The following is a 113215-nucleotide window of genomic DNA, read 5'->3' on the forward strand; positions in this document are numbered from 1 at the left end:
CGACATGTTCATCTCGATGAGGGTGTTGCGCGCGTACTGGTACTCATGGGTGCCCTCTTCGAGGTCCCGCAGCCGGTCGAAGAACTGCTTGGACAGCTCGCGCGCGTCGGCCGGCGCCACCTCGGCGGGGCACCGGACCTCAGGAAGGTCCAAGGTCGGTTCGGTCCGCTGCTCGATCGCGGTGTCACTCACGACGGTGGTCATCACGCCTCCCTGCGCACCCGACCTTCGCGAGTGCCACAGCGCCCGCCTACCCCGCTGCCGTCAGGTCATGCCGGTCAATTGATCGTCATCGCAATTGCAGGGTGACGTGGATGGCCTTGCCGTGAGCGGTGTGCACGATGTCGACGGATGTGGCGAGTTGGCACACCATCGGCCAGCCGTAGCCGCCGATGTCGCCGGGCCGGTGGCGGGAAGCGGTGGCGGGGAGCTGCGGGCTGGCGTCCTCGACGCGGAGTTCGAGCCGGTCGTCGGCGATGCGTGCGGTGAAGCCGGTCACGCCCCCCGCGTGCCGGTGCGCGTTGGTGACCAGTTCCGAGGTGATCAGCAGGGCATCTGTCAGCACCACCTCGTCGAGGGATTCGGGACGGGAGTGCAGGAGGGCGTGTACGCGATCGCGCGCCTGCGCTGCCGTGGCCGGTCTCTCCGCTGCCTTTGTCACCGTTTCACACCTCCTCATGCCACATTCGGGCGAGTTGTCGTATTTCGACTGCCCGCCCGGTACCGGTGCGGGTCTCGCCGCCAATCATTGATTTTTCACCATCCTCGCGCCTGCCGAGCATCTCGGGGCGGTAAAGGGCATAACGGCCGGTCATCCGCGGGTGCGACGGGGTGGCGCCGGGAGCGTACCGGGAACGGCACGGGCGGGTGCCACCTTGAGCGGAGTGTGAGTGGGGGCGTGCGGGGGTGCCGGCCTACGGCCACGGGCGCCGGCCCGTTGGCGTGACCGCGTTCACGTGACCACCTTCACGTCGCTGCCTTCACGTCGCCGGGTGGCTGCGGGGTGCCGTCGGGCGCCGTTCCGTGGATCCGGCGGTGGGTCAGGGCCCACCAGATCTCCGCCAGGTCGGCCGGGTCGCGGAGGTTGGTTCCGGTGCATTCCTCGAAGCGCCGGAGGCGGTTGCGCAGGGTGTTGGGGTGGACGTAGAGGAGGCGCGCGGCGGCCTCCAGACGCATGCCCTGGCGCAGGTAGGCGGCTGCGGCCTCTGCCAACTGGGCGCCCTCCTCACCCCGTTCGGCCAGCGGGGCCAGGCGCAGTCGTACCAGTGCCTCGCCGACGGCCGGCATCGCCACGACGGTGGCCCGCAGGCCCAGCTCCTCACGGGTGTGCACGCCGGTGAGTCCCGAGCCGATGGCGGCGCGGAGGGCCTGGGTGGCGTGGGTGAATTCGGTGGCGATCCCGGACGCCGGCGCCGGTGTGCCCAGCCCGACGACCAGGCCGCGGCACAGCCCGTCCGGTCGTCCGGCCAGCAGCCCCGCCGCGTCCCCGTCCACGGTCGTGACCAGGGGCCGGCCCGTGGCGTCCAGGGCGAGCCAGGGGCGCAGCAGTTCGACGACGTGGGCCAGCACGCCGTCTCCGGAGTCCGCCGGTGCGGCGGAGTGGTGCGCCGCCGACGGGGGGCCGGCCGCTCCTGTGGGGGCCGGGCCGGAGGAGTGGCGGCCGGCTGCGTGGGCTGCGGGGAGCGCCGGGCCGGAGGCGTCGGCTCCGGGGAGGTGCGGCAGCCTCGCGCGGAACGGCGTGCGAAGCACGCTCCCGTCGTACGCGTCGTCGACCGACCCGTCACCGGGGGCGTCCGGTCGTGCCTCGCCGAGCAGCAGCGCGCGGACCAGTGCGGCTCGCCCGCGGTCCGTCATCGGCCTGCCCCGGTTGCCGGTTCCGCAGCTGCGGACGATGCGCAACGTGGTGGCGTTGGCCCACGCGCGCAGCGTCTCGGCGATCGGCAGCAGGTCCTCGGCGGTGGCGTGCCGGGCCGCCATCTCCTCGCCGAACCGCCGCCAGACGATCTCCGAGCCGATGCGGTAGGCCGAGATGATGTCCTCGACGGGCAAGGAGCCGGCCAGCGTGGTCACCTCGTCGAGGTGTCCGGCCGGGAGGTCGTACGTCCGGTCGCCGCCGCTGGCGGCCCCCCGGGGTGACCGGCGTGCCTCGTCGGACCAGCGCTGCACCAGCGTCAGGCCGTTGCGCAGGGCCGCCGCCACCCGAGGTCGCAGGCGGTCCGCCGACAGCGCCGCGTAGGAGGGGAGTTGGGCCCGGAGGCCCTCGATGACGTCGTCGCTGAGGGCGTCGAATCCGGCGTGCAGAGCGGCGACGGCCTCCGGCACCTTTGTGGAACTCTCCACCCGTCCCCTCCCGACTCGGTGTCTTTCCCCATGGCGAAAGCGATCATTCGTCGCCATGCTACGAGGAAGCCGCCCGAACCCCTACAGATGTTCGAACTTGGACGAAGTCCGTGGGGTCGTCGGGATCCGTTTCCGCGCGGTCGCCGGAACCCCGCCTGTGCGCGGTCGCCGATCCGTCCGTCGTACGGGACGCGGCTTTTCACCCCACCCCCCTCAGCAAGGATTTCCATGGCCGTTTCCTGGCGTCGTATCGCCGTGCCCGCCGCCGCGCTCGGTGTACTCGTCCCTGCCGCGCTCGGCACCCACGCCCTGCTCTCCGACTCCGGGGACGCCGGCCCCTCGACGGCCGGAGCGCGGCCCTCCGGGTCCGCGGGCCCGGAGGCGGTGCCGGACGACGCCGCAGCCCCCGGCTCGGAGGGCGCCGCCGTCGTCGCCAAGCCGTCCAACGCGCCTGCCGGTGCCGGGCGTTCGACCGCCGTGCGGCTCTCGTCATACGACGCCCGGGGCCGGCGGGCGGTGCTCGAACCGGCCGCCGGCCGGACCGTGCGCACGGGCGATGTCATCGCCGCAGCGCCGAACCGGCACGCCCCCTCCGGCGCGCTGTTCAAGGTGGACAAGGCCACCGGTTCCCACGGCCGTGAGGTCCGGGTGACCACCGTCCCCGCGACGCTCCCGGAGGTGCTGGGCGACCGGAAGGTGGACCGCCGGGCGGTGTTGCGCGACGGCGAACTCAGCGTGCGGCCGCTGTCCGCCGGCGTCACGGTGCGCACCCCGCCCGCCGCTCCCGGCGGGGACGGCGAGGCATCGCCCGCGCCGTCCGACGGCGCGAGCGGGCCGTCCGACGGGGCGACTGCTCCGGCCGGGCCCGATGACGCGCCGGGCGAGGGCTCGCCGAGCCCGTCGGCCTCCGCGTCCGGTGCGCCCGGCGCCCGGCTCGGCATGACCGGGACGCGCGCCACTCACACGTCCGCGCGCCGGGCGCTGCCGGCCGGAGCGGCGAAGGGGCTGGGCGCTCTGCGGCTCGGTGTCGACGTGCCGCTGCCCAAGGGCGTGGAAGCGACCGGCAAGTCCCGGGCCCGGCTCTCCGGCGAGGTGTCGTTCCGGCCCGAGCTGATCTTCCGCTACGACCGGCGCGGCGGGCTGAACCTGCTGCCGGAGCGCGCGGCCGTCGGGCTCGGCGGCTCCTACAGTTACGGCTGGCAGGTGCACGGCAAGGTGCGCGGCGTCGCCGACACCGGGCAGGTCGCGGTGCCGCTGGCGGCGGTCACCGGGCGGCACGTCTTCTGGGTGGGCCCGGTGCCCGTAGTGGTCAGCACCGAGGTCACCTTCACCTACCGCTTCACCGCCGGCGGGCGGATCGTGCTCGACGCCGACCAGCGCACCTCCGGGTCCTTCGCCGTCGGCGCGCAGTACGACCGCGCGCACGGATGGCAGCCGCTGCACACGGCGCAGCAGCAGACCAAGGGGGCCACGCCCCGGGTGGAGGGCGCGGCCTCCGCGACGGCCCGGATCGGGGCCCGGGCCGAGGTGTTCCTCTACGACACGGCGGGCGTGGGCGGCGATCTGTCCGTCCACCTCACCGGACGTGCGGCGGCGGCCACCGGCGGTGGCGCCCCCGCGTGGGCCCTCAGCGCGGGCTACGACCTGCGGACCCAGCTGATGCTTCAGCTGAAGATCTTCGGCATCCAGGTCGTCGATCTGCGGACCACGCCGTTCGCCCTGCACGACGAGCGGAAGCTCTTCGGGCGCGGGAAGCTGCCGCGGGCCTGAGCCGGCGGTCTCCGGAGGGGGCGTTCGACCGGCTTCGGGCCGGGGCGGGCGCCCCCAGACGGTTCGGGCCGTGGCCGGTGCCGCGGTTGTGATACCTCGCACATCACACCGGGACAACTGGTGAATGGCCGGCCTGTCCGTGTATGCCTGGTATTTGCCCAGATGGCTGATCGTGGAATGTGGATCACATATTCCACAGGTGGAATGTGGGTCGGTGAGTGATCAAGTAATTGATTGCGTGCCCGGTTCCGTGCGGTCGGCCGTGTCGATTGGGGGATTGTCCGAGAGGGGCGTCACGACATCGTGAATCGTCTGAAGGTGGCGGCGACCGCACTCGCCGCCGGTGCGCTCGTAGCCGTTCCCGCAATCGCCGAAGCTGTCGCACAGCCCGCACAGCCCGCACAGCCCGCACAGCCCGCACAGCCGGCACAGCCCGCACAGCCGGCACGGCCGGCCCCCGCGCCGCAGGCCGCGACGGCCGGGCCGACCGGGGTGGCCGGTAAGTGGACGAAGAAGTTCGCCGATGAATTCGGCGGGACGAAGCTCGCCGACACCTGGACGCCCGGCTGGTTCGGATCCGGGGTCACCGCCCCGATCAACGGCGACGAGCAGGCGTGCTACGACTCGCGCCAGGTCTCCCTGCCCGGCGACGGCGCACTGCACCTGAAGGCGTCCGCCCGTCCCTCGACCTGCGACGGCAAGACCAAGCCGAATACCGGGTCACTGGTCAATTCCAACGGAAAGTTCCATTACCGCTACGGCCTCGTGGAATGGCGGGCTTATATTCCGCCGAGCGGCACGCGCATGGCGAACTGGCCGGCGCTGTGGTCCAACGGGGAGAATTGGCCGACGGACGGTGAGAACGACACCATGGAGGGCCTGGGCGGCAACGCCTGCTTCCATTTCCATTCGCCTTCGGGTGGCCCGGGCAACTGCGCGGCCGGAAATCTCACCGGCTGGCACACCTTCGCCTCCGATTGGGAGCCCGGCAGCGTCACCTACTACTACGACGGTGTGAAGGTGGGCCGGATCTCCTCGGGTGTCACCAGCTCCCCGCAGTACCTGATCATGAACCACACCGTGTCGTCGGCCCTCGGCGGCCCGACCGTGCTGCCCGGGGACATGAAGGTCGATTACGTACGGGTCTGGCAGCACTGAGGCCCGCCGGGCGGGCCCGCGGCGCCACCCGACATACTGCGTGCGATCTTGCTCCCCGCCCCGAAGGGAACGCGCGCCGTGTCCTCTCCTGCCGAACCCGTCTTCCAGCGCACCTCGGTCGTCATCATCGGTGCCGGACCCGCCGGGCTCACCACGGCCAATGTGCTGCGCGCCGCCGGTGTCGACTGCGTGGTGCTGGAGGCCGAGAGCCGGGAGTTCGTCGAACAGCGGCCGCGCGCGGGGTTCGTCGAGGAGTGGGTGGTGCGCGCGCTGGCCCGGCGCGGCCTGGCTGACCGGCTGCTCGAACGCGCCGAGACCCAGGGGCAGTTCGAGTTCCGCTTCGACGGTGAGCGGCACACCGTCCCGACGGCACAGCTGTCGGGACGGCGTCATTTCGTCTATCCGCAGCCCCTGTTGGTCACCGACCTGGCCGCGTCGTACGTGGACCGGGCGGCCGGCGACGCCCGCTTCGGCGTCCGGGACGTGCGACTGCACGACATCGACGGGGCGCGGCCCGCGGTCTCCTACACCGACCCCGGGACCGGCGTCCGGCACCGTATCGAGTGCGACTTCATCGCGGGCTGCGACGGGGCGCGCGGGGTGAGCCGGGCGGCGATACCCGCCGGGAAGACCCTGCTCACCCGCTACGACCACGGCGTCGCCTGGCTGGCGCTGCTCGCCGAGGCGCCGCCGTCCGCGGACGGGGTGGTCTTCGGCATCCACGAGAGCGGGTTCGGCGCGCACATGGCACGCAGCCCCGAGGTCACCCGCTACTACCTTCAGGTCGCCCCCGGGGAGGACGCCGGCAACTGGCCGCACACACGGGTGTGGGACGCGCTGCACACCCGACTCGCGGCGGCCGGCGCACCGCCGCTGACCGAAGGGCCACTGCTCGAAAAGGTGGTCCTGGACATGCACAACTACGTGGTGGAGCCGATGACGTACGGCCGGCTCCACCTGGCCGGCGACGCGGCACATCTGGTCGCGCCGATCGCCGCCAAGGGCATGAACCTCGCCCTCAACGACGCGCTGCTGCTCGCCGACGCGCTGATCGCGCACTACCGGGGCGACGACAGCGGCCTGGCCGGCTACTCCCAGGCGTGTCTGCGCCGGGTCTGGCAGTACCTGGAGTTCTCGCAATGGCTGTCCGAGGTGCTGCACGGCGCATCCTCCGGCGACCGCTTCCGGGCCGGTACGGCGTCCGCCCGGCTGCGGCGGCTGCTGGGCTCCGACAGCGCCGCGAAGGCATTTGCCGGCCTGTACCTCGGCGAGGATGCCGACCTGTAACACTGGACGAGGTGCCGCTACGAAGTGGTAGAAATTCCGCGAAAGTATCGTTGAGATACGGAGAAGGGAGACGCCATGTCCTCGAAGCGCCGTCGTAAGAAGAAGGCCCGTCGCAAGGGAGCCAACCACGGCAAGCGGCCCCAGTGCTGAAGCCGATGTCCTGAGCGGCCTTGGCTGACAAGGCATCCGTGGGCTCCCGCCTCCGTACGTACGCGTACGGGCGCGGGGGCCCACGGCGTTGTCCCCGTGCTCTTCCCCGGTCGGCGCCGCTAGGGCTTCGTCAGGGCCTCGGCTATCCGCAGGGTCACCTGAAGCTGGCTCGCATCGCGGTGGGTCGGGTTGAACGAGAAGACGGCGCGGCGCTGTTGGTCCCGGGTGGCGACCATGGCCGAGGCGTAGCCGTACCGTTCACCGGTCTTGCCCCAGAAGGTGACCCCGTTCATCGTCACGGTCTGCAGACCCGCTCCGAAGCGCGCGGGGGTGCCGTCAACCATCCGTACGTCGTCCGGGGGAAGGGTGAACATCCGCTCCAGCTCGCGGGGCGGCAGGAGTTCGCCGGAGAACAGGGCGGTGAGGAAGCGGTCCAGGTCACCGGTCGTGGAGATCATCTCGCCCTCGCCCCACGCCTCCGTCTGGTCGTAGTCGGTGATGTCCAGCAGCGACCCGTCGGTCATCCGCATGTAGCCGTGCACGTGCGGCCCGTGGAGGTGCGGGTCGTCGCCGGGCACGGAGGTGTGCCGCAGGCCCAGCGGGCGCAGAAGCCGACGGCCGATCACCTCGCCGTAGGGCCGGCCGGTCAGCCGCTCGACCAGCAGCGCCAGCAGCACGTAATTGATGCCGCGGTACTCCTGCGCGCTGCCGGGGGTGAACTTCACCGAGCCGTGCGCCACCGTCGCCACGATCTGCCGCGGCGTCCACCGGTCGTAGCGGTGCCGGGCGATGGCCTCGGGGGTGGACAGGTCCGGCGCACCCTTCTCGTCGGGGAGCCCGCTGGTGTGGTTCAACAGCTGGAGCACCGAGATCGGCGGGAAGCCGCTCGGCAGCAGGCCCGGCAGATGGCGCTGGACCGGCGCTTCGAGCCGCAGCCGTCCCTCTGCGACGAGTTGCAGCACCACCGTCGCCACGAACACCTTGGTGATGCTGCCGATGCGGAAGGTGTCCCGCGCCTCGACCGCCCGGCCGGTGGCCCGGTCGGCGACGCCCGCGGTGCCGTACCACCGCCCCGCCGAGCCGCTCACCCGCAGCTGGGTGGCGGTCACCTCGGGGTGCTCCAGGTCGCTCAGGGCGGCCCGGAGAGCGGAGACGTTCAGCGGAGGGACGGGTACGGCCGGGGGCACCGGAGCACGGGCGGGCCCGACCGACGGCCGCGGCGCGGGCCGGCGCACGGCGGCACGCGCGGGCCCCGCCGTCGCGGCGAGCACCGCACCGGAAACCGCGGCCCCCACAACTGCCCTGCGTGACAAGGAAGAAGAACGCTGTTGACTCATGTCTCACAGCTTTCCGCCTCCCCGCCGTCCTGCCGTCAGGGCTTTCCCTGACGTGCCCCTGAGCCGTCCCCGACCCGCCCCCGAGACCGCCCGGCCCGGTCTCAAGTGGAGGGCGGCCTTTTCCCGGTCTAGCGTGGAATGACGTACTCCTTCCGAAGGGGTCTGTTGCCATGTCACTGGGCCGCAATGAGCCCGCCGAAGGCGACCGGCGCGAGCCTGTCGACGACGGCCGGGACCGGTCAGCCGACGACGGCCGGCGTGCGCCCGCCGACGACGGCCGGGACCGGTCAGCCGACGACGGCCGGCGTGCGCCCGCCGACGACGGCCGACCTGCGTCAGCCGACGGCCGGCTGGCGCAGCTGCTCGACAGCCCCGTCGTGGGCATGTCGCCGTGGATCGCGATGTCGGTGCTCGTCGGCCCGGGCCGCTATGAACTGGCGGTGGGGGTCTCCCTCGCCCTGGCCGTGGCCCTCGTCGTCCTCGGGCGGGTGCGCCACCCGGGCAGTTCGCTGAAGATCCTGGAAGTCGCCGATGTGGTCTTCTTCGCGGCGATGGCCGTGATCGGCGCCTTCGCCTCGCAGGGCACGCTCAGCTGGCTGGAGAACTACTCGGGCGAGGTCTCCAACATCGCGCTGACGGTGATCGCCCTGGGATCCATGGCCGTCGGGGTGCCCTTCACCATCCAGTACGCCCGCGAGCAGGTTCCCCGCGAGCGCTGGGGCGATCCGTTGTTCCTGCGGACCAACTACCTCATCACGGGAGCCTGGGGCGCGGCCTTCCTGGTGGCGGCGCTCGCCGGTGCCTACGGCGACCTGGTCCTGCACAACTCCAACAACCTGTGGACCGGCTGGGTCATCCAGATCGCGGCCATCATCGTGGCACTCCAGTTCACGCGCTGGTACCCGGACGTCGTCCGCGCCCGCGCGCTGCGCGAACGCGATCTGCCCGGACCTCCCGAACCGCCCCTCAGCGCCCTGCTCGTGCCCCTGGCGGGCTATCTGACCCCGGTGGGCATCCTGGTCCTCGCCTTCAACGCGGGCCCGACCTGGCTCGGCGTCGGACTCATCGTGGTCGGCGTACTGCTCGTCAAGTCGCTGAGCCGGGCACCGTCGGCGGAGCCCGGTGTGCGAGGGTGAAGGACGACGGGGGAGGGCGAAGGGGGCGGCGGAGGCCCCGACGGGCCGGGAAACGGGTCCCTATGCCCCGGTTGGCGGCAGATATGACCAGGTGTCCTAGAATCGGCGGATGATCTTCATCGTCGTCAAGTTCCCCGTCAAGCCCGAGCACGCCGAGGAGTGGCCCCGGCACGTCGAAGCCTTCACCCGCGCCACCCGGGCCGAGCCCGGCAACCTGTGGTTCGAGTGGTCCCGCAGCCTGGAGGAGCCGGACACCTACGTCCTGGTCGAGGCGTTCCGGGACGACGCCGCCGAGGCGCACGTCAACTCCGACCACTTCCGCGCCGGGATCGAGACCATGCGTCCCCTGCTGCGCCGCACCCCCGACATCGTGAGCACCACGATCGAGGGCGCCGACGGCTGGAGCGCGATGGGCGAGATCACCATCGACTGACGCCGCACCCCGCAGGGCCCCACGCCACGGCGGGGCCCCCGCGGCGGCCCTATCCGACCAGGTGCCCCAGGAACCAGTCCCTGGCGAGTTCCGCGACCTGGTCCAGGGCGCCGGGCTCCTCGAAGAGGTGGGTGGCGCCCGGCACCACTTCCAGGTGGGATTCGCAGCGCAGCGCCGCCTCGGCCGCACGGTTGAGGTCGAGCACCTGCGGGTCGTTGCCGCCGACGATGAGCAGCGTCGGCGCCCGTACGCCGGCGAGCAGCGGGCCCGCGAGGTCGGGGCGCCCGCCGCGGGAGACCACCGCGCCGATGTCCGCGTCGGGCGAGGAGGCGGCCCGCAGCGCCGCGGCGGCGCCGGTGCTCGCGCCGAAGTAGCCGATCGGTACGGCGGCCCGGCCGCGCAGCCACTCGGTGGCGTCGGTCAGCCGGTCGGCGAGGGTCTCGATGGCGAAGACGTTCGCCCGGTTGGCCTCCTCCGCCGGTGTGAGCAGGTCGAAGAGCAGCGTGCCCAGACCGGCCCGGTTGAGGGCCTCGGCGACATGGCGGTTGCGCGGACTGTGCCGGCTGCTGCCCGAGCCGTGGGCGAACATCACGATGGCCTTGGCGCCGGCGGGCAGATTGAGGTCCCCGGTCAACCGGACCCCACAGGCATCGATGGCCACCTCCTCCGCCACGTCCGCGTCCGCCGCCCCGGCGTCCGTGTCCGCGTCCGTCCCGTCCGCGGCCCGGGCCAGCAGCGAGACCACCTCGTCGTCGGGGGTCTGGGAGAAGTCCTGGTACCACTCGCCCACGGCGGAGAAGCCGAACGGGGTGGAGAGGCAGACGAATTCATCGGCCGCGTCGCGCAGCCGCTGCGCCGCGTCCGGTGGCGCCACCGGCACCGCGAGCACCACCCGGGCCGCGCCCTGGGCCCGCACCACCTCGCACGCGGCCGCCGCCGTCGCGCCGGTGGCGATGCCGTCGTCCACCACGATCGCGGTACGCCCTGCCAGGTCCAGCCGCGGCCGCCCGTCGCGGAACCGGTGCGCCTGCCGCGTCAGTTCCGCCGCCTCGGCCTGTTCCACGGAGGCCAGGTCGGCCTGTTCCAGCCGCCCGCGGCGCACGATGTCGTCGCTGATCACGCGCACACCGCCCTCGCCGATCGCGCCGAAGCCCAGCTCGCGCTGGTAGGGGACCCCAAGCTTGCGGACCACGATCACATCGAGCGGCGCCCCCAGCGCCCGGGCCACCTGGTACGCCACCGGGACGCCGCCGCGCGGCAGCCCCAGCACGACCGGATCCTCCCCCTCCAGGTGCCGTAGCGCTTCGGCCAGGCGCTGCCCCGCATCCGTGCGGTCGGTGAACAGCACAGTGTGTGCACCTCCTACTCAGGGGAGAGGAAGCCACGTCCACACCTCAATTCCGAAATAACCCCAGATGCCGGAACATCGCAAGTCGGGCGGCCGGTGCAGGCCCGTTGTGGGCCCGGTCGGCGGGACCGGTGGTTACCGTCGGCGTATGGATGGAATCGGAGCGGTGCTGATCGACATCGACGGGGTGCTCACGGTGTCGTGGCGGGCACTGCCCGGAGCCGTCCGGGCCATGGAACGGCTGCGGGCCGCGGGCCTCCCGCTGGCCCTGGTCACCAACACCACCTCGCGGACCCGGGCCCGGATCGCCGGGAAGCTGGCCGACGAGGGCTTCCCGGTCGGCCCCGAGGACATCCTCACCGCCCCCGCCGTCACCGCCCGCTACCTGCGCGAACACCATCCGGACGCGCGCTGTCTGCTGATCAGCAGCGGCGAGGTGGCGGACGACCTCGCGGGTGTGGAGATCGTCGCGCCGGGCACGCCGGAGGCCGCGGTGGACGTGGTGGTGTTCGGCGGGGCGGGGGAGGAGTTCAGCTATGCGGCGCTCAACACCGCCTTCCGGTGTCTGCAGGGCGGCGCCCGGCTGGTGGCCATGCACCGGAACCTGTACTGGCGTACGGCGGACGGGCTGGATCTGGACACCGGGGCCTTTCTCGCCGGGCTGGAACGGGCCGCCCGGGTCGAGGCGGAGGTCACCGGCAAACCCTCCGAGGCGTTCTTCGCCACGGCGCTGACGCACCTCGGCGTCCCCGCTTCCCGGGCGCTGATGGTGGGCGACGACATCGAGTCCGATGTGCTGGCGGCCCAGCGCTGCGGGATCACCGGCGTCCTCGTCAGGACCGGTAAATTCCAGCCGGAGGCCCTCCGGGAGGCCGACGGCACACCGGACGAGGTGATCGACTCCTTCGCGGACCTGCCCGCGCTGCTCGGGCTGTGACCTACGGCGTGCCGGGCGTGGTGAGCAGGGCCGCGATGTCCGCGGCCGTCCAGTGGCCGTGGGCGCCCGGACAGCTCGCCAGATACGCGGCGGCCCGGAGCGCGCTCCACCCGTGGGACTCGATGATGCCGGCCGCGATGTGTTCCAGATAGGCGGCGGAGGGCGGATTCGGACGCACGGTGCCGTCGTCGGCGCTCCACGGGGCGGTGAGGGTCAGCACCGGTGCGCCGTCCAGCAGCCCGGCGCACACCAGGGTTTCGTAGCGTCCGGGGCCGATCCGGGCGCGGCCGTGGGTGAGGACCTCGCCCAGGTCGAGGTCCTCGCCCGGTTCGCGGTACATCTCCTGGGCGGCGACGTCGGAGAACTGTTCCGCCGTCAGGAGGTAGGCGCGGGCGGGCACCTCGGGCGGTGCGCCGGCCGATCCGTCGCCGCCCAGGCCGGCGTGGCCCGGCCCGCCGGCCGGGTCGTAGAAGGCCCGGCCGCCGGTCCACACCTGCGATTCGGTGGCGAAGTACAGCCGGCCGGGCAGCATCACCGCGGCCGTGCGGGCCGGGCCGCGGGGATCCCGGCAGCCCGGGTGGTCGCGCAGCCCGCCCGGCGGCCGGCCACCGGCGAGATAGCAGGTCAGCCGCTGGAGATGCATGTTGGAGCCGTACGCGGCGTACCAGAGCCGCGGGGTGCGGCGCAGCGCGTCGACGGTTTCCGGGCTGCCGTGGAGGGCTTCGAGGCGTCGGGGCCGGATCACCCCCGCACGGTACGCGAGCGCCCGGTCCGGTTCCCGTCCCGCCGAGGGTTTTGCCGCGAGTGGTGTGGAGATGCGCACTGCACGGACAGGGACGTACCCGAAGGACGGAGGCAGTGTGGCGGACGAGGCCGAGGCATCAGGACGGACCGGGGACGGCATACCGCGCGCGGCGAGCCGGCGCCGGATGCTCACCGCGGCAGCGGCAGCGGGGCTCGGACTGCTGACGGGGTGTGGGGAGGCGTCGTCCCGCTCCCCGGGCGCGGACCCCACGCGGGCCGCGGCCCCCTCGCCCGGCGGGTCGGGACGGTCACCCTCCCCCGGGTCCGGTACGCCGGGACCGTCCGCATCCCGGGCACCGGGCCGCTCGGCCAGCCCGGCGCCGCCGCGCCGACGGCCGGAACTCCCGCGGGGCGGACGGGAGTTGTTCCCCCGCTACCGGCTGGTGGGGTTCTGCGGACTGCCCGGTGCCGCGGCGCTCGGCCGGCTCGGCACCGGCGACCCCGGGGAGCGGGCGGCCGAGATCGAGAAGGTGGCACGCTCGTACGCCGCGGGGCGCGAGCCGCTGCCGGTCCTCGAACTGCTGGCCGTGGTCGCCAACTCGTCGCCCGGCCCGGACGGCAGGTACCGCTCGCGGACGCCCGCCGCGACCGTGCGCCGCTTCCACCAACTGGCGCAAAAGCAAAAGGCGTTGCTGCTGCTGAACATCCAGCCGGGGCGTGCGTCGGTGCTCGACGAGGTCAAGGCGCTGCGTGACTGGCTGGTCCACCCGGACGTGGGGATCGCGCTCGACCCGGAGTGGGAGATGGCCGGCGGCCAGGTGCCGGGGGACACCTACGGGCGCACCGACGGCCATGAGCTGACCCGGGTCGCGCGCTACCTCTCCGGACTCGTCAAGGAGCACGATCTGCCGGAGAAACCCCTGGTCTTCCACCAGGTCGCCACCTCCGTCGTACGCGAGCAGTCCGCGCTGGAGCCGCAGCCGGGGGTGGCGCTGATCAAGAGCGCCGACGGCATCGGCTCGCCGGGCCTGAAGCGGGGGACCTGGCGGCGGCTGGTGCGCGGTCTGCCCGACGGGGTGCACACCGGCTTCAAGCTCTTCTACGAGGAGGACGCGAAGGGCAGCCGCCTGATGACGCCCAAGGAGGTGCTGCGGCTCAGGCCGCGGCCCGAGTACGTGATATACGAGTGAGCGGGCCCGTCCGCCGGGCCCGCTCCGTGGCGGATGCCGCTCCGCGGGGAGACGCCCCCTGGTGCGGATGCGGCTCCGCTAGTACGCGTGCCGGTCCGGCCGGTTCGTCCACGCCGCATAGGCGTCGGCGCCCAGCTCGGGGTACATCTGCTCGACCTTGATGCGGCGTTCGTCGAGCGGCTTGGTGAAGTCCTCGTACTGGAACGAGTCGTCGAAGCCGATCCGCCGGGTGTCCTCCAGCGCGCAGCTGAAGTACACCGCGTCCATCCGCGACCAGTAGATGGCGCTCATGCACATCGGGCAGGGCGCGCCGCTGATGTAGATCGAGCAGCCCTGGAACATCCGGGCGCGTTCGGGAACGGGATCCGGGGAGCCGGGCGGCCGCGGCACGTACTGCAGGGTGCTCTCGTTCTGGTGCTCCACGGCAATTGACGGTGCCTCAGGGTTGAGGCACAGCGACGCCTTGCGGATCGTCTCGATCTCGGCGTGTGCCGTCGGGTCGCCGGTGAGCAGCACGCGGTTCTGCCCGCGGGCGATGATCTCGCCGTCGCGTGCCATCACCGCGCCGAAGGGGCCGCCCCAGCCGTTCTCCACGGATTCCGTGGCCAGCCGTACCGCCTCGGCCATGAGTTCCTTGTGTTCCATTGCGGAGTCTCCGTTCGGCATTCGATGCACTCGCGGCAGCTGTCGTCGCACCCCCGGATCGGTCAACCGCCCCATTTGCCCTATAAATTGCCTATGTACTACGCTACTCCAGGTGAGTGCACGTGCAAGCCGTGATCCCACGGCTGATCACGCCACCGTCGTGACCTCGCAGAAGGTGCGCGAGGGCCGCGCCGAGGAGTATCAGCGCTGGCAGGACCGGACCAACGCGGCCGCCAGCGAATTCGACGGTTTCATGGCGGCGGACGTCTACCCGCCCGGCGCCGGGGACCCGCACGAGTGGGTGGCCGTCTTCCGCTTCTCCGGAGTCGACAAGCTGACGGCCTGGCTGGACTCCGGGCGGCGCCGGGAACTGCTCGACGAGGCCCAGGGACTCTTCGAGGGGCCCCCGACCCTGGAGGTGCTCCGCGGCGGCGGCCCCGCCGACGAGGCCGCGGGGGCCGTCACGGCGGTCATCTCGCACGAGGTGCGGCCGGGGCGCGAGCAGCAGTTCCTCCAGTGGCAGACCAAGGCGCTCAAGGCGCAGGAGAAGATGCCCGGTTACATGGGCTCCGAACTCTTCAAGCCGGTCGCGGACGTCCAGAAGCACTGGGTCGTGGTCTTCCGCTTCGACTCCCGCCAGCACCTCGACGACTGGCTCGAATCCGACACCCGCCGGACGCTGTTGCAGGAGGGCGACGCCTACTTCTCGTCCTACGACGTCCGGACCGTCGGCTCGGCGTTCAGCGGCTGGTTCCGCTTCGACGGCGGGCCGGGCGGCGGGGTCCCGCCCAACTGGAAACAGGCCATGTCGGTGCTGCTGGCCCTCTATCCCACGGTCATGGTGCTGACCCTGACCGTGGGGCACGAGTTCGACGCCCTCAAGGTCCCCGCATACCTGGGCCTGTTCCTCAGCAACGTCCTCAGCGTCAGCGCCCTGACCTGGCTCCTGATGCCGCTGGTGAACAAGGCGCTGGCCTTCTGGCTGGTGCCCGCCCCCGGCCGCGGCCGCCGGGTGCACGTCGTCGGCGCGGTCATGGTGCTGCTCGGCTACCTGCTGTGCCTCGCCGTCTTCGGACTGATCACCCACACCCTGCTCCCGCACTGACCCACCGCCGTCCGGGCGGCGAGGAGGACCGCATGCGCCGAGGTACACCGACCGGCACGGCCGCCATCGACCGGCCCCTGCTCCGGCGCGGCGACGACGGCTACGAGGCCGCCCGGGCCGGCGCGGTGTGGAACGCCCGCACACCGCCGCGGCACCCCCGGGCCATCGTCCGGGCCGCCTCCGAGGACGACGTCCTACAGGCCGTCACCTACGCCCGCACCCACGGGCTTCGCCTGTCCGTCCGCTCCGGCGGGCACAACTGGTCCGGCGCCCCGCTGCGCGACGACGCGCTGCTGCTCGACCTGTCCGGGCTCGACGAGTGCACCGTGCACCCCGCCACCGGCACCGCACCGGCGACGGCCACCGTCGGACCCGCCGTCACCGGCCAGGACCTGGTGGCCGCCCTCACCCCGCAGCACCTGGCCTTCCCGGTCGGCCACTGCCCCACCGTCGCGGTCGGCGGCTTCCTGCTCAGCGGCGGCCTCGGCTGGAACTCCCGGGCCTGGGGCGCCTCCTGCGCGGACGTCCTGGAGATCCGCGCGGTCACCGCCGAGGGCCGCACCGTCGACTGCAGCGAGACCCGGCACCCCGACCTGTTCTGGGCCGCGCGCGGCGCCGGACCGGGCTTCGCCGCCGTCGTCACCCGCTTCCGGCTCGCCCTGCACCCGCACCCCGGGGCGATCCTGGCGACCGGGCGCACCTTTGCCCTGGCGGACACCGCGCGGGTCACGCAGTGGGCCGAGCCGCTCGCGCGCCGGCTCCCGCCGTACGTCGAAACGGCCTTCGTGCTGACGGCCGCCGGCCCGGCGACGCCCTCGGCCCCCGCCGGGCCCCGGATCACGGTCGCCGCCACCGCCTTCGCCGCCTCACCGGCGCAGGCCCGGCAGGTGCTCGAACCGTTCGCCGACTGCCCCTTCGACGACCTCGCCGTCGCCGGTCAGCCGCCCGCGCCGACCTCGTACGCCGCGCTGCACGAGGGCGCGGCATCGGTCTGGCCGCCCGGCCACCGGTACGCGGCGGACACCCTGTGGTCCCCGGACAGCTACCGGACCCAGCTGACCCGCATCGCCGACGCGGTGGCCCGCGCCCCGTCGCCGGCGTCCCTGGTGCTCGCACCCGTACAGCCGGTCTCCGAGGACCCGGCGCACCTGCGGACCATGGCTTTCGCCCCGCTCGGCACGTCCTACCTCGTCTGCTACGCGCTCTGGGACGACCCCGCCGAGGACGCGGCCCAGGACCGCTGGCTGCGGGAGGCGATGACGGCCGTGGACCCCCAGGGCGACGGCCGGCACTACATCGCCGAAGCCGACCTGGAGGCCGGCCGGGAACGGGCCCGGCACAGCTACCCGCCCGCCACCTGGGACCGGCTGCGGGACGTCCGGGACCGCTGGGACCCGCACCACCTCCTGCACTCCTACCTCACCCCCTGACCACGGCGGCCGGGTGGGCGGCGACGGCCCCGCCGGGGCACCATGGCCCTATGCTGCTCGCCGAACTGGCAGAGGTGTCGGCACAGGTCGCCGCGACCTCGGCGCGCTCGCGGAAGACCGCGCTGCTCGCCGGGCTGTTCCGGGACGCCGCACCCGAGGACGCGCCCGTGGTCATCCCGTACCTCGCCGGCCGGCTGCCGCAGGGCCGGATCGGCGTCGGCTGGAGCGTGCTGCGCGAGCCGGTGCCGCCGGCCCCGGACCCGACGCTGACCGTCCGCGACGTCGACGCGGCGCTGACCGGCCTGGCGCGGGTCTCCGGCGCCGGGGCGCAGGGCGAGCGGCGCCGGCTGGTGCACGGACTGCTGGCCGCGGCGACCACGGAGGAACAGCGGTTCCTGATCGGGCTGCTCACCGGCGAGGTGCGGCAGGGCGCGCTGGACGCCCTCGCCGTCGAAGGGCTCGCCGAGGCGACCGGGGCCCCGGCCGCCGACGTACGGCGGGCCGTGATGCTGGCGGGCTCGCTGCAGGACGTCGCGCGGGCCCTGCTCGCCGAGGGGCCGGCGGCGCTCGCCGCGTTCCGGCTGACCGTCGGCCGGCCCGTCGGGCCGATGCTGGCGCACACCGCCACGTCGGTCACCGAGGCGGTCGACAAGCTCGGCGCCTGCGCCGTCGAGGAGAAGCTCGACGGCATCCGCGTCCAGGTGCACCGGGACGGGCCGGACGTGCACATCCACACCCGCACGCTGGAGGAGGTCACCGACCGCCTCCCCGAGGTCACCGCCGCCGCCCGCGCGCTGCCCGCCGAACGCTTCATCCTGGACGGCGAGGTGATCGCCCTGGACACCGAGGGCCGGCCGGTGCCCTTCCAGCGCGTCGCGGGCCGCTTCGGCTCGCGGGTCGACGTCGCCGCCGCGCAGGCCGCGCTGCCGCTCTCCCCGGTCTTCTTCGACGTCCTGTCCGTCGACGGCCGCGACCTGCTGGAACTGCCCACCGCACAGCGGCACACGGAACTGGCGCGGCTGGTCCCCGAGCCGCAGCGGGTACGCCGCCTGGTGGTGGAGGACCCGTCCGACGCCGACGCCCGCGCCGCCGCCGAGGACTTCTGGACCCACACCCTGCGCCGGGGCCACGAGGGCGTGGTGGTCAAGGCGCTCGACGCCCCCTACAGCGCCGGCCGCCGAGGCGCCGCCTGGCTGAAGGTGAAGCCCGTGCACACGCTCGACCTGGTGGTGCTCGCCGCGGAGTGGGGCCACGGGCGGCGCACCGGGAAGCTGTCCAACCTCCACCTCGGCGCGCGCGGCCCGGACGGCGGCTTCGTCATGCTGGGCAAGACCTTCAAGGGCCTCACCGACGCCGTCCTCGACTGGCAGACCGAACGGTTCCGGCAGCTCGCGCTGGCCGACGACGGCCATGTCGTGACGGTGCGTCCGGAACTCGTCGTGGAGATCGCCTACGACGGACTGCAGACCTCCTCGCGCTACCCGGCCGGCGTGACCCTGCGCTTCGCACGGGTGGTGCGCTACCGGGAGGACAAGACGGCGGAGGAGGCGGACACCGTGGAGACCGTGCTCGCCGCGCACACCGGCGGGGGAGAGCGGACCGATGGCGGGTAGGCGGAGCGCCGGGCTGCTGCTCCACCGTCGCTCCGGGGACGGCGTCGAGGTGCTGCTCGCGCATATGGGCGGGCCGCTGTGGGCCCGGCGCGACACGGGCGCGTGGACCGTCCCCAAAGGGGAGTACGTCCCTCCGGAGGAGGCGCTGGACGCGGCGCGCCGGGAGTTCGAGGAGGAGCTGGGAATGCCGCCGCCCGACGGGCGGTACGTGCCCCTGGGGGACGTCCGTCAGTCGGGCGGCAAGGTGGTGACCGTCTGGGCCGTCGAGGGCGACCTCGATCCGGAGCGGATCGAGCCCGGCACCTTCGAGATGGAGTGGCCGCGCGGTTCCGGGGTGCTGCGCAGCTTCCCGGAGATCGACAAGGTGGCGTGGTTCACCCCGGAGGCGGCCGGGGAGCGCCTGATCAAGGGTCAGCGGGCATTCCTGGAACGGCTGCTGGACCAGATGTCCGGCGGCGGCTGAGCCGGCTCACGGCCGTACCTGGATCTTGCGCCCCTCCCCGGCCCGGAACCGCGCCAGCGCCTCCGCGTACCGGTCCAGCGGGAGCCGGTCGCTGATGAAGACCTCCGGGTCCAGAACCCCCGCCGCGAACAGCTCGGCGGCGCGTTCGTAGCTGTGCAGGACGGCCATCGAACCGGTGATGGTGATCTCCTGGTTGTAGATGCGGTACGGCTCGATGGTGGCGCGGGCCGCGTAGTCGGCCACGCCGAACTGGAGGAAGGTGCCGCCCTTGCCGACCCGGCCGAGCGCGTCCTGGATGGCACGCTCGTTGCCGGTGGCGTCGATGACCACGTCCCAGCCGCGCGGGCGGTCCAGCTCGTCGGCCGAGCCGGCCGCGTTGCTGCAGCCCAGCGTGCGGGCGGTGGCCAGCCGCTCAGGGTTGATGTCGATGACGTCGACGCCGGCCGCGCCGGTGCGCTTGGCGAGTTCCAGCATCATCAGGCCCATGGTGCCGGAGCCGTAGATGAGGACCTGGCTGCCCAGCTGCTGGGAGCGCAGGATGTCGTAGCCGCGGACGGCGCAGGACAGCGGCTCGATCAGCGCCGCGTCCTCGGTGCGTACGTGGTCGGGCAGCTTGACGCAGTTGGCGACGGGGGCGACCGCGAACTCGGCGGCGCCGCCGGCCGTGGTCACGCCGATCGCGGCCCAGCGCTCACAGAGGTTGTTGCGGCCGAGGCGGCAGTAGTGGCACTCGTAGCAGTAGAGGGAGGGGTCGACCGCCACCCGGTCGCCCTCGGCGAGTTCGGTGACCGCGCTGCCGGTGGCGACGACGGTCCCGGCGAACTCGTGGCCCGGCACGACCGGCAGGGTGGGCGCGAACTCGCCCTGGAGGATGTGCAGATCGGTGCCGCACAGCCCGCAGGCGGCGACCGAGACCACGACCTCGCGGGGGCCGGGGGTGGGGTCCTCGACGGTGGTGACCTCGACCTTGCCGGGGGCGCTGATCACTGCGGCTTTCATTTCACGGCTCCAAGCGACAGGCCCTGGACGAGTTTGTCCTGGGCGGCGAACCCGGCGACGATCACCGGGAGGGAGATGACGGTGGCGGCGGCGCACACCTTGGCCAGGAACAGGCCCTGGCTGGTGACGAGTCCGGTCAGGAACACCGGCGCGGTGCCGGCCACGATCCCGGTCAGCACCCGGGCGAACAGCAGCTCGTTCCAGCTGAAGATGAAGGAGATCAGGGCGGTCGCGGCGATGCCGGGCATGGCGACCGGCGCCACGATCCGGGTCAGCGTGGTGGTCAGGCCCGCGCCGTCGATCGAGGCGGCCTCCAGCATCTCCACCGGGACCTCGGCGAGGAACGAGCGCATCATCCACACCGCGATCGGCAGGTTCATCGAGGTGTAGAGGAGGACCAGCAGCCAGATGCTGTCGAGCATCCCGGCGTTCTGGGCAACGAGATAGACCGGCAGCAGCCCGGCCACCAGCGGCAGCATTTTCGTGGAGAGGAAGAAGAACAGCACGTCGCTCCACTTGCGTACCGGCTTGATCGCCAGCGCGTAGGCGGCGGGGACGGCCAGGACGAGCACCAGCAGCGTGGAAACCACCGAGGCGGTCAGCGAGTTGATCAGCGGTGGCCAGGGGCTGACGCCACCGCCCCCGCCGAAGAACTCGCGGTAGCCGTGCAGACTGAGTCCGGCGCCGACGCTCGGCGGGTTGGTCGCCGCGTCCGTCTCGCTGTGGAACGACGTCAGCACCATCCAGGCGACGGGCAGGAAGAAGGCGATCCCGCAAAGCCAGGCCACCAGGCCCAGCGCACTGCCGGTCCGCCGCCGGCGCGGGGCCGGGGTCGTGACGCTCATCGGGTGACCTCCTCGCGCAGCAGGGACGACACGGTGCGCAGCGCGAAAGTGGCCACGACCAGTGAGCACAGCACCACGACGACGCCCTGCGCGGACGCCCGTCCGTAGTCGTGGGCCTGGTAGAAGGTCTGGTAGATGGTGTACGGCAGGTTGGCGGTGCCCAGGCCGCCGGAGGTGATGGTGAACACCGCGTCGAAGTTCTGGACGACGTACACGGTGCCCAGCAGCGCGGCCAGTTCGAGGTAGCGGCGCAGATGCGGCAGGGTCAGGTAGCGGAAGACGTCGAAGGCGGAGGCGCCGTCCATCCGCGCCGCCTCGATCGCGTCGCCGGCCCGGCTCTGCAGACCGGCCAGCAGGATCAGCATCATGAACGGCGTCCACTGCCAGATCAGTGACACCTCGACCGCGGCCAGCGGCGAGTCGGTCATCCAGTCCGGCTGCGGCGGGCTGTCGCTGCCGAACAGCCGCCATATCCAGGTCAGTACGCCGTTGAGCAGCCCGTACGAGGCGTTGTACAGCGCGTGCTTCCACAGCAGCGCGGAGGCCACCGGCACCACCAGGAACGGCGTGATCAGCAGGGTCCGTACGATGCCCCGGCCCCGGAAGCTCCGGTCCAGCAGCAGCGCGAGGCCCAGCCCCAGCAGCAGGCTGACCAGCACCACGGTCACGGTCAGCAGCACCGTGGTGCCCACCGAGGACCGCATCGCGGGGTCGGTGAAGACGGCCCGGTAGTTGTCGAAGGCGGCGAAACCGCGGTTGTCGGGCGCCAGCGCGTTCCACCGGGTGAAGGAGATCACCACCGTTGCCACGAACGGCAGTTGGGTGACGATGACGAGGAAGACCAGCGCGGGCAGCAGCGGCGCCCGGCGGGCCCAGTCCTTGGCCCGCTCGGTGCGGCGGGCCCGGGCGGCGGGCGCAGGGCCGGCCGTCCCGGCCGCGGTGCCCCGGGGCGGCTCAGTGGTTTGCGTAGACATCGGACACCTCCTGCGCCAGTCGCCGGCTCTTGGCCAGGGCCTCGGGCACGCTCTGCTTGCCGGCGATGGCCGCGCTGATCTCGTGGGAGACCTTGGTCCCCAGGTCGGAGAACTCCGGGATACCGACGAACTGGATCCCGGGCGCCGGGCGCGGCTGCACGCCGGGACTGCCGGGCCGGGCCGAGCTGATCGCGTTCCTGGTGGCCGCGGCGAACGCGCCCGCGGACTTCAGGTACTCCGGGTCGCGGTAGAGCGACGCCCGCTTGCCGCCGGGCACCCGCGACCAGCCCAGCTCGCGCCCCACCAGCCGCTCGTAGCCCTTGCCGGACGCCCAGCGGATGAACCGCCACGCCGCGTCCTGGTGCTTGCTGGCCTTCTGCACGCCCCACGCCCAGGTGTACAGCCAGCCCGCGTCGCGAGTCCGCTCGACCGGCGCGGGGGCGTAGCCGACCTTGCCGGCGACCTTGGACTCACCGCTCTCCAGCGAACCGGCGCCGGCGGTCGCGTCGTACCACATGGCGACGTTGCCCTGCTGCATGTCGTTGAGGCACTCGGTGTAGCCGGCCTGCGGAGCGCCCGCCTCGCCGTGCTTGCGGACCAGGTCGACGTAGAACCGGGTGGCCCGGGTGAACTCCGGGCTGTCGACCCCGGTCCGCCAGTCCTTGGTGAACCAGGTGCCGCCGAAGGTGTTGACGACGGTGGTCAGCGGAGCGGCCAGCTGGCCCCAGCCGGGCTGGCCGCGCAGGCAGATGCCTTTCAGGCCCTTGCGGCTGCCGTCCAACTTGGCTGCCATCGCGGCGACCTGGTGCCAGGTGGGGTGGGCCGGCATGGTCAGCCCGGCGGCCTTGAGGAGGTCCTTGCGGTACATCAGGAACGAGGACTCGCCGTAGAACGGCTCGGCGTAGACCTTGCCGTCGGCGGCCGTGAGTGAGGAGCGGAGCGGCGGCAGGATGTCGCCCTGGTCGAACGCGCGGTCCTGGGCGGCGCGCTCACCGAGCGGGGTGAGCCAGCCGTTGCGGGCGTAGATGGGTGTCTCGTAATTGCTGAGGCTGGCCACGTCGTACTGGCCGGCCTGGCTGGAGAAGTCCTGGCTCATCTTGTCGCGCAGGTCGTCCTCCGGCAGCACGGTGAAGTTCACCTTGATGCCGGTGTCCTTGGTGAAGTGCTCGGCGGTCAGCCGTTGCAGGTCCACCATCTGCGGGTTGTTGACCATCAGGACGTTGATGCTCCTGCCGCCGTCGTTGCCCGAGTCGCCGGCACCGCGGTAGCAGCCGGTGGCGGACAGCGAAAGGGCCAGGGCGACGGCGGTCAGCGCGCTCGCGCGGGGGCCGCGGCCCGCTCCGGGGGATCTTGCTCTCACGGCTCTTGCCTCTCTGGGGACGGATAAGCGGTGTCGCGGGACGGGGTGATATCTCGCTCATGACCGGACATGCGGCGTCGTGCCGCGGGTACGGCCGGGGACCGCGCGACGGCCGGGGGACGCGGCCCTCGTGCGGCGGCTGTGGAGGTGGTAGGGACGGTCGTACGGGGGCCGGTCGTCCGGCCGGCCCCGCCCGGATCAGACCCGGAGCACCTGCGGCCCCAGGAGGGAGTAGCGGTGGGCCTCCGGCGCGGACAGCCCCGCGTCGGTGACGATCGTGTCGAAGTCGCTGACCTCGGCGAACCGGCAGAAGCTGCTGGCGCCGAACTTGCTGTGCACCCCGACCAGCACCCGCCGCCGCGAGGAGCGGACGGCCTGCTCCTTCACCTCCGCGACCGCCGGATCGGGGGTGGTCAGGCCGTGCTCGCGGGAGACGCCGTTCGCCCCCAGGAACGCCAGGTCGATCACGAACCGGGCGAGCATGTCCCGGGCCCAGGAGCCCACCGTCGCCTGCGTGCCGGAACGGACCCGCCCGCCGGCGAGCAGGACGGTCGTCGACTCGGACGCCGAGACCAGCGACGCGGTCCGCAGCGACGCCGTGATCACCGTCAGCGGGCGGTCGGTGGGCAGCAGCATCGCGACCAGCTCCGGCGTGTAGCCCTCGTCGACGAACACCGTCTCGGCCTCGCCCACCAGCCCGGCCGCGGCTGCGGCGATCCGGCGCTTCTCGGCCACCTGGAGGGTCTCCCGGCGGGCCAGCGTGGTCTCGAAACCGGCGCTCTCGACGGGATACGCCGCGCCGTGCGTGCGCCGGATCAGGCCCCGGCGCTCCAGCTCGCTCAGATCCCGCCGTACGGTCTCGCGGGCCACTCCGAACTCGGACGCGGCATCGGCGACCTCGACCCGGCCGGACTGCCGGGCGAGCGCGAGGATGCGGTGCTGGCGTTCCTCAGCCCTCATGCGTTGACTCCTGCCCGATTTCTGGGTTTTTCCCGGCTTCCGTTCGGTCACGGGACTGCCCGTTTCCGCCCGCCTCAGGTTTATAGCAAGCGAGACCCTCCGCACGGCTGCCCGTTACCGCAGAAAAGCTGCCCGTTTCTGCCCGCTTCCGGCCCGCAATCGTGGGCCCGCGGGCCGCGCGGCCGTCCGTACGGCTCCGTGACCGCGTCCGCAGCCCCCGGGGCCCCGCTGCTCGCACGCCGACGGGTCGCCGCGGTGGTGCGGTGCGCAACGGCGCTTAGTCTGGACGGCATGAGCTCGGAGATGCGGTCGTTGGCGGTCACTGCGATCGTGCAGGCGGAGGAGTGTGCGGTGCTGCGGGTCAGTGGAGAGCTGGACCTCCGCACCGAACAGGACTTTCTCGCCGAGGCCCGGTCGGTGGTCTCGGCCGGCCACCGCTTCCTCGTCCTCGATCTGACCGCCCTGCGCTTCTGCGACTCCCGCGGGCTCAGCTGCCTGCTGGCCCTGGAGTGGCTGTGCCGGCGGCTGGAGGGCCGGCTGCTGCTGGCGTCGCTCGGCGTGCGGATGCTGCGGCTGCTGATCGGCACCCAGTCCCTGAACGTCTTCTCCTGCTACCCCACCGTCGGTCACGCGCTGGCCGCCGTCCCCGACAGCAGCCGTCCGGCCTGGCCGCCCGCGACGGAGGACCCGTCCGTGTGAAGCGCCGGTTCACCCGGATGACGGCCGGCACGCGGCACCTTCGAGGCGCGGGGACGGCCGGCCCGCGGGAGGATCAGGACGCCGGGGGATCGGAACGCGCCAGGCGGATCATGGCCGGGCCCGACCCCGCCCCGCCGGGCACGCCCCGACCCCCAGCCAGGCGCCGTCGAACCGGGCGAAAGTGATCTTCCGGTAGGGCCCGGACTCGTAGAGCAGCCCGAACGTGCCGTCCGTGAGCCGGGTCAGCGTCGAGTAGGCCGCCGCGCCCCGCGTGACGGTCCGGGCGAGCGGCCAGGTCTCCCCGTCGTCGCAGGACACCCGCACGGTGAGGTTCTCCCGTGCGCCGGTGCTCGCCGTGTTGCTGAACAGCAGCCAGTGCGCGCGCGGCAGGCGGGCCGGCGCCGCCGGGTCGTAGCGCAGCAGCGAGGCGTTGTTGGCCGGGTCGATCAGCTCGTCGTCCACCGCCGGGGCGCTGTAGGTCAGACCGCCGTCGCGGGAGTACGCGACCAGCCGTCTGCTGACGCTGCTGGTGCGGCTGTTGAGCAGCACACGGCCGTCGGCCAGCTCGACCGTCTTGTTCTCGTCCATCCGCGGCCCCACCGGCGTCCCCAGGTGCCAGCTCGCCCCGTGGTCGTCGCTGTACGCGCTGGCCGCCCACATGCTGCCGTCGGCCTTGCGGAACGCATACTGCTGGAGCAGCCGGCCGCCCGCCAGCTGACTGCCGGCGCCGGACGAGGCGAAGATGCCGCGCCAGGAAGGGTCCTTGAGGTCACGGGTGAGGCGCCGGTGGCGCCAGCTGCGGCCGCCGTCGTCGGAAGAGCTGTAGTCGGTGTGCAGCACGCCGGTGCTGTCGGGTGCGTTGCCCGCCCCGGCACTGCCGAACCCGACGCCCTTCGGCGCGTACGCGTGGAACAGGAAGACCCGGCCGGTCGTCCGGTCCACCAGCAGGCTCGGATCGCCCGCGCCCACCCCGCCGTCGTAGTCCACCGCCGCCCGCGGGGCACTCCAGGTACGCCCCTGGTCGGTGCTCCGCCGCACCATCACGTCCACGTTCCCCGGCAGATCGGCGGCGCTGTCGTTGCGCCGGTCGTAGGCCGCGAGGAGGGCGCCGTCCGGCAGCGTCGCCAGCGCCGGGATGCGATAGGTGTGCGCGCCGCGCCCCGACACCGCCAGATCGGTGGACTCGAACAGGGCCGACCGGTCGGCGGCGCGGTGCGCCGGTGGGCGCGGCGCGGCCGCCGGCGCCGGCGGGACGGACCACAGACCGAGGCCGGCGCTCAGCAGCGCGGCCAGCGTGCGGGGGCGGACGGCCTTCACCGATACCTCCGGGGCGGGACGCGGTGGGGGCCGCTCCAGAGTGCGCGTCCCGGCCGCGGCGGGCCCGCCGGGCGGCCCCGTCGGGGTGACCCGCTCCGTCCCCTACGGGGTGGCGCCCTCCCGCAGCGCGTCGATCAGCGCCGCCACCGAAGGACGCCGGCGCGCCTCGGCGCCCACCGCCACCACGACGTGCCGGACGACCGACTCCCGCAACGGCACCGCGACGATGCCCGCCGAGCGCAGCCGCAGCATCAGCTCCGTCAGCGGCGCCACACCCAGCCCCGCCCCGACCATCGCCAGCGAGGTCGCGGTGTCGGTCACCTCGTGCGCCACCCGTGGCTCGAAACCGGCCCGCCGGCACACCGCGCGGACCGCCTGTCCGTAGTACGAGCCGGCCGCCGGCAGGATCCAGTCGCAGCCGGCGGCCTCCGCGAGCGGCACCGGCGCCGCGCCCGCGGACCCGGCCCGCGTCTCCCAGGGCGGCCGCCCCTCCGGCACGGCCAGCGAGAACCGCTCCGAGCGCAGCCGCACCAACTCCACCGCACCGTCCCGGACGAGCGGCGCGTCGGGGTAGTCCAGCCCGAGCGCCAGTTCCACCCGCCCGGCACACACCTCCGCATACGCCTGGTCCACCTCCACCTCACGGCTCTCCACCCGCACCCCCGGGTGCCGGGTGCCCAGCCGCCGCAGCGCCGGCGGCAGCAGCACGGCCGCCGCCGTACCGAAGACCCCCAGCCGCAGCCGCGCCCGCAGCTCGCCCCGGCCGCGCTCCAGCGCCGCCACCGCCTCGGCCTGCGCCGCCAGGATCCGCTCCGCGTGCACGGCGAGGGTGTGCCCGGCGTCCGTCAGCGCCACCCGCCGCCCGGTCCGCCGCACCAGCTCCGCGCCGGTGGCCCGCTCCAGCGCCGCGATGTGCTGCGACACCGCGCCCGGTGTGTAGCCCAGGGCCGCGGCCGCCGCGGTCATCGTGCCGCTGCGGGTCAGCTCCAGCAGCGTCCTGAGCTGCACGGCCGGCAGTTCCATGGCCGCACCCTACCCACGCGGCGGCGCACCACCCCGCCCCCGTGCGCCGCCTTGCCAAACCCCCCTGACGCCCAGAACCCTTAACAGATCGCGTCCAGCAACTGTGCATGGACGCGGCCCGTGTCCGCCCGGCAGCATCACCACCACGGTGCACGGCGCCGCACCGGAACCCGTACCCGCACCACCGTTCCTGTTCCCGCGTCCTCTCCCACTCCGTCCGGAACACGCGGACGGGAAGGCGGCCCGGATGACTCCCACCACGGCTTCGGCCGAAGCACTGGCCCCCCTCCCCGAGCAGGCCGACGTCGTGATCATCGGCGGCGGCGTCATCGGGGCGAGCATCGCGTTCCACCTCGCCGAGGCGGGCGTCGCCCGCGTCCTCCTGCTGGAGCGCGACCACCCCGCGTCCGGCTCGTCCGGCAAACCCCTCGGCGGCGTCCGCGCCCAGTTCTCCGACCCGCTCAACATCCGGCTCGGCCTGCGCAGTCTGGACGCCTGGCGGGACTTCGCCCGGCGGCCCGGCGCCGACGTCGGCCTCACCCCGGTCGGCTACCTCTTCCTCCTCGGCGACGACCGCGAACTGGCCACCTTCACCGAGGGGGTGCACACCCAGAACGCCCACGGCGTGCCCAGCCGCCTGCTCACCCCGCGCGCCGCCCACGCCCTGTGCCCCTACCTCGACCCGGCCGGCATCGTCGCCGCCGCCTGGTCACCCACCGACGGCTACGCGCTGCCCGGCGCCGCGGTCACCGGCTACCTGGGCGCGGCCCGCCGGCTCGGCGCGACCGTCCGCAGCCACTGCCCGGTCACCGCCCTCGACACCGCCGACGGCGCGCTGCGGGCGGTCCGCACCCCGCACGGCACCGTCCGCACCGACACCGTCATCTGCTGCGCCGGCGCCTGGTCCGGTGCCATCGGCGCGATGGCCGGCGTCGACCTGCCCGTCACCCCGCTGCGCCGGCAGATCGCCTTCACCGGCCCGCTGCGCCCGGCCCCGCCCCGCATCCCCTTCACCCTCGACTTCGACTCCACCCTCTACTTCCACGACGACGGCGCCGGCGGACTGCTGATGGGCTTCTCCGACCCCCGCCAACAGCCGGGATTCGGACGGGACTTCACCCGCGAGTGGCTGGACCCGTTCCGCGCCGCCGCGGCCCGCCGGGCGCCGGAGCTGGCCCGCCTTCCGGTCGTCGGCGGCTGGGCCGGCCTCTACGAGATGACCCCCGACCGCAACGCGCTCATCGGCGAGGCCGCCCGCCCCGGCCGGTTCCTCTACGCCACCGGCTTCTCCGGCCACGGCTTCCTCCAGGCCCCCGCCGTGGGAGAGCTGGTCCGCGACCTCTACCTCGGCCGCGAACCGTTCCTCGACATCGGTCCGCTCGCCGCCACCCGCTTCGACGGCGAGGCCCACGCGGCCCGGCCCGAGGCCCACATCATCTGACCCCCACCCGCCCGCCACCCCGCCCCGGAGCTGCGTATGGTCCCCACCTGGCAACTGCGCGCCGCGTTCGCCCAGCGGCTGTCCGCCATGTACGGCACCGAAGTCCCCGCGTACACCACGCTGCTGGAGGTCGCCGGACAGGTCAACGACGAGGTCGCCGCCCGCGACCCGGACGCCGCCCGGTTCGGCAGCATCGACCGGGTCACCGCCGAGCGCCACGGCGCCATCCGGGTCGGCACCCCGGAGGAACTCCGGCAGGCCGCCCAGATCTTCGCCGCGCTCGGCATGCACCCGGTCGGCTTCTACGACCTGCGGGACGGGGAGGGCGCGGTACCCGTCGTCTCCACCGCTTTCCGGCCGACCGACCCCGACGAACTGGACCGCAACCCCTTCCGGGTCTTCACCTCGCTGCTGACCACCGGCGACCGCCGCTTCTTCGACCCGGACCTGGAAGCCCGGCTCGACGCCTTCCTCGCCCGCCGGCAGCTCTTCCCGCCCGAACTCCTCCGCCTCGCCGAACGCGCCGAGGCGGACGCCGGACTCCCCGCCGACCAGGCCGAACGCTTCCTGACGCAGGCGGTCGCCGCGTTCGAACTCTCCCCGGAGCCCGTCGACCGCGCCTGGTACGCCGAACTGGAACGGGTCTCCGCCGTCGCCGCCGACATCGGGGGAGTCGCGGCCACCCACATCAACCACCTCACCCCGCGCGTCCTGGACATTGACGCCCTCTACCGCCGGATGGGCGAGCGCGGCATCACCATGATCGACCGGATCCAGGGGCCACCCCGCTGGGACGGCCCCGACGTCCTGCTGCGCCAGACCTCCTTCCGGGCGCTGGCCGAGACCCGCGCCTTCCGCGAGCCCGACGGCAGCGTCACGCCCGGCTCGCTACGGGTCCGCTTCGGCGAGGTCGAGGCGCGCGGCGTCGCCCTGACCCGTGCGGGCCGGGCACGCTACGACCACCTCATGGCCGAGACGGACCGCCGGATGGCGCTGCGCCCCGACGCCGACCGGCAGGAGACCGCCCGCAGCCTGTGGCAACGGGGCTTCCCCGGCTCCGAACACCAACTCGCCGTCAGCCACCAGGCGTTCTTCACCTACCGCCCGGTGGCCGGGCGGCCCCGGGACGGCCGGTGCCCGCCCGCCGACCTGACCGGACTGCTCACCCACGGATGGCTCACCGCCCACCCCGTCGTCTACGAGGACTTCCTGCCCCGCTCCGCCGCCGGCATCTTTCGCTCCAACCTGACCGGCGAGGGCACCCGCGACGCCGACCTGGCAGGCACCCCGTTCGACGCGCACCGCCTCGCCGAGGCCGTCGGGCGGCCGGTGCACGACCCGTTCACGCTCTACGCCCGGCAGCAGGATCGTTCGCTGCGGCAGGCGCTGTTCACGCTCCAGGCGGGCGCCGCGCTCCGCGCCCTGGACCACGGCGAACTGATCGACACCACACCGACCGGCCGAGGTGACCGGTAGCGAACCGACCGGCACCGCACCCGGCACCACCACCGCGGACCGCCCGTGACCTTCGAGCCCTGACCGTCCGACCCCGACCGCCACCCGCCACCGGACACCCGTCACCCGTCACCCGCCACCCGACCCGAGGAGCCCGACATGCCCGCCGCCCCCCCCCCCCCCCCCCCCCCCCCGCCCCCCCCCCCCCCCCCCCCCCCCGGCCCCCCCCCCCCCCCCCCCGGCGCCCGCCCCCCCCACGCGGCGATCGCCGAGGCGCACCGCACGTTCCAGGACTGGCGCACCGTGCCCGCCCCGCGCCGCGGCGCACTGGTCAAACGGCTCGGGGAACTCCTCGCCGCCCACCGGGAGGACCTCGCCGACCTCGTCACCATCGAGGCCGGCAAGATCCGCTCCGAGGCGCTCGGCGAGGTCCAGGAGATGATCGACATCTGCGACTTCGCGGTGGGCCTGTCCCGCCAGCTCTACGGGCGCACCATCGCCGGCGAACGCCCCGGCCACCGGCTCTCCGAGAGCTGGCACCCGCTCGGCGTGGTCGGTGTCGTCTCCGCCTTCAACTTCCCGGTCGCCGTGTGGTCCTGGAACACCGCCGTCGCCCTGGTCTGCGGCGACACCGTGGTGTGGAAGCCGTCGGAGCTGACCCCGCTCACCGCCCTGGCCTGCGACGGACTGCTCGCCCGGGCCGCCGCCGACGTGGCCGCGCCGGCAGGGGTGCACCGGCTGCTGCTCGGCGCCCGGGAGTGCGGCCGGCGGCTGGTCGACGACCCCCGGGTGGCGCTGGTCAGCGCGACCGGCTCGGTCGCCATGGGCCGGCAGGTCGCGCCCCGGGTGGCGGCCCGCTTCGGCCGCTGCCTGCTCGAACTCGGCGGCAACAACGCCGCCGTGGTCACCCCCTCCGCCGACCTCGACCTCACCGTCCGCGGCATCGTCTTCTCCGCCGCCGGCACCGCCGGCCAGCGCTGCACCACGCTGCGCCGGCTGATCGTCCACGAGGACATCGCCGACCGCCTCCTGGAGCGCGTCGTGCACGCCTACGGGCAGCTGCCGCTGGGCGACCCGTTCGACCCGGCCACGCTCGTCGGCCCGCTCGTCAACCCGGCCGCCCACACGGCGATGTCCGAGGCGCTGGCCGCCGCGCAGCGCGCCGGCGGCAAGCTGCTGACCGGCGGTGAGCGGTGCCTGGCGGACGCCGCGCCGGACGCCGCCTACGTCCGGCCGGCGGTCGTCCGGATGCCCGAACAGACCGACATCGTCCGCACCGAGACCTTCGCGCCCATCCTGTACGCCCTGACCTACCGCACCCTCGACGAGGCCGTCGCCCTGAACAACGACGTCCCGCAGGGCCTGTCCTCCAGCATCTTCACCGGTGACCTGCGCGAAGCCGAACGCTTCCTCGCCGCCGACGGCTCCGACTGCGGCATCACCAACGTCAACATCGGCACGTCGGGCGCGGAGATCGGCGGTGCCTTCGGCGGCGAGAAGGAGACCGGCGGCGGCCGGGAGTCCGGTTCCGACGCGTGGCGCGCCTACATGCGCCGCGCCACCAACACCGTCAACTACTCCGCCGACCTCCCGCTCGCCCAGGGCGTCAACTTCCTCTGAGGAACCGTCAGTTGGGCCGGCCGAGGTCCTGGACGAGGGTGGGGGAGGGGCGCGGGATCTCCCCGAAGTCCTCGTCGTCACCGTCCACCACAAGCCGGTTGATCACGTTCTCCAGGGCCGTCGGCAAGGTCGGGGCGAGCCCGCTGTGCCACTGCACGAGCAGGTTGTGCCGGGCCGCGTCCGGCAGCAACTGCCGCTCGTCGAACGCCGCCGCGGACCGGCGCTCCTCGTCGGGGGCGTGGGCCGCCTGCTCCCGCCAGTAGGCGGCGTCGCGGTACTCGCCGTTGCGGCGGTGCGAGAGATACAGGCAGTAGGCCGCGGTCCGGCTGCCGGCCCCCGCGCCGAAGTGCCACCAGAAGTGCGCCGCGTCGTCGCGCCCGGTGATGTGCAGCAAGCAGGCGAAGACCAACGCGCCCTCGGGGTCGATGTGGTGGTCGTTGACCAGCCGCTCCAGGCTGGCGGCGGCCGCCGCGGCGTTGACGACCAGCGCGCACGCCAGCTGGAGTTCATGGGTGGCCTCGTCGCGGGCGCTGGGGTAGGCGCTGGGCGCCCCCCGGTCGGTGCGGGCCGGCAGCACCGCCACCCCCGCGGCCTGCGCCGCGCCGGGCCGCGCGGGTCCGGCGGGCACTTCGAGACCGCCGAGTGCCCCCTTGTCGTCGAGATCGCAGAAACCGGCCAGGCCCTCGATGCCGGACACCGCGGCGGCGGCACTCAGCAGCGTCTCGACGGTCTCCCGGCGGCCGGCCGGACGGTGGTGCACCATGGTTCAGTTCCCCCTGCAGTTTCCCTGATCGATGCCGAGCGCCGCGGCGAGCTTGCGCTTGCCGCGGCTCGCGTAGGAGCGGACGGAGACCTCGTCGACGCCGAGCAGCGCGCCGATCTGGGCGTCGCTGTAGCCGATGACGTGCCGCAGCACGATCACGTCGCACTGCCGCTCCGGCAGTCTGGCGATGGCCGCGTAGAGACCCAACTGGCTCTCCAGCATGGCGAATTGCTGCTGGCACTCGCGCAACAGGGCCTGGGTGACGACGGCGAACGCGGCGGTCTCGGTGAGCGCGGTGGGCTGCTGGTGGTCGTAGAGCCACTCCACCACCCGCTCCTTGAGCACCGACCACGCGTACGCCTCCACCGACGCCTGCCGCAGCGCGTGCGCCCACAGCTGCCCGAGCTGCTCGTAAGCCGCCAGCGTGACCTCGCGGGCCGCGGTCTCGCTGCCCGTGTGGAGGTAGGCGTACGTCAGCCACTTGCGGGCGTGCGTGGCGAGGAACGCCTCGAACGTTATGGACAGTTGCCGGTCGGACGAGACCGGTACGAAGGACCGGGGTGGGCAGCGGGCGAGTGCGGCTAACTCCGCAGTACGGGCGTGCGCCGGGGCGCACGCCGGCAGAAGTCGGTCCCGGTCTGCGCTCACGAGCAGTCCTCGTTCCGTTTGCCGTGCACCGCTGACCGGGCCCCGAGGTGCCGGCGGCAGCGTGCTGGGCGTCTTCCCCGCCGCGCTGGTCGCCGCGCGCATCAACCGCGAGTTCATGCACCGGGCCACCCGCTTCCTGGCCGAAACCGGTCTGCGGCAGTTCCTCGACATCGGCACCGGCATCCCCACCGGCCCCAATCTCCACGACATCGCCCAGGCCGTCGCCCCCGACGCCCGGGTCGTCTACACCGACAACGACCCCATCGTCCTCGCGCACGCCGCGGCCCTCCTGCTCAGCACGCCCGAGGGCCGCACCGCCTACGTCCAGGCCGATGTCACCGACCCCGAGGGCATCCTCGCCGCACCCCGGCTCCGCGACACCCTCGACCTGACCCGCCCGGTCGCGCTCAGCCTCAACGCCCTGATGCACTTCGTCACCGACGACGGCCGGGACCGGGCCCACGCCATCGTCGAAACCCTCAAGGCCGCACTCCCCAGCGGCTCCGTCCTCGCCATGACCCACGCCACGGCGGACTTCGACCCCGAGGCGATGCGGAAGATCAACGAGATCTACGCGGACGCCGGGACCGTCCTGCAGTTCCGCTCCCGCGCCGCCTTCCTCCGCTTCTTCGACGGCTGGGAGCTGCTCGACCCGGGCGTCACCCTCTCCCACCAGTGGCGCCCCGACCGCCCCGAGGACGCCACCCACGTCACCGACGCGGAGGCCGCCTGCTACGCGGGCCTGGCCCGCAAGCCCTGAGCGGGAGGGCCGGCCGACGCGAAGCAGCCCCGCGCCTGCCGCCCGTGTCGCCGGCGGCCCCCCGACGCCCGCCGCGGTCACTCCTTCCGGTAGCCGTACGCCTCCCCGGCAGCCGCCGCGACCGCGTCCAGGTCCGCCCCCGTCGAGGCGGTCACCACCGCGGCCACCGCCCCCTCCACGAACGGCGCGTCCACCAGCCGCGAGCCCTCCGGGAGTTCGTCGCCCTCGGCGATCAGGGCTTTGACGGTCAGCACCGCGCTGCCCAGGTCGACCAGGAGCGCCACCCCGGCGCCACGGTCCACGCTCCGCGCCGCCTCGGCGATCAGCTCCGAACTCGTCCCCAGGCCACCGTCCGGCGTACCGCCCGCGGACGCCACCGGCGCCCCGGCAGCGGCCCCGGCCAGGCCGCGCGCCAGCGCCGCCACCGAGTCGGCGACCGGGCCGCTGTGCGACACCAGCACCACCCCGACCAGCGACTCGCCGGCCGCGTCCGCCGCGCTCACTTCGCCACCTCCGCGAGCGCCGCGAGCAGCAGCGCCGACGAGGCCGCACCCGGATCCTCGTGCCCGATGCTGCGCTCGCCCAGATAGCTGGCCCTGCCCTTCCTGGCCTGCAGCGGTACGGTCGCCACCGCACCTTCCTGCGCCGCCGTGGCCGCCGCCTCGAACGAGGTCTCCAGCGCCGCCACCCCCGGCACCAGCGCGTCGAGCATCGTCTTGTCACCGGGCGCCGACCCGCCGAGCTGGCCCACCGCGTCCACCCCGGCGCTGAGCCCGGCCCGCAGCTCCTCCGCCGACACCTGCGCGGCGTCGCCCAGCGCCTTCCCGGTCCGCCGCAGCAGCGTCCCGTACAGCGGCCCGGCCGCTCCGCCCACACTTGAGATCAGCTGCCGCCCGGCCGCGGTCAGCACGGCGCCGGGCGTTTCCGGGGCCTCGCCCTCGGTCACCGCCTTCACCACGGCCGCGAATCCCCGCTGCATGTTGGTGCCGTGGTCGGCGTCACCGATGGCCGAATCCAGCTCGGTGAGCCGCTCCGCCTCCCGGTCGACGGCGGCGGCCGCGGCCGTCATCCAGCGTACGAAGAACGCGGCATCCAGGGCCGTTTCGGACACGGGCTACTCTCCTTCGGTCGTGAGCTCATTGATCGACGATGCCGGCACTGCTTCCCCGCCGGGCACCGGACGAACCCCGGACACCGGGCGAACCCCGCACCCCGGTGGATGCCGGCAGGGCCCTGGTCCGGACCGGGGCGCCGGCCGGCCCCGGCTGCCGGCGGACGGACGCCCGGAACGGCTCCCCGGGCGCCGACGGGCCTCACCGTCCCCAGCGGAGCCCGGCCGTCTCCACCGGTGCGTCCCACAACCGCAGCAGCTCCCCGTCCACCTGGCACAGCGTCACCGAGACGCCCGCCATGTCCAGCGACGTCACATAGTTCCCGACGAGCGTACGGGCCACCGCCACGTCCCGCTCGTCCAGCACCCGGCGCACCTCCGCATTGAACCCGTACAGCTCCAGCAGCGGCGTGGCCCCCATGCCGTTCACCAGCACCAGGACCGGCAGCCGCGGATCCAGGTCCTCCAGTACCGCGTCCACCGCGACGTCCGCGATCTCGTGCGACGTCATCATCGCGCGCCGCTCCCGCCCCGGCTCACCGTGGATCCCGACCCCCAACTCCAGCTCACCGGCCGGAAGATCGAACGTCGGGCTGCCCTTGGCCGGCGTCGAACAGGCGCTGAGCGCCACCCCGAAGCTGCGCGAGGACTCCACCACCTGCCGCGCCAGCGCCTCCACCCGCTCCAGCGGCATCCCCTCCTCGGCCGCCGCCCCGGCGATCTTCTCCACGAACAGCGTCGCCCCCGTGCCGCGCCGCCCCGCCGTGAACGTCGAGTCATTCACCGCCACATCGTCATTGACCAGCACACTGGCGACCTGGATGCCCTCGTCCTCCGCCAGCTCCGCCGCCATCTGGAAGTTCAGCACGTCCCCCGTGTAGTTCTTCACCACGAACAGCACGCCCTTACCGCTGTCCACGGCCGCCGCGGCCCGCACCATCTGATCCGGCACCGGCGAGGTGAACACCTCCCCGGGGCACGCCGCGTCCAGCATCCCCGGCCCGACGAACCCCCCGTGCAGCGGCTCGTGCCCGCTCCCGCCCCCGGACACCAGCGCCACCTTGTCCGCCACCGGCGCGTCCCGCCGCACGATCACCCGGTTCTCGGCGTCCACCACCAGTTCCGGGTGCGCCGCGGCCATCCCGCGCAACGCGTCGGCGACCACGGTCTCGGCAACGTTGATCAACATCTTCATGAGTACCTCCTGGTGAGATGAGCGGTCGAGCCTCTGGCCTGTGCCTTCCCAGGTCCGGAGCAGGTATCTGGAGCAGCTGTCGGATGTTCTCGATGCGGACGGCCCCCGGCGCTCGGGAGCGGAGTACGGCGGGGCCGCTCCCGGCCCGGCGCCGACGCCCCTGACGAGCGGTCAGCACCCGTACGGGACGCGGCGCCACCCCGCAGGCAGTATCTGCGCTCCCGGCTTCAAGGTCACGTGACGCGAAGAGAGCGCGTCCCGGGGCGACCCGGGCCGGGTGCGGGCGCTCAGTGGCGGATGCCGTCCGCACGCCGGAAGGTCCCGAGGCGGTGGCGGGCCTGGGGCGCCGGTGTGCGCTGGATCGCGATGAGGGCGGCATCGTCGTCGAGATGACCGTGGCAGTGGGCGAGGAGGTCCAGCCGGAGGTGGTGCAGGAGCGACTCCGGATCGCACGACGTCCAGTTGGCGACGCGTTGCGCGAGCGGATAGAAGGCACCGTTGCGGTCGCGGGCCTCGGTGACGCCGTCGGTGTACAGCAGGAGCGTGTCACCGGCCGCGAAGACGATCTCGTCGGTGGTGTAACGGTCCGGCCCGGACCCGCTCATCCCGCCCATTCCGAGCGGAGGCGCCGGATGGAGGCTCGGGACGGTCGTGACCCGGTGCCGGCTCAGGAGCAGCGGCGGGGGGTGCCCGCAGTCGGTCATCCGGGCGGCCGGCTCCTCGTGCGGGATCTCCAGCAGCAGCGCGGTGATGAAGTGTTCCGGGATGTCGCGGTCGGACTCGATGAAGTCGGTCAGGTAGCGCCCCACGCTGCGGTCCAGCGCGGCGGCCAGCGCCGGCAGCGTCGGGTGCTGGTGCGCCGTCTCACGGAACGCGCCGAGCAGCAGGGCGGACTCCCCGATGGCGGCCAGGCCCTTCCCGCGGACGTCCCCGATGATCATGCGGGTCCCGGTGTCGGTGCGCGTCGCGGTGTACAGGTCGCCGCCGACCTCGGCCTCCTCCTCGGCGGCCAGATACAGGGACGCGATGTGCAGCGGGCCGATCCGGTGGGGGAGCGGACGCAGCAGCGCCTTCTGCGCCGCCTCGGCCACCGACCGCACCTTCGCCAGCTCCTGCTGACGCCGCTCCCGCACCACACAGAAGAACACGATCATGGCCGAGAGCACCGACAGGGCGAGGATCTGGATCATCACATTGCGCTCGGTGAAGAGCACGCCGAAGTGCAGGCCGATGTACGCCTGCGCCATGACTGCCAGTAGCCCGATCGCCCCCGTGCGCCACGGGCCGGCGAAGGAGGCGGTGAGCGCGGGGGCGACGACGAGCAGGGGGCCCAGATGGACGTCGGCGGGGACGTTGAGGTCGAGAATCGTGATACCCGCGATGAGCGCAAGGGGGATCACCAGCAGTGCATGACTGGGTTGCCACGGCTGCCACAAGCCGCCAAAGTGCCGCTGGACTCCCACGCCCTCCACTGTGCACCCTGCGGGCCCGCCGGACGAGCCGGTGGCCCCGCCGGACGCCGGCCGCCGGCCCCGCCGGGTCCACCCGCCGGCCGCCTCCCCGCGCGGCCGGGTTCCCGCGCACCTAGCGTGAGAAGCCGGAAGGCCGGAAAGGAGGGAGTCACACCATGACTGAATTCCCGGAAGGCGCCCCCTGCTGGGCGGACGCCATGTTCAAGGACGTCGAGGGCGCCAAGAGCTTCTACGGCGAGGTGCTGGGCTGGACCTTCGGTGAGGCGGCCGGCGAGTACGGCAACTACACCCAGGCGTATTCCGACGGGAAGGCCGTCGCCGCGGTCGTCCCGCCGATGCCCGGCGGCGACGACGTACCGTCCGCCTGGTGCCTCTACTTCGCGTCCAGGGACGTGCAGAAGACCGCCGACAAGATCAAGGAGGCGGGCGGCACCCTGCTCATGGAACCGATGCAGGTTGGCACCTTCGGGTCGATGGCGCTCGCCAGAGAGCCCAGCGGCGCCGTCCTCGGCATCTGGCAGGCGGGCGTTCACCAGGGGTTCGAGAAGGTGGGCGAGCCCGGCGCGTACTGCTGGGCCGAGGCGTTCACGCGTGACCCGGAGAAGACCGACGCGTTCCTCACCCAGGTCTTCCCGTATTCCGCGCGGAAAATGGAGCCCGGTAAGGACGCCGACGCCCAGGGCATCGACTTCAAGGTGTTCAGCATCGGCGGCCGCGACAATCCGGTCCTGGGCCGGATGAAGATGGGCGACGAGTTCCCGCAGCAGGTCCCCTCCTACATCCAGGTCTACTTCAACGTCGAGGACTGCGACGAGGCCGTCGCCAAGACCAAGAAACTCGGCGGCCGGCTGCATTTCGGCCCCATGGACAGCCCGTTCGGCCGGTTCGCCGCACTCGGCGACCCGCAGGGCGCGGCCTTCGCGGTGATCGACATGAGTACGACGGCCGGCGAGATGCCGCGGATGACCGACGCCTGACGCCCCTCGTGACGGCTGTGGGTGCCCGCCGGCAGCGTGGTGGCTGCCGGCGGGCAAACGGTCAAGCCGTGCGGGCCACGGCCAGGCGGGACACCGGGGCGTCCGCCGCGTGTGTCAGCCCTTGCCGAGCAGCTTGTTCATCCGGGTGATCTCCGCGCTCTGCCCCTTGATGACGGACTCGGCCAGCGTCTTCGCCGGGCCGTAGGCACCCTCGGCCTTCTCGGTGCCGGCCATCCGCAGCGCACCGCGGTGGTGCGCCACCATCATCTCCAGGAACGAGGCGTCGAAGTCCTTGCCGGACTTCTTCTTGAGCGCGTCCATCTCCTTCGCGTCCATCATCCCGGGCATCGCCGAGTGGTCCATGCCGGGCATGGCGGTCATGCCGGAGTGGTCCCCGGAGCCCTTCGCGGGCACCTGCTCGCCCCAGGCCGCCAGCCACCCGGACATCGTCGTGATCTCCGGTTCCTGGGCCTTCATGATCGTGGTGGCGAGCTCCTTGACCTGGCTCGACGCGGCCCGGCTGGCGGCCAGACCGGCCATCTCCACCGCCTGTCGGTGGTGCGGGATCATGCCCTTCGCGAACGCCACGTCAGCGGCGTTGTGCGCACCGGACGGGGCCGAGGCGCGCGGCGAAGCGGCGGGCCCGGAAGGGGAGTTGTGCCCCGTGTGGCCGGCGCTGTCGTTGCCGCCGCAGGCGGCCAGCAGCACCGCCGAGGCGGCCGTTGCCGAAACCAGTGCGAGGCGGCGCAGGACAGGACGGGTCGTCTTCATCGTGAAACTCCTGAGGAAGCGGAAGTGCAAGGAAAAGCCGGAACATGCCTCTGGGGCGGCACGGCGCAGCAGCACGCCCCGCAGGGGACGGGTGTGCCGCCCGGGCGTTCCTAGATCCGCAGGAGTTGGAGTTCGGCCAGCGAGGGCGGGGCCCGTCCGCAGTGCTGCCTTGCCGGCCCGCCCCCGCCGGCCGCGTGCGAGGGGCGTACGGGGCCGAGCGGGGACGGGGCCAGGGCAGGGGCTGCGGGCGGCCCGTCGAGGGCGGCGGACGCACAGGTCGGGTCCGCGTGATGGACGTGCCCGCCGCCGCAGTCGCCGGCTCCAGGGCAGTGCGCGTGCGCCGTGACCCCGGTCGACGCCCGGTGTCCGTGCGCGGTGTCGCCGACGGGCCGCTGGTGTCCGTGCGGGGTGGCCCCGCCCGGCACGTGGTGGGCGGGGGAGGGGGACGCCGTGGCGATGACGGGGGCGAGGGCGTGCATGCCCAGCAGGCCCGCCAGCAGTCCGAGCACCAGCAGCGCGCGCCACCGCCGGGCGGGCGGGGGCGCTGCGTACGGGGCGTACGGGCGGCTGGGCATCACCGCCCCATGCTAGGCGGCGGCATGACGGTGCGTGCCTCGCCCCCCGTCGGTCCGTTTCCGCTCGTAGGTCCGTTTCCCCAACAAGGGCCGCGACACGGCGTCGGCCGCCCGGCCGAGGGCGCCCGGCAGCTGGGCCGGCGCCCGCCCTGATCCGTCGATGACCGAGGTCTGTGCGGCGCGGCGGTCGTCCCAGGTGTAGAGAAGAGGTATGAGCGTCCGGCGCGGTCTCACCCGGGTCGGCGGGGACTGGCGGCCGAGTCACGGCCTGCTGGTCGTACCGCTGGCGATCATCGTGGGGGTGACGGTGGTCGACATCAACGCTCCGACGACGATCCACCTCGGCCCGTTCCTGGTCGCCGCGCCGGCGATCACCGCGTCCTTCGCCGGGCCGCGCCTCACCGGGCTCGTCGGTGCCCTCGCCGTGGCCGCCCAGATCCTCATCGGGCAGCTGCACGGCGGCCTGACGACCGCGAACCACCAGGCGCAGATCGCCGCGCTCGTCGTGATCTCCGTGCTCGTCACGCTGCTGCGGTACGTACGCGAGCGGCGTGAGCGGCGGCTCACCAAGGTGCAGTCGGTGGCCGTCGCGGCACAGCAGGTGCTGATGCGGCCGCTGCCCGAGCGGATCGGGCCGCTGCGGATCGCGTCCTCGTACCTCGCGGCCGACGCCGAGGCCCAGATCGGCGGCGACCTGTACGCGGTGGTGCCCGCCGCCGGCGCGACGCGGCTGGTCATCGGGGACGTACGGGGCAAGGGCCTGGCCGCCATCGAGGAGGCCGCGGTGCTGATCGGGGCCTTCCACGGCTCCGCCTACCGCAACCTCTCGCTGCCCGCCCTCATGGCGCACCTGGGGAACTCGGTGTACTGGAACACCGTCCACGGGAAGGGCGACGACCCCGAATCCGCGGAGTCGTTCGTGACCGCGCTGGTCCTGGACGTCCGCCATGACGCGCCCAGCCTCTCGATGATCAACTGCGGTCATCCGCCGCCCCTGCTGATCACCCCCGACGGCGTACGGACCCTGGAGGTCCGGGAGCCCGCGCTTCCGCTGGGCCTCACCGCGCCGTCGGAGAGCGACTACGAGGTCGAGGACGCCGGCTTCGGGCCCGGCGAGCTGCTGCTCCTCTACACCGACGGGGTGATCGAGGCCCGCGGCCCCGACGGCTCCTTCTACCCCCTGGCCGACCGGCTCGCCTCCTGGGCCGAGACCGATCCGCCGTCCCTCGTCAGCCGCCTCCACGACGATCTGCTCCGGCACGCCGGCGGCAACCTGGACGACGACGTGGCCGTCATCGCCCTCACCCGCGCACCGTGAGCCGGTGCGGCAGGACACGACCGCACTCGCCTCCGCTCCCCGCGCGGCGCACCCTGGAGACGTGACCCGGTAGCCACGAGCCGAGCTGTGAGGTGCCTGATGAGCACGCTCGAAGAACACATCGACATCAACGTCCCCCTCGATACCGCCTGGGAATGCCTGCACCGCACGGAGTCCTATGCGCAGTTCGTGGACGGCGTGCGCGAGGCCCGCGCGGAGGGCGAGGTGACGCGTCTCGACGTCGACGCGGGCGGCCGCCCCCAGGAGTACGAGATCGAGATCCTCGACCGTCCCCAGGACAAGGTGATGCGGTGGCGGACCACGAGCGGCCCCGAGCTGGCCGGGACCTTCTCGCTGCTGCCGATCGACGGTGAGCACACCCGGATCCAGGCCCGGTTCGAATACCGGCCGGGCACCATCACGGAGGCGTTCGGCGGCCCGAAGGGGTTCGCCCAGGCGTCCGCGATCGAACGGGGCGTCCGCAGCGACCTGGAGCAGTTCAAGGAGCTGGTGGAACAGGGACGGTGAGGCGGTCAGGACGCTGACGCTCCGTCAACTGGACGTGCCTCGGAGTGATATGGCCGCCATGGCGCCCTGCGTACCCGGTCACGCCGAACGCGTCCGGCCGGGCGGCTGGGAGGCCAGCAGCATCAGGGCCACGTCGTCCTGCCGGGCCGCGTCGGCGTGCAGGTGCGCCAGCAGGGCGTCGGCGAGGCGGTCGGGGCTCTGCGGCGGTCCGCCGTCGAGGCGGGCGGCGAGGGCGGCGACGGCGCTGTCCGGATCGACGCCCGGCGTCTCGACCAGGCCGTCCGTGTAGAGGGCGAGCAGGGAGCCCGGGGGAAGGCCGATCTCGGTGGCTTCGTAGGAGGCGTCGGGCTCGATGCCCAGCAGCAGGCCCGGCGGGACCCGCAACACCTCGGCGTGTCCGTCGGGGTGGCGGAGGATCGGCGGCGGATGGCCCGCGCTCGCCAGGCACGCGCGCCGGGTCCGCAGGTCGATGTGGACGTACAGACAGCTGGTGAACAGGTCCGGGTCGAGGTCCGTCAGCAGCCGGTTCGTCCGGGCCAGCACCTCGCCGGGTGACGCGCCGGCGGTGGCATGGGCGTGCACGGCGGTACGGGCCTGGCCCATGAGGGCGGCGGCCGCGGCGTTGTGCCCCTGGACGTCGCCGATGACGGCGGCGACTCGGTGCTCGTCGAGGCGGATCAGATCGTAGAAGTCACCGCCGATGTCCATACCGCGCGCCGACGGCAGATACCGGGCGGCGACGGCCAGCCCGGGCACCGAGGGCAGGCTGTGCGGCAGCAGCCCGGCCTGGAGGTCGTGCGCCAGCTGCTGCTTGGCGTCGTACAGCCGGGCACGGTCCAGCGCCTGGGCGATCAGCCCGGCCAGGGACGTGAGGACCTGGCGTTCCTCGGTGCTGAAGGTGCGGGGCCGGACGTAGGAGAGGATGCAGCAGCCGACCGGGCGGCCGGAGACGATCAGCGGCAGCACCGCCCGGGCCGCCTTTCCGGTCAGGTGCGGCAGGCCCGGGTAGTCGCTCTCGATCTCGTCGGGGGAGGGGTAGAAGCTGGGCTCACCGGTGGACAGTGCGTGCACCGCCGGGCTGTTGGCGGCGCCGAGGGCGACGCCCTCGAAGGTGGCGACGACGTCGGCGGAGTACCCGCGGTAGCCGATCGTGCGCAGCCGGCCGCCCTCCGCCGCGTACATGATCATGCCCTGGGCGCCGAAGGCCGGGACGATCTGGTCGGCGACGAGATGGACGACGTCCTGGACCCCCACGGCCTCGGTGAGCGCCGCGGCCAGGTGCAGCACGTGGTAGATCTGCCCGGCCCGTACCGGCACCGGCTCGCTCTCCGCCGGGTAGGGCGCCACCGGGCCGTGGTCCTTGCCCGACCGGCTGATCCAGACGCTCAGGCCCCGGCCGTCCGGGAAGAGCCGGAAGGTGAGCCACTGGTGCGAGGGGTGCCGGGCGGTGAAGGACACCGGCCGGCGGCTGAGCACCGCGGCGCGGTAGCGGTCCTCGAAGGCCGGGTCGCGCAGCCACGGCAGTGCCTCCCACGGCCGCTCGCCGATCAGCCGTGACTCCTGCTCGCCGAGCAGCTCCATGGCGCCGGTCGTGACCAGGGTGATGCGGCCGTCCAGGTCCAGGGCGCACGCGCCGCCGGGCAGCCGTTCCAGGTAGTCGACCGCCGCCAACGCCTGCTCCGCGTCGACCGTCCGCACCGGCGGCACCGCCAGGACGCGCGGCGCGTCGGGTGGCGGGGTGCGGCGGTCGGGGCGGGGGCCGGCCGCCAGGAGGGCCGCCAGCCGCCCGCAGGCGGCCTCCACCGCCGCCTTCTCCTCCGCCGACAGCTGCGGCGGATGACCCGCGGGCCACAGCAGCAGCAAGGCGCCCAGCCGGACGGTGGCCTCGGTGATCGGCGCCGCGGCCAGCGAGAAGTCGTAGGGGACCGCCACCGCCGTACGGGGGAAGTCGCGGGCCAGCTGCTGATGGCCGCCGGCCCACACCAGCCGCTGCCGGCGGGTGGCGACGGCGACCGGGATCGGGGCCGCCAGGGCCACCCGGCTCCAGGGCGCCAGGAACGGGGCCGGCACGCCGCTCATCACCGTCAGCTGAAGCACCGGCTCGTCACGCGCCAGCACGTACAGACCGGCCGTGGAGGCCCGCGTCTCCCGCATCGCCCGGAGCAGTGCCCGGTCCACCGGATCGGAACCGGTCCCGCCGCTCATCTCGCACCTTCACACCGCTGTCGTCGTGACCTCGCGACCATTCCGGTCCGGCCGGCCGTCCCGCCGCCGGACAGTGCCGACGTTACGCCGCCCGAAGGGCCCCGGCATGCGGGTGCCCGCCCCGGCAGCCGCCCCGGACCTTCGAACGGTACGTCCAGGTATGGCGAGAGGTGGGATGAGGCGCGACGTATATCATGTAATGGCGTCTTTTTTCGTAGGCGCGGGCAGCATGTCGTCTCCGACACCGGAGAGGGAACATGGCCGAAGGTGAAGAGGACGAAACAGCGCGAGTCCGGCGCCCGTCCAGCCGGAAGACCGGTGCGAAAACCGCCAGGAAGACCAGCGGCGTGAAGACCGCAGGGAGGTCCGGCGGGACGCGGGACGGCAGTCGGACGAACGAGGACACCACAAGCGAGGACACCACGCATCGCGCGGGCCGCCGCGTCTCGGCGCCGCGGGCCATGCGGAGGGCGGCCGAACAGCTCCAGGAGCTGCTGGGCCGGGCCCCCGAGTCCGTCTCCGCGGTCAAACCGACCGACAACGGCTGGCAGGCTGACGTGGAAGTCCTGGAGCTGGAGCGCGTCCCCGGAACCACCAGCGTGATGGCGAGTTACCGGGTGACGCTGGACGAGGAGGGCGAACTGCTGGCGTACGAACGCATCCGCCGCTACACCCGAGGGCAGATCGACCCGCGGCAATGAACCGGGGATGCCGCGCCGGCACCGTTCGGCCGACGAACGAAACGGCCGCTCCACTACCGGGGTGGGCCGGTGAAGGGAGGCACCGTGACTGTGGTGCCGCAAGGCCAAGGAACCATGTCCCGGGGCGGTGGAGGAGGCTCCGGAAACCTCTACGACATCCTCGATCTGATCCTGGACCGCGGGCTGGTCATCGATGTCTTCGCACGGGTGTCTCTGGTCGGCATCGAGATCCTCAAGATCGATGCCCGCATCGTCGTGGCGAGCGTCGACACCTATCTGCGGTTCGCGGAGGCTTGCAACCGCCTCGACCTGGAGGCCGGCAACAAGAAGCCCCAGGAGCTGACGGATCTGGTCGGTGAGATGACCGAGGGTGGCTCCCACGGCAAGGCCAAGGGGGCCCTGAGCGGAGCCGCGGAGGCGGTGTCCAACGCCCTCAAGGGAGGGGACGACGAGGACGACGAGGAGCCCGAGGAACGGCAGAAGGAGCCGGCGGGCAAGCGCGAGCGGCCGGCTCGTCGGCCGGTACGGCACCGAAAGGAATGAGCCATGGCCGTTTATGTCTACTCCATCGTCGCGACCTCACATCCGCAGCGCCTGGACGGCCTGGACGGGGTGGGCGACCCGCCCACCACCCTGCGCACCGTGAAGGACGGGGAGCTGACCGCGGTCGTGAGTGACGCCCCCGAGGAGCTCCGCGCCAAACGCCGCGACCTCGCCGCCCACCAGGCGGTCCAGGAGCGGCTGATGGCCGACGGCACGGTCCTGCCGCTGCAGTTCGGGTTCACCACCGACGACGACGACGCCGTACGGACGGTGCTGGAGGAGCGCGCGGAGCAGTACACCGAACGGCTGGGGGCGCTGGAAGGCAGCACGGAATACCACCTGAAGGCCGCGCAGGACGAGGACGCCCTGCTGCGCCAGATCCTGCTGGAGAACGACCGGGCCCGCGAACTCAACGAGCAGATCAGAAGCGGCCAGGGCAGCCCGGACCTGCCGCTCGCCCTCGGTGAACTCGTCGCCCAGGAGGTCCAGGCACGCCAGGACCGCCTCGCCGACTCGGTCATCGAGGCGCTGCGCGGCCTCGCCCAGGAAGTACGGGCGTCGGAGCCGACCGGCAACGACTTCGTGAACGTGTCCTTCCTGGTGCACCGGGACGACGAAGACGCCTTCCGCACCGCCGAGAAGGAGCTCGCCGACGAACTCGGCGGCGACTTCGACCTGCGGCTGCGCGGCCCGCTGCCCGCCTACAGCTTCGTGTGAGGAGGACGTCATGGCAGGGCTGCTGACCCATCTCGCGACCCTCCCCCTGGCACCGGTGCGCGGCGTCGCCTGGGTCATGGAGCGGGTCGTCGAGGCCGCGGAGGACGAGGCGTACGACCCGGCGCCCGTCGAGCAGGAACTCGCCAGGCTGGAGGAGCAGCTGCTGGCGGGCGAGATCGACGAGGAGACGTTCGACCGGCGCGAGGACGAACTGCTGGACCGGCTGGAGGAGATCAGGGCCCACCGCCGGATCACCGGCCCCTGACCGGCGGCTGACAGCGACGAACCGACAGCGAGCTGACTGCGAACGACATCGGAGGGAGCGGCAGTGACCGAACCCGCCCCCAGGAGGACCGGCGACTACCCGTCCCGGGCAGCCCCGTACGGCCAGGGCTCCTCGGCCAACCTCGCCGACATCCTCGAACGGGTCCTGGACAAGGGCATCGTGATCGCCGGCGACATCCAGATCAACCTCCTGGACATCGAACTGCTCACCATCAAGCTGCGGCTGCTGGTCGCCTCGGTCGACAAGGCGAAGGAGATGGGCATCGACTGGTGGGAGCACGACCCCGCGTTGTCGTCCCGGGCCGCCGACGGCAACCGCTCGCTCGCCGAGGAGAACCAGCGGCTGCGCGCCGAGATCGAGCAACTGCGCGCGTCGGGCACCGAGCTGCCGGCGGCCGAGGAGAGCCCCCCGAAGCCGGCCGAGAAGAAGCCGCGGAAGTCCGCCGAGGAGAGCCCGCCGAAGTCCGCCGAGGAGAGCCCCCGCGCCGCGCGTACCTCGAACCCTTCGCGCACCACCCGGGGGAAGAAGGCGGAGGCCCGCCCCCGTAAGAAGCGGGACTCGCCATGACCGGGACCGTCGCGTACGCCTACGCGGTGGCGCGCGACCCCGACGGCTCGCTGGAGGAGGCGCTCGGCGGGCTGCCCGGCGTCGCGGACGCGCCGGTACGGCTGGTGCGCACGGCCGGCCGGGCGGACGTGGTGGTCGCGGTGAGCGAGGTGCCCGCGCGGGACTTCGAGGAGGGCGCGCTCCGTGCCCACCTGGAAGACCTGGACTGGCTGGAGGACGTCGCCCGCGCCCACCACCGGGTCATCGAGGCGCTGGCGGCACGCACCACCGTCCTGCCGCTCCGCCTCGCCACCGTCTACCTCGATGAGGAGCGGGTACGGCTGATGCTCGAAGAGCGCCTGGCGGCGTTCGCTGACCGGCTGTCCGCCCTGGACGCCCATGTGGAGTGGGGCGTCAAGGTGTACGTCGAGGCCCCCGCCGAGGCCGCACCGCGGGCCGGGCCGCCGGAGCCGGACCTCAGCCCCGGGCGGGCCTACCTCAAACGTCGCGGCGCGCAGCGGCATGCCCGCGAGGACGCCTACCGCGACGCTGAGGAGGCGGCCCGGCGTATCGATGCCGCCGCCCGCCCGTACGCGGTCGACCGGGTCCAGCACCGGCCGCAGCAGGGCGAACTCGCCCGCGGGCCCGGCGAGAACGTCGTCAACGACGCCTATCTCGTGTCGCAGGAGCACGCCGAGAGCTTCCGTACCGACGTGCTGCGGGCCGCCGAGGGACTGTCCGGCGTACGCGTCGAGGTCACCGGGCCCTGGGCCCCCTACTCCTTCGCCACGCCCGCTGAAGCCGAACCGCTGAGGAGAGCCGCGCAGTGAGAGCAGCGGGCGGGCCGCCGGCCAGGATGGACGAGCCGCTGCCGGACCGGCAGATCGCACTGATCGACCTGCTGGACCGGCTGCTCAGCGGTGGCGTGGTGCTCACCGGTGACCTCGTGCTGTCCATCGCCGACATCGACCTGGTACGCATCTCGCTGCGGGCGCTGATCGTCTCCATCAGCGAGCAGAATCCGGGCCCCTGGCCCTCCGTCACCGCGGCCCTGCGAGACGACGATGACCGCTGAGGGCGACGGCCGCCCGCCCGGCAACCGCTTCGACGACATCGCCGACGCGGCGGACCGCGCCTTCCGTCTGCTGCCCGCCGCCCCGCAGGACACCCAGTCCCCGGCCGGTGCGGCACCGCGCCGCCCCGCACACCGGGTCACCACCGACCCCGACACGGTGGAGCGGGACCTGATCAAGCTCGTGCTCACCCTCGTCGAGCTGCTGCGGCAGCTCATGGAACGCCAGGCCCTCCAGCGGGTCGAGGCCGGGGACCTCACCGACGAACAGGAGGAACGGCTGGGCGCGACGCTGATGATCCTGCACAGCCGGATGGCGGAGCTGTGCGAGCAGTACGACCTGACCATGCAGGACCTCAATCTCGATCTCGGGCCTCTCGGGACCCTGCTGCCACCCGCCGAGTGACAGCCGACCGGACACAACAAAAGACAGGGGCACAACAGGAGCAGGACATGGGCATCGGAAAGAAATCCAAGAACCTCGGCGACATGACCGAGGGAAAGACCAAGGAGACCGCCGGAAAGGCGCTGGACGACCGCAGCCTGGAGGGGAAAGGTAAAGCGGAAAAGGCCAAAGGGAAGGTGAAGCAGGCAGTGGAGAGGGGCAAGCATTCGTTCAAGCACTGAAAGCCTGGTGGGCGTCACCGGCCGGGGGAGGCCGGTGACGCCGCCTGCTGCAGCCGGTGGCGCCGCCTGCGCTGCAGGGGAGCACGCCCGGCCTCACTCCTCCTCTTCCTCGCCCTCCGCGTATTCCTCTTCGTCCTCGTCCCCCTCGCTCTCTCCGTCTTCCTCCTCCTCGCCTTCTCCCTCTTCTTCCTCTTCCTCTTCTTCCTCCGGGACTTCTTCGTCGCCCTCGTATTCCTCTTCGTCCCCCTCGTACTCCTCGCGGCCCTCGCCTTCGCCGTTCTCTTCGCTCTCTTCGGCCTGCTCGCGTTCTTCGGCTTCCTCTTCCTCGAGGGCCTCCTCGTGGGTCTTCACGACCTCGCCGTCGCGCACCTCGCCGCGCCAGCCCTCCGGGTCCTTGTCGGTGAGGGTCACGTAGCGCTGGAAGTGCTTGAAGTCCAGCCGCAGCCGGCGCCCCTGGGCGCGCCAGATGTTGCCGGTCTTCTCGAAGAATCCCGAGGGGTAGTACTCGACGACCAGCACGATGCGGGTCAGATTCGGTGCCAGTTCATGGAAGCTGACCGCACCACGGGTCGATCCCTTGGCGCCGTCGGACGTCCAGACGATCCGGTCGTCCGGGATCTGCTCCTGCACCGTTGCCTTCCAGCCCCGGGTCGAGGGACCGACCTTGACCTTCCAGTCGCTGCCCGTCTCGTCGCTGGCCGAGACGCTGCGGACGCCCTTGGTGAAGCTGCTGAACTTGTCGTACCGCGTCCAGTGGTCATAGGCGGTCCGCAGCGGCACGCCGACATCCAGCACCTCGATGATGTTGGTGACCTTGGTGGTTCCCGACGAGCGTCCCTTGCCCTTGCCGCCGCCGAAGACCTCCTTGGCCTTCTCCACGACGTTTTCCTTGACGTCCTTCGCCTTGCCGGTGACCAGCGCCTTGAGGGGCGATTGACCGCTCAGCAGGCCGGAGGCGACCTTGCCCAGCGAGCCGCCGTTGCTGACGACGTCGCTGAGCTGGTCGGTCACGTCGCCCAACTTGTCGCCGGCGCGTTCGGCCATGTTCCCGACCCACGCCGTCGCGTATTCGCCGAGCTCCTCACGCAGCCGATCGAGCCCCGAGTTTCCGCTGCCCTGTTCTGTCTTGGCCATGCCCGGTCACCTCCGGCCCTTGACGCGCGACGACGTCTTCTTGGCGCTCTTCTTCGTGGTTTTCTGCGCGGATTTCTGCGGAGATTTCTTCGCCGGCGGTCGGGCCGTCTTCTTCGCGGTCTTTTTCGCGGGCGCCTTCTTGGCCGGAGCCTTCTTCGCCGTCTTTTTCGCCGCCGTCTTTTTTGCCGCGGTCTTCTTCGCGGCGGGTCTCTGGGACGTGGCCTTCTTGGCCGGTGTCTTTTTCGCCGCCGTCTTCTTGGCCGGCGATTTTTTAGCCGCGGCCTTTTTGGTGGCGGCCTTTTTGGCCGGGGCTTTTTTTGCGGGGGCCGCCTGCTTCCCCGTGGTCTTCTTCGCGGCGGCCTTCTTGGCCGGGGCCTTCTCCGCTGCGGGCCGCTTCGCAGCCGCCTTCTTGGCCGGTGCCTTCTTCGCCGCGGCCTTCTTCGCGGGGGCCTTCTCGGCCGGGGCCTTGCGTGCCGCGGGCCGCGGTCCCGGCCTCTTCGCCGGGGCCTTGCGCCCGGTGGGCCGTGGGGCGCGGCGGCGGGGCCGCTCGGGCTCCTCCTCCGGCTCCTCTTCCTCCTCCGGCTCTTCCTCTTCCTCTTCCTCTTCTTCCTCGGGCTCTTCCTCCTCCGGCTCTTCCTCTTCTTCCTCTTCTGCCTCGGGCTCTTCTGCCTCGCCCTCTTCCTCCTCCTCGGGCTCTTCCTCGCCCTCTTCTTCCTCTTCCTCCTCCTCGGGCTCGCCTTCCTCGTATTCCTCTTCCTCTTCCGCACCGCTTTCGAGCTTGCTGGTGCGGTCGTGGAGCGTGTCGGCGAGATCCGCCAGCCGGCGGTTGGCGGCGGTCTTCAGCGCCTGCCGCCCGACATTCATGACCTCCCCGCGCAGCTGGTCGCCGAGCTCAGCGACCTGGGGGATCTCCCCGAGTCTGCGGACGCCCTCGGTGAGCAGCTGGCGCGGCTCCAGACCGAACTGCTTCCCGGCGAGGTAGGACGCCGCGGTGAGAGCGAGCCGGCCCTTCTTCGTACGGCCCAGCACGTACCCGCCGGCCACCGCCGCGGCGAGCATGATCTTGGTTCTCTCGTTCATGGATGCGTCCCCTTTTCCTGGGCGTGCTGCCGATCGGCGCCATAATTCAAGAGTGGTCCGTGTGCCGCGCTACGCATCTCGAGCGGGCCGGAGAGGACGCTCCAAACCCCCGCGTCCTACGGCCAACGGCCTGGTGAAAGGGGGTGCGCGCGCTTCGCCGGGGCGGTTTGAATCCCCGTCGGCCCGGACCGTCCCGCCGTCCGGCCCGCGGCCGCGTACGAAGCGCAGGTGTGCGGAGAAGGTGCGACGGACCTAGGCTCGGAATATGCCGGGAACACGCCGTGCACCGTCTCGTGTGGGAGTAGGGGAAGCACGGTGTGTTCGCCGGCGCACGGTGTGGAGGCGGCCGTTCGCGGTGGCCGCCGTCGTGGCGCTGCTCGGCGCCCTGGTGGGAACTCCGGCCGCGGTGGCCGCCGATGACCCGCACCTGACGCGCTTCTACCAACAGCGGCTCGCCTGGGAGCCGTGCCCGCAGAACATGCAGGCCGGCACGCAGAGCCCGGACGTCACCCAGCCGCCGGGCCACGAGGAGCGGCTGGAGTGCGCCCGCATGGAGGTGCCGCGCGACTACAGCGACCCCGGGAACCGCACGATGCTGGTCCAGCTCATCCGGCTGCGGGCCACCGGGCCCGGCAAGCGGCTCGGTTCACTGGTGATCAATCCCGGCGGGCCGGGCGCCTCCGGCGTCAACTACCTCATCGCCAGCGGCAGCGCCTTCGCCCGGCTGGGGCAGCAGTACGACATCGTCAGCTTCGACCCGCGCGGCACCGGCCACACCGAACCGGTCTCCTGCGGGGACAAGCTCGCCCCGCCGCCCGGCAACCCCGCCGACGACACCCTCGCCGCGAAGGAGAAGCGCATCAACGACGCCTGCGGGCGGTACTCCGGAGGGTTGCTGGAGTGGGTCGGAACCCCTGACGTGGCGCGGGACATGGACGTCCTGCGCGCCGCGGTGCACGACGACAAGCTCAACTACCTGGGGTTCTCGTACGGCACCAAGCTCGGCGCCGACTACGCCCACGAATTCCCGGACAAGACCGGCCGGATGGTGCTGGACAGCATCGAGGACCCGACCAAGAACAACTGGCAGACCGCGCTGGCCCAGGCCCGGGGATTCCAGCGGGCGCTGGACGACTTCGCCGGCGACTGCCTCCACGCCACGGACTGCCCGCTGGGCACCGACGCACGGCACGCCCAGGACCAGCTGCGCACCTGGTACCAGCAGTTGAGCGAGCGGCCGATGAAGGTGAACGGGCAGACGGTGGACGAGACGACCTACGTCTACGCGCTACGCGAGGCGTTGTACAGCAGGAGCGACTGGCCGGCGCTGCGGCAGGCGCTGGCGCAGCTGCGGCGCGGCGACGGCTCCGGGATCCTCCGGATGAGCAACAGCGGCGGCAGCCAGGCCGGTCTGCCGCACCGGGCGCCCGCACGCACGGCCGGCCACACCGCCGGTGCGCACCGGACGCCGGCGCGGCAGAACGGACAGGACGACCTGCCGTCGCAGGACCAGCTGGCCCTGCGGGCGATCTCCTGCCGGGACACCTCCGAGCGGTACGGCGCCGGCGACTACCCCCGGGCCGAGCGCGAACTGACCCGCGCCTCGCCGCTGTTCGGGCCGGACATCGCACCGACCCTGCTGGACTGCTACGACTGGCCGGTCGCCGGCGACGACGCGTCCCGCGACGTCTCGGCCCCCGGCGCGCCGCCCATGCTGCTGGTGGCGACCACCAACGACCCGGCCACGCCGTACGAGGGCGCCTCGCACATGGCCCGGGCGCTGGGTAACGGCAGCACCGTGCTCACCTACCGCGGTGAGGGGCACGCCGCGTACACCACCGGCGACCCGTGCGTTCAGGGCTATGTCGACGGCTTCCTGCTCGACGGCGTGATGCCGAAGCCCGGTACCTCCTGCGGCTGAGCCCGGGGCCGTCAGCCGGGCGTGGAGCTGCCTCACTTGTAGTAGCGGTTGTCCTCGACGTCGACCACCGGCGCCCCGGGGGACGGCGGCTGCGTGCGCCGCCGCTTGAGGATGCTCACGTACGTCGCGAGACCGATGATGCCGACGATCATCATGATGATCCCCACGAGGTCGAGATTGACCCCGGCCATGTGCCAGTCCGTGGCGAAGGTGAGGATCGCCCCCACCGCGAGCAGACCGATGCACCCGCCGATACCCATGGTGTCAGCCTCCATAACTGGGGTGAAAGGAAGTCCTGTTGACCAAGTCCTGTTGACGTGCGGGTACCCGGGTGCGGGCTACTCATGTCGTGTGGTGTCGCGCTGCGGGCGGCCGGCCTCAGCCGGCCCGCCGGGAGCCGCGGCCCGCGGTCTTCTTCTTCGCTGTGGTCTTCGCGGCCGTCTTCTTGGTGGCGGACTGCGCCGCGGTGGACTTCTTAGCGGCAGACTTGGTGGCCGCGCCGGATGCCGTCTTCGCCCCGGACTTCGTCCCGGACTTGGTCCCGGTCTTCGTGCCGGAGGCCGTGGAGGTCTTCGCCGCGGCCTTCTTCGCCGGGCGCTTCGCCGCGGCGCGGCCCTCGTCCCCCTCGTCCTCCCCGCGGGACCGCTTCGCGGCGCGGACGCTGTCCTGCAGCGCCGCCATCAGGTCCATCACCTGACCGCCGGAGGGCTGCTCCTCGCCGGTGTCGAACTCCGGCTCGCGGTGGGCGAGCTTCGCCGACACGAGCTCGTCGAGCGCCTCGCGGTAGTGGTCGTGCAGGTCCTCCTCCGACAGTTCGCCGAAGGAGTCCATCAGCGTCTCGGCCGCCGCCACCTCGTTGGGGTGGACCTCCACCTCCCGCTCGGGCAGCACCCCGTCCATCGGCCGGATCTGGTGCGGCCACAGCAGCACCTGCATCACCAGTGCGTCCCCCATGGGCCGGATCATGGCCAGCGTCTCCCGCCCGTGCAGGGCGATCTTGCCGAGCCCGACGCGCTCGTGCCGCTCCATGGCCTCGCGCAGCAGGACGTACGGCTTGGCCGCGGCGGGACTGTCGGTGGCCAGGTAGTAGCCCTTGCCCATCTGCAGCGGGTCGATGTCACCACCGGCGACGAAGGCCAGGATGGTCAGTGTCTTGGCGGTCGGCAGCGGCAGTGCGTCCAGGTCCTCGTCGCTCAGCGGGACGACGACCTCGGCGTCGTGCGGGCGGTAGCCGCGGCCGATCTCGTCCGGGGACACCTCGACGCCCTCCAGCGAGCACACGGGCTGGTTGCGCACCCGCCCGCCGTCGGCCGTGTGGATACGGACGAAGCTCACCGACGCGGAGGTGTCCGTGGCGTTGTACGCGGCGACCGGGATCGTGACCAGGCCGAAGCTGATGCTGAACTTCGCCGTGGGACGCATGGGGGCCGCCTTCGTCGCTGCCGCGTTCGGCTCCATGCTAGGCGGGGCGGAGGAACGGTACATCCCAGGACGTACCGGACGGGTTACACGGGCTCTGCCCGGGCCGCGGGGCGTACCCCACGGCCCGGGCAGACGCCGGAACGGCCGGTCAGGCCACCGCGTGCCGGTGGTCTCCGGCGCACAGCGCCCAGATGATGAAGATGTCGATGGCGATCAGCACCAGGGCCCAGAACGGGTAGTACGGGATCCACAGGAAGTTCGCGAGCGCGCCGAGGCCGGCAAGGACCACGCCGATCACGCGCGCCCACAGCGCACCGGTGGCCAGCAGCGCGACGCCCGCGAGGAGGATCACGATGCCCAGGATGAGATGGATCCATCCCCAGCCGGTGAGGTTGAAGGAGAAGACGTAGTTGTGCGTCGTGACGATGAGGTTGTCCTTGGCGATGGCCGAGATGCCCTCCAGGAGGGTCATCGCGCCACCGAAGATCATCAGGACACCGGCGAATGCCGTCCATCCGCCCACGACGGTCTGCTTGCGCGCAGCCATGGGTCACTCCTCACTTGAGAAACCTGGCCGCGGCACGATCCTGACCGTGGCCATGCCCTGACTACACGTTTACATACGTCCAGTTTGCCCGCATGTCAGGAACGGGCGGAGGCCGTGCGTTGGGGCGTGGCCCGGCGGGCGCCGCATCCCTGGGGGTGACGGTGCAACAGTGCCGGAACTCGTTGCGGTCGTGGAGCGGGTCCGGCTCATGCGGCGTGGCGCCGTCCTCCGCGGCGGCGACCCGTGCCGGCCGATCCCGTGCGCCGCCGTTCCGCCCGGGCGGGGGCGAGTGCTCCTGCCGCCCGGGCGGGGTACGGGTGCCCCTGCCGCCCGGGCGGGGTTCCGGTGTCTTACGCCGCCCTGGCCGAAGTGCCCGGCAACGGGACCGGATCGGGGGCGGGGCCCGGCTCGGGACCGGGCGTCGGCGGGGCCGGGTTTGGCGGGAGCGGGTCCGGCTCGGGGCCCGGCACCGGCGGCGGGATGGGATCGGGGCCGGGCGCGGGGACCGGGCCGGGCCCCGGACCGGGCGTGGGTCCTGGCGGTCCGGGGCCCGGGCCCGGAGTGGGGGGCACCGGGTCCCGCTGGGTGCGCCCGTGCGGGGCGCCGGATTCGTAGGGCATGCGGTTCTCCTTGCCGTTCCGACGCCGCTCATGCGGCGGGGCGGGGACGAACTGCCCGGCGGGCGTCCCCCCTCACTCTGCGGCGGCGCCCGCGGCACGGCGAGGGGGACGGTCCACCCGCGGGGCGGCCGCCACCCGGACGCCGGAGCGTAGGGCGGCGCGCAGTGGGTACCCCGCCCGCATGGACGACTCGGACCACGGCACCCACGACCACGGCGGGGACGACGCGACGCGGACGGTCCGCGCCGGACGCCGCACGGTGCGGATCCACCGGCCGGACAAGGTGCTCTTCCCCGAGGACGGGCTGACCAAGGCGGAGGTCGTCGACTACTACGGCCGGGTGGCCGCCGTCATGGTCCCGCAGCTCCGCGGGCGCCCCCTGATGCTGGAGCGGCTCCCCGAAGGGCTGGGCGGCCCGCACTTCATGCAGAAGGAGACCCCGGACCACTACCCCGACTGGATCCGGCGGGCCGAGGTCGCCAAGGAGGGCGGCACCGTCACCCACCCCGTCTGCGACGACAAGGCCACCCTGCTGTTCCTCGCCGACCAGGCATGCCTCACCCTGCACCGCTGGCTGTCCCGGGCCGACCGCCCCGACCACCCGGACCGGCTGGTCTTCGACCTCGACCCGCCCGGCACCGACTTCGAGGCGGTACGCGAGGCCGCGCGGGCGCTGCTCGGCCTGCTCGACGAACTCGGGCTGCCGGCCACCCTGATGACGACGGGGTCGAAGGGGCTGCACGTCACCGTCCCCCTCGACGGCAGGAGCGACTTCGACACCGTGCGCGGCTTCGCCCAGGACACCGCGGAGGTGCTGGCACGGCGTCACCCGGACCGGCTCACCACGGCCGTACGCAAGAAGGCGCGCGGTGACCGGCTCTACCTCGACGTGCAGCGCAACGCCTATGCGCAGACCGCCGTCGCCCCCTGGTCGCTGCGCGCCGAGCCGGGCGGCCCGGTCGCCGCGCCGATCAGCCACGAACAGCTCGACGACCCCGGACTCGGCGCGCAGCGCTGGTCGTTGCGGGACGTCGACGGCGTGCTGGAGCAGCTGCGGTCGGCGCCCTGGTCCGCGGTGCCGGGCCGCGGGCGGTCACTGACCACCGCCCGCAAGCGGCTCGACGCGCTGAGCTGAGCGGCGCGGCTCAGCCGTCCCGCGCCCGGTCCCTCGGTGATGCCTCGGTGACGTCCAGGAAGATCTGGTCGGCTCGCGGCCACTTCTCCCTCATCGCCTCTGGAGCGGGGACCCAGCCGCATCGCGCCGCGGCGCGTACGCGCCACGGGCGGCATTGCGCTCCACGGAGCAGTGGCTGTTTTCCGCCCCGTGGACCGGGGAGGGGTGACAGCGGAAACACTGTCGGGAATTCCGGAACGACGGAGGATGCGACATGGCCATGCCTGGCCCTTTCTCTCCCGCTGACGTCTGCGGAGGTGCCTCATGACACCCCGGGGCGGGCAGCGGGGCATTGCCCGCACTCTCCTGGAGAGGCACGGCACGACCTTTGCGGAAGAGGCCGGAATTCGGCTGAAGGACACCCCGCAGCCGCTGTACCAGACGCTGGTGCTGGCCGCTCTGCTCAGTGCGCGGATCCGGGCCTCGGTGGCCGTGGCGGCCGCCCGCGCGCTGTTCGACGCGGGCCTGCGCACCCCGCGGCGGATGGCCGAGGCGACCTGGCAGCAGCGGGTCGACGCCCTGGGCGAGGGCGGCTACCGGCGCTACGACGAGCGCACCGCCACCCAGCTCGGTGACGGCGCCCGGCTGCTGCTGGACCGCTATGGCGGCGATCTGCGGCGGATGCGGGACGCGGCGGACGGTTCCGCCGACGCGCTGCGCGCCGCCCTCCAGGAGGTGCCCGGCATCGGGCCCGCCGGCGCCGGCATCTTCCTGCGCGAGGTGCAGGCCGTCTGGACCGGTCTCGCCCCCTTCCTCGACCCCAAGGCCCGGCAGGGCGCCGAGCGTCTCGGCCTGCCGGGGGAGGCCGGCAAGCTGGCGCGGCTGGTCGGCAAGGACGAGACCGCCGCCTTCGCCTCGGCACTGGTGCGCGCGGCGCTGGACGCGTCCGTCGTGGACGACGTACTGAAGGCGGCGAACGCCTGAGCCCGCGCCCGCAGCGGTCGTCAGACGAGCAGCGCCGCCAGCAGGGTGACGCCCGCCAGGAACCAGGCGACGTAGTCGCCCACGTGCCCCGAGTGCAGCCGGCGCAGCGGGACCGTCCAGCGGACCGGTTCACCGCGTACCGGCCGCTGGACGGCCAGGAGCGCCAGCACCCCGGCCAGGACGGTGGCCAGCAGGCCCCACACCACGCCGGGTGTCGTCCAGTGCGGGGCGGGCGTCGGCGCGGGCTCGGTGGTCCGGCCGTCCAGCACGGCCGCGAGGTAGCCGGCGTGGTCGGTGAAGGCGTCGGCGGCCCCGCCGACGGCGGTACGCAGTCCCGGGACCAGCCCCACCGCCAGGGCGCAGGCCAGCAGCACGGTCGGCACGAGGAGCATCGAGTCCGGGATCCGCGCGAGCAGCCGCCGGGTCTCCGGTTCCTCGCCCTCCCCGGTCGTCTCCTCCGGGCTGCCGGGCGGGCGGCTGCCGAGTCCCAGGAACACCCGGGCGCCGGCCCGCAGCACCGCGCCGCCGGTGACCGCGGAGACCGCTACGAACAGCGCGGTGGCCCAGCCGCCCGCCGCCTCCTCGGTGACGGCCTTGCCCAGCGCGGTGCCGAACGGCGGCAGCCCGGCGAGCGCCAGCCCGCCGATCCCGAACATCCCGGCCACCCAGGGGAGTTCCCGCCCCTTGCCGTGCAGTTCGTGCTCGTCGACGCTGCCGAACCGGTCCAGCAGGACGCCCACGCAGGCGAACAGCGCCGCCTTCACCCCGGCGTGCGCCAGCACGTACAGCGCGACACCGCCGATGCCTTCCGGCGTGAGCACCGCCAGCCCGATCAGGAACAGCCCGGTGTGCGCGACCGTGGAGTAGGCCAGCAGCCGCTTGAGGTGGCGCTGCTGCCAGCACATCACCGCGCCCAGTACGGCCGTCAGCGCCCCCAGGGCCAGCAGCGCCCGGTGCGCGTCGGGCGCGGGGATCCCGCCGGGGCCGGCGAAGACCGTCCAGTAGACGCGGGCCGTGCCGTACACGCCCAGCTCCACCATCACCCCCGACAGCAGCATGCACACCGGGGTCGGGGCGACCGCGTGCGCGTCGGCGAGCCAGAAGTGGAACGGCACCGCGGCGGCCTTGACCAGCAGCCCGGTGGCGACCAGGACGAACGCGGCGATCACCAGGGCGTCCGGGCCGCCGGGGCGGGCGTCGAGCGCCCGGCCGATCTGGGCCAGGCCCAGCTCCCCCGTCCGCGCGTAGAGCAGGCCGATGCCCAGCAAAGTGGTGTAGCCGCCGAGGGAGTTGACGACCCCGAAGACCAGGCCGCCCTGGACGGCACGGGCCTCCTCGACGCGGTAGCCGGTCAGCGCGTACGCGACGACACCCATCAGCTCGAAGAAGACGAACGCGTTGAACAGGTCGCCGGTGAGCGCGAAGCCGCACATGCCCGCCTGGAAGAGCAGCACCAGGGCGGGGAAGGAGGCGGCGTGCCGGCGCGGTGGTTCGTCGAAGTACCGCCAGGCGTAGGCGAGTGCGGCCGGCACCAGCAGCGAGACCAGCGTGGCGAGGCCGAGGCCGGTCCGGTCGCCGACCAGCACGATCCCCACGCTCGCCCCGCCGTGCGGCCGCCAGCCGCCCACCCACTCGACGGGCCGCGCGGTGGACGACGGCAGGGCGGCCGACGCGGCCAGTGCGAGCGCCGCGGTGCCCGCGGCGAACAGCAGGCCCAGCACCTCGGCGGCGGCGCGCGGCAGCCGCCGGCCCGCCCCGACGAGCACCGCGGCGCCGAACAGGGGCGTGGCCACGATCAGCGGCAGCATCCGGGCGACGGTCACCCCCGCAGCTCCGAGAGCTCGTCGGGATCCACCGTCCGGTGCCGTTTGGCGATCTGGATGACCAGGGAGAGCAGCAGCGCGGTGACGGTCGCCCCGATGACGATGTCGGTGAGGGTCAGGGCCTGGACGACGGGGTCGACGACGGGCCGCGAGCCCGGCGCGATGTCGGAGAAGACCGGAGCGGTGCCGCCGTGCCGGTAGCCGACGGCGAGCAGCAGCACGTACGTGGCGGACTGGCAGACCGCGAGGCAGCCCACCGCGTGGATGAGGTTGCGGCTGGTCGCCAGGCCGTAGCACCCGATCAGGAACAGCCAGCCCGCGCACAGATACGGCAGCACACTCATGTCTCGTCCTCCGCCTCGTCGCGTCCGCTCACGATCTCCACGGCCTGGTCCAGGAAGCGGGCCAGCAGCACCACGATCCCGGCCGCGACCTCCACGCCGATGGCGGCGTTGAGCAGCGGCACGGTGCCGCCGGAGGAGAGGGTGTTGAAGGTGCCGTAGGGCAGGAAGTTCGTCAGGAACGCCGCCCCGGTCAGCAGCGCCGCCGCGCCGATCAGGAGGTACCCGGCCTCGCCCGCGGCGTCCGCCACCTCGTACAGGCCGACCGGTCTGATCCGTTCCAACGCCCGGTAGTCGATGGCGATGTACAGCAGATGCAGCGACGTCGCCACCACCACACCGCCCTGGAAGCCGCCGCCGGGGCTGAGCTGGCCGTGGGCGACGACGTACAGCCCGATGAGCAGGGTGACGGGCAGCGCGATCAGCGCGTAGCGGCGCACCGGCGGGGCGACCCGGGCCGGCTCCGGGGGCAGCCGCCGCTCGTCGCGGGTCTGCCGGAGCAGCACGAGGGTGCCGAGGACCGAACCGAAGAGGATCGATTCCTCGCCGAGGGTGTCCAGTGCCCGCTGGTCGAAGTTGACCGAGGCGATGGTGTTGGCGGTGTGCCGGGCGAGCGCGGCGTGCACGGCCCGGTCGCCGTACGGGTGCCAGGTGCCGCCGAACCCGGGCAGTTCGGCGCAGGCGAGGACGAACAGCGTGGCCGTCCCCAGGACCCCGGCGGCCAGCACCCACAGCCGCAGCCGCATGCTCATGCCGTCACCGCCCTCTCCGTCTCCCGCTGCCTCACTCGTGTTCCTCCCGGCGCTCGCTGCGGGCCTTGCGGCGCACCTTGCGTACGGACAGCAGCACCATCAGCGGGGTCAGTGCGGAGCCGACCGCCAGCTGGGAGAGCGCCACATCGGGCGCCTGAAGCAGCAGGAACAGGGCGGCGAGGGCCAGGCCGAGCAGCGACAGCACGAAGGACTGGCGGACCGGATCACGCACGAGGACGGCGCCGGTCCCCGCGACGGCCACCAGCACCAGTCCGATCAGCACGGGCACGTTCTCAGCCATCGGACATCCCCTCCGCGGAGCCGGCGAGCCCGTGCCCCGCCGTGACGGCCGCGGTCACCGCGCGGGACGCGGTACGGCTGCCCAGTACCAACAGGCCGCCGATCACCAGGAGTTTCACCAGCGCCCGGCCGGGCCCGGTGGCGAAGCACAGCGGCACCACCACCGCCGGTACCGCGACATAGTTCAGCGCCGTCGTCGCCAGCAGCGACCGCGGGCGCGGCGGGCGGGCCGCCAGCCGGTCGGCGAGCAGTCGCACGTAGAGCAGGGTGCCGGCCGGTCCGAGGACCGAGAGCACCAGTGCGGTGTCGACGTACGCCGTGCGGCCGAAGCCCTGGGCCAGCAGCAGGAACACCAGGCTGAGGAGCGTGGTGGTCAGATTCTGCGCGGGCACCCGGCGCGAGACCGGGCCGGTGGCCGTGGCGCAGGCGGCCGGGGCCACGCCGCACAGCAGCAACGCGGTTCCCGCGGCCGTCCAGCCGTTCACCGGCCGCCGGCCGCGCGCCGCGCGCCGAGGGCGGCCGCCGCGGCGACCAGTCCGGCGCCGGCGCCGACCGCCCACTCCAGGGTGTCCACCGGGCCGATCAGCACGATCCACAGCAGGGTCAACGCCGCCCACCAGCCGATGAGTTCGGCGCTCGTCCTCAGCCGTCCGGCCACCTGTACGCACCTCCCGCCGACCGGTTACCCGGCCCACAGGCTCACATGCGCGGCTCCGGCCGCCCCGTCACCGCGCCGCGCGTTACTCCGTCGGAGCGCGGCCGGCGCGACGGCGGGCGGCGGTCAGCCGGACCAGGTCCAGTCGACGACCTCGGGCAGGTCGACGCCGTGCTCCCGGATCCAGGCGTGGTGGCGGGTGCGGACGTCGGCCATCGCCTGGCGCACCGCGACGGCGCGGACGCCGAGGCCGGGCACCCGGTCCACCACGTCCATCACCAGCCGGTAGCGGTCGAGGTCGTTGCGCACGACCATGTCGAAGGGCGTGGTGGTGGTGCCCTCCTCCTTGTAGCCGCGCACATGGAGATTGCTGTGGCCCGCGCGGCGGTACCCGAGCCGGTGGATCAGCCACGGGTAGCCGTGGTAGGCGAAGATGACCGGTTTGTCGCGGGTGAACAGCGCGTCGTACTCGGAGTCCGGCATGCCGTGCGGGTGTTCGCCGGCCGGCAGCAGCCGGGCCATGTCGACGACATTGACCACCCGCACCGCCAGCTCCGGCAGGTGCCGGCGCAGCAGATCGGCCGCGGCCAGCGTCTCCTGCGTGGGGACGTCCCCGGCGCAGGCCAGCACCACGTCGGGGTCGCGGCTGCCGTCCTCGGTGCCCGCCCACTCCCAGGTGCCGACGCCGCGTGCGCAGTGGGCGCGGGCCTCGTCGAGGGTCAGCCAGTCGAAGCTCGGCTGTTTGCCGGCCACGATCACATTGACGTAGTCCCGGGTGTGCAGCACGTGTTCGGCCACCGACAGCAGGGTGTTGGCGTCCGGCGGCAGGTAGACCCGTACGCACTCGGGGCTCTTGTTGAGGACGTGGTCGACGAAGCCGGGGTCCTGGTGGGAGAAGCCGTTGTGGTCCTGCCGCCAGACGTGCGAGGTGAGCAGGTAGTTCAGCGAGGCGATCGGGCGCCGCCAGGGCAGCCGGCGGGCCGTCCGCAGCCACTTGAGGTGCTGGTTGACCATCGAGTCGACGATGTGCGCGAACGCCTCGTAGCTGGAGAACAGCCCGTGCCGGCCGGTCAGCAGGTAACCCTCCAGCCACCCCTGGCACAGGTGCTCCGAGAGCACCTCCATGACCCGGCCGCCGCGGGCCAGGTGCTCGTCGGTGTCCAGCGTCTCGGCCTCCCATGCCTTGGAGGTGGCGCCGTAGAGCGCGCCCAGCCGGTTGGACTCGGTCTCGTCGGGGCCCACGACGCGGAAGTCGCGGCGCTCGGCGGTGGCCTCCATGACCGAGGCCAGCAGGCCGCCGAGCACCCGGGTCGGCTCGTGCAGCGCGGCGCCGCGCTTGTCCACCTCCACCGCGTGCCGCTCCAGCGGCGGGGTCGGCAGATCGCGCAGCAGCAGCCCGCCGTTGGCGTGCGGTGAGGCGCCCAGCCGGCGCGTCCCCTCGGGCACACAGGCGAGCACGTCGGGGCGCGGCCGCCCGTCGCCGCCGAACAGTTCCGCGGGCCGGTAGGAGCGCAGCCAGTCCTCCAACTGCCGCAGGTGCTCGGGGTTGTCGCGCACGCCGGCCAGCGGGACCTGGTGGGAGCGCCAGGTGCCCTCGACGGGTTTGCCGTCGACCTCGCGGGGGCCGGTCCAGCCCTTGGGCGTGCGCAGCACGATCATCGGCCAGCGGGGGCGCTCGGTCTCCCCGCCGGTCCGGGCGCGGCGCTGGATGTCGGAGATCCGGTCCAGGCAGTGGTCCATCGCGGCGGCGAACTCCTGGTGCACCGCCGCCGGGTCGTCGCCGGTGACGTGCACCGGCTCGTGGCCGACGCCGCGCAGCAGCTGGTCCAGCTCCTCCCGGGGCAGCCGGGCCAGCACCGTCGGGTTGGCGATCTTGTAGCCGTTGAGGTGCAGGACCGGCAGCACGGCGCCGTCGTGTACCGGGTCGAGGAACTTGGTGCTGTGCCAGGACGCGGCGAGCGGACCGGTCTCGGCCTCCCCGTCGCCCACCACGCAGGCCACCACCAGCTCCGGGTTGTCGAAGGCCGCGCCGTAGGCATGGGTCAGGGAGTAGCCCAGCTCACCGCCCTCGTGAATCGAGCCCGGGACCTGCGGCGCGACATGGCTGGGGATCCCGCCGGGGAACGAGAACTGCCGGAACAGCCGGGCCATGCCCGCCGCGTCCCGGCTGACGTCGGGGTAGATCTCGGAGAACGTGCCGTCCAGCCAGGAGTTGGCCACCACGGCCGGTCCGCCGTGCCCCGGCCCCCAGATGCACAGCGCTTCCAGGTCGCGGGCCTTGATGACGCGGTTGAGGTGGGTGTGCACGAGGTTGAGCCCGGGCGAGGTGCCCCAGTGGCCCAGCAGCCGCGGCTTGATGTGCTCGGGGCGCAGCGGCTCCGCCAGCAGCGGATTGGACATCAGGTAGATCTGTCCCACGGCCAGGTAGTTGGCCGCCCGCCAGTGGGCGTCGAGCGCCCGCAGCTCGTCGGCGTCGAGCGGCCCCCGCGCCGAGGGGGCAGGGGCCGTTCCGGTGGCTGCCGGGGCGTGCGCATCGGGCATGCTCATCTCCTCACCGAGGTGGTGTGCAGGGGGCGTTCACAGGTTGCGCAGCGCGGGCAGCAGCTTGGTCTCCGCCCAGTCCAGGAACGGTTCCTGGTGGTCGCCGCCGATCTGGACCAGCGCGACCTCGGTGAAACCCGCGTCGACGTACGGGCGTACCGCCTCGACGAACCGGCCGACGTCGTCGCCGCACGGAACGGCCTCGGCGATGTCCTCGGGCCGTACGTACTGGGTGGCGCCCTCGAATCCGGCGGGCCCCGGCAGCTCGGCGTTGACCCGCCAGCCGCCGGTCATCCAGCGGAACTGGTCGGTCGCCCGGGCGATCGCCGCGTCCCGGTCCCGGTCGAAGCAGACGGGCAGCTGGCCGACGCGTGGTTTGCCCTTGCCGCCGTATCGGTCGAAGGCCGCCAGCAGCTCGCTTTTGGGTTCGGTGGCGATCACCAGGTCGCCGAGCCGGCCGGCGATCTCGCAGGAGCGGTCGCCCGAGACGGCCACCCCGATGGGCGGCGTGACGTCGGGCAGGTCCCACAGCTTGGCGTGCACCACGTCGAAGTGGGTGCCGTGGTGGGTGACCTCGCCGCCCTCGAAGAGCGCGCGGATGATCTCGATCGCCTCGGCGAGCTTGTCCAGCCTTACGGGCGCGGCCGGCCAGCCGGCGCCCACCACGTGCTCGTTGAGGTTCTCGCCGGAGCCGAGCCCCAGCCGGAACCGGCCCTCCGACAGCAGCTGCACGGTCGCCGCCTTCTGGGCGACGACGGCGGGGTGGTAGCGGGTGGTCGGGCAGGTCACATAGGTCATCAGGGGGATGCGGGTGGTCGCCTGCGCGGCGGCACCCAGCACGCTCCACGCGTACGGGGAGTGGCCCTGGGAGGCCAGCCACGGGAAGTAGTGATCGGAGGTCACCGAGAAGTCGAATCCGGCGCGCTCGGCGCCCACCACGTGCTCGACCAGCGCCCGCGGCCCGGCCTGCTCGGTCATCATTGTGTATCCGATATCCACCATTTAATACACCTTGGGTTGGTTACGCTGTGCAGGCAACCGGGACCGTCCGGTTCAGTCGGGCGGCTCGGGGGAGGGGTGCTCGTCCGGCTCCGCACCGGGTGGCTCCTCCGGTTCCGGTCCCGGCTCGTCCCGCTCCGGCTCGGCCGGAACGGGGTCGCGGGGCAGCGGCTCCGGGTCGCTCGGCACCGCGCCCGGACCCTTGGGTGGCGGTTCTGTGGTCATCGCGTTCATGGCGCTTCTCCTTCCTCTCCATCGTGCGTCCAATGCCCCGGGACGGCCGCTTCACCAAAAAAGCCCCGAACGCGCTCACGAAGAGTGACGTTCGGGGCATGGCTGAGGGCACTCGTGACGGCAGCGCCGGAAACGTCGACCACGGCCGCGTGGGCGATGGTTACACCGACCACCGCAGACCCGACGACCGCCTCGCCGCGTACCTCCGCCGCCCCCATCCGCCGGGGCGGGTGGTCAGTAGACGTCGCGGACGTAGCGCTTGTCGGCGGCGAGTTGCTTGACGTACCCGGCGGCGGCGTCCGGCGTCAGGCCGCCGTGGGCCACCGCGATCTCGCGGAGGGCGCGGTCGACGTCCCCGGCCATCCGGGAGGCGTCGCCGCAGACGTAGAAGTGGGCCCCGTCCTGGAGCCAGGACCACAGCTGGGCGCCGTGCTCGCGCATCCGGTCCTGCACATAGACCTTGGCCCGCTGGTCACGGGAGAAGGCGGTGTCCAGGCGAGTCAGCAGCCCGTCGTCGCGCATCCGGCCGAGTTCGTCCTCGTAGTAGAAGTCCGTGGCGCGGCGCTGCTCGCCGAAGAAGAGCCAGTTGGGGCCGCGGTGGCCACGGGCGCGCCGCTCGTCGAGGAAGCCGAGGAAGGGCGCCACGCCGGTGCCGGGTCCGACCATCACCATCGGGGTCGCCGGGTCGGCCGGCGGCCGGAAGTGCGCGTTCTGCCGTACGAAGACCGGCACCGGGCTGCCGGACCCGGCGTCCGCGAGAAAGGTGGAGGCGACGCCCTTGCGCGGGCGGCCGTCGCGGTTCTCGTAGCGCACCACGGAGACCGTCAGACCGATCTGCCCGGGGTCGGCCAGCGGGCTGGACGATATGGAGTACAGCCGGGGCTGCAGCCGTCCGAGGACGCCGGCCCACTCCTCGGCGTCGGCCCCGACCGGGTGCTCGGCGAGCACGTCGACGGCCTGCCGGCCCCAGGCCCACCGGGCGAACTCGCCCTTGTTGTCGGGCCGCAGCAGCTTCTTGAGCCCCCGGTCGCCGGTGCGTTCGGCGAGCAGCCGGAGGAGGTCCGGGGTGATCCTGGTGATGTCCAGATGGCGGCTGAGCGCCTCGCCGAGCGGCACTTCCTCCAGGCCGGTGAGTCCGACGGGGGTGGCGGGGTCGAGACCGGTGACGGCCAGCCACTCCGCCACCAGTTCGGGGCAGTTCAGCGGCCGCACCCCCAGCGCGTCGCCGACCTCGTACGCCAGCGGTCCGGCCGCGGCGTCCCGGGTGTCGAGGGTGAACCGGCGCACCTCCTTGGTGGCGCCGGGCCGGCTCAGCAGCTGGTTGCCGGTGAGCCGGGCGGTGGCCGGCGCGGTTTTGGAGGGGCGGCGGGCCCCGGCGGGCGCGGCCGGTGACGCGGCGGCGGGCCCCGGCTCCGGCGCGCCGCCGGCGGTGTCGCCGGCTGGTTCCGTACCGCCCTCCAGCGCGGTGAGCACCTGCTCCAGCCACTGCCCGGCCGGCTGCTCGTAGTCCGGTTCGCAGTCCGTACGCGGGGCCAGCCGCACCGCGCCCAGCTCCGCGAGGCGCGCGTCGAGCCGGCGGCCGTGGCCGCAGAAGTCGTCGTACGAGGAATCGCCCAGCGCCAGCACCGAGTAGCGCACCCCGTCCAGCCGCGGGGTGTCCGGTGCGCTGAGCGTCTCCCAGAATCCCGACCCGTTGTCGGGGGCGTCGCCGTCACCGAAGGTGCTGGTGACGATCAGCAGGTCGGCGGTGCGCGGCAACGTGGCGGGCGCGCTGTCGGCCATGCTCAGCAGGGTCGCCTCCCGGCCGCTGCCCGCCAGCCGCTGCGCCGCGGCCGCCGCGACCTCCTCGGCGTTGCCGGTCTGGGAGGCCCACAGCACGAGGACCGTGCGGGCGGGGGAGTCGGCCTTCGCTGCGCCGGCTGCGCCCGCCGCGTCCGGCTCCGGGGCCGGCGGGGCCTGCGGCGCCCGGGAGAACATCCCGGCCAGCACACCGTTCACCCACAGGGCGCTCTCCGGGGCGAAGGGCGCCTGCGCGGGCAGCACGGGCGTGCCGACGGCCGGCGCGGAGCGCAGCCCGTCCAGGAACCCGGACAGATAGCGGCGCTCGTGCGCGGACAGCACCGGAGGGGCGGCCTCGGGCAGGCGGAACACCTCGGTCAGCGTCGCCACCGTGTCCCTCGCCATGTCGTCGCGGCCCGCGGGCGGATCGGCGGGGCCGGCCGTGCGGGCCGGTGCCGCCTCGCCCCCGGTGCCGCCGGCCTCTCCCGCGACCTTGGCCAGCGACACCGCGCAGTTCTTGAACCCGGGCTGGAAGGAGAGCGGATCGACCGCGTCATGGGTGACCGCGTTGACGCTGAGGTACTCGCCGAACAGGTCGTTCCAGTGGAACGGCGCGAAGCAGCTCCCGGCCCGTACCCGGTCGGTCACCACCGCGGGCAGCACCGCCCGCCCGCGCCGGGAGGCGACCTCCACCGCGTCGCCCTCGGCGATCCCCAGCGCCGCGGCGTCCTCCGGGTGGATCTCCACGAACGGGCCGGAGTCGAGCCGGTTCAGCTTGCCGACCTTGCCGGTCTTGGTGAGGGTGTGCCACTGGTGCGGCAGCCGGCCGGTGTTCAGCACGTACGGGAAGTCGTCGTCGGGCAGCTCGGCGGCCGGGAGGTGCGGGCGGGCGAAGAACACGGCGCGGCCCGAGGCGGTGGGGAAGACCAGCCGCGGCCGGGAGCCGTCCGGCCGCACCGCCGGGTCCTGGCTGACGCCGTCGTTGAGGTAGCGCACCGGGTTGCGGTCGGGGCCGTCCGCGCCCGCGCTGGGCCACTGCACCGGGGTGCTGCGCAGCCGCTCGTACGACACCCCGCGCAGGTCGTAGCCGGTCCGCGGGTTCCGGGCCCGCTTGATCTCCTCGAATATCTCCTCCGCGCTCTCGTAGCCGAAGGCGTCCTCGTACCCCATCTCGCAGGCGATCCGCGCGATGATCCGCCAGTCCGGCCAGGACTCGCCCGGCGGGTCGGCGGCCCGGCGCGCCAGCGTCAGGTTGCGCTCCGAATTGACCATCACGCCCTCGGACTCGGCCCACATCGCGGCCGGCAGCACCACATCGGCGTACGCGTTGGTCTCGGTCTCCGCGAAGACGTCCTGTGCCACCACGAACTCGGCGGCCTCCAGCCCCTCGATGACCGTGCGGCGGTTGGCGACCGAGGCGACGGGGTTGGTGCAGATGATCCAGCAGGCCCTGATGTCCCCGTCGGCCATCTGCCGGAACATCTCGACGGTGCCCTTGCCGCCGTCGTCCGCCCGCAGTGTCCCCGGCGCGAGGTCCCACAGCTCCTCGACGAACGCCCGGTCCTCGGCCACCAGTGCCGACCGCTGCCCGGGCAGGCCCGGTCCCATGTACCCCATCTCGCGGCCGCCCATCGCGTTGGGCTGGCCGGTGAGCGAGAACGGCCCGCTGCCCGGGCGGCAGATCGCGCCGGTCGCCAGATGCAGGTTGATCAGCGCATTGGTGTTCCAGGTTCCGTGGACACTCTGGTTCAGCCCCATCGTCCAGCAGCTCATCCAGTCGCCCGCCGCACCGATCCACTCGGCGGCCCGGCGCAGGTCGGCCTCCGCGAGCCCGGTGATCCCGGCGACCACGGCGGGCGGATAGTCCTTGAGGAATTCCGGCATCGCCTCCCAGCCCTCGGTGTGCCCGGCGATGAACTCCGTGTCGATCCGGCCGTTCTCCACCAGCAGGTGCAGCAGCCCGTTCAGCAGCGCCAGATCCGTCCCCGGCGCGACCTGGAGGAACAGATCCGCCTTCGCCGCCGTGGCGGTGCGCCGCGGGTCGACCACGATCAGCTTGGCGCCCGCCTTGACCCGCTCCATCATCCGCAGGAAGAGGACCGGATGGCAGTCGGCCATGTTGGAGCCGATGACCAGGAACACCTCGGCCTGCTCGAAGTCCTGGTACGAGCCGGGCGGGCCGTCCGCGCCCAGCGACAGCTTGTAGCCGCTGCCCGCGCTCGCCATGCACAGCCGGGAGTTGGACTCGATGTGCCGGGTGCGGACGAAGCCCTTGGCGAGCTTGTTGGCCAGATACTGCGCCTCCAGCGTCATCTGCCCGGAGACGTACAGCGCGAGGGCGTCCGGCCCGTGGGTGTCGACGATCTCGCGCAGCCGCCGGGCGGTCTCCTTCACGGCGGTCTCCATCGCGGTGGCCGCCGGCGCGTCGCCGCGGTCCGCGCGCACCAGGGGATGGGTCAGCCGCCCGGGCGCGGTGAGCAGCTCGGCGCTGGTCGCCCCCTTGGTGCACAGCCGGCCGGCGTTGGCGGGGTGCGCCTTGTCGCCGTACGCCTTGCGGACCGTGCGCCGCCCGGCCGCGTCCGTCGCGACGTCCAGCACGATCCCGCAGCCGACACCGCAGTACGAGCACGCGGTCCGCACCTGCGTGGTGCTCTCTGCCGGCGGTTCCGGTGCGGTCACGGGCGGTCCCCTTTGTGGTCGGATACTCGGCCCGACCCTACGAACCGCCCGTTAACCAGGTGTCACGTCAGGCGATCATCCGCCGTTACGGCGACCACACACAGGCGCCGGGCGGCCCGTGAGGACGCTAACCCGTCCCTGCCATGGTTGAGCGACTTAGAAAGTGTAGTGATTGCACTTTCTGAGTCGCTGTGCTTTTCTGGTGCCATGAATCCCAACACCCTCCGCATCGCGCTCATCGGTGCCGGCCCCGGCGGGCTGACCTGCGCCCGGGTCCTCCAGCGGCACGGCATCGCGGTGACCGTCTTCGACCATGAGGCGTCCGCCGACGCCCGCCCGCAAGGCGGCACGCTGGACCTGCATCTGACGACCGGCCAGGCGGCCCTGCGCGCGGCCGGCCTCCATGACGAGTTCACCGCCCTGGCCCGTCCCGAGGGGCAGGAGATGCGGCTGCTCGACCACACCGCCACCGTGCTCTTCCGGCACACCCCGGCCCCCGGCGACGACGCCCGCCCGGAGATCGACCGGGGTGAACTGCGCCACCTGCTGCTCTCGTCGCTGGCCCCGGGGACCGTGCACTGGGGGCACCACCTGCGGACCCTGCACCCGCTCGGTGACGGGCGGCACCACGCCGAGTTCGACGACGGTCACACCGAGACCTTCGACCTCGTCATCGGCGCCGACGGCGCCTGGTCCCGGGTGCGGCCGCTGCTCTCCGACGTCGACCCGCACTACTCCGGCGTCACCTTCGTCGAGTTCGGCTTCGACGCCGCGGACACCCGGCACCCGGAGATCGCGGGCCTGGTCGGCGACGGCAGCCTGATGGCCTCCGCCCCCCACAAGGCGCTGATGGTCCAGCGCAACGCCCGCGGCCACCTCCGCGGCTACGCCGCCTTCCGCGGCTCGCAGGACTGGGCGCTGGAGGCCGGGGTGCGGATGGCGGACACCGGGGCGGTGCGGGCCGTGCTGCTCGAAGTGTTCGCCGGGTGGGACGACCGGCTGCTGGCGCTGCTGCGGGAGAACGACGGCGGATTCGTCAACCGGCCGCTGTTCGCGCTGCCGGTGCCGCACACCTGGACCCACACCCCGGGCCTGACCCTGCTCGGCGACGCCGCGCACCTGATGACGCCGTTCTCCGGCATGGGCGCCAATCTGGCCATGCTCGACGGCAGCGAACTCGCCGAGGCCCTCGCCGTATCCGATGACCCGGACGCCGCGGTCCGCGCCTACGAGGAGGTCATGCTGCCCCGCTCCGCCAAGGCCGCCGAGGGGGCCGCCCGCGGCCTGGCCAACGCCCTCTCCGCCGACGCTCCCCAGGGCTCCCTGCGCCATCTGCGCCGGATGGCCGGGCAGGAAGGGACGTGACCGCCGTGGACGAGCCCGCGCCCGGGCGCCGCGAACGCAAGAAGGCCCGGACCCGGCAGGCGCTGGCCGACGCCGCCCTCCGGCTCTTCCTGGAGCGCGGCTACGACCAGGTCGGCGTCAAGGACGTGGCCGAGGCCGCGGACGTCTCGGTGACCACCCTGTTCAAGCACTTCTCCGGCAAGGAGGCCCTGGTCTTCGACCAGGACGCCGAGCAGCGCGCGGCCCTGATCGCCGCCGTCCGTGAGCGGCGGCCGGGCACCACCGTGCTGGACGCGCTGCAGGCCCACCTCCGCGGCCTGCTGGTGTGCGCCCACGAGACGCCCGGCTTCCGGGACTTCCGGGAACTGGTCGAGAACACCCCGGCGCTCGCCGAGTACGCCCACCGGATGTGGCTGCGCCACGAGACGGCCCTGGCCGAGGCGCTCGCCGTGGAACTCGGCACCCCGGCGGACGCCCCGTCGGTGCGCGCGCTGGCCCACTACGTGCTGGCCGCCCGGCAGCTGGCCGGCGGATGCGCGGATCCCGGCCCCGCGCTGGACGAGATCTTCACGCGGCTCCGGAAGGGCTGGGCCGACCTGGCGGGCTGACCGCGGCCGGCTCCCGGCCGGGTCCGCCTCCGGTTGCGGCCCCCGCCCGCCCGTCGCACGATCGGCAGCGTACGGACTGCCGGGGGCGGCGTACGGACGCGACCGCGAGACGGCCCGGCCCCGGCCCGGCGCAGAGGGACGGAACACCGTGAAGATCACTGAGCCCACGCCCGGCGCGCCCTGCTGGGTGGAGCTGGGCACCTCGGACGTCGACGCCGCCGCGGTGTACTACCGGCAGGTCTTCGGCTGGCACGAGGCGACCGAACCGCGCGACGGCACCGGCGGCTACACCCTGTTCCGTCTGGACGGCGCCCCGGTCGCCGGGGCGACCTCGCTGCACGCCCCCGGGCAGCCGACCGCCTGGACCGTCTCGTTCGCCACCCGGGACGCCGACGCCCTGGCCGCCGCGGTCAGTGAGGCCGGCGGGCGGCAGCTGGTGGCCCCCACGGACGTTCCCGACCTGGGCCGCTTCGCCGTGCTGGCCGATCCGGAAGGAGCGGTCTTCTCGGTGTGGCAGGCCCGTTCCTTTCCCGGGGCCGGGCTGCTCAACGCCCCGGGCTCGCTGGGCTGGGTCGAGCTCGCCACCCGGGACGAGGAGGCCGCGAAGCACTTCTACACCCGCGTCTTCGGCTGGAGCGTCGGCACCCACGAGGACTATCCGCAGTTCGGCATCGACGGCGCCGACTTCGGCGGCATGAGCGCGCTGGACGAGTTCTACCCGGACGATGTCCGGGCCCACTGGCTGCCGTACTTCGCGGTCGCCGACGTCGACGGAACGGCCGCCCGGGCCGCCGACTCCGGAGGGATGCTGCTGGTGCCGCCCACTGACGTCCCCGACGGGCCGCGGGTCGCGGTGGTCCGGGACCCGCAGGGGGCCCACTTCGGGATCCACCTCGCCGGCACGGAGGGCTGACCCAGGGGGCACCCGGCGCCCGGGGGACGGCCCCGCACCGTCACACAATCGGCGGCCTGTTCGTCGTTTCACCACATTCTTGGGGTTTCTTGGGCGTAATGTCCGCTTCGCGGCAATGGGTGGCATTGCGCGTCAAGAACAGGAGACCCCTATGTCCACGACCGAAGTCCTCGTGGCTCGAGGCAGAAAGCTCGCGGCCGGCGCGGGCGCGCTGACCGCGGCAGTCGCCCTGGGTGCGACGCTGTCCATCGCGGCCCCGGCGCAGGCGACCCCCGGGCCGACCGTCGACAGCACCGCGAAGCCGTTCGGCACGGTCACCACGAAGATGGGCCTGAGTGCGCGTCAGTACCCCAGCACCGACTCCGCCGTGAAGGGCTACTTGCGGCACCACGCGCAGGTCGGCCTGGTGTGCAAGGTCCGCACCCAGAGCGTCGGCGGCAACAGCGTCTGGTACCTGACCCGCGAGGAGCGGCCGTCCTGGGTCGCGGCCAAGTATGTGACCAACAAGGGATACGTCAAGTACTGCAAGGACGTGCAGCGCAACCGGGTGCAGCCCGGGAACAACAACGCGGCGAAGCACGCCGTGGGCTGATGGGGCGCGGGCGAGGCCCGGTTCGGTACCCCACAGGTGCCGGGCCGGGCCTTCGTGCGCGCTGACGGCGTGCCCCGGTCACCGGCGGGCCCCTTCCGTATTACTGGAACAAGTTCTACTGTGCCCCCGACCGGAGTCCGACGGACCGTCAGATGGTGGACGGGTCCTCGGGCCGGACGACCGGACCGGATGGAACTGGAGGGGCCGTGCACCTCGAATACACCCCCGAGCAACGGCAGTTGCGCGCCGAGCTGCGCACCTACTTCGCCGGACTGGTGCCGGACAACGCCTACGCGCGGTATGCCGACCCCGCCGCCCGGAAGCGCTTCTACCGCGAGACGGTACGCCGTCTCGGCTCCGACGGCTGGCTCGGCGTCGGCTGGCCCCAGGAGTTCGGCGGGCGCGGCCTGACGCCGATGGAACAGTTCATCTTCTTCGACGAGGCCGCCCAGGCGGGGGTTCCGCTGCCGCTGATGGCGCTGAACACCGTCGGCCCGACGATCATGCAGTTCGGCACCGACGAACAGAAGGCGTACTTCCTGCCCCGGATCCTCTCCGGTGAGATCGACTTCGCGATCGGCTACAGCGAACCGGACGCCGGTACCGACCTGGCCGCCCTCAAGACCCGCGCCGTGCGCAAGGGCGACGAGGAGACCGGCCACTACCTCGTCAACGGCCAGAAGATCTGGACGACCAACGGCGACACCGCGGACTGGGTGTGGCTCGCCGTACGGACCGACCCCGACGCTCCGCCCCACAAGGGCATCACCATGCTCCTGGTCCCCACCAGCGACCCCGGATACTCCTGCACCCTGATCAACACGCTCGCCTCGCACGACACCACCGCCAGCTACTACGAGAACATCACCGTCCCGGCCACCCGCCGCGTCGGCCAGGAGAACAAGGGCTGGCGGATCATCACCAACCAGCTCAACCACGAACGCGTCACCCTCGCCGCCCACGGCACCATGGCCATCCGCGCGCTGCACGACGTCCGGCGCTGGGCCGCGGACACCACCCTCGCCGACGGCCGACGGGTCATCGACCTGGGCTGGGTCCGCGGCCGGCTGGCCCGCACCCACACCCGGCTGGACGCCATGAAGCTGCTGAACTGGCAGATGGTCGACGCCCTCCAGCAGGGCACGCTCACCCCCCAGGACGCCTCCGCGGTCAAGGTCTACGGCTCCGAGGCCCGCCGTGACGCCTACGCCTGGCTGATGGAGGTCGTCGGCGCCGCCGGCCCCCTCAAGGAGGGCTCGGCCGGCGCGGTGCTCCACGGCGAACTCGAACGCGGCTACCGCTCCGCCGTCATCTTCACCTTCGGCGGCGGCAACAACGAGATCCAGCGCGAGATCATCTCCTGGATCGGCCTCGGCATGCCGCGGGTACGCCGCTGAGGATCAGGGCAGCGTCCAGATCTGGGTCGTCACGACGTAGAAGACGACGGCCCAGAAGGCCATCACCGCGGCGACGAGACCGAGGCCGGCGAGGTTGGTCTTCGTCCGTGGGGCGTCCGGTGGCGGCCGCAGCCATCGCCTGAGCAGCCGGTTCACGTAGTAGGGCATCGTCACGAAGCTCATGATGAAGCTCGACAGCAGGTTGCCCACGAGCAGCCCGAGCCAGAGCGGCAGCCCCAGCGGCGCCAGGGCGAGCGTCAGCAGCACCACGGTCGGGTACAGGCCGACCCAGACCGCGACCGCGGACTTGGTTTCGGAGGGCGGCCGCGCCTCCCTGCCGTTCTGGTCGAAGGCGAACCAGCTGCCGAACGAGTTGTCGATCGTGCGCAGCTTGAAGTCGTTGAACTTCCTGCCCTCGGCGAGCACCTCCTGCCGCTTCGGCGACGTCAGCCAGGCATCGAGGTGCTCGGCGCTGTCGAAGCGGTAGAGGGTGGTCCATTCGTCCTGGAGTCCCTCGACCGGACGGAAGAGCTCGGTGCCGCGGAAGCCGTCGAATGCGCTCTCCTCCTGGCTCATGCGGCCCTGCCAGGCGAGGAAGTCGTCGACGTGGTCCGGGTGGACGCGGTGGGTCACCACGACGGTCACCAGGGGGTCCGCCGGCTGGCTGCCGCCGCTGAGGACCTGCTGGGTCGCGGGGCCGTCGAAGTACGCCCTGCCGTTGTCGAGGAAGCGCTGTCTGGTGGCGCTGTTGATCCACGCCTGCAGATGCGCGATCGAGTCGAAGCGGTAGACGACGGTCCAGTCGGGCTGCCGGGCCGTTGGCCGGGACAGCTCGGCGCCGAGGAAACCGGGGTAGTGGGCGGCCGCGGCGTTGAGGTCCTCCTGCCACGCCTCGAACTCCCCCTCGCACCCGGGCAGCACCTTCTGGCCGACGATCGCGGTCGCGGCGGCGTTGTCGAGCTTTTCCGTGGTCATCCGCTCAGCCCGTCCACGTGCTCACGCCGTCGCCACCGACCGGCTCTCGTTGAGCCGGCGGTAGATGCGTTCCGGAGTCAGCGGCAGCGCGCGGAAGCGGAGGCCCGTGGCGTCGTGCAGCGCATTCGCCAACGCCGGGGCGACCGGGTTGATACAGCATTCCGCCATCCCCTTCGACCGCAGCGGCCCCACCGAGTCCGACGACGCCACCAGTAGCACCTCCGTGCGGGGGACATCGGCGTAGGTGGGGATGCGGTAGTTGCGGAAATTCGGATTGACCATGACGCCGTTCGCGTCGACACGGTGATTCTCGGTCAGCGTGAAGCCGATCCCCTGGGCGACGCCGCCCTCCACCTGACCGCGGACCTGCGCGGGATTGATGACCACGGCGGCGTCGGTCGCCTGGACGCTGTAAAGGATCCGGATCTCGCCCGTCACCCGATGGACGGCGATACGGAACCCCTGCGTATTGGACGTCACGCTCCGGGGCGATCCGTACGCCTTGCGGGCGGCGGTGAACCGGATGCCGCGCGCCCGGGCCAGCGCGACGAGTTCGGCCAGCGACACCCGCCGGTCGCCGCAGACCACACCCTCGTCGTGCAGCGAGCACATCACGACATGGACGCCGGTGTGCGCGGCGGCGAATTCCAGGATGCGGTCGCGTACCGCATTGGCCGCCCGCAGCACCGCGTTGCCCGCCACGAAGAGCCCCGCACTCGCGAAGGCGCCGGTGTCGAACCCGGTGCGGTCGGTGTCGGACTGCACCAGACGGATCCGCGACGGGGTCGTGCCCAGCTGGTTGGCCGCTATCTGGACGTGCGCGGTCGACGTGCCCTCGCCGAACTCGACGGTGCCGACGGCCAGTTCGTACACGAGGTCGTCGCCCAGCGTGACCCACGCCTCGGAGACGTGCTCCGTCGGCGGCGCGGTCTCGTGCAGCGAACTCGCGACGCCGGTCCCGACCAGCCACCCCGGGCCGGGGGGCGGCTCGTCGGCCGTACGGGCCAGGGCCTCGTCCACCAGGTCGAGGCACTTCGCGAGGCCGTCCTCGGTGAACGACACGTCGTCCGGGCCGTCGCTCATCGCCACGAGCGGATCACCGGCGCGCACGATGTTGCGTCGCCGCAGCGCGAGCGGATCGATGTGCAGGGCGCGGGCCAGTTCGTCCATCGCCGCTTCCACCGCGTACGCCGGCTGCGTCATCCCGTAGCCGCGCAGCGCCCCGCTCGGGACGGTGTTCGTGTAGACGGAGTAGGCGTCGTACTTCTTGTTGGGGCAGCGGTAGATCATGACGGCGGCGCCGCCCGCGTAGAGCGTTTCGCCGCCGTGATTGCCGTAGGCGCCCGTGTTGGACACATTGCGGACCTGGATTGCCGTGAGCGTGCCGTCCGCCTTCGCGCCGAGCTTGACCGTCAACGACATCGGATGCCGCGGGGACGCCGTGGTGAACTCCTCCTCGCGGGTGAACTCGAAGCAGACGGGCCGCCCGGTGTCCAGGGTGGCGAGCGCGACCAGATCCTCCGAGATCACTTCCTGTTTCCCGCCGAAACCGCCGCCCACGCGGGTGCAGAACACCCGGAGCTGGTCCGGGCGCAGCGCGAACAGGTACCCCAGTTTGACCTTGGCGATCGACGGCGACTGCGAACTGGTGCGGACGTTCAGCCGCCCGTCCGCCATCCAGGCGATCGAGCCGTGGGTCTCCAGATGCGCGTGCTGCACCCGCGGAGAGTCGTAGGTGCCCTCATGGATCACGTCGGCCTCGGCGAACCCGGCGTCGACATCGCCGACGTGCCCGTGGAGCTCCAGCAGTATGTTGTGGAAAGGGTCGCGGACGAACGGGTCGTGCGAGCCGTGCAGTTGGGGCGCCCCCTCGGCCATGGCCTCCTCGGGGTCGAACACCGCCGGCAGTTCCTCGTAGGTGACGGCGACCTTCCGGCAGCCCTCCTCGGCCGCCGCGACCGTGTCGGCCAGCACCGCGACGACCCGCTGGCCGACGAAGCGGACCGTGCTGTCGAGGATCCGGGTGTCGTCGGGATCGACGAGATGGTCGGTGTGGATCGCCGTGGTGAAGCGCCTGTCCGGCACGTCCTCCCAGGTGTAGACCCGGTGCACACCGGGGACGGCGAGTGCGGCGGTCTTGTCGATCGACACGATCCGGGCGTGCGCGTGGGGCGAGTGCAGCACCTTGAGGTGCAGCATGCCGTCGAGGTGGGTGTCCATCGTGAACGCGGCGCGTCCGGTGACGACTTCGTCGGCCGCCGGTGCCCCGACGCTCGTCCCGACGGCCTTTCCCGGCGCGGCCGTCTCGATGCCGGTGACGCCGCGCACGGCGTCCTCGATCGCCCGGTAGCCGGTGCAGCGGCACAGGTTGCCCTTCAACGCCCGGGGCAGGTCCGCCTTCTGCGCCTCGGTGAAGGTGGCGGACGTCATGATCATCCCCGCGGTGCAGAATCCGCACTGGAAGCCGGGGGCGTCGCGGAACCGGCGCTGCATCGGATGCAGATTGCCGGGCGAGCCGAGACCCTCGATCGTCGTCACCGCACGGCCGTCTGCGCGGAACGCCGGGGTGAGGCAGCTGTGCACCGGATCGCCGTCCAGCCACACCGTGCACGCACCGCAATCGCCCGCGTCGCAGCCCTTCTTGACGCCGTAGTGGCCCAGCGAGCGGAGAAACGTGCGCAGGCACTGGCCGGGGGCCGGTTCCTCGTCGAAGCGCCTGCCGTTCACGGTGTACGTCATGCCGGGCCCCCAGCCATGAGTTCGCGGCGTATTTCCTCGGCGAAGTGCCGCGTCAGGTGGCGGCGGTGGTCGGGGGTCCCGTTCGGATCGGCGAACCAGACGTCGGCGGGAATGACGTCGATGCTCTCCTGCAGCGTCCGGGCCTCGGGCATCGTGTCGAACGCCAGGCGCACCGGACGGGTGGTGCCGGCCGTGACGGTGAGCAGCAGGTCGCGCGTTCCCGGTGTGTGCGTGCCGATCAGAAACACCGTCGAACGGCCGAGACGGGTCAGCGTGAAGCGGCGGTGCGCGGCACGCTTGCGCAGGGCGTGCGACGGAATGCTGATGCGCCGCAGGATTTCCCCGGGAGCGAGCACGTTGCGGTGGTCACCGGTCACGAAGTCGAGGGCATCGACGGTCCGCACGGACCCGTCGGGAGCCCACAGTTCGTACCGCGCCTCCAGGGCGACCGTCAGCGTGATCATCGGGCCGGCGGGCAGCGACATGCAGATGTTGCCGCCGACCGTCGCCGCACTCCAGACCTTGAACGAGGACAGGAACGCCTCGCAGCTCGTCGCGAGGAGGCTGCCCGCCCGCCAATCACCCGGCGGCGCAAAGGCGTACAGCTCGCGGATGGTGCAGGTGGCGCCGATGTCGAGGCCCGCCTCGCTCGCCACGAGGGGTTCCCAGCGCAACGCCGTCAGGTCGATCAGGCGGCGCAGCTCCGGCTGCTCCACGGAGAACAGCCACGTTCCGCCGGCGAGCCAGGCGTCGCCTTCGCGCCAGTCCACGCCTGGCCGGTCGGACGGCCGCCGGACGACTTCGGTGATGGTGTTGAGGTCCATGCGAACTGACCTCCGTCGAATGTCGACGGGCCACGCTGCGCGCCAGGGCGGGACGACCTCGCAGCAGCACCGTCGAAGGGTGACCGCTGCGGCCGAACCGCTGAGGAAAGTCCGGCGGGCACAGAAATTCTTTTCAAGGATATGCAGAACGGTTCGGCCTCGCCACGCCAGCACTTCCGGGGCGCTGAGGGCCGGGGGCGGCCACGCGAAAGGTCCGGACGCGGACGGTGCGGAGGGACGCGTGGGTCTCCCACGGCCCGCCCGGGCGTCTTCTCCCGGCGGGCGCGATATGAGCAAATGGAGGGGTGCGGCCGGCGGCCCGGCCGGGTGACGGGCACTCCGGGGGCCGCACCGGGCGGCGGGAGGTGCGGTGATGGCAGGCGACCCCGGGCTCTTCGGGCCCCGCTCGGTGACCTGGCAGCTGCACGGCGACCCGATGATGTGGATCGCCGGCGTACGGGCCCTGTACCTCCAGGCGCTGCACCCGCGTGCGGTACGCGGCGTGGTGCAGAACTCCGCCGCCTTCCAGCGGAACGAGCAGGGCCGGCGCGACGCCTGGGGCCGCCTGATGCGGACCGCCGACTTCGTCGGCACCCTCAGCTACGGCACCACCGACGCCGCCGAGCGGGCCGGTGCCGCGGTCCGCGGCATCCACCGCAGACTGTCCGCCACCGACCCGGCCACCGGCGAGCGCTACGGCGTCGACGACCCGGCCCTGCTGCTGTGGGTGCACTGCGCCGAGGTGGACTCCTACCTGGCGGTGCTGCGCCGCTCCGGCTACCCCGTCGGCGCCGCCCAGGCCGACCGCTACCTCGACGAACAGCGCGAGAGCGCCCGGCTGGTCGGCCTCGACCCGGACACCGTCCCCGGCGACCGGGCCGCGCTCGCCGCCTACTTCGACCGGGTACGGCCCGAACTGGCGCTGACCCCCGAGGCCCGCGGGGTGGACGACTTCCTGCGCCGGCCGCCGGCCCCCGCCCCGCTCGTCCCGGCCCGTGCCGTGCTCTGGGGATGGGTGGCCCGGCTCGCGTACGGCGCGCTCCCCGCGTACGCGCACGAGCTGTACGGGCGCCCCGCACCCCCGCCGCGCGCCGTCACCCGCCGACTACGCGCCACCGGCCGCCTCCTTCGCGCCATTCCGCCCACCGTCCGCTGGCAGCTCCCACCCCGCCACATCCTGCGCGCCGTCGCACGGCTGGGCCCCGACACCCGCCCCGCGCCCTACAAGCTCCGTCACTGCGCCGCCATACTGGACGGGCACGGGGACGCGCGGGGGGAGCTGCGCGGATGACCGCGAGGGCGGGGACGGGGGCGCTGCTACGCGATGGCGGAAAACAGACTGATTCAGGGGCGGTACCGGCTGCTCGGCACCATCGGGCGCGGCGGCATGGGCGAGGTCTGGCGGGCCCGCGACGAATCACTGGGCCGGCAGGTCGCCGTCAAATGCCTCAAGCCGCTGGGCCCCCGGCACGAACCCTCGTTGCTCCAGGTGCTGCGCGAACGCTTCCGCCGGGAGGCCCGGGTCGCGGCCGCCCTCCAGCACCGCGGCATCACCGTCGTCCACGACTTCGGTGAGGACGACGGCACGCTCTTCCTCGTCATGGAGCTGCTCAGCGGCCGCAACCTCAGCCAGCTGCTGGACGACAACCGGCGCCAGCCGCTGCCCGTCCCGGACGTCATCGAGATCGCCGAACAGGTCACCGCCGCGCTCGCCTACACGCACGAACAGGACATCGTGCACCGCGACCTGAAGCCGGCGAACATCGTCCGCACCACCGACGGCACGGTCAAGATCTGCGACTTCGGCATCGCCCGGCTCAACCACGACATCGGCTTCACCGCCCGCCTCACCGGCACCGGCATCGCCATGGGCAGCCCGCACTACATGTCGCCCGAGCAGATCGGCGCGCAGGCGATGGACCACCGCAGCGACCTCTACTCGCTCGGCTGCGTGCTCTACGAGCTGGCCACCGGCGTCCCGCCGTTCGACCTGGGCGACGCCTGGGCGGTGCTCGTCGGACACCGCGACACCGCCCCGGCCCCGCCGCGCACGCTCCGCCCCGACCTGCCCGAGGCGTACGAGCAGATCATGCTGGAGCTGCTCGCGAAGGACCCCGAAGACCGCCCCGGCGACGCCGACGAGCTGGCCAAACGCCTCGCCGACGCCCGCCGGCCGCACCCGGCCGGCCCCGACGACGCCACCGTCCCCGACCGGCGGCTGCCGTCCTGGACCCAGGGCATCACCCTCGGCTTCCCGGCCGACCCGGCCCGGCGCCCGCACCAGGACGCGCCGGCCCCGACCGTCACGGTCCTCACCGACGCCTGGACCGACGGCGACCCGCAGGGTGCGTCCGCCGCCGCCCTCACCAGCCCCGCACCCCCGGACGACCGCCGAGCCGCCCTCGCCGCGCGGCTGGAGACCGGCCGTGCGCTCGGCCGCCGGGGCCGCTGTTTCGAGGCGCACCAGATCTACGCCGAGGTGCTGACCGGACTGGTGCGCGCCCTGGGCCCCGACCACCCCGACACCCTGAGCTGCCGCCACCACCTCGCGCTCAACCTCGGCTTGCTGGGCCGCCTGGAGGACTGCCTCGCCCTGACCCGCGAGGTGGCCGAGGCGCGGGAAAGGGTCCTCGGCGCCGGCCACCCCGACACCCTCACCACCCGCTTCGAACTCGCCCATGTACTGGGCAAGCTGGGCGACCGGGCCGCGGCGCTGCGGACGTACCAGCAGGTCGCGGCGGCCCGCGGCGCCACGCTCGGCCCCGACCACCCCGACACCCTCGCCGCCCGCTACGAGACCGGCCTCGGCCTCGGCCGGCTCGGCCGCGACGCGGAGGCCCTGACGCTCTACCGCGACCTGGCGGCGGACCGCACCCGCGTCCAGGGCCGCGACGCCCCGGACACCCTGCGCGCCCGGCACGGCCTCGCCGTCAGTCTGGGCCGGCTGGGCCGCTGGCGGGAGGCGCTGGCGGAGTCCGGCGAGGTGGCCCGGGCGCGCGAGCGGGTGCTCGGCCCGGACCACCCCGACACCCTGGTCAGCCGCCGGGAGACCGCGGTGGCACTGGGCTGGCTGGGCCGCTGGAGCGACGCCCTGGACCGCTACCGGCAGGTGGCCGAGGCCCGCGAGCGGGTGCTGGGTGCCGCGCACGCCGAGACGCTGGCCAGCCTGAGCGACCTCGCCCAGTGCCTGGAGCGGCTGGGCCGCACCGAGGAGGCGGCCGCCGTGCACCAACGGGTCGCGGAGCTGCGCAGGGAGCGCGCCGCACGCCGCCGGTAGCCGGCGGCGGTCCCGGCGGCACCGGGGAGCCGGGGCGGCCGCCCGGTGGTGCACCGGCCGCCCCGGCCCCGTCCGGTCACTCCGGGGTGACCCGGTAGAGCACCGTGCCGTGCGCCGGGACGTCGGGCGCCACGATGTCCCCGTCGCTGTGCCGGCGGTGGCCGGTGACCAAGTCGTGCAGCCGGTAGGCCGCGGCGTCCGGGAGCCCGGCCGCGCCGGCCGTGACGGACAGCGTGCGGGGCGAGCCACCGGAGTTGAACAGGGCGATCGCCCGGTCGCCGTTCTTCAGCGGCTTGGACAGCACCGCGGAGCTCTCGTCCTCCTGGACGATCTCGCCCTGGACACCGAGTTCGTCCTGGTCGACGGCGATGATCCGCTCGTTCCCCAGCACCTCGCGAGCCGCCGGGGACAGCGCGCCGATGTCCGTGCTGGAGATCAGCGGGGCCGCCATCATCGCCCACAGCGACATCTGGCTCTGCATCTCGTGCCGCGTCAGGCCGGTGTCGCCGGCCAGCAGGAAGTCCGGGTCGTTCCAGCGTCCGGGCTGCTGCAGGCCGGAGAGGTTCGCGTTGTAGCGGAAGTTGTAGACGATGGACGCCCATTTCGCGGCCGGGGTGCTCTGCTGAAGCGCCACGTCCCGCCCGCCCCGCCACAGGTTGCCGAGCTCCGCCGACCAGCCGATGACCCGGTGCCAGACGCTGTCGCCGTCGAACTGGAAGTAGGCGGGCGCCGACACGGAGAAGGTGATCGGACGGCCGGTCGCCCGCAGCGCGGCGCTCATCTGCCCGTACAGGTCGCGGTAGGTCTGCTCCTTGGTGTGGCCCTGCGGGACGGGCACGTTGCAGCCGTCCGCCTTGACGTAGTCGACCTTCCACTGCGCGAACAGCGCGGCGTCCTCGCGGAAGTGGCCGAGACTGCCCGGGTACTTCTCGCACGTGAGGGTGCCGACGTCCTCGTAGATGCCGAACCTCAGTCCCATCCGGTGCAGCTGTTCGCCGAGGTACGCCATGCCGTGCGGGAACTTCGTCCGGTCCGCCACCAGCTCGCCCTTGGGGCCGCGCTGCTTGCCCATCCAGCAGTCGTCGACCGTGACGGTGCGGTAGCCCTTGCGCGCCAGCCCCGAGCTGACCAGCGCCCGCGCGTTGCCGAGCACCACCTTCTCGTTGACGTTGCACATGTAGTACGACCAGTTGTTCCAGCCCATCGGGGGTCTGGGGGCCAGGTCCGGGTACGGCGCGGCGGCGCGGGGGGCGCCGGGCACGTGGCGCGGGTCGGGGACGGCGGAGGCGGGTGCGGGGGCCGCGAGCAGCCCGGCGGAGCAGGCGGCGACGGCAGCCAGTCCGGTGACGGTGCGGCCGGTGCGGGATACCGAAGGGTGGGACACGGGTCACCTCACGGGTGGGCGGGACGGCCTGGGGGAGGGGAGACGGTGCCGGGGCGGAGCACGGCCGGACGCTAGGAGCACCCCCGCGGGCCGTCAAGAAGCCGCACCGGCCCGGGCGGAGGATTCAGCCGCGTGCACCTGGCGACGGGGATCACCGCGTGCTACCAAGGGGCATGCCGGAACGGACTTCGTATGACGCGGTCATCGTCGGTGGCGGGCACAACGGACTGGTCGCCGCCGCCTATCTCGCACGCGCCGGGCGCAGCGTGCTGGTGCTGGAACGGCTGGACCACACCGGTGGTGCCGCCGTGTCGACCCGGGCGTTCACCGGGATCGACGCCCGGCTGTCCCGCTACTCCTACCTCGTCAGCCTGCTGCCGCCGGCGATCGTGCGGGACCTCGGCCTGCGCTTCGCGGTCCGCAAACGCACCGTGTCCTCCTACACCCCCGCCGTCCGCGGCGGCCGCCCCACCGGCCTGCTGGTGGGCGGCGGCGAGGCCCGCACCCGTGAGTCGTTCGCCGAACTGACCGGTTCGGAAAGGGAGTTCGCTGCCTGGCAGCGCTTCTACGGCACCACCCGGCGGCTCGCCGAACGGGTCTTCCCGACCCTCACCGAGCCGCTGCCCACCCGCGCCGCCCTCCGCGCGGCCGTCGACGACGACGCCACCTGGCACGCCCTGTTCGAACGCCCCCTGGGTGAGCTGGTCGAGGAGACCTTCACCGACGACCTGGTGCGCGGGGTGGTCCTCACCGACGCCCTGATCGGCACCTTCGCCGCCGCCCACGACCCGTCCCTGCGCCAGAACCGCTGCTTCCTCTATCACGTCATCGGCGGGGGCACCGGTGACTGGGACGTGCCGCTCGGCGGCATGGGCGCGCTGACCGACGCGCTGGCCGAGGCCGCGCGCGGGGCGGGCGCGGAGATCGTCACCGACTGCGCGGTGACCGGCATCGCGACCGACGGCCGGAACGCGGAGGTCACCTGCGCCCGGGGCACGATCGGCGCCCGGCGGGTGCTGGTCAACGCCTCCCCGCGGGAACTGGCCCACCTGCTGGGCGAGACCCCGCCGCCGCCCGCCGAGGGCGCCCAGCTCAAGGTGAACATGCTGCTCACCCGGCTGCCCCGGTTGCGCGACACCCGGGTGGACCCCCGCGAAGCCTTCTCCGGAACCTTCCATGTCGCCGAGGGCTACGGCCAGTTGGAGCGCTCGTACCGGCAGGCCGCGTCCGGTGAGCTGCCCGCCGCCCCGCCCTCCGAGATCTACTGCCACTCGCTGACCGACCCGTCGATCCTCGGCGCCGACCTGATCCGCCAGGGCTACCAGACGCTCACCCTCTTCGGCCTGCACGCCCCGGCGAGGCTGTTCGCCGCCGACAACGACGCCACCCGGGAGCGGCTCCTCGCGGCCACCCTCGCCGAGCTGGACACCCACCTCGCCGAACCGCTCGCCGACTGCCTCGCCCACGACGCCGACGGCCGCCCCTGCATCGAGGCCAAGTCCCCGCTGGACCTGGACGCCGAACTGGGCCTGCCGGGCGGCAACATCTTCCACCGCGAGCTGGCGTTCCCGTACGCCGACCCCGAGGACGGGCAGGGCGGGGGCGCGCCGGCCCGCTGGGGCGTGGCCACCGGTCATCCCAACGTCCTGCTGTGCGGCGCGGGAGCGGTGCGCGGCGGGGGAGTGAGCGGCATTCCGGGGCACAACGCGGCGATGGCGGTGCTGGAGGAGGGCTGAGTCCACGGTGGCGGCCGGCCGGGGCCGGCCGCCGGACGGGGCCCGGCACCCGGCAAGTTTCTGACGCAGCATCAGAAAATCTCTTCCCTCGTACGGCCCGCTGCGGCATCCTGCGCGCATGCAGACGGAGCTGAGCAACAGGCTGGGAGTCGAGCACGCCGTCTTCGGGTTCACACCGTTCCCCGCGGTCGCCGCGGCGATCACCCGGGCCGGCGGGTTCGGGGTGCTCGGGGCGGTCCGCTACACCGCGCCGGACGCACTCGCCCGCGACCTCGACTGGATGCAGGCGCACACCGACGGACTGCCGTACGGACTCGACGTCGTGATGCCGGCCAGGAAGGTGGAGGGCGTCAGCGAGGCCGACGTCGAGGCGATGATCCCCGAGGAGCACCGCCGGTTCGTCACCGAGCTCCTCGACAAGCACCAGGTGCCGCAGCTCCCCGAGGGCGAGGCGGCCGGCTGGCGGATCACCGGGTGGATGGAGCAGGTCGCCCGCACCCAGCTCGACGTGGCCTTCGACTACCCGGTCAAGCTGCTCGCCAACGCCCTCGGCTCCCCGCCCCCCGACGTCGTCCAACGGGCCCACGACCACGGCGTCCTCGTGGCCGCCCTGGCCGGCAGCCCGCGGCACGCACTGCACCACAAGGCCGCGGGACTCGACGTCGTCGTCGCCCAGGGCTACGAAGCCGGCGGGCACACCGGGGAGATCGCCACCATGGTCCTCACCCCGGAGGTGGTCGCCGCCGTCGACCCGCTCCCGGTGCTCGCCGCGGGCGGCATCGGCACCGGCGAGCAGATCGCCGCCGGACTCGCCCTCGGCGCGCAGGGCGTCTGGCTCGGCTCGGTCTGGCTGACCACCGAGGAGGCCGAGCTGCACTCCCGGCGGCTGACCGCGAAACTGCTCGCCGCCGGGCCCGGCGACACCGTCCGCTCGCGCGCCCTGACCGGCAAGCCTGCCCGCCAGCTGCGGACGGAATGGACCGACGCCTGGGACGACCCGGACGGCCCCGGCACCCTCCCGATGCCGCTGCAGGGCCTGCTGGTCGCCGAGGCCAACTCCCGCATCCAGCGGTACGAGGTGGAGCCGCTGCTGGGCACGCCGGTGGGCCAGATCGTCGGCCGGATGAACAGCGAGCGCAGCGTACAGGCCGTCTTCGACGACCTCACCCGCGGTTTCGAGCGGGCCATCGACCGCGTCAGCCGCATCGCCGGACGCGCGTGAACCCGAGGAGGACAGCGGAATGACCAAGGACGTCCCACCCCCCAACGGCTTCTGGGCGCAGGCCGCCGCCGATCCCGACCGTACGGTCCTGATCGCCCCGGACGGCGAGGAGTGGACCGCGGGCCGGCTGCACGCCGCGAGCAACCGGCTGGTCCACGGGCTGCGCGCGGCGGGCCTGGAGCGCGGCGACGCCTTCGCGGCGGTCCTCCCCAACGGCGTCGAGTTCTTCACCGCCTACCTCGCCGCGTCCCAGGCCGGCTTCTACCTCGTCCCCGTCAACCACCACCTGGTCGGCCCGGAGATCGCCTGGATCGTCGCCGACTCCGGCGCGAAGGTGCTGATCGCACACGAGCGGTTCGCGGCGGCGGCGCGCCGGGCCGCCGACGAGGCGGCGCTGCCGGCAGCCCGCCGCTACGCCGTCGGCGACGCCCCCGGCTTCCGCCCGTACGGTGAACTCCTGGACGGACAGCCCGACTCCGCGCCCGCCGACCGCACGCTGGGGTGGGTGATGAACTACACCTCGGGCACCACCGGACGCCCGCGCGGCATCCGCCGCCCGCTGCCCGGCACCGCCCCCGAGGACGCCTACCTGGGCGGATTCCTCGCCATCTTCGGCATCAAGCCGTTCGACGGCAACGTCCACCTGGTCTGCTCACCGCTCTACCACACCGCCGTCCTGCAGTTCGCCGGCGCCTCCCTGCACCTCGGCCACCGCGTCGTGCTGATGGACAAGTGGACGCCGGAGGGGATGCTGGCCCTGATGGACGAGCACCGCTGCACCCACACCCATATGGTCCCCACCCAGTTCCACCGGCTGCTCGCCCTGCCGGCGGAGACCCGGGCGGCCTACGACGTGAGCGCGATGCGGCACGCCATCCACGGTGCGGCGCCCTGCCCCGACCACGTCAAACGCGCCATGATCGACTGGTGGGGCGGCTGCGTCGAGGAGTACTACGCGGCGAGCGAGGGCGGTGGGGCCTTCGCCACCGCCGAGGACTGGCTCAAGAAGCCCGGGACGGTCGGCAGGGCCTGGCCGATCAGCGAGCTGGCCGTCTTCGACGACGACGGCAACCGGCTGCCCGCGGGCGAACTGGGCACCGTCTACATGAAGATGACCACCGGCGGCTTCCGCTACCACAAGGACGAGGACAAGACGCGGAAGAACCGGATCGGTGACTTCTTCACCGTCGGCGACCTCGGCTACCTCGACGAGGACGGCTTCCTCTTCCTGCGCGACCGCAAGATCGACATGATCATCTCGGGCGGGGTGAACATCTACCCGGCCGAGATCGAGGCGGCGCTGCTCGCCCACCCCGCGGTCGCCGACGCGGCCGCCTTCGGCATCCCCCACGACGACTGGGGCGAAGAGGTCAAGGCCGTCGTCGAACCCGCGGACGGCCACCACGCGGGCCCCGACCTGGCCGCCGACCTCCTCGCACACTGCGCCCGGCAGCTCGCCGGCTACAAGTGCCCCAAGTCCGTCGACTTCCTGGCCGTCATGCCCCGCGACCCCAACGGCAAGCTCTACAAACGGCGGCTGCGCGCGCCGTACTGGGAGGGGCGCGAGCGCGCGGTGTAGCCATGCCGGCCGGTGGCGCTCCTGCGGAGGCCCCGCAGCAGCACCGGCCCCAGCGGTGACCTGGCCCCGGCAACGCGGCTCGGCCCGCGCGGCCGGGTGTCTTGACCGCGGCGGGGACGCGGCCCAGGATCGCGCCATGGAGCGAGCGCGCAGCAACACGGTTGACGGAGTCCTGCGGCGCAGCGCCCGCCGGGTGCCCGGGCGGACGGCGGTGCGGTACGGGGAACGTGCCTGGACCTACCGCGAACTGGACGACGCGGTCAGTGCCGCGGCGCGGCTGCTGCTGGCGGACGGCCTGCGGCCCGGCGACCGGGTCGCGTCCTACGGGCACAACTCCGACGCCTATCTGATCGGCTTCCTGGCCTGCGCCCGCGCCGGGCTGGTGCACGTCCCGGTCAACCACGGCCTCACCGGCGAGGACCTGCGCTACCTCCTGGACCAGTCGGGCAGCGCGCTGGTGCTCACCGACGCCGCGCTCGCCGACCGGCTGCCCGGGACGGTCCGTGCCGTGCCGCTGTACGGCACGCCCGACGGGCTGCTGGAGCGGCTCGCGGACGGGGCGGCCGCGGCGGACCCCGACGACCGGGCGGAGCCGCTGCCCCCGGTGGCCGACGACGCGCTGGTCCAGCTCCTCTACACGTCAGGGACGACCGCGCTGCCCAAGGGCGCGATGATGACGCACCGGGCGCTGGTGCACGAGTACACCAGCGCGGTCGTCGCCCTCGACCTCGACGCGTCGGACCGGCCGCTGCACGCGCTGCCGCTCTACCACTCCGCCCAGATGCACGTGTTCCTGCTGCCCTATCTGGCGGTGGGCGCGGAGAACGTCATCCTGGACGGCCCCGACCCGGAGCAGATCTTCGATCTGGTCGAAGCCGGCCTGGCGGACAGCCTGTTCGCGCCGCCGACGGTGTGGATCGCGCTCTCCCGGCACCCCGGCTTCACCACCCGGGACCTGAGCGGGCTGCGCAAGGCGTACTACGGTGCCTCGATCATGCCGGTGCCGGTCCTCGCGCGGCTGCGCGACCGGCTGCCCCGGCTCGCCTTCTACAACTGCTTCGGGCAGAGCGAGATCGGGCCGCTGGCCACCGTGCTCGGCCCGGACGAGCACGAGGGCCGGATGGACTCCTGCGGGCGGCCGGTGCTGTTCGTCGAGGCGCGGGTGGTCGACGAGCAGGGCCGGGAGGTCCCGGACGGGACCCGGGGCGAGGTCGTCTACCGCTCGCCTCAACTGTGCACCGGCTACTGGGACAAGCCGGAGGAGACCGCGGAGGCGTTCCGGGGCGGCTGGTTCCACTCCGGGGACCTCGCCGTCCGCGACGCGGAGGGCTACTTCACCGTCGTCGACCGGGTGAAGGACGTCATCAACTCCGGTGGCGTCCTGGTCGCCTCCCGCCAGGTGGAGGAGGCGCTCTACGAGCATCCCCAGGTGGCCGAGGTCGCGGTCATCGGGCTGCCGGACGAGCGCTGGATCGAAGCGGTGTGCGCGGTGGTGGTACGCCGTGCGGACGGGACGGGAGGAGCGGCCCCGGTGGGGGAGCGGGAGCTGATCGAGGCGGCCCGGGCCCGCCTGGCACCGTTCAAGGCGCCCAAGCGGGTGATGTTCGTCGACGCGCTGCCGCGCAACGCCAGCGGCAAGGTCCTCAAGCGCGAGCTGCGCGAGCGCTTCGGCACGTCCTGAACGGCGTGCCAAGGGCGACTGTCAGTGCCCCCTGCCATGCTGAGGATCGGCGGGAGAACAGCCGCGCACGTCCCGAACCGTACGACGGAGGACCACCATGCTGACCACCGACTACGCCCCCGGCACGCCCAACTGGCTCGACCTCGGCGCGCCCGACATCGACGCCGCCGTCGCCTTCTACTCCGCCGTGTTCGGCTGGCGCTTCAGCTCGGCCGGCCCGGAGGCCGGCGGGTACGGCTTCTTCCAGCTCGACGGCAGAACGGTCGCCGCCGTCGGCCCGCTGACGGAGGAGGGGGCGAACCCGGCCTGGACGGTGTACTTCCACACCACCGACGCGGACGCCACGACCAAGGCGGTGGAGCAGGCGGGGGGCTCGGTGCGGGTCCCGCCGAGTGAGGTCTTCACCGCCGGCCGGTTCGCTGCCTTCACCGACCCGGCGGGCGGCGAATTCGCGGTGTGGCAGCCGGGCGACACCCCGGGCCTGGAGGCGGTCATGGAACCGAACGCCCTCTGCTGGACGGAGCTGTACACCACGGACGCGGACACCGCCCGGGAGTTCTACCGTTCGGTCTTCTCCTGGAGCTACCAGGACATGCCGATGGGCCCGGGCATGGTCTACTCCGTCGCCTCCGCGCCGGGCGGCGGCAAGGGCGACGACACCGGGCACGGCGGCGTCATGCAGCTGCAGAAGGAGCATCTGGCGGCCGGTTCGACGTCGGAGTGGCACCCGTACTTCGGCGTGAGCGACTGCGATGCGACCTTCAACGCCGCCGTCGACCACGGCGCCACGGTCCTGATCCCGCCGACCGACGCACCCGGCGTCGGCCGGCTGGCCATGGTCAAGGACCCGGCCGGCGCCCCGTTCGCGCTGATCAAAGGGGACCCGGACATGACCTGAGGGAGGCCGCGGCGACCGGGGCGCTCACGCGGTGTCCCGGGGCCGGGCATCCACGATGCGCTTGATCTTGCCGACCGAGCGCTCCAGGGTCTCCGGATCGACGATCTCGACGGCGACCGAGACGCCGATGCCGTCCTTGACGCCGCGCGCGATCAGCCCGGCCGCCGCCGCGCGTGCCTCGGGGCCGGCGTCGGGCCGGGCCTCGGCGCGCACGGTCAGGTGGTCCATCCGGCCCTCGCGGGTCAGCCGCAGCTGGAAGTGCGGGGCCACGCCGGGGGTACGCAGCACGATCTCCTCGATCTGCGCGGGGAAGAGGTTGACCCCGCGCAGAATGATCATGTCGTCACTGCGTCCGGTGATCTTCTCCATCCGCCGGAAGGCGGGCCGCGCGGTGCCCGGCAGCAGCCGGGTCAGATCGCGGGTGCGGTAGCGGATCACCGGCATGGCCTCCTTGGTGAGGGAGGTGAGGACCAGCTCACCGTGCTCGCCGTCCGGCAGCACCTCACCGGTGAGCGGATCGACCACCTCCGGGAAGAAGTGGTCCTCCCAGAGGTGCAGCCCGTCCTTGGTCTCGACGCACTCCTGGGCGACGCCGGGGCCCATGACCTCCGACAGGCCGTAGATGTCGACGGCGTCGATCGCGAACCGCTCCTCGATCTCGCGGCGCATCGCCTGCGTCCAGGGCTCGGCACCGAACACGCCCACCTTCAGTGAGGTGGTCCGGGGATCGATGCCCTGCCGCTCGAACTCGTCCAGCAGGGTGAGCATGTACGACGGCGTCACCATGATCACCTCGGGGCGGAAGTCCTGGATGATCTGCACCTGCCGGCTGGTCATCCCCCCGGACGCCGGGACCACCGTACAGCCCAGCCGCTCCGCGCCGTAGTGCGCGCCGAGACCGCCGGTGAACAGCCCGTATCCGTAAGCGATGTGGACCATGTGGCCGGGGCGGGCGCCGGCCGCGCGGAGCGAGCGGGCGACGACGTCCGCCCAGTGCGAGAGGTCGCGCTCGGTGTAGCCGACGACCGTGGGGCGGCCGGTGGTGCCGCTGGACGCGTGAATCCGGCGCACCTGCTCCCGGGGGACGGCGAACATCCCGAACGGGTACTGGGCGCGCAGGTCGTCCTTGACCGTGAACGGGAAGCGGGCGAGATCGCCGAGCGAGCGGCAGTCCTCCGGCCGGACCCCGGCCCGGTCGAAGGAGTCACGGTAGAAGGGCACGTGTGTGTAGACGTGCTGCAACGAGGCGCGCAGCCGGGTCAGTTGCACCTCCCGCAGCGCGTCCTCGGAGAGCAGCTCCGCCTCGTCGAACGCCGCGCCGTTCCTGATCCCGTCCGTAGCCGCTTCCGGCATGGGGTGTCACCGCCTCGTCTCCCTACCGATCATTCGGTAGCTGGATGCCGGTCCAAGTAATCAGCGCGCGGCGAACACGTCAAGAGGCGTGACGCGGACGGCCCCGGGTAGCGTCCAGCGCATGAGTGACGTCCGGAAAGTACAGGTCGGTGAGGTCCAGCTGGCGTACCGGGTGTGGGGCGACGAGGGCGCGCCCCCGGCGGTGCTGCTGCACTGTCTCGGGGAGGACGGTGAGGACTGGCGCGGCGTGGTCGGCCGACTCGCCGGCACCCATCAGGTCTACGCCCTCGACCTGCGGGGCCACGGCCACAGCGACTGGCCGGGGGAGTACGGCATCGAGCGGTGGCGGGACGACGCGATCGGCTTCCTCCAGGCGCTCGGCCTGGCGCGGGTGACCCTCGTCGGGCATTCGCTGGGCGCGCTGGCCGCCCTGCTGCTGGCCGCCGACCGCCCGGAGCTGGTCGACCGCCTGGTGCTGGAGGAGGCCGCCCCGCCGCGCCCGGCCGAGCCGCCGCAGGAGGTGCCCGAGCGCCCGGCGGGCCCGCAGCCGTTCGACTGGGGGGCCAAGGTCGCGGTGGTGGCCGAGCGCAACGACCCCGACCCCCGGTGGTGGGACGCCCTGACACGGATCACCGCGCCCACCCTCGTCATCGCCGGCGGCCCGGACAGCCACATCCCGCAGGAGCACCTCGCCGAGATGGCCGAACGGATCCCCGACGCCCGCCTGGTGACGATCGAGGGCGCCGGACATCTGGTCCACGAGGAGCGCCCGGGCGAATTCCTCGCCGCGGTGACCTCGTTCCTGGCGCCCCGCCCGTAGCTCTTCCGGCGTCCCGCCCGGCGCGTCGTTCCCGTAGCGGGCGTCTCCCCGATCATCCCGGGCTCGCGGTGTGGCACGCACGCGCCCTGACGCCGGGGCGCCCCCACGCGGCGTTGTCGTCGCTCACCGACGTCCCCCCAGCTGCCGCGGGGAGGTGCCCCCACCGCGCCGACCGCCTCCTCTGCCTTGTGAGGCAGTTCGGCATCCGAAGGGCGGAGAAAGGAGCCGAGACGGAGCGAGCGCAGCGAATGCGGTGCACCCCCCCGCTCCCTGATCCGGCCTGATCGGGGAAACACCCCTTAGGCTCGCGGCCGTACGACTCCGAAGCCCGCTCCTCGGCGAACTCCCCCGGGAGGGCCGGGGGTTCGAGAAAGGCCGACCGTGCCGCTGACTCTCCCGATGCGCCGCACGCTGACCGCGGCCGCCGCCGCGACCCTGCTGTTCACCGCAGCCGGCGCCGCCGCCGCGGCACCGGCAGCCCGCCACGTCCCACCCGCCCCGAGCGTCGCAGCCACGCTCCACTCCCCCTCCGCCGCCACGCACCACGGCGGGCTGCGGTCGCTCGCCGCCCTGTCCGCGGAGCGGCTGGCCACCGGTGACCTGGTGGCCGCGGCGAAGTGGGGCACCGGCAGCCCGATCGACGATCCGGCCCGCGAGCAGCAGGTGCTCGACGCGGCGGCGGAACAGGCCCGGCAGCTGGGCGCCGACCCGGGCGCCACGGTGCGGGTCTTCCGGGACCAGATCGAGGCCAACAAGATCGTGCAGCGCGGGCTGCACCGGCTGTGGGCGGCGGACCCCACGAAGGCGCCGACCGAGCGCCCCGACCTGAACGAGGTGCGCAAGGAGATCAACCGCATCAACACCGCGCTGGTCCAAGCCCTCGCGGCCACCCCGCAGGCCCGCTCCGCACCGTCCTGCCACCCGCGGCTGACCGCCGCCGCCGTGCGGGTGCGCCACGAGCACCACCTGGACACCCTGCACACCCTCGCCCTGGCCCGCTCACTCAGGTCCGTGTGCGCGACAGCCGACTGAAACGGCCCCCATCCGGTCGGCCCGCGCGGTCGCCCCGCCCACCGTCCGCACCAGTTGAGGTCGGCGGTTCACCCGCGCACCCCGCCCGCCCGCGCCGACCGGTCGAGGCGGCCCCCGCCCCCACCGCTCAGTCTCCCGGCCCGGGGGCCCGTCCGCCCCCCGACCGCTCACGCCCCACGTTCGCCCCTCGCCACCGCCTTCGCCCAGCGGTAGTCCGCCTTGCCGCTGGGGGAGCGCTGGATGTGCTGGGTGAAGACCACCGCGCGGGGCACCTTGTAGCCGGCCAGGCGGGTTCGGCAGTGGAGCTGTATGGCCGCCAGGTCCAGCGGGGCGGCGCCGGCGCGCAGTTGGACCACGGCCGCCACGCGATGGCCCCACCGCTCGTCCGGCACGCCGGCCACCAGGGCGTCGTACACGTCCGGATGGGCCTTCAGGGCCTGCTCGACCTCCTCCGGATAGATCTTTTCGCCGCCGGAGTTGATGCACTGCGAGCCCCGGCCCAGGACGGTGACGATGCCGGCGTCGTCGACGGTGGCCATGTCGCCCAGCAGCACCCACCGGTCCCCGCCCGCTTCGAAGAAGGTCTCCGCGGTCTTCACCGGGTCGTTGTAGTAGCCCAGCGGTACGTGTCCGCGCTGCGCGAGGCGGCCCACCGCGCCGGCCGGGGCCGGCTCGTGCGTGGCCGGATCGACCACCGCGGTACGGGAGTTGACGCGCACCCGGAAGCCCCGGTCGGGGCCCGCGTCCTCGGTGGCGGTGCCGTTGAAGCCGGATTCCGACGAGCCGAAGTTGTTCAGCAGCACGGCGTTCGGCACCAGCGCGGCGAACTCGGCGCGTACGGTTTCGGAGAGGATCGCGCCGGAGCTGCTGACGCTGAACAGCGACGAGCAGTCGACGCCTTTGAGGGGGCCGGCGAGGGCGTCGACCAGCGGCCGCAGCATCGCGTCCCCCACCAGCGACACGCTGGTGACCCGCTCCCGCTCGACGGTCCGCAGCACCTCCTCCGGCACGTACTTGCGGTGCAGCACGACCTTCTGGCCGAAGTGGAAGGCGATGAAGGCGGTCAGCGTGGAGGTGCCGTGCATCAGCGGGGGAGTGGGGAAGAAGACGATCCCCTCCCCGCCGGCCGCGACCCGCTCGGCCAACTCCGCCGGCCGTTTCACCGGTTCGCCGGTCGGGGCGCCGCCGCCCATCCCGGAGAAGAACAGGTCCTCGTGGCGCCACACCACCCCCTTGGGCATCCCGGTGGTGCCGCCGGTGTAGATGACGAGCCGGTCGTCGGCGGAGCGCGGGCCGAAGTCGCGGTCGGGTGAGCCGGCGGCCTCGGCGTCCGCGAGCGCCACCGGCGGGAGGGACGGTTCGGGGGCGCCGGGCGGCGGGCTGCCGACCCGTACGAGGTGCCGCAGCCCGGGGGCGTGCGGAAGGGCGGCGGCCACCCGCGCGGTGAACTCCGCGTCGAAGACCAGCGCGGCCAGGTCCGCGTCGCGGTAGAGGTAGGCCAACTCCTCCTCGACGTAGCGGTAGTTGACGTTCACCGGGACGGCGCGGAGCTTCAGGCAGGCGTAGACGGCCTGGAGGTACTCGACGCCGTTGTACAGGTGCAGTCCGACGTGCCGGCCGGGGCCGACGCCGTGCGCACCGAGGTGGTGGGCCAGACGGTTGGCGGCGCGGTCCAGTTCCGCGTACGTCAGCCGCCGCTCGGCCCCGGTCCCCGGGTGGTCGACGTACACCAGCGCCTCGCGGTCGGGAACCGTGTCGACGATCGACTCGAAGAGGTCGGCCAGGTTGTACTCCACGTCTCCTCCAGACCGGGCGGGCGGTGGCTCGGCCCGGCCGGAGACCGGGCCCAGGCGGTCATTAGAGCGCCGCCGGGAGGAGCAGGGAAGGCCGCGGACCAAGAAATCTGACTGAGTGTCAGAAAAGCCTTGAACTCGTCGTGCGGCTCCTGCACCCTGTTCCCCGTCCGGCGCACGGCGGACCGAAGGGATGGTGGGCACGACATGGACGGAACCGAACATCTCACCGTGGAGCGTCAGGGCGCGACACTCGTGCTCACCCTCAACCGGCCGGAGGCGAAGAACGCCCTCTCGCTGCCGATGCTGGTGGGCCTGTACGACGGCTGGACCGCCGCCGACGAGGACGACACCATCCGGTCCATCGTCCTCACCGGCGCCGGCGGCACCTTCTGCGCCGGGATGGACCTCAAGGCCCTGGCGGGCGACGGCATGGCCGGCGAGCACTACCGCGACCGGCTGCGCGCCGACCCCGACCTGCACTGGAAGGCGATGCTGCGCCACCACCGCCCGCGCAAACCCGTCATCGCCGCCGTCGAGGGCCACTGCGTCGCCGGCGGCACCGAGATCCTCCAGGGCACCGACATCCGCGTCGCCGGCGAGAGCGCCACCTTCGGGCTCTACGAGGTCCGGCGGGGCCTGTTCCCCATCGGCGGCTCCACCGTCCGCCTGCCCCGCCAGATCCCGCGCACCCACGCCCTGGAGATGCTCCTCACCGGCCGGCCCTATCCGGCGCCCGAGGCCGCCCGCATCGGCCTGATCGGCCATGTCGTGCCGGACGGCGGCGCCCTGGAGAAGGCCCTGGAGATCGCCGGACAGATCAACGCCTGCGGGCCGCTCGCCGTCGAGGCCGTCAAGGCTTCCGTCTACGAGGCCGCCGAGCTGACCGAGGCCGACGGGCTCAAGGCCGAACTCGCCTGCGGCTGGCCCGTCTTCGACACCGCCGACGCCAAGGAAGGCGCCCGGGCCTTCGCGGAGAAGCGCCCACCCGTCTACCGGCGCGCCTGACGTCAAGGAGAGCGTTATGCCAGAGGTGCCAGAGGTCCTCACCGCACCCCTCGTCGTGGAATTCCCCTTCACCCGCTCGCTCGGCCCGGTCCAGAGCGCCTTCCTCACCGGGCTGCGCGAGCGCACCGTCCTGGGCGTCACCTGTCAGGACGGCAGGGTGCTCGTACCGCCCGTGGAGTACGACCCGGTCACCGCCGAGGAGCTGTCCGACCTGGTCGAGGTCGCCCCCACCGGCACCGTCACCACCTGGGCCTGGAACCCCGGGCCCCGGCGCGGCCAGCCCCTGCGCACCCCCTTCGCCTGGGTGCTCGTCCGGCTCGACGGCGCCGACAGCGCGCTGCTGCACGCCCTGGACGCTCCCGGCCCCGACGCGGTGCGCACCGGCATGCGGGTCCGGATCCGCTGGGCCGCCGAGCGCACCGGCGCCATCACCGACATCGCCTGCTTCGAACCGTCCGACGACGCGCCGCCGGCCACCGCGCCGGTGCCGCACGACGGGGAGTTCGCCGACCCCGTCACCGGCATCACCGCCCCCGCCCGGCTCGACTACACCTACGCCCCCGGCCGCGCCCAGTCCCGCTACCTCCGGGCGCTCGCCGACCGCAGGACCGTCGGCGAACGCTGCCCGGCCTGCCGCAAGGTGTACGTCCCGCCCCGCGGCGCCTGCCCCACCTGCGGCGTCGCCACCGACGCCCAGGTCGAGGTCGGCCCCCGCGGCACCGTCACCACCTTCTGCATCGTCAACATCAAGGCGAAGAACCTGGACATCGAGGTCCCCTACGTCTACGCCCACATCGCCCTGGACGGCGCCGACCTGGCCCTGCACGCCCGGATCGGCGGCATCCCCTACGACCGGGTCCGGATGGGCCTGCGGGTGGAACCCGTATGGACCGAGGGCGGCCGCTTCCCCGACCACTACCGCCCCACCGGCGAACCCGACGCCGACTACGACAGCTACAAGGAGCTGATCTGATGCGCGAGGTCGCCGTCGTCGCCTTCGGGCAGAGCCGTCACGTCCGCGACAGCGCGGAGACCTCCGAGGTCGAGATGCTGATGCCGGTCCTCCACGACGTGCTGGCCCGCACCGGCCTCACCGCCGGCGAGATCGACTTCACCTGCTCCGGTTCCTCCGACTACCTCGCCGGCCGGGCCTTCTCCTTCACCATGGCGCTCGACGGCGTCGGCGCCTGGCCGCCGATCTCCGAGTCGCACGTCGAGATGGACGGCGCCTGGGCGCTGTACGAGGCATGGGTGAAGATCCTCACCGGCGAGGCCGAGACCGCACTGGTCTACGCCTACGGAAAGTCCTCACCCGGCGAGGTCCGCGACGTCCTCACCCGCCAGCTCGACCCGTACTACCTCGCCCCGCTCTGGCCCGACTCCGTGGCGCTCGCCGCCCTCCAGGCCCGGGCACTGATCGACGCCGGCCTCACCGACGAGCGGCAGCTGGCCGGCATCGCCGCCCGCAGCCGCGCCGCCGCCGCGGACAACCCGTACGCCCAGCTGCGCGGTGCCGTGCCCGTCGGCGAGCCGCTCGCCGCCCCGCTGCACACCGGCGACTGCCCGCCCGTCAGCGACGGCGCGGCCGCCGTCGTCCTCGCCGCCGGCGACACCGCCCGCCGGCTGACCGAGCGCCCCGCCTGGATCCGCGGGCTCGACCACCGCGTCGAGGCGCACAGTCCGGGCGTCCGCGACCTCACCGACTCACCCTCCACCCGGCTCGCCGCCGAACGCGCCGGCTACTTCGCACTCCCCCATGGCCCGAAGGGCATGGGAGGTGCCCCCGCGGTGGACACCGTCGAGCTGCACGCCCCCTTCACCTCCCAGGAGGTGGTGCTGCGCCGCGCCCTGAACCTCGACGGCCCGGCCGGCGCCGACATCCGGATCAACCCGTCCGGCGGCGCGCTGGCCGCCAACCCCGTCATGGCCGCCGGCCTGATCCGCATCGGCGAGGCCGCCGCCCGCATCCAGCGGGGCGAGTCCCAACGCGCCCTCGCGCACGCCACCTCGGGCCCGTGCCTGCAGCAGAACCTGGTCGCCGTCCTGGAAGGAGAGGCGCGATGAGCAACGCGGCGCACAAGGAGCCGGTGGCCGTCGTCGGCATCGGCCAGACCAAGCACGTCGCCGCCCGCCGCGACGTCTCGCTCGCCGGACTCGTCCGCGAGGCCGCCCGGCGTGCCCTGGACGACGCCGAGCTGACCTGGGCGGACATCGACGCGGTGGTGATCGGCAAGGCCCCCGACTTCTTCGAGGGCGTCATGATGCCCGAGCTCTACCTCGCCGACGCCCTGGGTGCCGTCGGCAAACCCGTGCTGCGGGTGCACACCGCCGGCTCCGTCGGCGGCTCCACCGCACTGGTCGCCACGAACCTCGTCGCCGCCCGGGTCCACCGCACCGTCCTCACCCTCGCCTTCGAGAAGCAGTCCGAGTCCAACGCGATGTGGGGACTGTCGCTGCCGATCCCGTTCCAGCAGCCCCTGCTCGCCGGCGCCGGCGGCTTCTTCGCCCCGCACGTGCGCGCGTACATGCGGCGCACCGGCGCCCCCGACACGGTCGGCTCCCTCGTCGCCTACAAGGACCGCCGCAACGCCCTGAAGAACCCCTACGCGCACCTCCACGAGGAGGACATCACCCTGGAGAAGGTCCAGTCCTCGCCCATGCTCTGGGACCCGATCCGCTACTCCGAGACCTGCCCGTCCTCCGACGGTGCCTGTGCCATGGTCCTCACCGACCGGGCCGGAGCCGCGCGCTCGCCCCGCCCGGCGGCCTGGGTGCACGGCGGGGCGATGCGCAGCGAGCCGACCCTCTTCGCCGGCAAGGACTTCGTCTCCCCACAGGCCGGCAAGGACTGCGCGGCGGACGTCTACCGGCAGGCCGGCCTCACCGACCCGCGCCGGCAGATCGACGCGGTGGAGATGTACGTCCCGTTCAGCTGGTACGAGCCGATGTGGCTGGAGAACCTCGGGTTCGCCGAGGAGGGCGAGGGCTGGAAGCTCACCGAGGCCGGCGTCACCGCACTCGACGGCGACCTCCCGGTCAACCCCTCCGGCGGAGTGCTCTCCACCAACCCGATCGGCGCCTCCGGCATGCTCCGCTTCGCCGAGGCCGCCCTCCAGGTGCGCGGCCAGGCCGGCGCACACCAAGTCGAGGGCGCGCGGCGGGCGTTGGGGCACGCGTACGGCGGCGGCTCCCAGTTCTTCTCCATGTGGCTGGTCGGCGCCGACTCACCGGCCGCCTGAGCCGAGGGCGCGCCCGCCCGGCGCGCCCTCCCCACACGCCACAACGCCACCACCCCACCGCCCCGCCATGTCCTCTGTCCGTCCCCCGGGACAGTGGTTAGGCTGACCGCGACGACGAACCGGGAGGAGCGGGGACACGTGGCCAACACCATCACCGAGCAGCGGCTCGCGGGCGGGCCCAGGCCCGATCTCGATCTGACGCAGGCCGAGTGGCAGTCGAGCACCCACGGCGTGGGCGACGTCGAGGTCGCCTTCGTCGAGGGCTACATCGCCCTGCGCAACCGCCGCAGCCCGGAGATCCCGGCGGTGATCTTCTCGCCGGGCGAGTGGCGCGCCTTTGTCCTCGACGCCCGCGACGGCGCCTTCGACCTGACGTAGCGCCCGGTGGCCGACGGCCGGCGGCCCCGCCGGCCGCCGGTCAGGTGAGCACCACGCACCCCCGCGCCCGCAGCGCCCGGACCGGCTCCGCGCCGTCGTCCACCGCGTTCCAGCGCAGATCCAGCTTCTCCAGCGACGGCATCCGGGCCACCCACGGCGGCAGCGCGCCGAGCCGGTTGCCGCGCAGATCGAGCCGGCGGAGCAGCGGCAGCGCGCGCAGTGCCTCGGGAAGGCACGGCAGCGCGTTGTCCCGCAGCTCCAGCACCCGCAGCTCGCCCAGCGCCGCGGTCCCGGCGGGCAGCCCGGTGAGGGCGTTGCCGCCCAGCCACAGCTCCCGCAGTAGCCCGAGCCGCCCCAGCGACTCCGGCAGGGTGGTCAACCCGGCCCGCTGCGCCCGGAGTTCGACCAGCCCCGCCATCGCACCCAGCGCCGCCGGCAGCCGCCCGAGCGGGTTCTCGCCGACGTTGAGGTAGCCGAGCCGGTCCAGCCGGCCCAGGGTGTCCGGCAGTGCGGTCAGCCGGTTGTCGTGCAGATAGAGGAAGCGGGTCAGACCGGCCAGCTCGCCGATCTCGTCGGGTACGGCGGTCAGCGCGTTGTGGCCGAGGTCCAGGGTGTGCAGCCGGCGCAGCCCGCCGAGCGCCGCCGGGACCTCGGTCAGCGCGTTGTCGGCGAGGATCAGCACCTCCCAGTCGGCGCGCCGCCAGACCTCCGGCGGGACCGCATCGAGGCCCGCCTTCCACAGATTGAGCGTACGGGGCCCGGTGGGCACGGTCGCGTCTCTCCTTTCCGGACGTCTGTCGTGACGGCAAAAGCCCCTAGGGCCAGTCGAGCAGCTCGGGCAGCGGCGCCCCGGCCCCCGGCCGGCGGCAGTCCAGCGGACGCCGGGGCGCGCGTCCGGCCATCCAGGCCGCGAGGTCGGTGAGCCGGCCGCGTACGGTCACCTCCGGCGCGGCCCCGGCACCGTACCGCCGCGAGAACTCCTCGTCCGTTGCCTCCAGCACCAGCGTCAGGTCCTCCGGCGCGCGGGGCGCCAGGTAGCCGAGGAGGTGGTGGCACAACTCCGGCGGCCAGTCCTGCGGGCCCGGTCCGAGCCGGGCGTCCGCCAGATGGATCTCCAACTCCCGCCACCAGCACGTCAATGCCGTCCGCAGATCGCCGTCGCGGTAGCGCACCGGACGCGACCAGTCGGCCGGGCCGACCGCCGCCCAGGCCGCCGACGCCTCGTCCAGCGCGGCCGCCACCGCCCCGGCCAGCGCCGCAGCGTCGCGCAGCGCACCGGACTCGATCGCGGCCGCGCGCCCCGGCCGGCCCCCGTCGTACGGCTCGACCAGCTCACCGCGCAGCGCGTAACGGGCCTGCCGGGCCATCGCGAGGCCGATGCCCTCGATGTGCGAGAGGACATGGGCGCGGGACCAGCCGGGCAGTTCGCTCGGCTCCCTGGTCCCGGCATCGGTCAGCCCGGGCAGCAGGGCCCGCAGTCGCTGCCCGGTCGCCTCGATCGCCTCCCGGACCTCTTCGGGACGCGAGGGGCGCCCGGTCGTCGTCAGGTCCACAGCAGTTCCTTCGTCCAGTGGCCGGCGGTACGGCGGTACGCCGGCCGGGTGTGCTTGCGGTCCCGGTCGCCCTGCGGGAACTCCACCGACTCGGCGCGCACGGTGTGCAGCGTCCAGCCGGGCGTGACTGCACCACCCCCGGGCCCCGTACCCGCACCCGGCGGGCGGGTGAGGGGGGAAGCAGCGCGGAGCCGGGTGGTGAAGAGTCCGGCCGGTTCCCCGGGTGTGTCCACCGGATCGAAGGCCGGCAAGTCGCCTGCGAAGACCGGGAGTTCGCGCAGGAGTTGGCGCGGCTCAGTCATATCGCTCCCCCTGAGTGCTAATGGTTGTTCGCGACGTTACCATTAGAGCCATGACCGCAACACGCCTCGCCCTGGAACTCGCCGTCACCCTCCGCCACGACGGCCACGGCGGGGTGGCCGACGACCTCGCCGACACCGAAGGACTCGCGGTCTGGCTGCGCGAACGCACCGCCCTCCTGGACGGAACGACGGTCCCGGCCATGCCGGACGAGGCGCTGCTCACCGCCGTACGGGAGCTGCGGGCCGCGGTCCGCTCGCTGTTCGCGCGCGCCGTCCGGCCGGGACCGCCCAGCTCCGCCGACGCCCACCGGCTGCCCCCCGAGGACGAGGCGATCCGCCGGCTGAACGCCGCGGCCGCCCTCGTCCCCACCGCCCCGCAGCTCACCTGGGAGCCCGGCGCACCCCCCGCGCTGCGCCTCCGCCCCGCCGGCTCCCCGCCCGCCGCCGACACGGTCCTCGCCGCGCTGGCCCGCGCCGCCCTCACCTTCCTCGACGGGCCCGAACGAGCCCTGCTGCGGGCCTGCCCGGCCCCGCGCTGTGTGCGCTACTTCGTCAAGGACCACGCCCGCCAGGAATGGTGCACACCCTCCTGCGGCAACCGCGCCCGGGTCGCCCGCCACCACGAGCGGCACCGGGAAGGGCGCGGCGACGCCTCGTAGGGTGGGCGGCATGACGGGCGAACGCGATCTCCAGGTCCTGCTGCGCGGCATGCGGCCGGAACTGCACCAGGGCCGGTACGTCTTCACCAGCGTGTCCGGGGCGATCCCCCCGGGCCTCGCCCCGGTGGTCACCGTCGCCGAACCCGAAGGGCTCACCCTGGTCCTCCGCCAAGAGGAAGCCGACCGCACCGGCCTGGCCTACGACTACCTCGCCGCCTGGATCACCCTGCGGGTGCACTCCGCGCTGGACGCCGTCGGCCTGACCGCCGCCGTCGCCACCGCCCTCGCCGACGCCGGCCTCAGCTGCAACGTCGTCGCCGGCTTCCACCACGATCACCTCTTCGTGCCCCACGAAGCGGCCGACGAGGCGCTGCGCCACCTCGGTGAACTGGCCGATCGGGCCTGAAACGGAGGGCGAAGGCGGCCGGCGGAGGCCCGGCGCACCCGGCGTCGCTCACCCCGACGTCCGCGCGGCGCGTGCGCCCGGGCCACGTACGATGGCGGCATGTCCTTCCTCCGCCGCCGTAGCGCAGCCACGCCCGCCGGTCCAGACTTCGACGTTCTCGCCATGGACCCCGGGGACTGGCCGGGCAACCTCGGGGCCGGCCTGCTGCCCGCACCCGACGGAAGCTGCCAGGGCGTCTTCCTGCGCTACGACCTGTTCGGCGGCCGCGGACCCGCGATGATCATCGGCAATCTGCCCGAGGGCTCCCCGGCCCGCGAGCTGACCGACGACGAGGTGCCCTTCGAGGTCGCCCAGCTGCTCGCGGCGCTCGGCAACGACGAGCCGGTGACCGTCGTCGAGAGCGAGGACACCCCCGTCATGCACGAGGGCAACCTGCTGATCGTCAAGCGCATCAAGTGCTCCGAGAGCCGGATCTCCTGCGCCCAGTTCGACCGCAGCGACGGCGTGCTGGTCACCATCGCCAGCTGGGACCGGCCGATCACCGACGACCTCTACGCGCTGCTCAAGCCGCTGCCCGCGGAGCTCTTCCAGCAGGGCTGAGCCGCGCGCCGGCGCCCGACTGCGGCCGGCACCCACCGCGCCCGACGGACGGCACCTCTCCGAGCCGTCCACCGGGCGCGGCCCGCTCACCGACCGGGCACGCGCACTACCGCCCGTGCCCGCCCGGTCGGCGCACCCCTCGCTACGAGTCCGAGTGCCGCACGTCCACGTCGGCCGCGCGCACATAGCCGACCCGGTGCCCCAGCTGGATCTCGTAGTAGACGTCCTCACCGCGCACGATCGCGTGCTTCGAGACGTCGAAGGTCGGCGCGTAGAAGTAGTCGCTGCTGACCTTCTGCCCGACCGCGTACTTCTGACCGGCGGTGATCTTGTACGGCAGCGGCGTCACGGCCTGGTACGGCACCCCGGCCGGGTACGCCTCCTTCTCCGGGTACGCCCGGCCGTAGACCGGGATCTCCTCGCGGTCGGCCTTCGGGGTGGCGATCAGCCCCTCGGCGTTCACCGCGGTCCGGGCGCCGTGCGGGTTGCGGAACCACGCCTTCTGCCCGAGGTACCAGATCGCCGTCCAGTCGCCGGACCGGCCCGCCACCGCGAACCGCTGTCCCGTCGTGGCCCGGGCACCGGTGTCGTTCACCCCCTCCGTCGTGTCACTGCCGTCCGGGTGCAGCCCGACGTCCCTGACCAGCGGGGCGCTCTCGCTGGGCGCGGTGTACAGCCGGACCGCCGTGGAACCGTGCGGCGCGCAGGTGTCCCCGGCCTTGTCGCAGCCGGTGTAGGGCGGCTGGTTGCGGTCGTAGTCGGGGCGGATGGTGACCAGCCCGCCGTGGCTGCCGGCCGTGGCGTGGAACGGCTTGCCCAGCAGGGTGAAGTAGTGCGCCCAGTCCCAGTACGGCCCGGGGTCGGTGTGCATGCCGGGGATCGTGGACGCCGTCGTGCCGGGCACGTTGTCGTGGCCCAGGATGTGCTGCCGGTCGAGCGGCACGTCGTACTTGCGGCTCAGGTACTTCACCAGACGGGCCGAGGCGCGGTACATCGCCTCCGTGTACCAGGCGTCCGGCGAGGCGAGGAAGCCCTCGTGCTCGATGCCGATGGAGTGCGAGTTGATGTACCAGTTGCCCGCGTGCCAGGCGACGTCCTTGGTCGGCACGTGCTGGGCGATCAGCCCGTCCGAGGAACGGATCGTGTAGTTCCAGGACACGTACTTCGGATCCTTGATCAGCTTCAGCGTGACGTCCCACGACCCCTCGGTGTCATGGATGACGATCACGTTGACCTTCTGGTCCCGGGGGCGCTCCGCCTTGTCGTGGTTGCCGTAGTCGTTGTCGCCGAACTCCTCGTACGGCGCCGGGACCGACTCGCAGGCGACGTTCCGCGGGCACTCCAGCCGGGAGTCGCCGCTCGGCGCCGCGGCCTTGGTGGCCGGCGCGCCAAGACGTTTCTGCTGCGTGGCGTCCGGGGTCAGCCCCGGCGCGGCGGCCAGTGTGACCCGCTGCCCCGCATCGGTCGTACGGGTCTGGCCGCGGCGCATCACGTCGTACACCTCGTCGGCGAAGGCCCGGCCGCCCAGCGCGCTGTCCTGACCGCCGTAGCGGGCCACCGCCGCGTACCACCGCGCCGGATCACCACTCGCCGCCAGCCCCAGCTTGCGCTGTTCCGCGGCGAGCAGCGCCGCCCCGCCCAGCACGTTCGCCGCCGGGTCGGTGCGCAGCTTCCCGGCGGGTAGCCCGGTCAGCCGCGCGGCCGTGCCCAAGGTCCGCAGCCGGGCCGGGAGTTCGGCCGGCAGCACGGCCCGCTGCGCCGCGCCGTGCGGCACCGGCTTGCGGCCGCGCGAGGAATCGCCGCGGGCGTCCTCGTCGCCCTGGCTGAACTCCGGCGCCCGCGTCAGGGCGGTACGGGCATCGGTCAGATGCATCGGGCCGTAGCCCCCCGACACGCTGGGCGCGCCGCCGTGGCCGTCCCAGCGGGACTCCAGATACGAGACGCCGAGCAGCACACTGCGCGGCACGTGGAAGCGGGCGGCGGCCTCGGTGAAGGCCCGCTGCAACCGGTCCGCCCGGGGCTGCCCGGCGCTCGCGGACGGCGCTCCCGAGAGCGGCAGCAGCAGCATCGCCGCCGCGAGGGCGGTGGTGGATCTGCGCAGGGCGGGGCGGGGCGTTCTCTTCTCGTCTTCCGGGGCGGATCCTCGCAAAACATCCTCCTCGAGCCGGCCCGAGCCGGACGGTGTGACGGTGGGCGAGCAAACGGCCGTGCGGGGTGGACCCGAGAGTAGATCCCCCGTCGGGTCCGGAGCCATACGTGTGCCGACGGTCCGTCAATCACCGTGCCGGGTCGGGACGCCGCATGTCAGGGCATCTCCCGAGGAGTCTTCCCGGACCCGCGCCGGGCCTGCGAGGCGTCAGTGGAATGGACCAATGAACGGGTGCGGGGCAGGGCGTGTCCACCGGACCGGATCGCCCCGGACAGCCGGTGGACGCCCTGCCCCGCACGGCGCACAAGGGTGAGCGGCGCGTCCCGTACCGGGCGCGCCGCTCACAATCCCCCCTCGGGAGCCCTCGCACTCCCGTGTCCGGCGGTCAGCGAGTGCCGACCGCCGCCCGTACCGCACGACGCGCCATCTGGCAGTCGTCGTGCAGCCGGCGCAGGAGCAGCCGCTGCTCCTCGCCCGCCGCGGGCACCCCGGGTTGTCCCGGACCCGGTGCGCCTGTCGGCGTGGGCTCGCGCATGGTCCGCTGGACCGCGGTCTCGTACCGGCGGATCTCGCGGGTCAGGATCAGCATCAGATTCACCAGGAAGGCGTCCCGGGAGGCCGGGCCCGCGTTCTGGGCGAGCTGGCTGATCTGACGGCGCGCCACCGGGGCGTCGCCGAGCACCGACCAGAGCGTCGCCAGGTCGTAGCCGGGCAGGTACCAGCCGGCGTTGTCCCAGTCCAGCAGCGCCGGGCCCGCGGGCGACAGCAGTACGTTGTTCAGCAGCGCGTCACCGTGGCAGAACTGGCCCTGGACGTGCGACAGGCCGTGCATCAGCTTCTGCAGATCGCCCAGGTCCCGGTCGGTCAGCAGCCCCAGGTCGTGGTACCGGCTGATTCGGCCCGCGTAGTCCAGCGGGGCGTCGAACAGCCCCGCCGGCGGGCGCCAGCGGTTGATCTGGCAGATCGCGCCGAGCGCGGCCCGTACGTCCGCGCGGGGCGGCGCCTCGGCCGGGTGCCGCGTCATGGCCGCCACCCGGCCGGGCATCCGTTCCACGATCAGCGTGCAGTTGTCGGGATCGGCCGCCACCAGCCGCGGCACCCGAACCGGCGGACGATGCCGGACGAATGCGCGGTATGCGCTTATTTCCTGCCGGAACCTTTCCGCCCACGCCGGGGAGTGGTCCAGTAAACACTTCGCCACCGCGGTCATACGGCCCGTCGTGCCGACCAGTAGGACGGACTTGCCGCTCCGGCGCAGCACCTGGACGGGGTTGAACTCCGGACAGATGCGGTGCACCGAGGCGACCGCGGCGCGCAGCTGGGCGCCCTGGGGCCCGGACAAGTCGAGTCTCCCGCTGAGCGGTTGGGTGCCCGTCCCCTGTGCCCGCCGGGCCCGGCCGCCGACGAGACCGGGGACCGCCCCCGCGGAAGGAGAGGGGGCGAGGTACGGTCCGCTGCCCGTCGGGTGCGGGCGGTACGGCCGGGTGGGGGCGGTCACGGCGGACGATGCTGCATACATGGGTGAGACAGATCCCTTCGTGCGCCGACGAGTTTGCGTGCGCTCCCGGCCCGGTGGGGGGAATCCGTGAACGGGCCCCGTACAGGAGGCCGATCCAGGGTCCCTGTGAAGGGCGCGCACCCTGGGGAATGCGGTCCCGCCACCAGGCCGGGGGCGGCACATCTACAGAACACGCGGCTGCGGGTGGCAGACCATCTGGCGCACCCTGGCGAACCCTGGCGAATGGTCCCAGCGCATGTCACCGGCCGTTACTGTCAACTCAGTCGAGGAACCTGGGGGCTTGACGTGGACAGGCAGCCGAACACCCGTCTCGCGGACCTTTTCGGCCTGGCCGGCTGGTCCAAAGGAGAGCTGGCGAGACTCGTGAACCGGCAGGCGGCGGCCATGGGCCATCCGCAGCTGGCGACCGACACCTCGCGAGTGCGGCGCTGGATCGACATGGGGGAGACCCCCCGCGATCCGGTGCCCAAGGTCCTGGCTTCCCTGTTCACCGAGCGCCTCGGCCGTGTCGTAACCATCGAGGACCTCGGGTTCGCAAGAACCGGTCGCTCGGGGAAGCGGCAGGCCATGGACGGTCTGCCGTGGGCTCCCGAACGGACCGCCGCGGTCCTCACGGAATTCACGGGAATGGACCTCATGCTCAACCGACGCGGCTTGGTGGGTGCGGGCGCGGCGCTCGCCGCGGGCTCCGCACTCACCGGCGCCATGCACGACTGGCTGCACACCGATCCTGTCCCCGCCGGCGCCTCACGCCACGACGACCCGTTCGCTTCCGACTCCTTCGACGAATTCGACCAGATCGGCCTCGACCGCTACGAGGCGGCCCCCGTGGGGTCGCAGGAAATCGACGCGCTGGAGCGCTCGGTGGAGGTCTTCCGCGCCTGGGACGCGGCCCGCGGCGGCGGGCTCCAGCGCAAGGCCGTGGTGGGCCAGCTCAACGAGGTGGGCGGCATGCTCGCCTACCGCCACCCCGACCACCTGCAGCGCAGGCTGTGGGGCGTGGCAGCCAACCTGGCGGTGCTGGCCGGCTGGATGTCCCATGACGTGGGCCTGGAACCCACCGCCCAGAAGTACTTCATCATCGCGGCCCACGCGGCCCGGGAGGGCGGCGACCGCCCGCGGGCCGGCGAGGCGCTCTCCCGCGCCGCCCGTCAGATGGTCCATCTGGGCCGCCCCGACGACGCGCTGGACCTGATGAAGCTGGCCAAGTCCGGCTCCGGCGAGGAGACCCTGCCGCGGACCCGCGCCATGCTGCACACCATCGAGGCATGGGCCCAGGCGTCCAAGGGGCACGGCCAGGCGATGCGGCGCACCCTGGGCGAGGCGGAGGAGCTGTTCGTCTCGGACAAGGGCGACGTCCCGCCGCCGTGCTGGATGCAGATGTTCGACGAGGCGGATCTGCACGGCATGGAGGCGCTGGCCTTCCGCACCCTCGCCGACCACGACCCGTCCGCCGCGAAGATCGCCCAACACCACGCCAAACAGGCACTGGAGCTGCGCGAAGGCGGCCGCCAACGGTCGCAGATCTTCGACTACATCTCCATGGCGTCGGCCTGCTTCATCGGCGACGACCCCGAACAGGCCGACCGCTACGCCCGGCTCGCGCTGGTGTCCATCGGCGAGAACTCCTCCCACCGGACCTGGGACCGGCTCCGCGAAATGTTCCGCCTCACGGGGCAGTACGCGAACTACGCCAAGATCCAGGACCTGCGCGAGGAGATCCAGCATGTCCTGCCGAAGGCGAAGCCCAAGGCCAAGGGGCCCGGGCTCGGACCGGGACTCGGTTCGGCGCTCGGCAAGGACTTCTCGGTCTGAAGCGCCCTACGAGAGCTCCGGCACCGCTCGTGCCGGAGACACCAGAGGTGACGGAAAGTCATGTCCCGGTGTGCAGACGGATATCCGCATGCCCACCGCGGCACATGGCGAACCGTCGCACCTCAAGGATCTGTCGTCTCATGCCCTCACGGACGGGCTCCGACCGCATGCCGTCGGGGCGGCCGGCATCGGATGCGCCGGACCGCCCTCAGCTGACGTGCCCGGTGTCAGTCGCCGACCCTGGCGACCAGCACACAGGCGTCGTCCTCCCGTTCGGCGCTGCCGAACTCCTCGACGACGATGCGGACGCTGTCCTGCGCACTGCGGGCCGCGGCGAACCGCGGCGCCAGGGCGAGGAGTCGCTCGGCACCCTCATGGGCGGCCCCGGCGCCGTGCGAACGGCGGGGGACGAGGCCGTCGGTGTGCAGGACCAGCAGGTCGCCGGGCTCCAGTTGCTCGGTGTGCTGGGTGTAGGCCGCACCCGAGGTCGCCCCGAGCAGCACGCCCTCGGGCGGGTCCAGCGCGCGCCCCGTGCCGCCGCGGAACAGCAGCGGTGCGGGGTGCCCCGCCTGGGCCCACTCCAGCGTGCGGGTCTCCGGGTCGAACCGGCCGCACACCGCGCTCCCGAGCGCCGGTTGGGCGGCGGTGTCCAGGAGCTGGTTGAGGAACGCCATCAGCGGTCCCGGCCGGTGTCCGGCGACGGCCATACCGCGCAGCGCGCCGAGCACCATCGCCATCCCGGATGTCGCGGTGACGCCGTGCCCGGTGAGGTCGCCGACGCTCAACAGTGTTGACCCGTCCGGGAGTTGCAGTGCGTCGTACCAGTCGCCGCCGATCAGTGCGCTGGTGCCGGACGGCAGATAGTGCCCGGCCAGATCCAGCGCGACCCGGCCGCCCTGCGGGAACCGCAGGGAGCCGCGCCACGGCGGCAGCACGGCCTCCTGCAGCTCGACCGCAAGCCGGTGCTCGGTCTGCGCGATCTGCCGCTCGCGGTGCAGCGAGTCACGGGTCTCGCGTACCGCCTGCTGGCTGCGGCGCAGCTCACTGACGTCGCGCAGCACGGCCCACATGCACGCGGTGCTGCCGTCGGCGTCGAGCACCGGCTCGCCCACCATGTGCACCGTGCGCAGACTCGCGTCCGGCCGCACGATGCGGAACTCGCCGTCGATCGGCCGGCCGTCCACCAGGCAGTCGGTGACCATCGCGGCCAGCCCCTCCTGGTCCTCCCCGTGGACCAGCGACGGGAGCTCGTCCAGGGTCAGCGGGCCCTCGGAGGGCGCCCGGCCGAAGATGGCGAACAGCTCGTCGGACCAGCTGACCTCATCGGTGAGCAGATTCCACTCCGCGCTGCCCACCCGGCGCAGCAGGGCACCGCGCTCGTGCGGTGCGGGCTCGGGCGGGGCCGGCGGCAGCTCGTCGACCGTGTCCGGGACGTCGTCACTCTCGGTAGGCAGGCCCTCTCTCAGCTGGTCGAGATGGCCGCCGAGATCGTCGAGGTGGTGCACGGCGAGATCGCACAGCGCTCTCTGCCAGCGCAGCTGCGGGTCGGCGGCGAGGCCGGTGTCCACCGTGGACTCCCGGCGCACCGCGTCGAGACCGCCGCGCAGGCGGCGCGCCTGCGTGATGAGGGCCTCGACCGTGTCGCGCTCGGGAGGCCGGTCGGCTGGGTGGTCCGCGAAGAGGGGGGACGGCATGACGTACTCCGTGATCAGGCGGCGCCGGGCTGAAGGGCCGGTTACGACTGTTGCACAGGCAGCGACCCTGCGTAAGGGATTTGGCACTACCCGATACGGTGGTGCACCTGGCATATGCCACTGGCCGTCTTCTGGCATACCCGGGTGGAACCTGCGGAATGACAGCTTCCAGGCTAGGCTTCGGCCGCCGCACTGCACGCATTCCCGCCGATTCCACGGGGTTGACGAGGGATACCGTGCATACGGCCCGTGATCACCGGCAAGAATGCCGGTCAGCGGAAATCCCGTTGCCAGCCCGTCCCCCGCACCGGATGCTGACCTCATGTTCGATCCAGACATAGCGCCCAGTGGCACCCTCCTCGGCCTCCTTCAGCGAGGCCGCGGCGACGGGACCCTGCATGCCCTCGCGGCGCCGCGGGCGGAGGCGCTCGCGGCACTCAACGACTGCGTGCTGCGCGACCCCCGGCGCGACTGGCAGGTGGAGAACCGCTCGCTGTACTACGCCCGCCTGTACATGCAGCTCGACGGCGGCCTGGAGGAGATCGAACGGCACCTCTTCCACCCCGACGACCTCCTGGACACGGGGGAGGAGCGCACCGGTCTCGCCCTCGCCGTCCTCGGCCACCTCGCCGCGTACGGCAGGGACGCCGCCCGACTGCTGCTGCGCAGCTACGCCGCGGCCGGCAGCAACTGGCGGTGGGCTCTGGACGAGCTCGCTCTGCGTGACGACGACGCCGGGCTGATGACCCTCGCCCCGGCCGTGCTCGCCCGCTTCCCCGCGACCGAGCAGGGCGAGGCCGAGCTGGCCGCCGCCGTCCGTGACGCCTTCGAGCCCCGGCCCTGGCGGCTGTGGGCCGAGGACCCCCGTTACGGCGCCCGCCTCTCCGCCGCCGGGGAGCAGGGCTCCTTCGATCGCTGGCAGCGGCAGCTGCGGCCCCGCGGGCCGCGTCCCGGCTGGAGCGTGACCGAGGTCCTGAAGTGGGCCCAGGAGGGGCTCGACCTGGAGCCCGCCGAGCACCGGTACCTCGCCGCGGCCCGGTGCCTGGGCGCCGTGGTCGCCCCGGAGGACCGCCCCGAGCTGCTGCGGGCCGCCCGCAGCGGACCGGACGCGGCCCGCGCGGCCGTGCTCCACCACCTCGCCGAACGCGGCGATCCCGACGCCCTCGACCTGATCGAGGACGCGGCCACCTGCCCCTTCTCCTCCGAGCCGCTGGTCTCCGCGGCGCTCGCCTCCTTCGAGCGGATGCGCAGCGTCGCCGCCGTGGAGCGGGCCCGCGTCTGGGCGCCGCGCGCGGACCGGCTCGGTGCCTCCGCCGCCGCGATCCTCGCCCGCCGCGGCGCGCAGCGGGACGCCGAGCTGGTGCTGGCCGCGCTGCGCCGCACGGTCCGCGAGGAGGGTCCGGACGCGGACGGCCTGTGGGAGCTGGTCGACGGCACCGGCCGCCTCGGCGTCGCCTGCGCCGCCCCCGTACTGCGGCACGTCTACCGCGAGACCTCCTCCTCCCACCTCCGCGGCCGGGCCGCCGCCGCGCTCGCCGCCACGGACCCGGGCTTCGCGGCCGGCTTCGCCGTCGAGTGCCTCTGGGACTGCGAGGAGACCACCCGCGAGCTGGCCGCCCTGCACGCCGCCACCGGCGACGCCCGGGTCGTCGAACAACTCCGCCGGCTCGCCGCCGACCCGGCCGAGGAGGCCGAGGTACAGACGGCCGTCCGCAGCAGATTCGGACCGGACGCCTCGGCGGTGTGACCGGACGCCTCGACGGGGGAGGGCGTCCGGGGCGGGGTGACTCAGGTTCTGTCCGGCGGATCGTGTGACTAATAGGCTGCGCCGATGGAACGCGCAACCAACGTGCCCGAGAGCGTCGCCCGGCCCGCGGATCCGGTCCGGGCCAATGACTACGACAGCTTCGCCGAGGCGTACTCGGCGGAAACCGAGAACAACCTCGTGAACGCGTACTACGCGCGGCCCGCGATGTTAGCCCTGGCCGGAGACGTGGCCGGCCGTCGGATCCTGGACGCCGGCTGCGGCTCGGGCCCCCTGTCGGCTGCCCTGCGCGAGCGCGGCGCGGTCGTCACCGGCATCGATGCCAGCGCCGGGATGCTGGCGCTGGCCAGGCGGCGGCTGGGCGACGACGTGGTCCTGCACGTGGCCGACCTGAGCGACCGTCTGCCGTTCGCCGACGGTGCGTTCGACGACGTGGTCGCGT

105 protein-coding genes and 2 pseudogenes (1 of these 107 cut by a window edge) are annotated in these 113215 nt (G+C 73.0%); 57 read left to right on the forward strand and 50 right to left on the reverse strand.

What is annotated here, in order from left to right; all coding sequences use genetic code 11:
* The 3 genes and pseudogenes from OO62_RS25950 to OO62_RS25960 form a co-directional block, all read right to left on the reverse strand.
* Positions 1-204 (reverse strand): annotated as a pseudogene (locus OO62_RS25950) (RNA polymerase sigma factor SigF); the annotation flags it as partial.
* Positions 205-289: 85 nt separating this feature from the next.
* A complete protein-coding gene (locus tag OO62_RS25955) occupies positions 290-661 on the reverse strand; it encodes an ATP-binding protein (RefSeq protein ID WP_228332398.1) in 372 nt (123 codons plus the stop codon).
* Between the two features lie 305 nt (positions 662-966).
* A complete protein-coding gene (locus tag OO62_RS25960; RefSeq protein WP_228332397.1) occupies positions 967-2340 on the reverse strand; it encodes a PucR family transcriptional regulator in 1374 nt (457 codons plus the stop codon).
* 228 nt (positions 2341-2568) lie between these two features.
* Between OO62_RS25960 and OO62_RS25965 the strand changes: the two genes are divergently transcribed.
* The 4 genes from OO62_RS25965 (at position 2569) to OO62_RS41900 (ending at position 6705) form a co-directional block, all read left to right on the forward strand.
* Positions 2569-4110, forward strand: coding sequence for a hypothetical protein (locus OO62_RS25965; RefSeq protein WP_033270007.1), 1542 nt, complete (start codon positions 2569-2571; stop codon positions 4108-4110).
* Between the two features lie 303 nt (positions 4111-4413).
* Entirely contained in the window at positions 4414-5268 is an 855-nt protein-coding gene (locus OO62_RS25970) for a glycoside hydrolase family 16 protein (RefSeq protein ID WP_157850168.1), read from the forward strand.
* A gap of 78 nt (positions 5269-5346) precedes the next feature.
* Entirely contained in the window at positions 5347-6555 is a 1209-nt protein-coding gene (locus tag OO62_RS25975) for a 4-hydroxybenzoate 3-monooxygenase (RefSeq protein ID WP_033270009.1), read from the forward strand.
* 75 nt (positions 6556-6630) lie between these two features.
* Positions 6631-6705: a hypothetical protein gene (locus tag OO62_RS41900; RefSeq protein WP_464332458.1), complete on the forward strand. Its 75-nt coding sequence runs from the start codon at positions 6631-6633 to the stop codon at positions 6703-6705.
* Positions 6706-6824: 119 nt separating this feature from the next.
* Here the strand turns inward: OO62_RS41900 and OO62_RS25980 are convergent, their stop codons facing one another.
* On the reverse strand, positions 6825-8042 hold the full coding sequence (locus OO62_RS25980; RefSeq protein ID WP_033270010.1) for a serine hydrolase domain-containing protein: 1218 nt from the start codon (positions 8040-8042) through the stop codon (positions 6825-6827).
* A 170-nt stretch (positions 8043-8212) separates the two neighbouring features.
* Between OO62_RS25980 and OO62_RS25985 the strand changes: the two genes are divergently transcribed.
* Both OO62_RS25985 and OO62_RS25990 read left to right on the forward strand, forming a co-directional pair.
* A complete protein-coding gene (locus OO62_RS25985) occupies positions 8213-9178 on the forward strand; it encodes a hypothetical protein (RefSeq protein ID WP_228332396.1) in 966 nt (321 codons plus the stop codon).
* Between the two features lie 109 nt (positions 9179-9287).
* Positions 9288-9611: a putative quinol monooxygenase gene (locus tag OO62_RS25990; protein WP_033270011.1), complete on the forward strand. Its 324-nt coding sequence runs from the start codon at positions 9288-9290 to the stop codon at positions 9609-9611.
* Positions 9612-9660: 49 nt separating this feature from the next.
* On the opposite strand, the gene OO62_RS25995 is transcribed toward OO62_RS25990, so the two are convergent.
* The gene (locus OO62_RS25995; protein WP_033270012.1) at positions 9661-10959 is read right to left on the reverse strand and encodes a phosphoribosyltransferase family protein; all 1299 of its coding nucleotides are present in this window, start codon (positions 10957-10959) and stop codon (positions 9661-9663) included.
* A gap of 148 nt (positions 10960-11107) precedes the next feature.
* On the opposite strand from OO62_RS25995, the gene OO62_RS26000 reads away from it, so the two are divergent.
* Complete coding sequence (locus OO62_RS26000; protein WP_033270013.1) at positions 11108-11896, forward strand: TIGR01458 family HAD-type hydrolase; 789 nt, start codon at positions 11108-11110, stop codon at positions 11894-11896.
* 1 nt (position 11897) lies between these two features.
* Here the strand turns inward: OO62_RS26000 and OO62_RS26005 are convergent, their stop codons facing one another.
* Positions 11898-12641: a histone deacetylase gene (locus tag OO62_RS26005; protein ID WP_180289994.1), complete on the reverse strand. Its 744-nt coding sequence runs from the start codon at positions 12639-12641 to the stop codon at positions 11898-11900.
* 421 nt (positions 12642-13062) lie between these two features.
* Between OO62_RS26005 and OO62_RS26010 the strand changes: the two genes are divergently transcribed.
* On the forward strand, positions 13063-13830 hold the full coding sequence (locus tag OO62_RS26010) for a hypothetical protein (protein ID WP_033270014.1): 768 nt from the start codon (positions 13063-13065) through the stop codon (positions 13828-13830).
* Positions 13831-13908: 78 nt separating this feature from the next.
* Here OO62_RS26010 and OO62_RS26015 read toward each other — a convergent pair whose 3' ends face one another.
* Positions 13909-14475, reverse strand: coding sequence for a nucleoside deaminase (locus OO62_RS26015; protein ID WP_033270015.1), 567 nt, complete (start codon positions 14473-14475; stop codon positions 13909-13911).
* 112 nt (positions 14476-14587) lie between these two features.
* Here OO62_RS26015 and OO62_RS26020 point away from each other — a divergent pair, with 112 nt between their 5' ends.
* The 4 genes from OO62_RS26020 to OO62_RS26035 are packed head-to-tail and all read left to right on the forward strand — an operon-like array spanning position 14588 to position 19086.
* The gene (locus OO62_RS26020) at positions 14588-15580 is read left to right on the forward strand and encodes an antibiotic biosynthesis monooxygenase (protein WP_228332395.1); all 993 of its coding nucleotides are present in this window, start codon (positions 14588-14590) and stop codon (positions 15578-15580) included.
* A 32-nt stretch (positions 15581-15612) separates the two neighbouring features.
* The gene (locus OO62_RS26025) at positions 15613-17010 is read left to right on the forward strand and encodes an FAD-binding oxidoreductase (protein ID WP_051733600.1); all 1398 of its coding nucleotides are present in this window, start codon (positions 15613-15615) and stop codon (positions 17008-17010) included.
* 50 nt (positions 17011-17060) lie between these two features.
* Positions 17061-18623 (forward strand): ATP-dependent DNA ligase, encoded by a 1563-nt coding sequence (locus OO62_RS26030; RefSeq protein WP_033270017.1) that lies wholly within the window; start codon positions 17061-17063, stop codon positions 18621-18623.
* On the forward strand, positions 18613-19086 hold the full coding sequence (locus tag OO62_RS26035) for an NUDIX hydrolase (protein ID WP_033270018.1): 474 nt from the start codon (positions 18613-18615) through the stop codon (positions 19084-19086). Before OO62_RS26030 ends, OO62_RS26035 begins: the two co-directional genes overlap by 11 nt.
* A 6-nt stretch (positions 19087-19092) precedes the next feature.
* Here the strand turns inward: OO62_RS26035 and OO62_RS26040 are convergent, their stop codons facing one another.
* From OO62_RS26040 to OO62_RS26060, 5 genes are all read right to left on the reverse strand, one after another.
* Positions 19093-20085 (reverse strand): zinc-dependent alcohol dehydrogenase family protein, encoded by a 993-nt coding sequence (locus tag OO62_RS26040; protein WP_033270019.1) that lies wholly within the window; start codon positions 20083-20085, stop codon positions 19093-19095.
* Positions 20082-20930 carry a carbohydrate ABC transporter permease gene (locus tag OO62_RS26045; RefSeq protein WP_033270020.1) on the reverse strand — a complete coding sequence of 283 codons (849 nt, stop codon included), beginning with the start codon at positions 20928-20930 and terminating at the stop codon, positions 20082-20084. Before OO62_RS26045 ends, OO62_RS26040 begins: the two co-directional genes overlap by 4 nt.
* Positions 20927-21904 (reverse strand): carbohydrate ABC transporter permease, encoded by a 978-nt coding sequence (locus tag OO62_RS26050; protein WP_033270021.1) that lies wholly within the window; start codon positions 21902-21904, stop codon positions 20927-20929. Before OO62_RS26050 ends, OO62_RS26045 begins: the two co-directional genes overlap by 4 nt.
* Positions 21885-23264, reverse strand: coding sequence for an ABC transporter substrate-binding protein (locus OO62_RS26055; RefSeq protein WP_033270022.1), 1380 nt, complete (start codon positions 23262-23264; stop codon positions 21885-21887). The genes OO62_RS26050 and OO62_RS26055 overlap by 20 nt, the downstream gene beginning before the upstream one ends.
* A 198-nt stretch (positions 23265-23462) precedes the next feature.
* The gene (locus tag OO62_RS26060) at positions 23463-24224 is read right to left on the reverse strand and encodes a DeoR/GlpR family DNA-binding transcription regulator (protein WP_033270023.1); all 762 of its coding nucleotides are present in this window, start codon (positions 24222-24224) and stop codon (positions 23463-23465) included.
* A gap of 291 nt (positions 24225-24515) precedes the next feature.
* On the opposite strand from OO62_RS26060, the gene OO62_RS26065 reads away from it, so the two are divergent.
* Complete coding sequence (locus tag OO62_RS26065) at positions 24516-24923, forward strand: STAS domain-containing protein (protein WP_228332394.1); 408 nt, start codon at positions 24516-24518, stop codon at positions 24921-24923.
* Between the two features lie 108 nt (positions 24924-25031).
* On the opposite strand, the gene OO62_RS26070 is transcribed toward OO62_RS26065, so the two are convergent.
* Together OO62_RS26070 and OO62_RS26075 are read right to left on the reverse strand one after the other, a co-directional pair.
* The gene (locus OO62_RS26070; protein ID WP_033270025.1) at positions 25032-26240 is read right to left on the reverse strand and encodes a sialidase family protein; all 1209 of its coding nucleotides are present in this window, start codon (positions 26238-26240) and stop codon (positions 25032-25034) included.
* Positions 26241-26342: 102 nt separating this feature from the next.
* Complete coding sequence (locus OO62_RS26075) at positions 26343-27263, reverse strand: LysR family transcriptional regulator (RefSeq protein ID WP_033270026.1); 921 nt, start codon at positions 27261-27263, stop codon at positions 26343-26345.
* A gap of 247 nt (positions 27264-27510) precedes the next feature.
* On the opposite strand from OO62_RS26075, the gene OO62_RS26080 reads away from it, so the two are divergent.
* The 3 genes and pseudogenes from OO62_RS26080 to amaB all read left to right on the forward strand — a co-directional run.
* Positions 27511-28704, forward strand: a complete 1194-nt coding sequence (locus OO62_RS26080; protein ID WP_051733601.1) for an NAD(P)/FAD-dependent oxidoreductase — start codon at positions 27511-27513, stop codon at positions 28702-28704.
* A gap of 36 nt (positions 28705-28740) precedes the next feature.
* Positions 28741-30180 carry a 2-oxoadipate dioxygenase/decarboxylase gene (hglS, locus tag OO62_RS26085; RefSeq protein WP_051733602.1) on the forward strand — a complete coding sequence of 480 codons (1440 nt, stop codon included), beginning with the start codon at positions 28741-28743 and terminating at the stop codon, positions 30178-30180.
* A 240-nt stretch (positions 30181-30420) separates the two neighbouring features.
* Positions 30421-31779: pseudogene (gene amaB, locus OO62_RS26090) on the forward strand (L-piperidine-6-carboxylate dehydrogenase); the annotation flags it as partial.
* 7 nt (positions 31780-31786) lie between these two features.
* Here the strand turns inward: amaB and OO62_RS26095 are convergent.
* On the reverse strand, positions 31787-32542 hold the full coding sequence (locus OO62_RS26095; protein ID WP_033270027.1) for a hypothetical protein: 756 nt from the start codon (positions 32540-32542) through the stop codon (positions 31787-31789).
* Positions 32543-32545: 3 nt separating this feature from the next.
* Complete coding sequence (locus tag OO62_RS26100) at positions 32546-33190, reverse strand: RNA polymerase sigma factor (RefSeq protein WP_033270128.1); 645 nt, start codon at positions 33188-33190, stop codon at positions 32546-32548.
* Between the two features lie 61 nt (positions 33191-33251).
* On the opposite strand from OO62_RS26100, the gene OO62_RS26105 reads away from it, so the two are divergent.
* A complete protein-coding gene (locus OO62_RS26105) occupies positions 33252-33950 on the forward strand; it encodes an SAM-dependent methyltransferase (RefSeq protein ID WP_228332393.1) in 699 nt (232 codons plus the stop codon).
* A 77-nt stretch (positions 33951-34027) separates the two neighbouring features.
* On the opposite strand, the gene OO62_RS26110 is transcribed toward OO62_RS26105, so the two are convergent.
* The 4 genes from OO62_RS26110 to OO62_RS26125 form a co-directional block, all read right to left on the reverse strand.
* Entirely contained in the window at positions 34028-34453 is a 426-nt protein-coding gene (locus OO62_RS26110) for a PTS-dependent dihydroxyacetone kinase phosphotransferase subunit DhaM (protein WP_033270028.1), read from the reverse strand.
* Positions 34450-35019 carry a dihydroxyacetone kinase subunit DhaL gene (gene dhaL / locus OO62_RS26115; RefSeq protein WP_033270130.1) on the reverse strand — a complete coding sequence of 190 codons (570 nt, stop codon included), beginning with the start codon at positions 35017-35019 and terminating at the stop codon, positions 34450-34452. Before dhaL ends, OO62_RS26110 begins: the two co-directional genes overlap by 4 nt.
* 244 nt (positions 35020-35263) lie before the next feature.
* Entirely contained in the window at positions 35264-36256 is a 993-nt protein-coding gene (gene dhaK / locus OO62_RS26120) for a dihydroxyacetone kinase subunit DhaK (RefSeq protein WP_033270029.1), read from the reverse strand.
* 287 nt (positions 36257-36543) lie between these two features.
* A complete protein-coding gene (locus OO62_RS26125; protein WP_228332623.1) occupies positions 36544-37659 on the reverse strand; it encodes a PP2C family protein-serine/threonine phosphatase in 1116 nt (371 codons plus the stop codon).
* Positions 37660-37883: 224 nt separating this feature from the next.
* Here OO62_RS26125 and OO62_RS26130 point away from each other — a divergent pair, with 224 nt between their 5' ends.
* Complete coding sequence (locus tag OO62_RS26130; protein ID WP_033270030.1) at positions 37884-38705, forward strand: VOC family protein; 822 nt, start codon at positions 37884-37886, stop codon at positions 38703-38705.
* 114 nt (positions 38706-38819) lie between these two features.
* On the opposite strand, the gene OO62_RS26135 is transcribed toward OO62_RS26130, so the two are convergent.
* Both OO62_RS26135 and OO62_RS26140 read right to left on the reverse strand, forming a co-directional pair.
* The gene (locus tag OO62_RS26135) at positions 38820-39476 is read right to left on the reverse strand and encodes a DUF305 domain-containing protein (protein ID WP_033270031.1); all 657 of its coding nucleotides are present in this window, start codon (positions 39474-39476) and stop codon (positions 38820-38822) included.
* 110 nt (positions 39477-39586) lie between these two features.
* Positions 39587-40051: a DUF6153 family protein gene (locus OO62_RS26140; RefSeq protein WP_206738509.1), complete on the reverse strand. Its 465-nt coding sequence runs from the start codon at positions 40049-40051 to the stop codon at positions 39587-39589.
* Between the two features lie 211 nt (positions 40052-40262).
* Between OO62_RS26140 and OO62_RS26145 the strand changes: the two genes are divergently transcribed.
* Together OO62_RS26145 and OO62_RS26150 are read left to right on the forward strand one after the other, a co-directional pair.
* Entirely contained in the window at positions 40263-41369 is a 1107-nt protein-coding gene (locus OO62_RS26145) for a PP2C family protein-serine/threonine phosphatase (protein ID WP_033270032.1), read from the forward strand.
* A gap of 99 nt (positions 41370-41468) precedes the next feature.
* On the forward strand, positions 41469-41897 hold the full coding sequence (locus OO62_RS26150; RefSeq protein ID WP_033270033.1) for an SRPBCC family protein: 429 nt from the start codon (positions 41469-41471) through the stop codon (positions 41895-41897).
* A 78-nt stretch (positions 41898-41975) separates the two neighbouring features.
* Here OO62_RS26150 and OO62_RS26155 read toward each other — a convergent pair whose 3' ends face one another.
* Positions 41976-44102 carry a SpoIIE family protein phosphatase gene (locus tag OO62_RS26155; protein WP_033270034.1) on the reverse strand — a complete coding sequence of 709 codons (2127 nt, stop codon included), beginning with the start codon at positions 44100-44102 and terminating at the stop codon, positions 41976-41978.
* Between the two features lie 347 nt (positions 44103-44449).
* On the opposite strand from OO62_RS26155, the gene OO62_RS26160 reads away from it, so the two are divergent.
* The 9 genes from OO62_RS26160 (at position 44450) to OO62_RS38315 (ending at position 48594) form a co-directional block, all read left to right on the forward strand.
* A complete protein-coding gene (locus OO62_RS26160) occupies positions 44450-44803 on the forward strand; it encodes a gas vesicle protein GvpO (protein WP_033270035.1) in 354 nt (117 codons plus the stop codon).
* A 114-nt stretch (positions 44804-44917) separates the two neighbouring features.
* Positions 44918-45346, forward strand: a complete 429-nt coding sequence (locus OO62_RS26165; protein WP_381570433.1) for a gas vesicle structural protein GvpA — start codon at positions 44918-44920, stop codon at positions 45344-45346.
* A 3-nt stretch (positions 45347-45349) separates the two neighbouring features.
* Positions 45350-46063: a GvpL/GvpF family gas vesicle protein gene (locus OO62_RS26170; RefSeq protein WP_033270036.1), complete on the forward strand. Its 714-nt coding sequence runs from the start codon at positions 45350-45352 to the stop codon at positions 46061-46063.
* A gap of 10 nt (positions 46064-46073) precedes the next feature.
* On the forward strand, positions 46074-46328 hold the full coding sequence (locus OO62_RS26175; protein ID WP_033270037.1) for a gas vesicle protein GvpG: 255 nt from the start codon (positions 46074-46076) through the stop codon (positions 46326-46328).
* A gap of 63 nt (positions 46329-46391) precedes the next feature.
* On the forward strand, positions 46392-46916 hold the full coding sequence (locus tag OO62_RS36595; protein WP_063739052.1) for a gas vesicle protein: 525 nt from the start codon (positions 46392-46394) through the stop codon (positions 46914-46916).
* Complete coding sequence (locus tag OO62_RS26185) at positions 46913-47725, forward strand: GvpL/GvpF family gas vesicle protein (protein WP_033270038.1); 813 nt, start codon at positions 46913-46915, stop codon at positions 47723-47725. Before OO62_RS36595 ends, OO62_RS26185 begins: the two co-directional genes overlap by 4 nt.
* Complete coding sequence (locus OO62_RS26190) at positions 47722-47970, forward strand: gas vesicle protein (RefSeq protein ID WP_033270039.1); 249 nt, start codon at positions 47722-47724, stop codon at positions 47968-47970. Before OO62_RS26185 ends, OO62_RS26190 begins: the two co-directional genes overlap by 4 nt.
* Entirely contained in the window at positions 47960-48373 is a 414-nt protein-coding gene (locus OO62_RS26195; protein ID WP_033270040.1) for a gas vesicle protein K, read from the forward strand. Before OO62_RS26190 ends, OO62_RS26195 begins: the two co-directional genes overlap by 11 nt.
* Before the next feature lie 47 nt (positions 48374-48420).
* Positions 48421-48594, forward strand: coding sequence for a CsbD family protein (locus OO62_RS38315; RefSeq protein WP_077191855.1), 174 nt, complete (start codon positions 48421-48423; stop codon positions 48592-48594).
* A 93-nt stretch (positions 48595-48687) separates the two neighbouring features.
* Here OO62_RS38315 and OO62_RS26200 read toward each other — a convergent pair whose 3' ends face one another.
* Positions 48688-49728 carry an SRPBCC family protein gene (locus OO62_RS26200; RefSeq protein WP_033270041.1) on the reverse strand — a complete coding sequence of 347 codons (1041 nt, stop codon included), beginning with the start codon at positions 49726-49728 and terminating at the stop codon, positions 48688-48690.
* 6 nt (positions 49729-49734) lie between these two features.
* Positions 49735-50808, reverse strand: coding sequence for a histone H1-like repetitive region-containing protein (locus OO62_RS26205; protein ID WP_033270042.1), 1074 nt, complete (start codon positions 50806-50808; stop codon positions 49735-49737).
* Between the two features lie 355 nt (positions 50809-51163).
* On the opposite strand from OO62_RS26205, the gene OO62_RS26210 reads away from it, so the two are divergent.
* On the forward strand, positions 51164-52729 hold the full coding sequence (locus OO62_RS26210) for an alpha/beta hydrolase (RefSeq protein ID WP_051733605.1): 1566 nt from the start codon (positions 51164-51166) through the stop codon (positions 52727-52729).
* A gap of 32 nt (positions 52730-52761) precedes the next feature.
* Here OO62_RS26210 and OO62_RS26215 read toward each other — a convergent pair whose 3' ends face one another.
* The 3 genes from OO62_RS26215 to OO62_RS26225 all read right to left on the reverse strand — a co-directional run bounded on the left by OO62_RS26215 (position 52762) and on the right by OO62_RS26225 (position 54698).
* Positions 52762-52989, reverse strand: a complete 228-nt coding sequence (locus tag OO62_RS26215; RefSeq protein WP_033270044.1) for a DUF6458 family protein — start codon at positions 52987-52989, stop codon at positions 52762-52764.
* Positions 52990-53107: 118 nt separating this feature from the next.
* Positions 53108-54151, reverse strand: a complete 1044-nt coding sequence (ku, locus tag OO62_RS26220) for a non-homologous end joining protein Ku (RefSeq protein ID WP_033270045.1) — start codon at positions 54149-54151, stop codon at positions 53108-53110.
* A 148-nt stretch (positions 54152-54299) separates the two neighbouring features.
* The gene (locus OO62_RS26225) at positions 54300-54698 is read right to left on the reverse strand and encodes a DUF7144 family membrane protein (protein WP_033270046.1); all 399 of its coding nucleotides are present in this window, start codon (positions 54696-54698) and stop codon (positions 54300-54302) included.
* Positions 54699-55499: 801 nt separating this feature from the next.
* Between OO62_RS26225 and ligD the strand changes: the two genes are divergently transcribed.
* Positions 55500-56453 (forward strand): non-homologous end-joining DNA ligase, encoded by a 954-nt coding sequence (gene ligD, locus OO62_RS26235; RefSeq protein WP_033270048.1) that lies wholly within the window; start codon positions 55500-55502, stop codon positions 56451-56453.
* Positions 56454-56756: 303 nt separating this feature from the next.
* Positions 56757-57416 carry an HhH-GDP family DNA glycosylase gene (locus OO62_RS26240; protein ID WP_033270049.1) on the forward strand — a complete coding sequence of 220 codons (660 nt, stop codon included), beginning with the start codon at positions 56757-56759 and terminating at the stop codon, positions 57414-57416.
* A 20-nt stretch (positions 57417-57436) separates the two neighbouring features.
* Here the strand turns inward: OO62_RS26240 and OO62_RS26245 are convergent, their stop codons facing one another.
* The 10 genes from OO62_RS26245 to OO62_RS26285 form a co-directional block, all read right to left on the reverse strand.
* Positions 57437-59239, reverse strand: a complete 1803-nt coding sequence (locus OO62_RS26245) for a complex I subunit 5 family protein (RefSeq protein WP_033270050.1) — start codon at positions 59237-59239, stop codon at positions 57437-57439.
* Complete coding sequence (locus tag OO62_RS26250) at positions 59236-59583, reverse strand: sodium:proton antiporter (RefSeq protein ID WP_033270051.1); 348 nt, start codon at positions 59581-59583, stop codon at positions 59236-59238. Before OO62_RS26250 ends, OO62_RS26245 begins: the two co-directional genes overlap by 4 nt.
* Entirely contained in the window at positions 59580-60332 is a 753-nt protein-coding gene (locus OO62_RS26255; RefSeq protein ID WP_033270052.1) for an MnhB domain-containing protein, read from the reverse strand. Before OO62_RS26255 ends, OO62_RS26250 begins: the two co-directional genes overlap by 4 nt.
* Positions 60333-60363: 31 nt before the next feature.
* Entirely contained in the window at positions 60364-60633 is a 270-nt protein-coding gene (locus OO62_RS26260) for a hydrogenase subunit MbhD domain-containing protein (protein ID WP_033270053.1), read from the reverse strand.
* A complete protein-coding gene (locus tag OO62_RS26265) occupies positions 60626-61117 on the reverse strand; it encodes a monovalent cation/H+ antiporter complex subunit F (RefSeq protein ID WP_033270054.1) in 492 nt (163 codons plus the stop codon). Before OO62_RS26265 ends, OO62_RS26260 begins: the two co-directional genes overlap by 8 nt.
* Positions 61114-61290, reverse strand: a complete 177-nt coding sequence (locus OO62_RS40025; protein ID WP_164993293.1) for a hypothetical protein — start codon at positions 61288-61290, stop codon at positions 61114-61116. The genes OO62_RS26265 and OO62_RS40025 overlap by 4 nt, the downstream gene beginning before the upstream one ends.
* 123 nt (positions 61291-61413) lie before the next feature.
* Complete coding sequence (locus OO62_RS26270) at positions 61414-63828, reverse strand: phosphoketolase family protein (RefSeq protein ID WP_033270055.1); 2415 nt, start codon at positions 63826-63828, stop codon at positions 61414-61416.
* A 36-nt stretch (positions 63829-63864) separates the two neighbouring features.
* Positions 63865-64830, reverse strand: a complete 966-nt coding sequence (locus OO62_RS26275; protein WP_033270056.1) for an LLM class F420-dependent oxidoreductase — start codon at positions 64828-64830, stop codon at positions 63865-63867.
* Positions 64831-64881: 51 nt separating this feature from the next.
* Positions 64882-65061 carry a hypothetical protein gene (locus OO62_RS26280; protein WP_033270057.1) on the reverse strand — a complete coding sequence of 60 codons (180 nt, stop codon included), beginning with the start codon at positions 65059-65061 and terminating at the stop codon, positions 64882-64884.
* Positions 65062-65295: 234 nt separating this feature from the next.
* Entirely contained in the window at positions 65296-69519 is a 4224-nt protein-coding gene (locus OO62_RS26285; protein ID WP_033270058.1) for a bifunctional nitrate reductase/sulfite reductase flavoprotein subunit alpha, read from the reverse strand.
* A 207-nt stretch (positions 69520-69726) separates the two neighbouring features.
* On the opposite strand from OO62_RS26285, the gene OO62_RS26290 reads away from it, so the two are divergent.
* The 5 genes from OO62_RS26290 (at position 69727) to OO62_RS26310 (ending at position 74373) form a co-directional block, all read left to right on the forward strand.
* Positions 69727-70884 (forward strand): FAD-dependent oxidoreductase, encoded by a 1158-nt coding sequence (locus tag OO62_RS26290; protein WP_033270059.1) that lies wholly within the window; start codon positions 69727-69729, stop codon positions 70882-70884.
* Positions 70881-71471: a TetR/AcrR family transcriptional regulator gene (locus OO62_RS26295; RefSeq protein WP_033270060.1), complete on the forward strand. Its 591-nt coding sequence runs from the start codon at positions 70881-70883 to the stop codon at positions 71469-71471. Before OO62_RS26290 ends, OO62_RS26295 begins: the two co-directional genes overlap by 4 nt.
* Before the next feature lie 148 nt (positions 71472-71619).
* Positions 71620-72384 carry a VOC family protein gene (locus tag OO62_RS26300; protein ID WP_033270061.1) on the forward strand — a complete coding sequence of 255 codons (765 nt, stop codon included), beginning with the start codon at positions 71620-71622 and terminating at the stop codon, positions 72382-72384.
* A gap of 151 nt (positions 72385-72535) precedes the next feature.
* Positions 72536-72976 carry a hypothetical protein gene (locus OO62_RS26305; RefSeq protein WP_033270062.1) on the forward strand — a complete coding sequence of 147 codons (441 nt, stop codon included), beginning with the start codon at positions 72536-72538 and terminating at the stop codon, positions 72974-72976.
* Positions 72977-73182: 206 nt separating this feature from the next.
* Complete coding sequence (locus OO62_RS26310) at positions 73183-74373, forward strand: acyl-CoA dehydrogenase family protein (RefSeq protein WP_033270063.1); 1191 nt, start codon at positions 73183-73185, stop codon at positions 74371-74373.
* A gap of 3 nt (positions 74374-74376) precedes the next feature.
* Here OO62_RS26310 and OO62_RS26315 read toward each other — a convergent pair whose 3' ends face one another.
* The 3 genes from OO62_RS26315 to OO62_RS26325 are packed head-to-tail and all read right to left on the reverse strand — an operon-like array spanning position 74377 to position 78911.
* Positions 74377-75348 carry an antibiotic biosynthesis monooxygenase gene (locus tag OO62_RS26315; protein ID WP_033270064.1) on the reverse strand — a complete coding sequence of 324 codons (972 nt, stop codon included), beginning with the start codon at positions 75346-75348 and terminating at the stop codon, positions 74377-74379.
* A gap of 21 nt (positions 75349-75369) precedes the next feature.
* Positions 75370-78087, reverse strand: a complete 2718-nt coding sequence (locus OO62_RS26320) for a molybdopterin-dependent oxidoreductase (RefSeq protein ID WP_033270065.1) — start codon at positions 78085-78087, stop codon at positions 75370-75372.
* Positions 78084-78911: an FAD binding domain-containing protein gene (locus OO62_RS26325; RefSeq protein WP_033270066.1), complete on the reverse strand. Its 828-nt coding sequence runs from the start codon at positions 78909-78911 to the stop codon at positions 78084-78086. The genes OO62_RS26320 and OO62_RS26325 overlap by 4 nt, the downstream gene beginning before the upstream one ends.
* Before the next feature lie 373 nt (positions 78912-79284).
* On the opposite strand from OO62_RS26325, the gene OO62_RS26330 reads away from it, so the two are divergent.
* Positions 79285-80202: an oxygenase MpaB family protein gene (locus tag OO62_RS26330; protein WP_033270067.1), complete on the forward strand. Its 918-nt coding sequence runs from the start codon at positions 79285-79287 to the stop codon at positions 80200-80202.
* 33 nt (positions 80203-80235) lie between these two features.
* Entirely contained in the window at positions 80236-82188 is a 1953-nt protein-coding gene (locus OO62_RS26335) for a serine/threonine-protein kinase (RefSeq protein ID WP_033270068.1), read from the forward strand.
* Between the two features lie 76 nt (positions 82189-82264).
* Here the strand turns inward: OO62_RS26335 and OO62_RS26340 are convergent, their stop codons facing one another.
* Complete coding sequence (locus OO62_RS26340; RefSeq protein WP_051733606.1) at positions 82265-83572, reverse strand: glycoside hydrolase family 27 protein; 1308 nt, start codon at positions 83570-83572, stop codon at positions 82265-82267.
* Between the two features lie 173 nt (positions 83573-83745).
* Here OO62_RS26340 and OO62_RS26345 point away from each other — a divergent pair, with 173 nt between their 5' ends.
* The 5 genes from OO62_RS26345 to OO62_RS26365 all read left to right on the forward strand — a co-directional run bounded on the left by OO62_RS26345 (position 83746) and on the right by OO62_RS26365 (position 90688).
* On the forward strand, positions 83746-85308 hold the full coding sequence (locus tag OO62_RS26345) for a phytoene desaturase family protein (RefSeq protein WP_051733607.1): 1563 nt from the start codon (positions 83746-83748) through the stop codon (positions 85306-85308).
* A gap of 118 nt (positions 85309-85426) precedes the next feature.
* Positions 85427-86530 (forward strand): NAD(P)H-dependent flavin oxidoreductase, encoded by a 1104-nt coding sequence (locus tag OO62_RS26350; RefSeq protein WP_033270069.1) that lies wholly within the window; start codon positions 85427-85429, stop codon positions 86528-86530.
* A 19-nt stretch (positions 86531-86549) separates the two neighbouring features.
* A complete protein-coding gene (locus tag OO62_RS26355; protein WP_033270070.1) occupies positions 86550-88109 on the forward strand; it encodes an acyl-CoA synthetase in 1560 nt (519 codons plus the stop codon).
* A 136-nt stretch (positions 88110-88245) separates the two neighbouring features.
* Positions 88246-89790, forward strand: coding sequence for an acyl-CoA synthetase (locus OO62_RS26360; protein WP_033270071.1), 1545 nt, complete (start codon positions 88246-88248; stop codon positions 89788-89790).
* Between the two features lie 97 nt (positions 89791-89887).
* Positions 89888-90688: a VOC family protein gene (locus OO62_RS26365; RefSeq protein ID WP_033270072.1), complete on the forward strand. Its 801-nt coding sequence runs from the start codon at positions 89888-89890 to the stop codon at positions 90686-90688.
* 24 nt (positions 90689-90712) lie between these two features.
* Here OO62_RS26365 and paaK read toward each other — a convergent pair whose 3' ends face one another.
* Entirely contained in the window at positions 90713-92041 is a 1329-nt protein-coding gene (paaK, locus tag OO62_RS26370; RefSeq protein ID WP_051733608.1) for a phenylacetate--CoA ligase PaaK, read from the reverse strand.
* A 121-nt stretch (positions 92042-92162) separates the two neighbouring features.
* On the opposite strand from paaK, the gene OO62_RS26375 reads away from it, so the two are divergent.
* Together OO62_RS26375 and OO62_RS26380 are read left to right on the forward strand one after the other, a co-directional pair.
* The gene (locus OO62_RS26375) at positions 92163-92861 is read left to right on the forward strand and encodes an alpha/beta fold hydrolase (protein WP_033270073.1); all 699 of its coding nucleotides are present in this window, start codon (positions 92163-92165) and stop codon (positions 92859-92861) included.
* Positions 92862-93260: 399 nt separating this feature from the next.
* Positions 93261-93893 (forward strand): chorismate mutase, encoded by a 633-nt coding sequence (locus OO62_RS26380; protein ID WP_033270074.1) that lies wholly within the window; start codon positions 93261-93263, stop codon positions 93891-93893.
* A gap of 167 nt (positions 93894-94060) precedes the next feature.
* Here OO62_RS26380 and OO62_RS26385 read toward each other — a convergent pair whose 3' ends face one another.
* Positions 94061-95689: an acyl-CoA synthetase gene (locus OO62_RS26385; protein ID WP_033270075.1), complete on the reverse strand. Its 1629-nt coding sequence runs from the start codon at positions 95687-95689 to the stop codon at positions 94061-94063.
* Between the two features lie 204 nt (positions 95690-95893).
* Here OO62_RS26385 and OO62_RS26390 point away from each other — a divergent pair, with 204 nt between their 5' ends.
* From OO62_RS26390 to OO62_RS26410, 5 genes are all read left to right on the forward strand, one after another.
* On the forward strand, positions 95894-96694 hold the full coding sequence (locus tag OO62_RS26390; protein WP_033270076.1) for a crotonase/enoyl-CoA hydratase family protein: 801 nt from the start codon (positions 95894-95896) through the stop codon (positions 96692-96694).
* A gap of 25 nt (positions 96695-96719) precedes the next feature.
* Positions 96720-97667: a Zn-ribbon domain-containing OB-fold protein gene (locus OO62_RS26395; protein WP_033270137.1), complete on the forward strand. Its 948-nt coding sequence runs from the start codon at positions 96720-96722 to the stop codon at positions 97665-97667.
* Positions 97667-98758: a thiolase domain-containing protein gene (locus OO62_RS26400; RefSeq protein WP_033270077.1), complete on the forward strand. Its 1092-nt coding sequence runs from the start codon at positions 97667-97669 to the stop codon at positions 98756-98758. Before OO62_RS26395 ends, OO62_RS26400 begins: the two co-directional genes overlap by 1 nt.
* Positions 98755-99933 (forward strand): thiolase domain-containing protein, encoded by a 1179-nt coding sequence (locus tag OO62_RS26405; RefSeq protein WP_033270078.1) that lies wholly within the window; start codon positions 98755-98757, stop codon positions 99931-99933. Before OO62_RS26400 ends, OO62_RS26405 begins: the two co-directional genes overlap by 4 nt.
* A gap of 138 nt (positions 99934-100071) precedes the next feature.
* The gene (locus OO62_RS26410; RefSeq protein WP_033270079.1) at positions 100072-100311 is read left to right on the forward strand and encodes a DUF397 domain-containing protein; all 240 of its coding nucleotides are present in this window, start codon (positions 100072-100074) and stop codon (positions 100309-100311) included.
* A 40-nt stretch (positions 100312-100351) separates the two neighbouring features.
* Here OO62_RS26410 and OO62_RS26415 read toward each other — a convergent pair whose 3' ends face one another.
* The 3 genes from OO62_RS26415 to OO62_RS26425 are packed head-to-tail and all read right to left on the reverse strand — an operon-like array spanning position 100352 to position 102166.
* Positions 100352-101080 (reverse strand): leucine-rich repeat domain-containing protein, encoded by a 729-nt coding sequence (locus OO62_RS26415; protein WP_033270080.1) that lies wholly within the window; start codon positions 101078-101080, stop codon positions 100352-100354.
* 46 nt (positions 101081-101126) lie between these two features.
* Entirely contained in the window at positions 101127-101864 is a 738-nt protein-coding gene (locus OO62_RS26420; RefSeq protein ID WP_228332391.1) for a maleylpyruvate isomerase family mycothiol-dependent enzyme, read from the reverse strand.
* On the reverse strand, positions 101855-102166 hold the full coding sequence (locus OO62_RS26425) for a pyridoxine 5'-phosphate oxidase C-terminal domain-containing protein (RefSeq protein ID WP_033270081.1): 312 nt from the start codon (positions 102164-102166) through the stop codon (positions 101855-101857). Before OO62_RS26425 ends, OO62_RS26420 begins: the two co-directional genes overlap by 10 nt.
* A gap of 50 nt (positions 102167-102216) precedes the next feature.
* Between OO62_RS26425 and OO62_RS26430 the strand changes: the two genes are divergently transcribed.
* From OO62_RS26430 to OO62_RS26440, 3 genes are all read left to right on the forward strand, one after another.
* On the forward strand, positions 102217-102825 hold the full coding sequence (locus OO62_RS26430; protein ID WP_033270082.1) for a CGNR zinc finger domain-containing protein: 609 nt from the start codon (positions 102217-102219) through the stop codon (positions 102823-102825).
* A 10-nt stretch (positions 102826-102835) separates the two neighbouring features.
* Positions 102836-103231: an ACT domain-containing protein gene (locus OO62_RS26435; RefSeq protein WP_033270139.1), complete on the forward strand. Its 396-nt coding sequence runs from the start codon at positions 102836-102838 to the stop codon at positions 103229-103231.
* 99 nt (positions 103232-103330) lie between these two features.
* Positions 103331-103831 (forward strand): hypothetical protein, encoded by a 501-nt coding sequence (locus OO62_RS26440; RefSeq protein WP_033270083.1) that lies wholly within the window; start codon positions 103331-103333, stop codon positions 103829-103831.
* A gap of 142 nt (positions 103832-103973) precedes the next feature.
* Here the strand turns inward: OO62_RS26440 and OO62_RS26445 are convergent, their stop codons facing one another.
* Both OO62_RS26445 and OO62_RS26450 read right to left on the reverse strand, forming a co-directional pair.
* On the reverse strand, positions 103974-105980 hold the full coding sequence (locus tag OO62_RS26445; protein ID WP_033270084.1) for an N-acetylmuramoyl-L-alanine amidase: 2007 nt from the start codon (positions 105978-105980) through the stop codon (positions 103974-103976).
* A gap of 385 nt (positions 105981-106365) precedes the next feature.
* Positions 106366-107499 carry an aminoglycoside phosphotransferase family protein gene (locus tag OO62_RS26450; protein ID WP_077191824.1) on the reverse strand — a complete coding sequence of 378 codons (1134 nt, stop codon included), beginning with the start codon at positions 107497-107499 and terminating at the stop codon, positions 106366-106368.
* A 285-nt stretch (positions 107500-107784) separates the two neighbouring features.
* Here OO62_RS26450 and OO62_RS26455 point away from each other — a divergent pair, with 285 nt between their 5' ends.
* Positions 107785-109314: a DNA-binding protein NsdB gene (locus tag OO62_RS26455; protein WP_033270086.1), complete on the forward strand. Its 1530-nt coding sequence runs from the start codon at positions 107785-107787 to the stop codon at positions 109312-109314.
* Positions 109315-109541: 227 nt separating this feature from the next.
* Here the strand turns inward: OO62_RS26455 and OO62_RS26460 are convergent, their stop codons facing one another.
* Entirely contained in the window at positions 109542-111008 is a 1467-nt protein-coding gene (locus OO62_RS26460; RefSeq protein WP_033270087.1) for a PP2C family protein-serine/threonine phosphatase, read from the reverse strand.
* A gap of 322 nt (positions 111009-111330) precedes the next feature.
* On the opposite strand from OO62_RS26460, the gene OO62_RS26465 reads away from it, so the two are divergent.
* Positions 111331-112755 (forward strand): hypothetical protein, encoded by a 1425-nt coding sequence (locus tag OO62_RS26465; RefSeq protein ID WP_033270088.1) that lies wholly within the window; start codon positions 111331-111333, stop codon positions 112753-112755.
* 84 nt (positions 112756-112839) lie between these two features.
* Positions 112840-113215 carry the beginning of a class I SAM-dependent methyltransferase gene (locus OO62_RS26470; protein WP_033270089.1) on the forward strand. It continues 389 nt past the right edge of the window, so 376 of the gene's 765 nt are visible here — the first part of the coding sequence; its start codon is at positions 112840-112842; its stop codon lies off the right edge, out of view.

It is taken from the genome of Streptomyces lydicus (genome assembly GCF_000717345.1).
Classification (GTDB): Bacteria; Actinomycetota; Actinomycetes; order Streptomycetales; family Streptomycetaceae; genus Streptomyces; species Streptomyces lydicus.

Bases quoted from the DNA above. Each gene is read 5' to 3' on its own strand.
- OO62_RS25965 (WP_033270007.1), top strand. From the start codon at position 2,569: ATGGCCGTTTCCTGGCGTCGTATCGCCGTGCCCGCCGCCGCGCTCGGT.
- OO62_RS25980 (WP_033270010.1), bottom strand. From the start codon at position 8,042: ATGAGTCAACAGCGTTCTTCTTCCTTGTCACGCAGGGCAGTTGTGGGG.
- OO62_RS25985 (WP_228332396.1), top strand. From the start codon at position 8,213: ATGTCACTGGGCCGCAATGAGCCCGCCGAAGGCGACCGGCGCGAGCCT.
- OO62_RS25990 (WP_033270011.1), top strand. From the start codon at position 9,288: ATGATCTTCATCGTCGTCAAGTTCCCCGTCAAGCCCGAGCACGCCGAG.
- OO62_RS26000 (WP_033270013.1), top strand. From the start codon at position 11,108: ATGGATGGAATCGGAGCGGTGCTGATCGACATCGACGGGGTGCTCACG.
- OO62_RS26015 (WP_033270015.1), bottom strand. From the start codon at position 14,475: ATGGAACACAAGGAACTCATGGCCGAGGCGGTACGGCTGGCCACGGAA.
- OO62_RS26025 (WP_051733600.1), top strand. From the start codon at position 15,613: ATGCGCCGAGGTACACCGACCGGCACGGCCGCCATCGACCGGCCCCTG.
- OO62_RS26030 (WP_033270017.1), top strand. From the start codon at position 17,061: ATGCTGCTCGCCGAACTGGCAGAGGTGTCGGCACAGGTCGCCGCGACC.
- OO62_RS26035 (WP_033270018.1), top strand. From the start codon at position 18,613: ATGGCGGGTAGGCGGAGCGCCGGGCTGCTGCTCCACCGTCGCTCCGGG.
- OO62_RS26040 (WP_033270019.1), bottom strand. From the start codon at position 20,085: ATGAAAGCCGCAGTGATCAGCGCCCCCGGCAAGGTCGAGGTCACCACC.
- OO62_RS26045 (WP_033270020.1), bottom strand. From the start codon at position 20,930: ATGAGCGTCACGACCCCGGCCCCGCGCCGGCGGCGGACCGGCAGTGCG.
- OO62_RS26050 (WP_033270021.1), bottom strand. From the start codon at position 21,904: ATGTCTACGCAAACCACTGAGCCGCCCCGGGGCACCGCGGCCGGGACG.
- OO62_RS26060 (WP_033270023.1), bottom strand. From the start codon at position 24,224: ATGAGGGCTGAGGAACGCCAGCACCGCATCCTCGCGCTCGCCCGGCAG.
- OO62_RS26065 (WP_228332394.1), top strand. From the start codon at position 24,516: ATGAGCTCGGAGATGCGGTCGTTGGCGGTCACTGCGATCGTGCAGGCG.
- OO62_RS26075 (WP_033270026.1), bottom strand. From the start codon at position 27,263: ATGGAACTGCCGGCCGTGCAGCTCAGGACGCTGCTGGAGCTGACCCGC.
- OO62_RS26080 (WP_051733601.1), top strand. From the start codon at position 27,511: ATGACTCCCACCACGGCTTCGGCCGAAGCACTGGCCCCCCTCCCCGAG.
- hglS (WP_051733602.1), top strand. From the start codon at position 28,741: ATGGTCCCCACCTGGCAACTGCGCGCCGCGTTCGCCCAGCGGCTGTCC.
- OO62_RS26095 (WP_033270027.1), bottom strand. From the start codon at position 32,542: ATGGTGCACCACCGTCCGGCCGGCCGCCGGGAGACCGTCGAGACGCTG.
- dhaL (WP_033270130.1), bottom strand. From the start codon at position 35,019: ATGACGGCCGCGGCCGCCGCCGTCGACCGGGAGGCGGAGCGGCTCACC.
- dhaK (WP_033270029.1), bottom strand. From the start codon at position 36,256: ATGAAGATGTTGATCAACGTTGCCGAGACCGTGGTCGCCGACGCGTTG.
- OO62_RS26130 (WP_033270030.1), top strand. From the start codon at position 37,884: ATGACTGAATTCCCGGAAGGCGCCCCCTGCTGGGCGGACGCCATGTTC.
- OO62_RS26135 (WP_033270031.1), bottom strand. From the start codon at position 39,476: ATGAAGACGACCCGTCCTGTCCTGCGCCGCCTCGCACTGGTTTCGGCA.
- OO62_RS26140 (WP_206738509.1), bottom strand. From the start codon at position 40,051: ATGCCCAGCCGCCCGTACGCCCCGTACGCAGCGCCCCCGCCCGCCCGG.
- OO62_RS26145 (WP_033270032.1), top strand. From the start codon at position 40,263: ATGAGCGTCCGGCGCGGTCTCACCCGGGTCGGCGGGGACTGGCGGCCG.
- OO62_RS26150 (WP_033270033.1), top strand. From the start codon at position 41,469: ATGAGCACGCTCGAAGAACACATCGACATCAACGTCCCCCTCGATACC.
- OO62_RS26155 (WP_033270034.1), bottom strand. From the start codon at position 44,102: ATGAGCGGCGGGACCGGTTCCGATCCGGTGGACCGGGCACTGCTCCGG.
- OO62_RS26165 (WP_381570433.1), top strand. From the start codon at position 44,918: ATGTCCCGGGGCGGTGGAGGAGGCTCCGGAAACCTCTACGACATCCTC.
- OO62_RS26170 (WP_033270036.1), top strand. From the start codon at position 45,350: ATGGCCGTTTATGTCTACTCCATCGTCGCGACCTCACATCCGCAGCGC.
- OO62_RS26175 (WP_033270037.1), top strand. From the start codon at position 46,074: ATGGCAGGGCTGCTGACCCATCTCGCGACCCTCCCCCTGGCACCGGTG.
- OO62_RS26185 (WP_033270038.1), top strand. From the start codon at position 46,913: ATGACCGGGACCGTCGCGTACGCCTACGCGGTGGCGCGCGACCCCGAC.
- OO62_RS26195 (WP_033270040.1), top strand. From the start codon at position 47,960: ATGACCGCTGAGGGCGACGGCCGCCCGCCCGGCAACCGCTTCGACGAC.
- OO62_RS38315 (WP_077191855.1), top strand. From the start codon at position 48,421: ATGGGCATCGGAAAGAAATCCAAGAACCTCGGCGACATGACCGAGGGA.
- OO62_RS26200 (WP_033270041.1), bottom strand. From the start codon at position 49,728: ATGGCCAAGACAGAACAGGGCAGCGGAAACTCGGGGCTCGATCGGCTG.
- OO62_RS26205 (WP_033270042.1), bottom strand. From the start codon at position 50,808: ATGAACGAGAGAACCAAGATCATGCTCGCCGCGGCGGTGGCCGGCGGG.
- OO62_RS26215 (WP_033270044.1), bottom strand. From the start codon at position 52,989: ATGGGTATCGGCGGGTGCATCGGTCTGCTCGCGGTGGGGGCGATCCTC.
- ku (WP_033270045.1), bottom strand. From the start codon at position 54,151: ATGCGTCCCACGGCGAAGTTCAGCATCAGCTTCGGCCTGGTCACGATC.
- OO62_RS26225 (WP_033270046.1), bottom strand. From the start codon at position 54,698: ATGGCTGCGCGCAAGCAGACCGTCGTGGGCGGATGGACGGCATTCGCC.
- ligD (WP_033270048.1), top strand. From the start codon at position 55,500: ATGGACGACTCGGACCACGGCACCCACGACCACGGCGGGGACGACGCG.
- OO62_RS26240 (WP_033270049.1), top strand. From the start codon at position 56,757: ATGACACCCCGGGGCGGGCAGCGGGGCATTGCCCGCACTCTCCTGGAG.
- OO62_RS26250 (WP_033270051.1), bottom strand. From the start codon at position 59,583: ATGAGTGTGCTGCCGTATCTGTGCGCGGGCTGGCTGTTCCTGATCGGG.
- OO62_RS26255 (WP_033270052.1), bottom strand. From the start codon at position 60,332: ATGAGCATGCGGCTGCGGCTGTGGGTGCTGGCCGCCGGGGTCCTGGGG.
- OO62_RS26260 (WP_033270053.1), bottom strand. From the start codon at position 60,633: ATGGCTGAGAACGTGCCCGTGCTGATCGGACTGGTGCTGGTGGCCGTC.
- OO62_RS26270 (WP_033270055.1), bottom strand. From the start codon at position 63,828: ATGCCCGATGCGCACGCCCCGGCAGCCACCGGAACGGCCCCTGCCCCC.
- OO62_RS26275 (WP_033270056.1), bottom strand. From the start codon at position 64,830: ATGGTGGATATCGGATACACAATGATGACCGAGCAGGCCGGGCCGCGG.
- OO62_RS26280 (WP_033270057.1), bottom strand. From the start codon at position 65,061: ATGAACGCGATGACCACAGAACCGCCACCCAAGGGTCCGGGCGCGGTG.
- OO62_RS26290 (WP_033270059.1), top strand. From the start codon at position 69,727: ATGAATCCCAACACCCTCCGCATCGCGCTCATCGGTGCCGGCCCCGGC.
- OO62_RS26305 (WP_033270062.1), top strand. From the start codon at position 72,536: ATGTCCACGACCGAAGTCCTCGTGGCTCGAGGCAGAAAGCTCGCGGCC.
- OO62_RS26315 (WP_033270064.1), bottom strand. From the start codon at position 75,348: ATGACCACGGAAAAGCTCGACAACGCCGCCGCGACCGCGATCGTCGGC.
- OO62_RS26320 (WP_033270065.1), bottom strand. From the start codon at position 78,087: ATGACGTACACCGTGAACGGCAGGCGCTTCGACGAGGAACCGGCCCCC.
- OO62_RS26325 (WP_033270066.1), bottom strand. From the start codon at position 78,911: ATGGACCTCAACACCATCACCGAAGTCGTCCGGCGGCCGTCCGACCGG.
- OO62_RS26330 (WP_033270067.1), top strand. From the start codon at position 79,285: ATGGCAGGCGACCCCGGGCTCTTCGGGCCCCGCTCGGTGACCTGGCAG.
- OO62_RS26335 (WP_033270068.1), top strand. From the start codon at position 80,236: ATGGCGGAAAACAGACTGATTCAGGGGCGGTACCGGCTGCTCGGCACC.
- OO62_RS26345 (WP_051733607.1), top strand. From the start codon at position 83,746: ATGCCGGAACGGACTTCGTATGACGCGGTCATCGTCGGTGGCGGGCAC.
- OO62_RS26350 (WP_033270069.1), top strand. From the start codon at position 85,427: ATGCAGACGGAGCTGAGCAACAGGCTGGGAGTCGAGCACGCCGTCTTC.
- OO62_RS26355 (WP_033270070.1), top strand. From the start codon at position 86,550: ATGACCAAGGACGTCCCACCCCCCAACGGCTTCTGGGCGCAGGCCGCC.
- OO62_RS26360 (WP_033270071.1), top strand. From the start codon at position 88,246: ATGGAGCGAGCGCGCAGCAACACGGTTGACGGAGTCCTGCGGCGCAGC.
- OO62_RS26365 (WP_033270072.1), top strand. From the start codon at position 89,888: ATGCTGACCACCGACTACGCCCCCGGCACGCCCAACTGGCTCGACCTC.
- paaK (WP_051733608.1), bottom strand. From the start codon at position 92,041: ATGCCGGAAGCGGCTACGGACGGGATCAGGAACGGCGCGGCGTTCGAC.
- OO62_RS26375 (WP_033270073.1), top strand. From the start codon at position 92,163: ATGAGTGACGTCCGGAAAGTACAGGTCGGTGAGGTCCAGCTGGCGTAC.
- OO62_RS26380 (WP_033270074.1), top strand. From the start codon at position 93,261: ATGCGCCGCACGCTGACCGCGGCCGCCGCCGCGACCCTGCTGTTCACC.
- OO62_RS26390 (WP_033270076.1), top strand. From the start codon at position 95,894: ATGGACGGAACCGAACATCTCACCGTGGAGCGTCAGGGCGCGACACTC.
- OO62_RS26400 (WP_033270077.1), top strand. From the start codon at position 97,667: ATGCGCGAGGTCGCCGTCGTCGCCTTCGGGCAGAGCCGTCACGTCCGC.
- OO62_RS26405 (WP_033270078.1), top strand. From the start codon at position 98,755: ATGAGCAACGCGGCGCACAAGGAGCCGGTGGCCGTCGTCGGCATCGGC.
- OO62_RS26425 (WP_033270081.1), bottom strand. From the start codon at position 102,166: ATGACTGAGCCGCGCCAACTCCTGCGCGAACTCCCGGTCTTCGCAGGC.
- OO62_RS26430 (WP_033270082.1), top strand. From the start codon at position 102,217: ATGACCGCAACACGCCTCGCCCTGGAACTCGCCGTCACCCTCCGCCAC.
- OO62_RS26435 (WP_033270139.1), top strand. From the start codon at position 102,836: ATGACGGGCGAACGCGATCTCCAGGTCCTGCTGCGCGGCATGCGGCCG.
- OO62_RS26440 (WP_033270083.1), top strand. From the start codon at position 103,331: ATGTCCTTCCTCCGCCGCCGTAGCGCAGCCACGCCCGCCGGTCCAGAC.
- OO62_RS26450 (WP_077191824.1), bottom strand. From the start codon at position 107,499: ATGTATGCAGCATCGTCCGCCGTGACCGCCCCCACCCGGCCGTACCGC.
- OO62_RS26460 (WP_033270087.1), bottom strand. From the start codon at position 111,008: ATGCCGTCCCCCCTCTTCGCGGACCACCCAGCCGACCGGCCTCCCGAG.
- OO62_RS26465 (WP_033270088.1), top strand. From the start codon at position 111,331: ATGTTCGATCCAGACATAGCGCCCAGTGGCACCCTCCTCGGCCTCCTT.